The 109,164-nt window shown below is 68.2% G+C and carries 114 protein-coding genes and 5 tRNA genes (1 of these 119 running past the window's edge); 66 read left to right on the top strand and 53 right to left on the bottom strand.

From position 1 onward, the window contains the following. The 3 genes from M9M90_RS11255 to M9M90_RS11245 form a co-directional block, all read left to right on the top strand. On the top strand, positions 1-5 hold the end of the coding sequence (locus tag M9M90_RS11255) for a beta-ketoacyl-ACP synthase III (protein WP_254833331.1). It extends 976 nt beyond the left edge of the window; 5 of the gene's 981 nt are visible here — the last part of the coding sequence; the start codon falls outside the window, past its left edge; it ends in the stop codon at positions 3-5. A gap of 119 nt (positions 6-124) precedes the next feature. Continuing rightward, positions 125-427, top strand: coding sequence for an integration host factor subunit alpha (locus tag M9M90_RS11250; RefSeq protein WP_056734135.1), 303 nt, complete (start codon positions 125-127; stop codon positions 425-427). 13 nt (positions 428-440) lie between these two features. Continuing rightward, positions 441-851, top strand: a complete 411-nt coding sequence (locus tag M9M90_RS11245; protein ID WP_254833330.1) for a MerR family transcriptional regulator — start codon at positions 441-443, stop codon at positions 849-851. Here the strand turns inward: M9M90_RS11245 and M9M90_RS11240 are convergent. Then, a complete protein-coding gene (locus M9M90_RS11240; RefSeq protein ID WP_254833329.1) occupies positions 848-1,321 on the bottom strand; it encodes an SRPBCC family protein in 474 nt (157 codons plus the stop codon). The genes M9M90_RS11245 and M9M90_RS11240 overlap by 4 nt on opposite strands. Positions 1,322-1,398: 77 nt before the next feature. Between M9M90_RS11240 and M9M90_RS11235 the strand changes: the two genes are divergently transcribed. Beyond that, positions 1,399-1,475 (top strand) — tRNA-Pro (locus M9M90_RS11235). 20 nt (positions 1,476-1,495) lie between these two features. On the opposite strand, the gene M9M90_RS11230 is transcribed toward M9M90_RS11235, so the two are convergent. Then, positions 1,496-1,696 carry a DUF2842 domain-containing protein gene (locus M9M90_RS11230; protein WP_254833328.1) on the bottom strand — a complete coding sequence of 67 codons (201 nt, stop codon included), beginning with the start codon at positions 1,694-1,696 and terminating at the stop codon, positions 1,496-1,498. A gap of 34 nt (positions 1,697-1,730) precedes the next feature. Then, a complete protein-coding gene (locus tag M9M90_RS11225; RefSeq protein WP_254833327.1) occupies positions 1,731-1,979 on the bottom strand; it encodes a GlsB/YeaQ/YmgE family stress response membrane protein in 249 nt (82 codons plus the stop codon). Positions 1,980-2,122: 143 nt separating this feature from the next. Here M9M90_RS11225 and M9M90_RS11220 point away from each other — a divergent pair, with 143 nt between their 5' ends. Continuing rightward, positions 2,123-3,154: a COX15/CtaA family protein gene (locus M9M90_RS11220; RefSeq protein ID WP_254833326.1), complete on the top strand. Its 1,032-nt coding sequence runs from the start codon at positions 2,123-2,125 to the stop codon at positions 3,152-3,154. Here the strand turns inward: M9M90_RS11220 and M9M90_RS11215 are convergent. Next, on the bottom strand, positions 3,151-4,584 hold the full coding sequence (locus tag M9M90_RS11215) for an alkaline phosphatase PhoX (protein WP_254833325.1): 1,434 nt from the start codon (positions 4,582-4,584) through the stop codon (positions 3,151-3,153). The genes M9M90_RS11220 and M9M90_RS11215 overlap by 4 nt on opposite strands. 214 nt (positions 4,585-4,798) lie before the next feature. Between M9M90_RS11215 and rplM the strand changes: the two genes are divergently transcribed. The 5 genes from rplM (at position 4,799) to msrB (ending at position 7,783) form a co-directional block, all read left to right on the top strand. Next, positions 4,799-5,272: a 50S ribosomal protein L13 gene (rplM, locus tag M9M90_RS11210; protein ID WP_254833324.1), complete on the top strand. Its 474-nt coding sequence runs from the start codon at positions 4,799-4,801 to the stop codon at positions 5,270-5,272. 5 nt (positions 5,273-5,277) lie between these two features. Then, positions 5,278-5,748: a 30S ribosomal protein S9 gene (gene rpsI / locus M9M90_RS11205; protein ID WP_254833323.1), complete on the top strand. Its 471-nt coding sequence runs from the start codon at positions 5,278-5,280 to the stop codon at positions 5,746-5,748. A 91-nt stretch (positions 5,749-5,839) separates the two neighbouring features. Then, complete coding sequence (argC, locus tag M9M90_RS11200; RefSeq protein WP_254833322.1) at positions 5,840-6,817, top strand: N-acetyl-gamma-glutamyl-phosphate reductase; 978 nt, start codon at positions 5,840-5,842, stop codon at positions 6,815-6,817. Further along, positions 6,814-7,251: a GNAT family N-acetyltransferase gene (locus M9M90_RS11195; RefSeq protein ID WP_254833321.1), complete on the top strand. Its 438-nt coding sequence runs from the start codon at positions 6,814-6,816 to the stop codon at positions 7,249-7,251. The genes argC and M9M90_RS11195 overlap by 4 nt, the downstream gene beginning before the upstream one ends. Before the next feature lie 43 nt (positions 7,252-7,294). After that, entirely contained in the window at positions 7,295-7,783 is a 489-nt protein-coding gene (gene msrB / locus M9M90_RS11190) for a peptide-methionine (R)-S-oxide reductase MsrB (RefSeq protein ID WP_254833320.1), read from the top strand. Here the strand turns inward: msrB and M9M90_RS11185 are convergent. Further along, positions 7,780-8,319: a TetR/AcrR family transcriptional regulator gene (locus M9M90_RS11185; RefSeq protein WP_254833319.1), complete on the bottom strand. Its 540-nt coding sequence runs from the start codon at positions 8,317-8,319 to the stop codon at positions 7,780-7,782. The two genes, msrB and M9M90_RS11185, sit on opposite strands and share 4 nt — an antisense overlap. A 74-nt stretch (positions 8,320-8,393) precedes the next feature. On the opposite strand from M9M90_RS11185, the gene M9M90_RS11180 reads away from it, so the two are divergent. Beyond that, positions 8,394-8,786, top strand: a complete 393-nt coding sequence (locus M9M90_RS11180) for a hypothetical protein (protein WP_254833318.1) — start codon at positions 8,394-8,396, stop codon at positions 8,784-8,786. Between the two features lie 22 nt (positions 8,787-8,808). Beyond that, the gene (locus tag M9M90_RS11175; protein ID WP_254833317.1) at positions 8,809-9,198 is read left to right on the top strand and encodes a nuclear transport factor 2 family protein; all 390 of its coding nucleotides are present in this window, start codon (positions 8,809-8,811) and stop codon (positions 9,196-9,198) included. Here M9M90_RS11175 and M9M90_RS11170 read toward each other — a convergent pair. Genes M9M90_RS11170 through phaC form a run of 3 tightly spaced genes read right to left on the bottom strand, consistent with a single transcriptional unit; the run spans position 9,195 to position 12,437 of the window. Further along, positions 9,195-9,737 carry a hypothetical protein gene (locus tag M9M90_RS11170; RefSeq protein ID WP_254833316.1) on the bottom strand — a complete coding sequence of 181 codons (543 nt, stop codon included), beginning with the start codon at positions 9,735-9,737 and terminating at the stop codon, positions 9,195-9,197. The genes M9M90_RS11175 and M9M90_RS11170 overlap by 4 nt on opposite strands. Beyond that, entirely contained in the window at positions 9,734-10,687 is a 954-nt protein-coding gene (locus M9M90_RS11165; protein ID WP_254833315.1) for an alpha/beta fold hydrolase, read from the bottom strand. The genes M9M90_RS11170 and M9M90_RS11165 overlap by 4 nt, the downstream gene beginning before the upstream one ends. Before the next feature lie 4 nt (positions 10,688-10,691). Continuing rightward, positions 10,692-12,437, bottom strand: coding sequence for a class I poly(R)-hydroxyalkanoic acid synthase (gene phaC, locus M9M90_RS11160; RefSeq protein ID WP_371876931.1), 1,746 nt, complete (start codon positions 12,435-12,437; stop codon positions 10,692-10,694). Between the two features lie 307 nt (positions 12,438-12,744). Between phaC and M9M90_RS11155 the strand changes: the two genes are divergently transcribed. The 13 genes from M9M90_RS11155 to M9M90_RS11095 all read left to right on the top strand — a co-directional run bounded on the left by M9M90_RS11155 (position 12,745) and on the right by M9M90_RS11095 (position 21,989). Further along, positions 12,745-13,185 carry a hypothetical protein gene (locus M9M90_RS11155; protein WP_254833314.1) on the top strand — a complete coding sequence of 147 codons (441 nt, stop codon included), beginning with the start codon at positions 12,745-12,747 and terminating at the stop codon, positions 13,183-13,185. A 115-nt stretch (positions 13,186-13,300) separates the two neighbouring features. Continuing rightward, entirely contained in the window at positions 13,301-14,521 is a 1,221-nt protein-coding gene (locus M9M90_RS11150) for an LL-diaminopimelate aminotransferase (RefSeq protein ID WP_254833313.1), read from the top strand. Continuing rightward, positions 14,518-15,807 (top strand): homoserine dehydrogenase, encoded by a 1,290-nt coding sequence (locus M9M90_RS11145; RefSeq protein WP_254833312.1) that lies wholly within the window; start codon positions 14,518-14,520, stop codon positions 15,805-15,807. Before M9M90_RS11150 ends, M9M90_RS11145 begins: the two co-directional genes overlap by 4 nt. A gap of 49 nt (positions 15,808-15,856) precedes the next feature. Continuing rightward, on the top strand, positions 15,857-16,810 hold the full coding sequence (glpX, locus tag M9M90_RS11140) for a class II fructose-bisphosphatase (protein WP_254833311.1): 954 nt from the start codon (positions 15,857-15,859) through the stop codon (positions 16,808-16,810). Positions 16,811-16,871: 61 nt separating this feature from the next. Continuing rightward, complete coding sequence (gene recJ, locus M9M90_RS11135) at positions 16,872-18,674, top strand: single-stranded-DNA-specific exonuclease RecJ (RefSeq protein WP_254833310.1); 1,803 nt, start codon at positions 16,872-16,874, stop codon at positions 18,672-18,674. 56 nt (positions 18,675-18,730) lie between these two features. After that, positions 18,731-18,805, top strand: a tRNA-Glu gene (locus M9M90_RS11130). A gap of 153 nt (positions 18,806-18,958) precedes the next feature. Beyond that, positions 18,959-19,603 carry a cold-shock protein gene (locus M9M90_RS11125; RefSeq protein WP_254833309.1) on the top strand — a complete coding sequence of 215 codons (645 nt, stop codon included), beginning with the start codon at positions 18,959-18,961 and terminating at the stop codon, positions 19,601-19,603. A 27-nt stretch (positions 19,604-19,630) separates the two neighbouring features. Next, a complete protein-coding gene (locus tag M9M90_RS11120) occupies positions 19,631-20,164 on the top strand; it encodes a DUF192 domain-containing protein (RefSeq protein ID WP_254837108.1) in 534 nt (177 codons plus the stop codon). Continuing rightward, positions 20,157-20,579, top strand: a complete 423-nt coding sequence (locus M9M90_RS11115) for a PaaI family thioesterase (protein ID WP_254833308.1) — start codon at positions 20,157-20,159, stop codon at positions 20,577-20,579. The genes M9M90_RS11120 and M9M90_RS11115 overlap by 8 nt, the downstream gene beginning before the upstream one ends. A gap of 73 nt (positions 20,580-20,652) precedes the next feature. Beyond that, positions 20,653-20,729 (top strand) — tRNA-Pro (locus M9M90_RS11110). Between the two features lie 122 nt (positions 20,730-20,851). Then, positions 20,852-21,157, top strand: a complete 306-nt coding sequence (locus M9M90_RS11105) for an ETC complex I subunit (RefSeq protein WP_254833307.1) — start codon at positions 20,852-20,854, stop codon at positions 21,155-21,157. A 4-nt stretch (positions 21,158-21,161) separates the two neighbouring features. Further along, positions 21,162-21,238 (top strand) — tRNA-Arg (locus M9M90_RS11100). A 76-nt stretch (positions 21,239-21,314) separates the two neighbouring features. Beyond that, the gene (locus M9M90_RS11095) at positions 21,315-21,989 is read left to right on the top strand and encodes a hypothetical protein (protein ID WP_254833306.1); all 675 of its coding nucleotides are present in this window, start codon (positions 21,315-21,317) and stop codon (positions 21,987-21,989) included. 6 nt (positions 21,990-21,995) lie between these two features. Here M9M90_RS11095 and M9M90_RS11090 read toward each other — a convergent pair whose 3' ends face one another. Continuing rightward, entirely contained in the window at positions 21,996-22,760 is a 765-nt protein-coding gene (locus tag M9M90_RS11090; protein ID WP_254833305.1) for a hypothetical protein, read from the bottom strand. A gap of 183 nt (positions 22,761-22,943) precedes the next feature. Between M9M90_RS11090 and M9M90_RS11085 the strand changes: the two genes are divergently transcribed. Beyond that, positions 22,944-24,257, top strand: a complete 1,314-nt coding sequence (locus M9M90_RS11085; RefSeq protein WP_254833304.1) for a M20/M25/M40 family metallo-hydrolase — start codon at positions 22,944-22,946, stop codon at positions 24,255-24,257. Positions 24,258-24,402: 145 nt separating this feature from the next. On the opposite strand, the gene metC is transcribed toward M9M90_RS11085, so the two are convergent. After that, positions 24,403-25,566, bottom strand: coding sequence for a cystathionine beta-lyase (gene metC / locus M9M90_RS11080; protein WP_254833303.1), 1,164 nt, complete (start codon positions 25,564-25,566; stop codon positions 24,403-24,405). 85 nt (positions 25,567-25,651) lie between these two features. On the opposite strand from metC, the gene M9M90_RS11075 reads away from it, so the two are divergent. Then, positions 25,652-26,749 (top strand): amino acid ABC transporter substrate-binding protein, encoded by a 1,098-nt coding sequence (locus M9M90_RS11075; RefSeq protein WP_254833302.1) that lies wholly within the window; start codon positions 25,652-25,654, stop codon positions 26,747-26,749. A 9-nt stretch (positions 26,750-26,758) separates the two neighbouring features. Here the strand turns inward: M9M90_RS11075 and sseA are convergent, their stop codons facing one another. The 3 genes from sseA to M9M90_RS11060 are packed head-to-tail and all read right to left on the bottom strand — an operon-like array spanning position 26,759 to position 29,897. Further along, on the bottom strand, positions 26,759-27,598 hold the full coding sequence (sseA, locus tag M9M90_RS11070; RefSeq protein ID WP_371876842.1) for a 3-mercaptopyruvate sulfurtransferase: 840 nt from the start codon (positions 27,596-27,598) through the stop codon (positions 26,759-26,761). Then, positions 27,598-28,596, bottom strand: a complete 999-nt coding sequence (locus tag M9M90_RS11065; protein WP_254833300.1) for a cysteine synthase A — start codon at positions 28,594-28,596, stop codon at positions 27,598-27,600. The genes sseA and M9M90_RS11065 overlap by 1 nt, the downstream gene beginning before the upstream one ends. Before the next feature lie 44 nt (positions 28,597-28,640). Further along, positions 28,641-29,897, bottom strand: coding sequence for a cyclopropane-fatty-acyl-phospholipid synthase family protein (locus tag M9M90_RS11060; protein ID WP_254833299.1), 1,257 nt, complete (start codon positions 29,895-29,897; stop codon positions 28,641-28,643). Between the two features lie 180 nt (positions 29,898-30,077). Here M9M90_RS11060 and kdsA point away from each other — a divergent pair, with 180 nt between their 5' ends. From kdsA to M9M90_RS11035, 5 genes are all read left to right on the top strand, one after another. Then, positions 30,078-30,935: a 3-deoxy-8-phosphooctulonate synthase gene (kdsA, locus tag M9M90_RS11055; protein WP_254833298.1), complete on the top strand. Its 858-nt coding sequence runs from the start codon at positions 30,078-30,080 to the stop codon at positions 30,933-30,935. Positions 30,936-30,944: 9 nt separating this feature from the next. After that, positions 30,945-32,399 carry a D-glycero-beta-D-manno-heptose 1-phosphate adenylyltransferase gene (gene rfaE2, locus M9M90_RS11050; protein ID WP_254833297.1) on the top strand — a complete coding sequence of 485 codons (1,455 nt, stop codon included), beginning with the start codon at positions 30,945-30,947 and terminating at the stop codon, positions 32,397-32,399. Further along, a complete protein-coding gene (gene rfaD, locus M9M90_RS11045) occupies positions 32,396-33,394 on the top strand; it encodes an ADP-glyceromanno-heptose 6-epimerase (protein ID WP_254833296.1) in 999 nt (332 codons plus the stop codon). Before rfaE2 ends, rfaD begins: the two co-directional genes overlap by 4 nt. Before the next feature lie 21 nt (positions 33,395-33,415). Then, on the top strand, positions 33,416-34,546 hold the full coding sequence (locus M9M90_RS11040) for a DUF3089 domain-containing protein (RefSeq protein WP_254833295.1): 1,131 nt from the start codon (positions 33,416-33,418) through the stop codon (positions 34,544-34,546). Between the two features lie 63 nt (positions 34,547-34,609). Continuing rightward, complete coding sequence (locus M9M90_RS11035) at positions 34,610-35,605, top strand: NADP-dependent oxidoreductase (RefSeq protein WP_254833294.1); 996 nt, start codon at positions 34,610-34,612, stop codon at positions 35,603-35,605. Here M9M90_RS11035 and recG read toward each other — a convergent pair. Then, the gene (gene recG / locus M9M90_RS11030; protein WP_254833293.1) at positions 35,602-37,677 is read right to left on the bottom strand and encodes an ATP-dependent DNA helicase RecG; all 2,076 of its coding nucleotides are present in this window, start codon (positions 37,675-37,677) and stop codon (positions 35,602-35,604) included. The two genes, M9M90_RS11035 and recG, sit on opposite strands and share 4 nt — an antisense overlap. Positions 37,678-37,752: 75 nt before the next feature. Between recG and M9M90_RS11025 the strand changes: the two genes are divergently transcribed. The 3 genes from M9M90_RS11025 to mfd are packed head-to-tail and all read left to right on the top strand — an operon-like array spanning position 37,753 to position 42,162. Further along, positions 37,753-38,340, top strand: coding sequence for a hypothetical protein (locus M9M90_RS11025; RefSeq protein ID WP_254833292.1), 588 nt, complete (start codon positions 37,753-37,755; stop codon positions 38,338-38,340). A 50-nt stretch (positions 38,341-38,390) separates the two neighbouring features. Then, entirely contained in the window at positions 38,391-38,681 is a 291-nt protein-coding gene (locus M9M90_RS11020) for a succinate dehydrogenase assembly factor 2 (RefSeq protein ID WP_254833291.1), read from the top strand. Further along, positions 38,671-42,162 carry a transcription-repair coupling factor gene (gene mfd / locus M9M90_RS11015; protein ID WP_254833290.1) on the top strand — a complete coding sequence of 1,164 codons (3,492 nt, stop codon included), beginning with the start codon at positions 38,671-38,673 and terminating at the stop codon, positions 42,160-42,162. Before M9M90_RS11020 ends, mfd begins: the two co-directional genes overlap by 11 nt. A 6-nt stretch (positions 42,163-42,168) precedes the next feature. Here mfd and M9M90_RS11010 read toward each other — a convergent pair whose 3' ends face one another. After that, positions 42,169-42,681, bottom strand: a complete 513-nt coding sequence (locus M9M90_RS11010; protein WP_254833289.1) for a CcdC protein domain-containing protein — start codon at positions 42,679-42,681, stop codon at positions 42,169-42,171. Further along, on the bottom strand, positions 42,678-44,006 hold the full coding sequence (locus M9M90_RS11005; protein WP_254833288.1) for a diguanylate cyclase domain-containing protein: 1,329 nt from the start codon (positions 44,004-44,006) through the stop codon (positions 42,678-42,680). Before M9M90_RS11005 ends, M9M90_RS11010 begins: the two co-directional genes overlap by 4 nt. A gap of 131 nt (positions 44,007-44,137) precedes the next feature. Here M9M90_RS11005 and M9M90_RS11000 point away from each other — a divergent pair, with 131 nt between their 5' ends. Together M9M90_RS11000 and M9M90_RS10995 are read left to right on the top strand one after the other, a co-directional pair. Beyond that, the gene (locus tag M9M90_RS11000; protein WP_254833287.1) at positions 44,138-44,914 is read left to right on the top strand and encodes an SDR family NAD(P)-dependent oxidoreductase; all 777 of its coding nucleotides are present in this window, start codon (positions 44,138-44,140) and stop codon (positions 44,912-44,914) included. Between the two features lie 57 nt (positions 44,915-44,971). After that, complete coding sequence (locus M9M90_RS10995; protein WP_254833286.1) at positions 44,972-46,105, top strand: CaiB/BaiF CoA-transferase family protein; 1,134 nt, start codon at positions 44,972-44,974, stop codon at positions 46,103-46,105. A 6-nt stretch (positions 46,106-46,111) separates the two neighbouring features. Here the strand turns inward: M9M90_RS10995 and M9M90_RS10990 are convergent, their stop codons facing one another. After that, positions 46,112-47,185, bottom strand: coding sequence for a substrate-binding domain-containing protein (locus M9M90_RS10990; protein WP_254833285.1), 1,074 nt, complete (start codon positions 47,183-47,185; stop codon positions 46,112-46,114). 274 nt (positions 47,186-47,459) lie between these two features. Between M9M90_RS10990 and M9M90_RS10985 the strand changes: the two genes are divergently transcribed. Next, positions 47,460-48,422, top strand: coding sequence for a YihY/virulence factor BrkB family protein (locus M9M90_RS10985; protein ID WP_371876841.1), 963 nt, complete (start codon positions 47,460-47,462; stop codon positions 48,420-48,422). Here the strand turns inward: M9M90_RS10985 and M9M90_RS10980 are convergent. Both M9M90_RS10980 and M9M90_RS10975 read right to left on the bottom strand, forming a co-directional pair. Then, positions 48,419-48,664 (bottom strand): sulfurtransferase TusA family protein, encoded by a 246-nt coding sequence (locus tag M9M90_RS10980; protein ID WP_254837106.1) that lies wholly within the window; start codon positions 48,662-48,664, stop codon positions 48,419-48,421. The genes M9M90_RS10985 and M9M90_RS10980 overlap by 4 nt on opposite strands. A 70-nt stretch (positions 48,665-48,734) precedes the next feature. Next, positions 48,735-50,168, bottom strand: a complete 1,434-nt coding sequence (locus M9M90_RS10975; protein WP_254833284.1) for a CoA transferase — start codon at positions 50,166-50,168, stop codon at positions 48,735-48,737. 62 nt (positions 50,169-50,230) lie between these two features. Here M9M90_RS10975 and M9M90_RS10970 point away from each other — a divergent pair, with 62 nt between their 5' ends. The 3 genes from M9M90_RS10970 (at position 50,231) to M9M90_RS10960 (ending at position 54,393) form a co-directional block, all read left to right on the top strand. Next, positions 50,231-51,109 carry an SDR family NAD(P)-dependent oxidoreductase gene (locus M9M90_RS10970; protein ID WP_254833283.1) on the top strand — a complete coding sequence of 293 codons (879 nt, stop codon included), beginning with the start codon at positions 50,231-50,233 and terminating at the stop codon, positions 51,107-51,109. Positions 51,110-51,211: 102 nt separating this feature from the next. Then, positions 51,212-53,722: an ATP-binding protein gene (locus M9M90_RS10965; RefSeq protein ID WP_254833282.1), complete on the top strand. Its 2,511-nt coding sequence runs from the start codon at positions 51,212-51,214 to the stop codon at positions 53,720-53,722. 59 nt (positions 53,723-53,781) lie between these two features. After that, positions 53,782-54,393 (top strand): pyridoxamine 5'-phosphate oxidase family protein, encoded by a 612-nt coding sequence (locus tag M9M90_RS10960; RefSeq protein WP_254833281.1) that lies wholly within the window; start codon positions 53,782-53,784, stop codon positions 54,391-54,393. 3 nt (positions 54,394-54,396) lie between these two features. On the opposite strand, the gene M9M90_RS10955 is transcribed toward M9M90_RS10960, so the two are convergent. Genes M9M90_RS10955 through M9M90_RS10940 form a run of 4 tightly spaced genes read right to left on the bottom strand, consistent with a single transcriptional unit; the run spans position 54,397 to position 56,902 of the window. Next, positions 54,397-55,134, bottom strand: coding sequence for a 16S rRNA pseudouridine(516) synthase (locus M9M90_RS10955; protein WP_254833280.1), 738 nt, complete (start codon positions 55,132-55,134; stop codon positions 54,397-54,399). Further along, entirely contained in the window at positions 55,131-56,033 is a 903-nt protein-coding gene (locus M9M90_RS10950) for a class I SAM-dependent methyltransferase (protein WP_254833279.1), read from the bottom strand. The genes M9M90_RS10955 and M9M90_RS10950 overlap by 4 nt, the downstream gene beginning before the upstream one ends. 30 nt (positions 56,034-56,063) lie before the next feature. After that, positions 56,064-56,546 carry a hypothetical protein gene (locus M9M90_RS10945; protein WP_254833278.1) on the bottom strand — a complete coding sequence of 161 codons (483 nt, stop codon included), beginning with the start codon at positions 56,544-56,546 and terminating at the stop codon, positions 56,064-56,066. A gap of 2 nt (positions 56,547-56,548) precedes the next feature. Then, positions 56,549-56,902, bottom strand: a complete 354-nt coding sequence (locus tag M9M90_RS10940; protein WP_254833277.1) for a DUF6152 family protein — start codon at positions 56,900-56,902, stop codon at positions 56,549-56,551. A gap of 124 nt (positions 56,903-57,026) precedes the next feature. On the opposite strand from M9M90_RS10940, the gene lpxA reads away from it, so the two are divergent. After that, a complete protein-coding gene (gene lpxA, locus M9M90_RS10935; RefSeq protein ID WP_254833276.1) occupies positions 57,027-57,809 on the top strand; it encodes an acyl-ACP--UDP-N-acetylglucosamine O-acyltransferase in 783 nt (260 codons plus the stop codon). Here lpxA and M9M90_RS10930 read toward each other — a convergent pair. The 3 genes from M9M90_RS10930 to M9M90_RS10920 all read right to left on the bottom strand — a co-directional run bounded on the left by M9M90_RS10930 (position 57,806) and on the right by M9M90_RS10920 (position 60,532). Continuing rightward, positions 57,806-58,189 (bottom strand): hypothetical protein, encoded by a 384-nt coding sequence (locus M9M90_RS10930; protein WP_254833275.1) that lies wholly within the window; start codon positions 58,187-58,189, stop codon positions 57,806-57,808. The two genes, lpxA and M9M90_RS10930, sit on opposite strands and share 4 nt — an antisense overlap. A gap of 11 nt (positions 58,190-58,200) precedes the next feature. After that, positions 58,201-58,620 carry a hypothetical protein gene (locus M9M90_RS10925; protein WP_254833274.1) on the bottom strand — a complete coding sequence of 140 codons (420 nt, stop codon included), beginning with the start codon at positions 58,618-58,620 and terminating at the stop codon, positions 58,201-58,203. 211 nt (positions 58,621-58,831) lie between these two features. Beyond that, the gene (locus M9M90_RS10920; RefSeq protein ID WP_254833273.1) at positions 58,832-60,532 is read right to left on the bottom strand and encodes a class I adenylate-forming enzyme family protein; all 1,701 of its coding nucleotides are present in this window, start codon (positions 60,530-60,532) and stop codon (positions 58,832-58,834) included. A 224-nt stretch (positions 60,533-60,756) separates the two neighbouring features. On the opposite strand from M9M90_RS10920, the gene M9M90_RS10915 reads away from it, so the two are divergent. The 5 genes from M9M90_RS10915 to M9M90_RS10895 all read left to right on the top strand — a co-directional run bounded on the left by M9M90_RS10915 (position 60,757) and on the right by M9M90_RS10895 (position 64,378). Next, positions 60,757-62,586, top strand: a complete 1,830-nt coding sequence (locus M9M90_RS10915; RefSeq protein WP_254833272.1) for an NAD(P)/FAD-dependent oxidoreductase — start codon at positions 60,757-60,759, stop codon at positions 62,584-62,586. A 298-nt stretch (positions 62,587-62,884) separates the two neighbouring features. After that, positions 62,885-63,208 carry a helix-turn-helix transcriptional regulator gene (locus tag M9M90_RS10910; protein ID WP_254833271.1) on the top strand — a complete coding sequence of 108 codons (324 nt, stop codon included), beginning with the start codon at positions 62,885-62,887 and terminating at the stop codon, positions 63,206-63,208. Then, entirely contained in the window at positions 63,205-63,636 is a 432-nt protein-coding gene (locus M9M90_RS10905; protein WP_254833270.1) for an SRPBCC domain-containing protein, read from the top strand. Before M9M90_RS10910 ends, M9M90_RS10905 begins: the two co-directional genes overlap by 4 nt. Before the next feature lie 57 nt (positions 63,637-63,693). Then, positions 63,694-63,903 carry a hypothetical protein gene (locus M9M90_RS10900; protein ID WP_254833269.1) on the top strand — a complete coding sequence of 70 codons (210 nt, stop codon included), beginning with the start codon at positions 63,694-63,696 and terminating at the stop codon, positions 63,901-63,903. Between the two features lie 70 nt (positions 63,904-63,973). Further along, complete coding sequence (locus tag M9M90_RS10895) at positions 63,974-64,378, top strand: DUF1801 domain-containing protein (protein ID WP_254833268.1); 405 nt, start codon at positions 63,974-63,976, stop codon at positions 64,376-64,378. A 32-nt stretch (positions 64,379-64,410) separates the two neighbouring features. On the opposite strand, the gene M9M90_RS10890 is transcribed toward M9M90_RS10895, so the two are convergent. Both M9M90_RS10890 and M9M90_RS10885 read right to left on the bottom strand, forming a co-directional pair. Then, complete coding sequence (locus tag M9M90_RS10890; protein WP_254833267.1) at positions 64,411-65,175, bottom strand: hypothetical protein; 765 nt, start codon at positions 65,173-65,175, stop codon at positions 64,411-64,413. Positions 65,176-65,322: 147 nt separating this feature from the next. After that, a tRNA-Ser gene (locus M9M90_RS10885) sits at positions 65,323-65,412 on the bottom strand. 160 nt (positions 65,413-65,572) lie between these two features. Here M9M90_RS10885 and M9M90_RS10880 point away from each other — a divergent pair. The 6 genes from M9M90_RS10880 to M9M90_RS10855 are packed head-to-tail and all read left to right on the top strand — an operon-like array spanning position 65,573 to position 70,392. Then, positions 65,573-66,514 (top strand): septal ring lytic transglycosylase RlpA family protein, encoded by a 942-nt coding sequence (locus M9M90_RS10880; protein WP_254833266.1) that lies wholly within the window; start codon positions 65,573-65,575, stop codon positions 66,512-66,514. A 39-nt stretch (positions 66,515-66,553) separates the two neighbouring features. Beyond that, complete coding sequence (gene tmk / locus M9M90_RS10875; RefSeq protein ID WP_254833265.1) at positions 66,554-67,201, top strand: dTMP kinase; 648 nt, start codon at positions 66,554-66,556, stop codon at positions 67,199-67,201. Then, positions 67,194-68,186 carry a DNA polymerase III subunit delta' gene (locus M9M90_RS10870; protein WP_254833264.1) on the top strand — a complete coding sequence of 331 codons (993 nt, stop codon included), beginning with the start codon at positions 67,194-67,196 and terminating at the stop codon, positions 68,184-68,186. Before tmk ends, M9M90_RS10870 begins: the two co-directional genes overlap by 8 nt. 6 nt (positions 68,187-68,192) lie before the next feature. Then, a complete protein-coding gene (locus M9M90_RS10865) occupies positions 68,193-68,969 on the top strand; it encodes a TatD family hydrolase (RefSeq protein ID WP_254833263.1) in 777 nt (258 codons plus the stop codon). Then, positions 68,966-69,790: an MBL fold metallo-hydrolase gene (locus M9M90_RS10860; RefSeq protein WP_254833262.1), complete on the top strand. Its 825-nt coding sequence runs from the start codon at positions 68,966-68,968 to the stop codon at positions 69,788-69,790. The genes M9M90_RS10865 and M9M90_RS10860 overlap by 4 nt, the downstream gene beginning before the upstream one ends. Then, positions 69,787-70,392: a phosphoribosylglycinamide formyltransferase gene (locus M9M90_RS10855; protein WP_256549194.1), complete on the top strand. Its 606-nt coding sequence runs from the start codon at positions 69,787-69,789 to the stop codon at positions 70,390-70,392. The genes M9M90_RS10860 and M9M90_RS10855 overlap by 4 nt, the downstream gene beginning before the upstream one ends. Here M9M90_RS10855 and M9M90_RS10850 read toward each other — a convergent pair. Then, positions 70,389-71,786 (bottom strand): NAD(P)/FAD-dependent oxidoreductase, encoded by a 1,398-nt coding sequence (locus M9M90_RS10850; protein ID WP_254833260.1) that lies wholly within the window; start codon positions 71,784-71,786, stop codon positions 70,389-70,391. The two genes, M9M90_RS10855 and M9M90_RS10850, sit on opposite strands and share 4 nt — an antisense overlap. Positions 71,787-71,889: 103 nt before the next feature. Here M9M90_RS10850 and M9M90_RS10845 point away from each other — a divergent pair, with 103 nt between their 5' ends. After that, positions 71,890-73,557, top strand: coding sequence for a TIR domain-containing protein (locus M9M90_RS10845; RefSeq protein ID WP_254833259.1), 1,668 nt, complete (start codon positions 71,890-71,892; stop codon positions 73,555-73,557). Here M9M90_RS10845 and M9M90_RS10840 read toward each other — a convergent pair. Together M9M90_RS10840 and M9M90_RS10835 are read right to left on the bottom strand one after the other, a co-directional pair. Then, on the bottom strand, positions 73,554-73,964 hold the full coding sequence (locus M9M90_RS10840; RefSeq protein WP_254833258.1) for a hypothetical protein: 411 nt from the start codon (positions 73,962-73,964) through the stop codon (positions 73,554-73,556). The genes M9M90_RS10845 and M9M90_RS10840 overlap by 4 nt on opposite strands. 313 nt (positions 73,965-74,277) lie before the next feature. Further along, positions 74,278-74,709 (bottom strand): GNAT family N-acetyltransferase, encoded by a 432-nt coding sequence (locus M9M90_RS10835; RefSeq protein WP_254833257.1) that lies wholly within the window; start codon positions 74,707-74,709, stop codon positions 74,278-74,280. Positions 74,710-74,760: 51 nt separating this feature from the next. On the opposite strand from M9M90_RS10835, the gene M9M90_RS10830 reads away from it, so the two are divergent. Together M9M90_RS10830 and M9M90_RS10825 are read left to right on the top strand one after the other, a co-directional pair. Then, positions 74,761-75,198, top strand: a complete 438-nt coding sequence (locus tag M9M90_RS10830; RefSeq protein ID WP_254833256.1) for a GNAT family N-acetyltransferase — start codon at positions 74,761-74,763, stop codon at positions 75,196-75,198. A 36-nt stretch (positions 75,199-75,234) separates the two neighbouring features. Beyond that, positions 75,235-76,248, top strand: a complete 1,014-nt coding sequence (locus M9M90_RS10825) for an LLM class flavin-dependent oxidoreductase (RefSeq protein ID WP_254833255.1) — start codon at positions 75,235-75,237, stop codon at positions 76,246-76,248. Here M9M90_RS10825 and M9M90_RS10820 read toward each other — a convergent pair. Further along, a complete protein-coding gene (locus tag M9M90_RS10820; protein ID WP_254833254.1) occupies positions 76,245-76,424 on the bottom strand; it encodes a YegP family protein in 180 nt (59 codons plus the stop codon). The genes M9M90_RS10825 and M9M90_RS10820 overlap by 4 nt on opposite strands. 193 nt (positions 76,425-76,617) lie before the next feature. Between M9M90_RS10820 and M9M90_RS10815 the strand changes: the two genes are divergently transcribed. Together M9M90_RS10815 and mazG are read left to right on the top strand one after the other, a co-directional pair. Then, positions 76,618-77,118: a hypothetical protein gene (locus M9M90_RS10815; RefSeq protein WP_254833253.1), complete on the top strand. Its 501-nt coding sequence runs from the start codon at positions 76,618-76,620 to the stop codon at positions 77,116-77,118. 73 nt (positions 77,119-77,191) lie between these two features. Next, positions 77,192-77,986 carry a nucleoside triphosphate pyrophosphohydrolase gene (gene mazG, locus M9M90_RS10810; protein ID WP_254833252.1) on the top strand — a complete coding sequence of 265 codons (795 nt, stop codon included), beginning with the start codon at positions 77,192-77,194 and terminating at the stop codon, positions 77,984-77,986. Positions 77,987-77,992: 6 nt separating this feature from the next. Here mazG and hflX read toward each other — a convergent pair whose 3' ends face one another. From hflX to M9M90_RS10785, 5 genes are all read right to left on the bottom strand, one after another. Next, positions 77,993-79,309: a GTPase HflX gene (gene hflX, locus M9M90_RS10805; protein ID WP_254833251.1), complete on the bottom strand. Its 1,317-nt coding sequence runs from the start codon at positions 79,307-79,309 to the stop codon at positions 77,993-77,995. Beyond that, positions 79,306-79,557 (bottom strand): RNA chaperone Hfq, encoded by a 252-nt coding sequence (gene hfq / locus M9M90_RS10800; protein WP_254833250.1) that lies wholly within the window; start codon positions 79,555-79,557, stop codon positions 79,306-79,308. The genes hflX and hfq overlap by 4 nt, the downstream gene beginning before the upstream one ends. Before the next feature lie 101 nt (positions 79,558-79,658). Further along, entirely contained in the window at positions 79,659-80,522 is an 864-nt protein-coding gene (locus M9M90_RS10795; RefSeq protein WP_254833249.1) for a D-amino-acid transaminase, read from the bottom strand. Continuing rightward, positions 80,522-81,913, bottom strand: coding sequence for a sigma-54 dependent transcriptional regulator (locus M9M90_RS10790; RefSeq protein WP_254833248.1), 1,392 nt, complete (start codon positions 81,911-81,913; stop codon positions 80,522-80,524). The genes M9M90_RS10795 and M9M90_RS10790 overlap by 1 nt, the downstream gene beginning before the upstream one ends. Then, positions 81,913-84,138, bottom strand: a complete 2,226-nt coding sequence (locus tag M9M90_RS10785; protein WP_254833247.1) for a PAS domain-containing sensor histidine kinase — start codon at positions 84,136-84,138, stop codon at positions 81,913-81,915. The genes M9M90_RS10790 and M9M90_RS10785 overlap by 1 nt, the downstream gene beginning before the upstream one ends. A 318-nt stretch (positions 84,139-84,456) precedes the next feature. On the opposite strand from M9M90_RS10785, the gene M9M90_RS10780 reads away from it, so the two are divergent. After that, the gene (locus M9M90_RS10780) at positions 84,457-85,551 is read left to right on the top strand and encodes a 3-deoxy-7-phosphoheptulonate synthase (RefSeq protein WP_254833246.1); all 1,095 of its coding nucleotides are present in this window, start codon (positions 84,457-84,459) and stop codon (positions 85,549-85,551) included. 63 nt (positions 85,552-85,614) lie between these two features. Here M9M90_RS10780 and M9M90_RS10775 read toward each other — a convergent pair whose 3' ends face one another. The 3 genes from M9M90_RS10775 to dusB are packed head-to-tail and all read right to left on the bottom strand — an operon-like array spanning position 85,615 to position 89,170. Next, positions 85,615-87,045 (bottom strand): sigma 54-interacting transcriptional regulator, encoded by a 1,431-nt coding sequence (locus M9M90_RS10775; RefSeq protein ID WP_254833245.1) that lies wholly within the window; start codon positions 87,043-87,045, stop codon positions 85,615-85,617. After that, positions 87,042-88,163 carry a nitrogen regulation protein NR(II) gene (locus tag M9M90_RS10770; protein WP_254833244.1) on the bottom strand — a complete coding sequence of 374 codons (1,122 nt, stop codon included), beginning with the start codon at positions 88,161-88,163 and terminating at the stop codon, positions 87,042-87,044. Before M9M90_RS10770 ends, M9M90_RS10775 begins: the two co-directional genes overlap by 4 nt. Then, positions 88,160-89,170: a tRNA dihydrouridine synthase DusB gene (gene dusB / locus M9M90_RS10765; protein WP_254833243.1), complete on the bottom strand. Its 1,011-nt coding sequence runs from the start codon at positions 89,168-89,170 to the stop codon at positions 88,160-88,162. Before dusB ends, M9M90_RS10770 begins: the two co-directional genes overlap by 4 nt. 90 nt (positions 89,171-89,260) lie before the next feature. On the opposite strand from dusB, the gene M9M90_RS10760 reads away from it, so the two are divergent. Continuing rightward, a complete protein-coding gene (locus M9M90_RS10760) occupies positions 89,261-90,406 on the top strand; it encodes a bifunctional 2-C-methyl-D-erythritol 4-phosphate cytidylyltransferase/2-C-methyl-D-erythritol 2,4-cyclodiphosphate synthase (protein ID WP_254833242.1) in 1,146 nt (381 codons plus the stop codon). An 87-nt stretch (positions 90,407-90,493) separates the two neighbouring features. Here M9M90_RS10760 and M9M90_RS10755 read toward each other — a convergent pair whose 3' ends face one another. Further along, on the bottom strand, positions 90,494-92,707 hold the full coding sequence (locus M9M90_RS10755) for a spermidine synthase (protein ID WP_254833241.1): 2,214 nt from the start codon (positions 92,705-92,707) through the stop codon (positions 90,494-90,496). 116 nt (positions 92,708-92,823) lie between these two features. Between M9M90_RS10755 and M9M90_RS10750 the strand changes: the two genes are divergently transcribed. After that, a complete protein-coding gene (locus M9M90_RS10750) occupies positions 92,824-93,315 on the top strand; it encodes a CinA family protein (RefSeq protein ID WP_254833240.1) in 492 nt (163 codons plus the stop codon). Here the strand turns inward: M9M90_RS10750 and M9M90_RS10745 are convergent. Continuing rightward, positions 93,312-93,755, bottom strand: coding sequence for a type II toxin-antitoxin system RatA family toxin (locus M9M90_RS10745; RefSeq protein ID WP_254833239.1), 444 nt, complete (start codon positions 93,753-93,755; stop codon positions 93,312-93,314). The two genes, M9M90_RS10750 and M9M90_RS10745, sit on opposite strands and share 4 nt — an antisense overlap. A gap of 4 nt (positions 93,756-93,759) precedes the next feature. Further along, a complete protein-coding gene (gene lipA, locus M9M90_RS10740; RefSeq protein ID WP_254833238.1) occupies positions 93,760-94,722 on the bottom strand; it encodes a lipoyl synthase in 963 nt (320 codons plus the stop codon). A gap of 77 nt (positions 94,723-94,799) precedes the next feature. Between lipA and M9M90_RS10735 the strand changes: the two genes are divergently transcribed. The 3 genes from M9M90_RS10735 (at position 94,800) to M9M90_RS10725 (ending at position 97,929) form a co-directional block, all read left to right on the top strand. Continuing rightward, complete coding sequence (locus M9M90_RS10735) at positions 94,800-95,804, top strand: alpha/beta fold hydrolase (RefSeq protein WP_254833237.1); 1,005 nt, start codon at positions 94,800-94,802, stop codon at positions 95,802-95,804. A 132-nt stretch (positions 95,805-95,936) separates the two neighbouring features. Next, positions 95,937-97,493, top strand: a complete 1,557-nt coding sequence (locus tag M9M90_RS10730) for an AMP-binding protein (RefSeq protein WP_254833236.1) — start codon at positions 95,937-95,939, stop codon at positions 97,491-97,493. Between the two features lie 40 nt (positions 97,494-97,533). Further along, positions 97,534-97,929 carry a DoxX family protein gene (locus M9M90_RS10725; protein WP_254833235.1) on the top strand — a complete coding sequence of 132 codons (396 nt, stop codon included), beginning with the start codon at positions 97,534-97,536 and terminating at the stop codon, positions 97,927-97,929. Positions 97,930-97,941: 12 nt separating this feature from the next. Here the strand turns inward: M9M90_RS10725 and lpdA are convergent, their stop codons facing one another. From lpdA to eno, 9 genes are all read right to left on the bottom strand, one after another. Continuing rightward, complete coding sequence (lpdA, locus tag M9M90_RS10720; protein WP_254833234.1) at positions 97,942-99,342, bottom strand: dihydrolipoyl dehydrogenase; 1,401 nt, start codon at positions 99,340-99,342, stop codon at positions 97,942-97,944. Between the two features lie 10 nt (positions 99,343-99,352). After that, entirely contained in the window at positions 99,353-100,651 is a 1,299-nt protein-coding gene (locus M9M90_RS10715) for a pyruvate dehydrogenase complex dihydrolipoamide acetyltransferase (RefSeq protein ID WP_254833233.1), read from the bottom strand. A gap of 16 nt (positions 100,652-100,667) precedes the next feature. Further along, positions 100,668-101,066, bottom strand: coding sequence for a GFA family protein (locus M9M90_RS10710; protein WP_254833232.1), 399 nt, complete (start codon positions 101,064-101,066; stop codon positions 100,668-100,670). Further along, on the bottom strand, positions 101,063-101,593 hold the full coding sequence (locus M9M90_RS10705) for a hypothetical protein (protein ID WP_254833231.1): 531 nt from the start codon (positions 101,591-101,593) through the stop codon (positions 101,063-101,065). Before M9M90_RS10705 ends, M9M90_RS10710 begins: the two co-directional genes overlap by 4 nt. Then, the gene (locus tag M9M90_RS10700; protein ID WP_254833230.1) at positions 101,590-102,972 is read right to left on the bottom strand and encodes a pyruvate dehydrogenase complex E1 component subunit beta; all 1,383 of its coding nucleotides are present in this window, start codon (positions 102,970-102,972) and stop codon (positions 101,590-101,592) included. The genes M9M90_RS10705 and M9M90_RS10700 overlap by 4 nt, the downstream gene beginning before the upstream one ends. Beyond that, entirely contained in the window at positions 102,969-104,015 is a 1,047-nt protein-coding gene (pdhA, locus tag M9M90_RS10695) for a pyruvate dehydrogenase (acetyl-transferring) E1 component subunit alpha (protein WP_254833229.1), read from the bottom strand. The genes M9M90_RS10700 and pdhA overlap by 4 nt, the downstream gene beginning before the upstream one ends. A 74-nt stretch (positions 104,016-104,089) precedes the next feature. Then, entirely contained in the window at positions 104,090-104,386 is a 297-nt protein-coding gene (locus M9M90_RS10690) for a septum formation initiator family protein (protein WP_254833228.1), read from the bottom strand. Between the two features lie 46 nt (positions 104,387-104,432). After that, on the bottom strand, positions 104,433-105,686 hold the full coding sequence (locus M9M90_RS10685; protein WP_254833227.1) for a dicarboxylate/amino acid:cation symporter: 1,254 nt from the start codon (positions 105,684-105,686) through the stop codon (positions 104,433-104,435). Between the two features lie 68 nt (positions 105,687-105,754). Further along, the gene (gene eno, locus M9M90_RS10680; protein WP_254833226.1) at positions 105,755-107,038 is read right to left on the bottom strand and encodes a phosphopyruvate hydratase; all 1,284 of its coding nucleotides are present in this window, start codon (positions 107,036-107,038) and stop codon (positions 105,755-105,757) included. Between the two features lie 85 nt (positions 107,039-107,123). Between eno and M9M90_RS10675 the strand changes: the two genes are divergently transcribed. After that, positions 107,124-108,029, top strand: a complete 906-nt coding sequence (locus M9M90_RS10675; protein ID WP_254833225.1) for a serine hydrolase — start codon at positions 107,124-107,126, stop codon at positions 108,027-108,029. Positions 108,030-108,060: 31 nt separating this feature from the next. Then, a complete protein-coding gene (locus M9M90_RS10670; RefSeq protein WP_254833224.1) occupies positions 108,061-108,837 on the top strand; it encodes an enoyl-CoA hydratase in 777 nt (258 codons plus the stop codon). A gap of 87 nt (positions 108,838-108,924) precedes the next feature. Here the strand turns inward: M9M90_RS10670 and rpmF are convergent, their stop codons facing one another. Next, entirely contained in the window at positions 108,925-109,107 is a 183-nt protein-coding gene (gene rpmF / locus M9M90_RS10665) for a 50S ribosomal protein L32 (RefSeq protein WP_254833223.1), read from the bottom strand. Between the last annotated feature and the right edge of the window lie 57 nt (positions 109,108-109,164).

Raw genomic sequence — 109,164 nt, 5'->3', positions numbered from 1 at the left:
TCTAGGCCGAGGCCCATTGCTTGGGCGTGCGGACAATTGAACGCTTGAAGCCTTTGACTTGATGCGACAATCAAGTCATGACGGAAGCCTAGACCAGTATGGATTGTTCGAGGGCGGGGGCTCCATGAAGGGCGCTACGGTGACACGGGCCGACCTGTGCGAGGCGGTTCACGAAGAGGTGGGGCTGACCCGCCAGGACTGTTCCGAGCTGGTCGAGCGGACCCTGGAGCTGATGGCCCAGGCCCTGGAGCGCGGGGAGCAGGTCAAGCTCTCGGGATTCGGCGTCTTCCAGGTCCGCGCCAAGCGCGCCCGTATGGGGCGCAACCCCAAGACCGGCGAGCCCGCGGCCATCGAGCCGCGCCGCGTGATAGGCTTCCGGGCGTCCCAGGTCATGAAGGCGCGGGTGGACCGCGCCCTGGCGAAGTGACGTAGGGCCCCCAGTGGCCAAGGGCCCCGACGCCTTTCGGACCATCTCTGAAGCAGCTGAAGAGCTGAACGTGCCGCAGCATGTGCTGCGGTTCTGGGAGACCAAGTTCTCCTTCATCCGCCCCATGAAGCGCGCGGGCGGTCGCCGGTTCTACCGGCCCCAGGACATCCAGGTGCTCCGCGGCGTGCGTGGCCTGCTGCACGACCAAGGTTATACGATCAAGGGCGTGCAGAAACTGCACAAGGATCAGGGGCTGAAGCGCCTGCTGGACGCCGCCTCGGGCGCGACGACCGCCCCCGCCGCCAGCTACAATCTTGATGCGGGCGCCGATCGCCTGAGCGAGGATGGCAGAGAGCGCCTGCAGGGCGCCCTCGACGACCTGGAAGCCGCCAAGGCGCGGCTGGACAGGCTCTTGAGCCGCTAGACCCGCCGCACGAAGTCGGCGAAGGCGTCCAGGATCAGCGGCCAGCCGTCTTCCGATGCCATTTCCCGGCGATAGTCGGCGGCACCCTCGCCATGGCGTTCAAAGCCGGCATGGGTCAGGCGCACGACCGTCCCGTTCTCGCCGTCCGGGGCGAAGGCGACCTCGACCTGGCTGGCCTGATCGGGGTCGGGCTGTGGGGCGCTGTCGGGCCCGATCTGCCAGAGGAAGACGATGCGGCGGCCGGGCTCGATGGCGACCATCCGCCCCCAGTCCACGTGAAAGCCTTCCGGCCCCAGCTCGTAGCAGAAATCCCCCGGCGCGGCGCCCAGGGCGATGGACTGCAGGCCGTCGGGGCCGGAATAGGTGTATTCCTCCGGCCACCATTCGCTGAATGCTTCAGTAAATAGCGCGAAGGCGCGATCCGGCGGAACCCCGACCGTCACCGTTTCCTCGATGGGCAGGCCGCTCATGATCCCCTCCAGGGCCAGCGTCGATTTTCGCCCTTGCCCTGCCGTCGCAAGCGTCTAGAAGGGCCGCTCGCCGATGTCGGAGCGTAGCGCAGCCTGGTAGCGCACTTGACTGGGGGTCAAGGGGTCGCAAGTTCGAATCTTGTCGCTCCGACCATCGGCGATTTCTCAAGCGCCCTATTGCCGGCCGCGGTTCATCCACGAGATGAGCGGCAGGATCGGAACGCCCCAGGCCAGACCCGCCACGGCGTAGAAGCCAAGCTGCGCGGCCCAGTGGGCCGGAAGGCGCTCGCCGATCATCACCACGGCCCAGGCGTAAAGCGCCAGGAAGCCTACAATGCCAATGCCGCCGATGAATTTCCTGACCCGTGCGCTCATGGGGTCGGGTATAGGCGCCCGACCCCATCGCGGTCTAGCGGCGCCTGATCATGCCCACAATGAACAGCAGGATGATCGCGCCCAGGGTGGCGATCACGAAGCTGCCGATCCAGCCGCCGAAGTTTATGCCGAGCAGACCGGCCACAAAGCCGCCCAGCAAGGCGCCGACCACACCGACCGCAAGGTTGGTGAGCAGACCGTGATTCCGCTTCATGACTTTCTCGGCGACCCAGCCGGCCAATATGCCGATCAAGATCCAACCGATGATTCCAACGCCGCTCATGCTTTAGCCCTCTCTGAAGTCCAGGTTGGCGTAATGCGGCGCCGCTTGCCGGGTTCCAATCGCGTGCCCCCTGTGGACTGCGGGCCTGAAGTCCGGTAGCCGGTCGCCGTAAGAACGCCTCGAACCTACACGACTTTTCCCCCATGACTTCCTTCCTCCGTTCCGACCGGTCCGCGCCCGTCGCCATATGGCTGTTGATCGTCGCGGCCATGGTGCTGGCCATGGTCGTGGTCGGCGGGGCCACCCGTCTGACCGACTCAGGCCTGTCGATCACCGAGTGGAAGCCGGTGACCGGCGCGATACCGCCGATGTCGGACCAGGACTGGTCGGAAGAGTTCGCCCGCTACCGCGAAATCCCCCAGTACCAGCAGCTCAACCAGGGCATGACGCTCGCGGCGTTCAAGTCGATCTACTGGTGGGAGTGGGGCCATCGGTTTCTGGGCCGGTTGGTCGGCGTGGTCTTCGCCGTGCCTTTCGTCTGGTTCCTCGTGCGCCAGCAGCTGCCCAGGCGGCTGGTCTGGCGCTGCGGGGGCCTTTTCGTTCTGGGCGGCCTGCAGGGCGCGGTCGGCTGGTGGATGGTGGCCAGCGGCCTTTCCGAGCGGGTCTCGGTGGCGCCTGAGCGGCTCGCGGTGCATCTGGGCCTGGCCTTCGCCCTGCTGGGCGGCCTGATCTGGACTTCGCTGGACGCCTGGGCGGGTTCGCCGCGCCAGACGATCACCGGGCCTTGGACGCGGCGGGCCTTCGCCCTGATCGGGTTGATCTATCTCCAGATCTTGTTGGGCGCCCTGGTGGCCGGCAACGACGCGGGGCTCGTCTACAACGATTGGCCTATGATGAACGGCGCGCTGGTCCCCAAGGACTATGCGGGCGACGGCCTCTGGGCGACCCTGGCCCATAGCCAGGGCGCGGTGCAGCTGCATCACCGGCTGGCGGGCTATCTGCTGGTCGTGTTCGGGCTGGCGATGGGGATCGGCGCCTGGCGCTCGCGCTACCTCAACGACGACTCGCGGATCATCGCCCTCGCGGTCGCCGCGACCATCGGCCTGCAGGCGGTCCTCGGGATCGCCACCCTTATGCTTGGCGTGCCGATTTGGCTGGGCGTTCTGCACCAGGTCTTTGCGGCCTTGGTGCTGGCCCTGGCCGTGGCGTTCGCTTGGCGAGTGCGCCGGCCCTAGGCCTTGAAACTGTCCCACGGCCCCGTGATCGCGAGCGTGCAACCGGGCGTGTAGATGTTGACGAACAGGGTCGAGCCGTCGGGGGAGAAACAGGCCCCCGCCAGTTCCGAGGCGCCGCGCACCTTGCCGGTCCCCATCTGGGCGTTGCGACCCATGGCGTAGACCTGACCGGCCGGTGTGATCCCGCGCAGGTAGTTGGTGCCGCCCTGCTTGTCCTCGCAGGCGATGATGTGCCCCCAGGGGGCGATGACGATGTTGTCGGCCATCTCCATGAATCGGATGTCGGAGGGTTCGACGAAGAGTTGCAGCCGGCCGGGCCTGTCAGTTTCGCCGGGGCGACCCTCGTCGGGACTCGGCACATAGCGCAGCACCTGGCCGTGGAACTTTGGGCCACCGCTGGTGCAGGTGAAATAGAGTTCGCCCTTGCCGAAATGGATCCCTTCGCCGCGGGCGAACCAAGAGGCGCCGGCCGCCTTGCCGCGCTGGCGCAGGTCGTTGTTCGGATTGTCGACGCCGTCGAGGTCGATCCAACGGACGGTCTTCCAGTCACCTGGTTTCCAGAACACGTCATCCCAGTTGCGCACATCGCCTCCGTCGGTGACCGCCAACGCCTGCAGCTTTCCGCCCTCATGAGGATTGCGACTGTCCTTGGGCAGGTAGCGGTAGAACAGGCCCTGGCCGTCGGTCTCGTCCTCGGTCATGTAGATGACGCCCGTGCGCGGATCGACGGCGCACGCCTCGTGCTTGAAGCGCCCCATGGCCTTGATCGGAACCGGGTCGGCCAGGCCGCGCAGCCTTGACGGAACCTCGAAGACCCAGCCGTGATCGAGCTTGCTTGACTCGCCTGCGCGCAGCTTCACCTCCTCGCAGGTGAGCCAGGAGCCCCAGGGGGTAACGCCTCCGGCGCAGTTGGTGGTCGTCCCCGCCAGGCTGAGATGGTGGGTCTTCAGTTCGCGCTTCTTCATGTCGTAGACGAGGGTGGTGGTTCCGCCGCCTAACGGCAGGCCCTTCAGGTCGGTGTCGTAGAACCGGCCGGCGGCTAGCTTGGACGCCAGCGCGCGGTCGGCGCCATAAGCGGTGATCTGCAGGTCGCGGGGCGGGGGGCTGATCTCGTGGTTGCGGACCAGGGCGACCTTGTTCCGACCGGCCGGGAAACAACCCATGCCGTCCATCTTGCCGGGGGTCATGAAGCCGTCGTCCATGGGGTCGCCGGTCTTGGAGATCACCTTGTAGGAAAAGCCCTCCGGCAGGTCGATAAGCCTCGCCGGGTCGCGCTTCAGCGGACCGTAGCCGGTCACCTCGCTGGCGTAGCCGGGGGCGGAGAAGCCGTCCGCCTCCGGCGCCGCCTGGGCGTATGCCAGACGCGAGAGCCCGGCGAAGGCGGCGGTGGCCGCGGCGGCCTGGAGGAACTGGCGTCTGGACGCGGACATGGAGAATCCCGGCTTGGCTTGATTGGGCGGTCAGACCATAGAAGTGCGACAGCAGATTGACACGGTATTATAATACCTATTCCTCCAATCCGTTGCTGGGTAACGCTTTGCGCGCAATCTCACGCCGACAACTGTTGACAGACGCTCACGAGCCACGTACTAGCGCGCCTCTCGTCGGGATCGATCGGTCCCGCCAACCTACGGACCGTTCCCCATGATGAAGACGACGGCTTCGCTGAAGCCCGCCGACGTCACGAAGAAGTGGATCGTGATCGATGCCGAGAACGCCGTCGTTGGCCGTCTCGCCTCGTTCATCGCCATGCGTCTTCGCGGCAAGCACCGCCCCGACTACACCCCGCACGTGGATTGCGGCGACTATGTCGTCGTGCTCAACGCCCACAAGGTGAAGTTCACGGGCAAGAAGCTCACGGACAAGACCTACTACTGGCACACCGGCCACCCGGGCGGCATCAAGGAACGCACCGCGGACAAGATCCTCGGCGGCAAGTTCCCCGAGCGCATCCTGGAAAAGGCCGTCGAGCGCATGCTGCCGAAGGAAAGCCCGCTGGCCCGCAAGCAGATGACGCACCTGCGCATCTACAATGCCGGCGAGCACCCGCACGAAGCTCAGAATCCCGAGACCATCGCGTTCGCCGACCTGAACGCCAAGAACGTGCGGAGCAAGTAAGCCAGATGTCCGACACTCAAGGCTTCGAGGCCCTGCAAAGCCTCTCGTCCAATCCCGATGTCGCTCCGGCCGAGCCGAAGATCGACGCCCTGGGCCGCGCCTACGCCACCGGCAAGCGCAAGAACGCGATCGCCAAGGTCTGGATCAAGCCCGGCAAGGGCAAGATCACGATCAACGGCCGCGACCAGGAAATCTACTTCGCCCGCCCCGTGCTGCGCATGATGATCGCCCAGCCCTTCCAGGTCACCGACCGCGAAGGCCAGTTCGACGTCATCGTTTCGGTGCAAGGCTCCGGCCTGTCCGGCCAGGCCGGCGCGATCCGCCACGGCCTGTCCAAGGCGCTCACCTACTACGAGCCGGGCCTGCGCCCGGTGCTGAAGCCGCACGGCTTCCTGACCCGCGACAGCCGCGTGGTCGAACGGAAGAAGTACGGCAAGGCCAAGGCCCGACGCAGCTTCCAGTTCTCGAAGCGCTAAACTCGCGCGCGAGCATTCGCGTTTGGAGGGGCGCTTCGGGGAACCGAAGCGCCCCTTCTGCTATCTGGCATCCGAGTTCAGGATCACGAGCATGACCAGCACTGTTTTCATCGACGGCGAAGCCGGCACCACCGGCCTGCAGATCCGCGAGCGCCTCGAGGGCCGCGGCGATCTGAAAGTGGTCTCTGTCGATCCGGCCAAGCGCAAGGATCCGGACGCCCGCGCCGAGCTGCTGAACGGTGTCGATGCGGTGATCCTGTGCCTGCCCGACGCGGCGTCCAAGGAGGCGGTCGGCATGATCACCTCCAACTCTGTAAGGGTGATCGACGCCTCGACGGCCTACCGGACCGCCTCGGGCTGGACTTACGGCTTCCCCGAGATGGCGCCGGACCAGCGCGCCGCCATCGCCGGCTCCAAGCGGGTCAGCAATCCGGGCTGCTATCCGACCGGCTTCATCGCGCTCACCCGTCCCCTGGTCGAGGAAGGGGTGATCCCGGCCGACTGGCCGATCACCGTCAACGCCGTCTCCGGCTATTCGGGTGGCGGCAAGGGGCTGATCGAGGAGTTCGAGGGCCCGGCGCCGGAAGGGACGAGCGACGCCTTCCGGACCTACGGCCTGACCCTGCAGCACAAGCATGTGCCGGAGATGCAGCTCTATGGCGGCTTCGACCATCCGCCGCTGTTCGCGCCCTCGGTCGGCCGCTACGCCCAGGGGATGATCGTCGAGGTGCCGATACAGCTCTGGGCCCTGCCATCCAAGCCCAAGCCCGAAGACCTGCGCGACGCCCTGGCCAGCGCCTACCGCCGGGAAGCCTTCGTCGAGGTGGCCTCCGACGAGGAGACCAAGGCTCTGCAGAAGGCCCGCGCCGGGGCAGGGGGCTTCAACGCCCAGCTCGATCCCGAGGCCCTGAACGGCACCAACAAGATGAAGCTCTACGTCTTCGGCAATCCCGAGACCGGCCAGGCCCGCCTGGTCGCGCTGCTGGATAACCTGGGCAAGGGCGCCTCTGGCGCGGCGGTGCAGAACCTCAACCTGATGCTGGGCCTGCCGGAGGCCTCGGGTCTGTGAGCCTGCGTAGGGCGAGCCTGGCAGATGCCGGCGCCATCGCCCGGCTGCACCGGTTCACCATGCAGGTCTCGCTGCCATATCTGCCCGAGCTGCACACGCCGGAGGAGGACTTCTGGTTCTTCAGCGAACGCCTGCTACCGGAATGCGAGACCTGGGTGGTCGAGGTTGGCGAGGCGATCGTGGGCTATGTGGCCTACAAGGCCGGTTGGATCATGCATCTCTACGTCCATCCCGAGCATCAGGGGGCTGGGGTCGGCGCCATGCTGTTGGCCAAGGCCCTGGAGGACCGGACCTCGCGCCACCTCTGGACCTTTCAGCAGAACGCCAGGGCCCGGCGATTCTATGAGAGCCGCGGGTTCAAGCTGGTGAAGCTGACCGACGGCGCAGACAACGAGGAAAAGACCCCTGACGCGCTTTACGCGTGGGAGGCCTGAAGGCGCCTTGCATCCGCCATCTGGACCCGGCCGTATGTCGGCCATGATCCTCGACAGACGCACCTTCCTGCTGGGCTCCTCGGTCGCCGTGACGGGCGTACCGGCGCTCGCCCTCGCCGCCACGGCCGATCCATATGCAAGCTCGCCTTGGCGTAAGATCACCGACGCGGAGTGGAAGAAGCGCCTCGACCGGGGCGCCTACAACGTCCTGCGCCACGAGGCGACGGAGATGGCCGGAACCAGTCCGTTCAACAAGGAAAAGCGCCGCGGGACCTATGTCTGCGCCGGCTGCGCCCTGCCGCTGTTCAAGTCCGAATGGAAGTATGAGAGCGGCACCGGTTGGCCCAGCTTCTACACCGCCATCAAGGGCGCGCTCGGCAAGAAGACCGACTATGGCCTCGGTATCCCGCGCACCGAGTACCATTGCGCCCGCTGCCTGGGCCACCAGGGCCACGTCTTCCCCGACGGACCGCGCCCCACGGGCCTGCGCTACTGCAACAACGGCGACGCCCTGGGGTTCATCGCGGCCTAGGGACGCTCGAACAGGGCGCTGATCGCGTCCAGGGCCGCGGTCTCGATCGCGGCGCGGCGTGGATCCATCACGGTCGGCTGTCCCAGATGCGCCCAGTAGACGAAGGCGGCACGACTGGCGGCGACGTCGCGTTCCACACCCGCCGAGACCAGCAGTTCGGCGATGTAGTCCACCCGCCGGACGTCGACCGACGCCACGACGGCGGCGACTTCCCTGTCCTCCGCGGCCCAGGACCTGACCGCACGGTCCAGCCTGCGCTCGCCGCGAAATCCCCGCCTCATGAGGTCCTTGAGTCGGTCTGGCCGGGCTTGGCTGGCCTCCAGGTCCTCGATCACCTGCTCGGTCATGCGTTGCTGCCAGAGACGCAGAAGTTGCGCCCGAAAGTCGGCGATATCCTCGAAGTGCCAATAGAAGCTGCCGCGCGACACCTTCAGGCGCGTCGCCATCGGCCCCACCTTCAGGGCGTTGGCGCCGCTGCGGGCCAGGGTCCGCAGGCCATGTCTGATCCAGTCGGACTTTGTCAGGCGTTCGTTCATCCACTCACCATACACAAGTGTATTGACCAACGGCAAATGGCCTGCCACATCAGTCCATACAGAGGTGTACGGTCATGGACTGGCAGGACGTCGCCCTAGGGGCGGCCGGGTTGATCGGCAGCGGGGTCGCCGTGTTTCACGGGGTCCTCACCCAACGGCTGATGGTCGTCCCTCTCGAAGAGACGTCCGACAGGCGCCTGTCCGCGCCGATCCGGCGGCTCGTGCCCGTCCTGCTGCATCTCAGCACGGTGAGCTGGTTCGTGGGCGGCCTCGCGCTCATCGCCGCGTTCTGGTTCAGCGCAGAGGCCAGGCTCGTCACTGGCATTTTCGTGGGCGGCCTTTACCTCTACGGCGCGATCGGCAATTTCTGGGGAACGCGCGGCCGTCATCCAGGCTGGATGCTGCTGGCCGTCGCCCTGGTTCTGATGGTCGCCGGCCTCATGAGCCCCGGCGCGACGGGCTCTTGATGAACCACGGTGGAGAAACTCGATGCCGATGACCGCCCTTGACGGCTGGCGCAGCTACCTGAAGACCCACGATCACGCGGCGCTGCGGGAGTTGCTGCATCCCGATGCGGTGTTCGAGAGCCCCATCGTCCACACGCCGCAACGCGGTCGCGACATCACTTTCAAGTACCTCACCAGCGCGGGCCAAGTGCTGGGCGGTCCGGGATTCCGCTACGTGGGCGAATGGCTCAGCGACAATGGCGCGGTCCTCGAGTTCGAAAACGAGGTCGAAGGCGTCAAGATCAACGGCGTCGACATCATAACCTTCAGTGACGACGGTCATCTGATCACGCACTTCAAGGTCATGGTCCGCCCGCTCAAGGCCATCAACCTGCTGCACCGGCTGATGGGCGAGCAATTGGCCAAGACCTAGGAGCCGGGCGCCAGGTCGAACTCCACTCGAAAATGCCGCTCGGGCCTGCGCAGTTCGTAGGCGAAGACCTTCCCAGGCTCGACTTCCATCGCCCAGACGTTGGTCACCGACACCGCCCGGTTCTCGCGGACGAACAGGTCCTTGGAGAACCGATCCACCGGGAACTCCTGGCGTGACGCCGTACCCGGCGTCGTCGTATCGCCGCCGTACTGGCTGACGGCGTCCTCCGTCCCATCCGCATGGCGATGGTCGTGCTTCAGGCGCAGGCCCGTATTGACCCGGGTCACGACCCAGGTGCGCGACCTGTCCTCGCCCACGTGGAAGGGGATGCGCACCTCGTTGGCGCTGCAGGTGGTCACGTGCATCACCAACGCCTTGCCCGCGAAGGCGGCGTCGGCCGGGTCGGTCGTAGTCACCCGGCCTGTAAAGCTCTTGCCGCACAGGGCGGTCAGGCGCGCGAAGAACGTCTCCTGCGGCGTCGCCGCCTGGGCCGGGTCGGCCAGCAGCATCATCAGGGCGGGGAGGGCGAGGGCTCTCATGGGGTCTCCAGAACAGGGCGCGGCATCGCCTTCAGCACATGGTCGACGGCGCGGACCACCGCGTCGGCATGGGTGAGCCCCAGCAGGGTGGCGTGCTCGGCGTCTGGCACGTTCTCATACCAACCGGCGCGGGAAGCGCGCTCGGGCGCGCGGCGGGCGATGTTCCACTCGGCCATGCGCGTGGCGTCGCCGGCGGTGACCACGGCCACCGGCCACGTGGGATCGAGCGAGACCGCCCCGGCTTGGATCGAGCCCTGGGTCCAGGCCAGGACCTCGTCGGCGGCGGTGCGGGTGTGTCGGCCCGAGACGAACGCGTGCTTTTTCTCCGCCGCACCCTGGGGCGGCAGGCCGATGCGGTCGCCGAAGCCGTAGGCGATTCGGATCATGCCCAGGCTCCCGGCCACGGCGGTGATCCGGCCCACCGTGCGCACCCGCGACAGGAACCGCTCGGCGCGCGGGTCGCTGGTCATCTCCGGGGTGGTGGCCTCGAGCAGCACCAGACCCGCGACCTTGTCGCGGTTCCTGCCGGCGAACAGCCGCACGTGTTGGCCGCCCATGGAGTGACCCATGAGGATGAACGGCCCGCGCTCGCCCGAGGCGGCGACCAGCTTCTCCAGGTCTGCGACGATCGCGGCGCTATCGCGCGGCTTGGGGCCGGGATCGGAGAAACCAAGGCCCGCACGGTCATAGGCGCAGGATCGCAGCCCGCGGGCGGCAAGCTTCTGCTGCACGGCGGCGAAGTCGGCGGCCAGGCCCCAGGCGCCAGCCTCCATCCAGACAACGGGGAGGGCGGACTTCGGGCCCTTGCAGACCAGCCGCAGCTTGCGCCCACCGATGTCGACGAAGATCCCGTCGGGTTTGAACGGCCCGGCCGCGGCGACCACCGCGAACCCCGCGCCGATCCAGAGGGCCAGGAGTACGCCCAGGCCCACCAACAGCAGTTTGATCATGAACCTACGACTTCACCTTCACGTAGGAACCGGGCGCGTCCTCGATGGGCTTGAACTTGCCCTTCGCCGGGTCGCGGGCCGGGACAAGGCCGCCGGACCTGGCGCGCAGCCACTCGGCCCAATGCGGCCACCACGATCCCGGATGCTCCTTGGCCCCGTCCATCCAGGCTTCCGGCGTGTCGGGAAGCTCGCTGTTGGTCCAGTGCTGATACTTGTTGGCCACCGGAGCATTGATCACGCCGGCGATGTGGCCCGAGCCCGCCAAGGTGAAGGTGACCGGACCACCGAACAGCTTGGCCCCACGATAGACCGAACGCATGGGCGCGATGTGGTCCTCCTTGGACGACTGCACATAGACCGGCGTCTTCACGTTCGAGAGGTCAAGCTTGATGTTGTCCATGACCAGCTCGCCCTTCGCCAACGCGTTTTCGCCGTAGAACTTGCGCAGGTAGAACAGGTGGAGAGCCTTGGGCATCCGCGTCTGGTCGGAGTTCCAGAACAGCAGGTCGAAGGGCTTGGGCTCCTTGCCCATCAGGTAGTTGCTGACGAAGAACGACCAGATCAGGTCGTTGGACCGCAGCATGTTGAAGGTGTCGGCCATGGTCTTGCCCGACAGGACCCCGCCGGCGGCGTCCATCTGCTTCTCAAGGTCGCCGAGCCAGCCCTCGTTGGTGAACAGAAGCAGGTCCCCGGCCTCGGCGAAGTCCTGTTGGGCGGCGAAGAAGGTCGCTGAAGCGATCCGCTTGTCGCCCTTGGCCGCCATGTGGGCGAGGGTCGAGGAGAGGAGGGTGCCGCCGATGCAGTAGCCGACGGTGTTGACCTGGGTCACGCCGGCCTGGGCCATGGCCGCGTCGGTGGCCTCATAGATGCCCTGGTGCATGTAGTCGTCGAAGGTCTTGGCGGCGAGCCTCTGATCCGGATTGACCCAGGAGGCCACGAACACCGTGAAGCCTTGGTCGGCCAGCCAGCGGATCATCGAATTCTCGGGCCGCAGGTCCAGGATGTAGAACTTGTTGATCCAGGGCGGGAAGATCAGCAGCGGGATCTCGTGGACCTGTTCCGTGGTCGGCTGGAACTGGATGAGCTGCAGGATCTCGTTCTGGAAGATGACCTTGCCCGGGGCCGTGGCCACGTTGCGGCCGATCTCGAACATCTCGTAGTCGGTCTGGCTGATAGACAGCTTGCCGCCGCCCCTCTGCAGGTCGGCGGCGAAATTCTCCATGCCGCGGACGAGGGATTCGCCCTGGCTGGACATGGCCTCGCGCAGGGCCGCGGGGTTGGAGGCGAGGAAGTTCGATGGTGAGAAGGCGTCGGTCAGCATCTTCATGAAGAACTCGACCTGCCGCTTGTTCATGGGATCGACGTCCTGAACGTCGGAGACCAGCGCGTTCAGCCAGTTCGAGGTCAGCAGGTAGGACTGCTTGATCACGTCGAAGACCGGGTTCTCGGCCCAGTCGGGATCGTTGAAGCGCTTGTCGCCCTTAGCCGGACTCACCACGGGCTCGACAGTTTCGCCCGCGGCCTTGCGGGCGGCCGACTGCCAGAGCTCCAGATACCGCTGGAAGAGGTCGGCCTGGGCCCGGACCATCTTGTCCGGCTGTGAGGCCAACTTGCCCATGACATCGGACAGGGCTGGAGCCACGTGAAAGGGATCGGGTGACAGGGCCGCGGGCCGCTCGGCATGGCGCAGGGCCGCCTCGGCGATGGCCCCCTGGGCCGTCAGGGCGGCGCGGGCGAGGTTGGCCGACATCGTCTCGATGATCTCGCGCTGCTCGCCATTGAGGCCTGGCGCCTCGAAGCTGCGCGTCGGTTCGCCACTGGCCTTGGCCTGCTGCGGCGGCATGGACTCGGCGTGCGGCGCGGCGGCGGCCTTGCCAGCCTTCTTGCCCGCCTTGTCGGCGGCCTTGGCCTTCTTCTTGGCCTTTGATTTGGTCGGTGCAGACGGTTGTTCACTCATGGACTTTATCCTCCCGACCCCGACTGGTTTAGGCTCTGGCGCGCTCGCGCTCTTTCGCCCGAAGCGATCATGGCATAAGACCGGCAAGGAAATGAACGCGTTGCTTCGACTTTTCGTGAACCGGCCCGCGCCGCGCGGCTTCGCCTGCGTCTGCGGCGCCGCGCTGTTGAGCGGTTGTGCGACCAGTCCGTTCGCGACGGCGCAGGTCGATCCGGCCTCGCCGGTGGCCTCCGAGGTGGCCAGGATGGCGCGCGCCTCTACCGACTATCCTAGCTTCTCCGAGATTCCCCCCGTGCCGGCCGACCAACGTCCGCTACGTGAGTTCGGCCGCGCGGCCGACCAGCTCGAGATGGCTTCGGCCAAGCTGGAACGCGAAACGGCTCCGGGCACCTGGACCCTGACCGGCACGGAGCGCTTCGTCAGCCGCGCCCAAGCCCAGGTGGCTCCCGGCGGCGACAGCGAGGCCTCCACCACGGCGGCCTCGGAAGCCTTCGCGCGGCAAATTCGGGAGCGAGCTACCCCGCCTCCGCTGCCCAGATAAGAGGTTGGCGGGGGCATAAATCACCTTGAACCTGCTTGGCGGCTCCCCGGACGGGGGCTATCCATGCGCGACTTCAGCTCCCATACCGCCGCCCGTCCCGCGGCACGAGCTTTCCATGACCCCTGAATTCCACCGAATCCGCCGCCTTCCGCCCTACGTCTTCGAGGAAGTGAACCGCATCAAGGCGCGCCTGCGCGCCCAGGGTACGGACATCATCGACTTCGGGATGGGCAATCCCGACATGCCGACGCCCAAGCATATCGTCGACAAGCTGATCGAGACCGCCCGCGACCCGAAGGCGGGCCGCTATTCCGCCTCCAAGGGAATTGTCGGCCTGCGCCGCGCCATGGCCGGCTACTACAAGAAGCGGTTCGGCGTGACGCTCAACCCCGACACCGAGGTGATCGCCACCCTGGGGTCGAAAGAGGGCTTCGCCAACCTGGCCCAGGCGCTCACCGCCCCCGGCGACGTGATTCTCTGCCCGAACCCGGCCTATCCGATCCACGCCTACGGCTTCATCATGGCCGGCGGGGTGATCCGCCATGTGCCCGCGCCGTCGCCGGAGGAGTACTTGTCGGGCGTCAGCGCCGCCATGCGCCATTCCAGCCCAGCGCCCAGCGTCCTGATCCTGTCCTATCCGTCTAACCCGACCGCCCAGTGGGTGGACCTCGACTTCTACAAGGAGGCCGTGGCGCTGGCGAAGAAGCACGACCTGCTGGTGCTGTCCGACGTCGCCTATTCCGAGATCTACTTTGAGAACAACCCGCCGCCGTCGATTCTGCAGGTCGACGGCGCGAAGGACCTGGCCGTCGAGGTCAACTCTCTGTCCAAGACCTACGCCATGGCCGGCTGGCGCGTGGGCATGGTGGTGGGCAACGAGCGCATGTGCGCTGCCCTGGCGCGGGTGAAGTCCTATCTGGACTACGGCGCCTATACCCCGATCCAGGTGGCCGCCGCCGCGGCGCTGAACGGCCCGCAGGACTGCGTCGACGAGATCCGGGCCATCTATAAGTCGCGCCGCGACACCCTGGTCACCTCCATGGCCCGCGCCGGCTGGGACATCCCGTCGCCGCCGGCCTCGATGTTCGCCTGGGCGCCGCTGCCGGAGAAGTTCAAGGACGTGGGCTCCCTGCTGTTCGCCAAGCTGCTGATCGAGGAAGCCGGCGTCGCCGTCTCTCCGGGCGCGGCCTTCGGCGAGTACGGTGAAGGCTATGTGCGGATCGGCCTGGTGGAGAACGAGCACCGCATCCGGCAGGCGGCTCGCAATGTGAAGAAGTTCCTGGCCAACGCCGACGAAATCCTCGGCCGCCACCACAACACCCTGGCGGCCCAATGAGCAGATTGAACTGGCGCGTCGGCGTGGCGGGCCTCGGCACCGTGGGCGGCGGCCTGCTGAACTTCCTCTCCGAGCGACCCGGCTTCGCCCCGGCGGGGGCGACGGCGTCGGTGACCGGCGTCTCGGCGCGCTCGCGCTCGCGGCCCCGGCCTTATGACATCTCCAACCTGCCCTGGTTTGACGATCCGGTCGCGCTGGCCGCCTCGCCGGACAACGACATCTTCGTCGAGCTGATCGGCGGCTCCGACGGTCCCGCCAAGGCCGCTGTCGAGGCGGCGCTGAACGCCGGCAAACCGGTCGTCACCGCCAACAAGGCTCTGATCGCCGAGCATGGGGCTGAACTGGCGGCCCTGGCCGAGGCCAAGGGCGTGCCGCTGCTCTTCGAGGCCGCCGTGATGGGCGGCACCCCGGCGGTGAAGATGCTGCGCGAGGCCATGGTCGGCGACGACGTCAAGTCCGTCGCGGGCATCCTCAACGGCACCTGCAACTATATCCTCACCGAGATGGAGACCGGCGGCCGTCCGTTCGCCGAGGTGCTGGCCGAAGCCCAGCGCCTGGGCTACGCCGAGGCCGACCCAACCATGGACGTCGGCGGGTTCGACGCGGCCCACAAGATATCCATCCTGGCGGCGCTCGCCTTCGGTTGCGCCCCCAACTATGCGGCCGCCGAGATCGAGGGCATCGAGCAGGTCGCCCTGCTCGACATCCAACTCGCCAAGGACCTGGGCTACCGGATCAAGCTGATCGCCTCGGCCAGCCGCTCGGAGGAGGGCGTGCTGGTGCGGGTCCATCCCACCCTGGTGGCGCTCAACCATCCCCTGGCCCAGGCCGGCGGGGCTCTGAACGCGCTCTTCATCGAGGGTACGCGGATCGGGCGTATCTTCATCCAGGGGCCGGGCGCGGGGGCGGGGCCCACGGCCGCGGCCGTGGCCGCCGACATCGCCGACGTCATGACCGGCGCCAGCCGGCCGGTGTTCCAGGCCAAGGCCTCGACGCTCAAGCCCTTCACCCCGGTCGACCCGGCCAAGAGCATGAGCCGCGCCTATCTGCGCTTCCTGGTGAAGGACGAGCCCGGGGTTATCGCCGCGGTCTCCGAGACCCTGGCCGAGGCCGGCGTCTCCATCGAGAGCTTCCTCCAGAAGCCCGTGGAAAATGCAGACGGTGTGCCGATCGTGCTAACCACCCACGCGGTCGCGGAGTCCGTGCTTACGGCGGCTATCGACCGCATCGCGAATCTGTCGTCCGTGCTGGATAGACCCCGGCTCTTGCGCATCGCGCGCATCTAAGACTGTAAAGACAATCGAACGCTCCAGCAGGGGGCGCGGGAGAGACGCAATGAGTTCCGAAGTTCTGGATCGCGGCCTGGTTCTGGACGCGGTCCGGGTCACCGAGATCGCCGCCATCGCCGCCTGGAAACTGGTGGGGCGCGGTGACGAGAAGGCCGCCGACCAGGCCGCCGTCGACGCAATGCGCACCGCGCTCAACGACCTCGATATCGACGGCGAGATCGTCATCGGCGAGGGCGAGCGCGACGAGGCGCCGATGCTCTACATCGGCGAGAAGGTCGGCCGTGGCAAAGGCCCCAAGATCGACATCGCACTCGATCCGCTGGAAGGCACGACGCTCACCGCCAAGGCCATGGCCAATGCGCTGGCGGTCATGGCCTGGGCGCCGAAGGGCACGCTTCTCAACGCCCCCGACACCTATATGGACAAGATCGCCTGTGGGCCGGGCTATCCGAAGGGCGTCATCGACCTCGACAAAAGCCCGGCGGAGAACGTCCAGTCGATGGCCGAGGCCAAGGGCGTAGACGCCTCCGAGATCACCGTCTGCGTCCTGGACCGTCCGCGCCATGCCGACATCATCGCCAGCGTCCGTTCGGTCGGCGCACGGGTCTATCTGATCACCGACGGCGACGTGGCCGGGGTGATGAACACCGCCGACCCCTCGACCGGCGTCGACCTCTATGTTGGGCAGGGCGGGGCGCCCGAGGGCGTGCTGGCCTGCGCGGCGCTCAAGTGTGTCGGCGGCCAGTTCCAGGGCCGGCTGGTGTTCCGCAACGCCGACGAGAAGGCCCGCGCCAAGCGGGTGGGCATCACCGACTTCGACCGCAAGTACGACCTGCACGAGATGGTCCGAGCCGACGCCATCTTCGCGGCGACCGGGGTCACCAACGGCGCGCTGCTCGACGGGGTGCAGTACGAGGACGGATTCGTCCACACCCACACCATCGTCATGAACTCCGCGACCCAGACGGTGCGCGAAGTGCGGATGAAGCGCCCCGTCTAATTCGGACGTGGGGCCGCGCGCGAGCCTTCGACGCGGCCCCGACTCCGGCTAGACTTATCCGATGGCCGACGGAACCACGCCCATGGGCTATCTCGGGGTCACCCGCTCCCTCACCGGACGGCTGTGGCGCGAGCGTCCGGCGGATGGCGAGACCGTTCGGCGCCACCAGATGGGCCTCGGGCTCTCCGAACCTCTGGCCCGCGCCCTGGCCTCCCGCGGCATCGGAGCCGATGACGGCGCGAACTACCTCAATCCGACGCTGAAGGCGTTGTTTCCCGACCCGTCCAGCTTCCTGGACATGGACCGGGCCGCGGAAATCCTGGTCGACGCCCTGGTCTCCGATCGCCCGATGACCATCTTCGCCGACTACGACGTGGACGGCGCCTCCAGCGCCGCGCAGCTGGTCCGCTGGTTCCGCACCCTGGGCAAGGAACTGCCCATCTATGTCCCCGACCGGATGACCGAGGGCTACGGCCCCTCGCCGGCGGCCTTCAAGCGCATTCGCGACAGTGGCGCCGAGCTGGTGGTCACGGTCGACTGCGGGGCCGCCGCCTATGAAGCCCTGGCCCATGCCGAGCAAATCGGCCTCGAAGTGGTGGTGATCGACCATCACCTCATGCGCGACGAGATCCCCAAGGTCGCCGCCCTGGTCAATCCGAACCGGCCGGGCTGCACGTCGGGGCAGGGGGTGCTGGCCGCCGCCGGCGTCGCCTTCGTCCTGCTGGCGGCGCTTAACCGCGAGGCTCGAAAGCGCGGCCTGTTCGAGACCACCCCCGAACCGGATCTGCGCCAGTGGCTGGACCTGGCGGCCCTGGGCGCGATCTGCGACGTCACCCAGCTCACGGGCTTCAACCGGGCGCTGACCACCCAGGGCCTGAAGGTCATGTCCGCCTGGAAGAATCCGGGCCTCAAGGCGTTGCTGGAGGTGGCCAAGGGCTCGGGGCCGGCCGGTGTCTTCCATGCGGGCTTCATCCTGGGTCCAAGGATCAACGCCGGCGGCCGGATCGGCCGTTCTGACCTCGGGGCGCGCCTGCTTTCCACCGACGATCCGGCGGAGGCCGCCGAACTCGCCGCTGAGCTCGACGCCCTGAACGCCTCGCGCAAGGAGGTGGAGCGCGAGATCTTCGAGGAAGCTATCCGGATCGTCGACCGCGAGAGCAACCAGGACGACGCAGCCCTGACCTTCGTGGCCGCCGACGGCTGGCATCCCGGGGTCATCGGCATCGTCGCCAGCCGCCTGCGTGAGCGCTATCGAAAGCCCGCCCTGGTGATCGGCGTCGACCGGGCGGCCAATATCGGCAAGGGCTCAGGCCGCTCCCAGGCCGGGGTCAATCTCGGGCGGGCGGTCCAGGCGGCGTTCGACGAGGGCCTGCTGCTGGCCGGGGGCGGCCACGCCATGGCCGCGGGCCTCTCGGTGCGCCCCGACACCATTCCCGACCTGCGCGCCTTCCTGAACGAGCGCCTGGCCCTGGAGACGCAAGCGGCCACCGCCGAGGACGGACTGGACATCGACGCCCTGGTGACCACGGGGGGAGCCGACCGCGGGCTCTGGCAGGCTTTCCAAGCCCTGGCCCCGTTCGGGCCAGGCAATCCCGAGCCGATGTTCGCCGCCGCGGATGTGCGGATCGAGCGGCCCATGGCCCTGCGCGGCGGCCATGTGCGGGTCACCCTGACCGACGGCTCGGGCGGTCGGCTCAAGGCCGTGGCCTGGCGCGCCGAGGACACCGAGATCGGCAGGCGCCTGATGAGCGAGGGTGGCGCGGTGCATGTCGCCGGACGCCTGAAGCCGGACGATTGGCAGGGTCGGGAGAGCGTCGAACTGGAGATCGAGGACGTCGCCGATCCCCGACGCCTGGTTGGCTGATCGGGCGACTTGCATAGGCCCTGAATCGCCGATATAGACGCCGCTCTCGCGCACGCGGTCCCTTCGTCTATCGGTTAGGACGCCAGGTTTTCAACCTGGAGAGAGGGGTTCGACTCCCCTAGGGACTGCCACGCGACATCGCCCCGCCGCCACCAGAGCGCGCGAAATACGCCTGATGCGTGCGTCGGGCGAAAAACTCCCATTGACGGCACAATAGTTACCAGAACAGTGTTATAGTTGGCCTTAGTCCGAAGGGATCGGGGGAGACCGGGCCAGAGGGGCAAATGTCTGGTTACGAATTCGAGGGAGTAGATTCGCACGAAGAATCCGTGCGGATCAGCGGGCGCGTGAAGTGGTTCGACGCCGGCAAGGGTTACGGGTTCATCGTCCCTGACGATCCTAGTCAGACGGGACTTAAGGACGTCTTGCTTCACGTGACCAGCTTGCGGAATTCCGGGCGTGAGAGCGCCTTGGAAGGCGCCGTCATTGTCTGTGACGTGATCCGCCGCCCGAAGGGTTGGCAGGTGGCCGAGGTTGTGGAGGTCGACGAGAGTTCGGCGCCGACCCCGACCGACCGTAGACGCCACGATGACCACGGCGGCTTCCGGCGCGACGCCTATGACCGTGGCGGCGGCTTCGACCGCGGCGGCGGGAACCAGGGCGCCTATCAGGCCCGCACCCCGCGTCGTTCGCCCGTCATCACCGCCCGCGGGCCGCTGGAGCGGGCCAAGGTGAAATGGTTCAACCGCGCCAAGGGCTACGGCTTTGTGGTCCGCGACGGCGAGACCGGCGACATCTTCGTGCATATCGAGACCCTGCGGCGCTCGGGCATCGAGGACCTGCAGCCGGGCGACGACGTGATGGTTCGCTTCGCGGAAGGTCCGAAAGGGCTTGTCGTGGCCGAGATCGAGTCTTTAGGTCTGGCCTAGACCTCACGGAGCTTTTCAGTGTCCCGCATGATCTACGGCCTGCGCGCCGCGCTGGCGGCCGCGCTGGCCTTTAGCGCCTACGCCTGCGCCGCAGAGCCCGCGCCCGCCGCCAAGCAGGCCGCCCGGGCTCCGGCGGCCGCGCCGGCCGTGATACCGCGCGCCGACGCCCCGGTCCCGGCTGGCCTCGAAACCCTGGAGGTGGTGACCCCTCAGGGCCGCACCCGCTTCTTCGTGGAAATCGCCGACGACGAGCCAGAGCGCAATCGCGGCCTGATGTATCGCAAGGTCATGGCGCCGGACCGCGGCATGCTGTTCGACTTCCACTCCCCGCGCGAGGTTGCCTTCTGGATGAAGAACACCCTGATCCCCCTGGACATCATCTACATCCGGGCCGACGGCACGGTGCTCTCCATCGCCCGCAACACCACCCCGTTGTCTGAGGCGCCGATCCCTTCGGGGGGGCCGATCCTGGGGGTGCTGGAGTTGGCCGGAGGCCGCGCCGCCGAGATCGGCCTGCTGCCCGGCGACAAGGTCGTCCACCGGATCTTCCAAGGTGGCTGAGGTCATCCCTGATCCGCCCGAGGGCTTCATCCGCTCGTCCAACCGCGGCCCGTTCTCCAATCACAACGGCCCCTATTTCCACCGCGAGGTGATGGGGGAGATGACAGAGCAGGCGTTCTTCGCCCTGCCCAGGCACGCCAATGGCCTGGGCCTGGTGCATGGCGGCATGCTGACGGCCTTCATCGACGGCCTGCTGGGCGCGGCGACCTTCCGCGCCACGCGCCAGACCGGCGTGACCATCCAGCTCAACGTCAACTTCCTGCACATGGCTCGGGTCGGCGACTGGATCATGGGCGAGGCCAGATGCACCCGCGCCACCAAGGATGTCGCCTTCGTGGAGGGCCGCGCCTATGTGCGCGGTCACGACGTGATACGGGCCAGCGGTGTCTTCAAGTTGATGCATCGGCGCGATTGAGCCCGCCCCGCGCGGCTTTGTTCAATTGCGGGAAAGGCCAAAGCCTTATATCGCACCCCTTGCCGGCGCTCTTCGGGGTGTAGCGCAGCCTGGTAGCGCATCTGCTTTGGGAGCAGAGGGTCGGAGGTTCGAATCCTCTCGCCCCGACCACGCCGGCCCCGAGCCTTTCTCAATGAGAAAGGCTCTCGTGATAAAAGTGGAAGCGCGATGATCGCCGAAACCGGCGTCCACTTTCGGCTATCGCGCTTCTGGATTTGAGAGAGACGATCCGCATGCTCGCGCGCATCTACCGGCCGGCCAAGAACGCCATGCAGTCCGGCAAGGGCAACACCAAGGACTGGCTGCTGGAATTCGAGCCGGCCTCGGCCAGACGCGCCGACCCGCTGATGGGCTGGACGGTGACCGGCGACATGGACGGCCAGGTGCGCCTGTCCTTCGACACCAAGGACGAGGCCGTGGCCTATGCCGCGGCGCACGGCATCGCGTTCCAGGTCTCCGATCCCAAGCCGGCCAGGAAGATCATCAAGGCCTACGCCGACAACTTCGCCTTCGGCCGCAAACAGCCCTGGACCCACTGACCGGGCGCCCATAGCTCAACCGGATAGAGCATCCGCCTTCTAAGCGGACGGTTGCAGGTTCGAGTCCTGCTGGGCGCGCCAGGGCTTGCTAAAAACAACCTATGCGGTAGCGCGCGCCTCGACTAAGCTTCGTCTCGGTTAAGAGAGGAGTGGCGCCATGGGGCTCGACCTAATTCCCGAGGGAAGCGCAAAGCCCGGTCATGAGGCGGAATGGCGTGCATTCCTGCAGCGGACCATAGAGGGCGAGACGGTTTCGGACGCCGAGGCCGAACGGTTCCAGGAAATTACCATCCCAGCCTATGAACGTGTCGGCGCGCCTCGGGTTGGCCGCGACGAAGCGGCGAACGCCTGGATCTTCGACGCCCGAGGGGCGGAGACCCCGGAGGCCAGGGCCGAGGTCCTGAGGGAGTTCGACGGCTATCACGTCGTTCCGCTGGCCATGTGCGACGGCGTGCCGAAATATACCCATGGCGACCTCTATGATGGTGTCGACAGGACTAGTTTTCGCGGCTCCTTCCTGGAGGCGTGCGGCGATGTCATGGACCGTGCGCTAATAGGCAAGGCGTGGGGCGATGTGTTTCCTGAAGCGGCGATCGTCTATGGCCAGGAGCTTCTTGCGGCGGCCAGTGCGGCGGCGGCCCGCGGCCCGCCACCGCCGCAGCCGCCACCACCACCGCCTAAGCGAGGCCTGCTGCAACGCCTTGGCCTGACCGGCAAACGAACCAAGGAAGAGCCCGTCCCATTCGAGGATCAGCTCGATATCGTCCAGACGGCCGGTCGCTGGTACGTCTTCTGGGGCGAGCGTGGCCATTTCATCCGCGCCTGGTCCTGAGGACCATCAGCAGGCGGCGGTCATCTTGTTGGGGAAGTGGTCGGCCCACCAGGCCGTCCATCGATCGCGGACGGCGGCAAACTCCGCCTCGCGCAGGCCGTAGGTGGTGACGATCACCGAGCCGCCGCCGATCGGGGGCTGGGTCTCGGCCGAGCGGTCGGTGACCAACAGCAGGCCGTCGCCGTAGGCCTCCACGGTCAGGGCCAGCTGGCGACGCGACCGGGCCCAGACGTTGCCCGAGACGGTCTCGCCCGTGCCGAGGGCGAGGGTGTAGGGCTCTCCCGGTTCGACGTGCGCCAGGGCGTCGAGGCCCAGCCGCGCGCGGGGCAGGGTGGTGTTGAGCCCTTCGGTCGGCATGCCCGACAGGTAGAGGGTCCGCCGGTCCTGGCCGTGATGGCGCTCGACGTAGAAGCGAAGCTGAGTCAGGAACGCCAGCCAGCCCTCGGTCATGTCCTCGTTGGCGCCATCCCAGTCGCTGTCGTCGCCCGCCGCTCCGGCCCGGATCAGACGGACGAGGCAGCGATCGCCGCGCGCCTCGACCTCGAAGCTGTCGGGCACGCCCTCGAAGCGCAGGATCATCGCGGCGGGGTCGCCCTGGGCGTGGTCCAGGAAGATGTACTTGATCTCCTCCTCCAGGCTGGCGGCGTCCCAGCCGAACCATCGATTGATCTGGACGGGGTCACGCAGGGCCGCCCATACAGCCTCGGCCGGCGCGGCGATGGCCAGCTCCACCAAGACCTGGTCGGTGGCGTTTTCGGCGGTCGCGGTCATGGCGTTTGAGTTCCCGGGAGGTGGTCGGCCTGGACCAACAGTCTAGCTGTCAGGCGGGTCATGGCGCATCCTCTCTGTCGCCTTGCCAATCCGCGGGCTGCGGCGTCGGTTCCAGCCATGGCGCTTGAGTTCCACGCTCCGCGCAGGGAAGGTCGCCGCAGACGCAGTTCCTGGGGGATTCCCGTGACCAACCGTAAATCGACGGCCGCCGCGCTGGCCGCTCTGATGCTTTTCGCCGCCGCGCCGGCCACCGCGGCGGGCCTGACCGCCCAGGAGAGGAAGCTGGTCGCCGCCTCGGCCGCCCAGGAGGCGCGGTCCCTGGCCCTGCTGGAAACACTGGTCAACATCAACAGCGGCACGCTGAACCTGGCGGGCGTCACCAAGGTCGGCGCGATCCTGCAGGACGAGTTGAAAGGCGTCGGCTTCGACGTGAATTGGGTCCCGATGGAGAAGGTCGGCCGCGCCGGCCATATCGTCGCCACGCACAAGGGGTCGGGCAAGGGCAAGCGGATGCTGCTGATCGGCCACTTCGACACGGTGTTCGAGCCCGACAGCCCGTTCCAGACCTATGTGCGCCGAGGCGACATCGCCGAAGGCCCCGGCGTCAACGACATGAAGGGCGGGTTGGTGATCATGATCGGAGCCCTGCGCGCCATGCAGGCGGCGGGCGCCCTGAAGGACGCGGACATCGTCATCGTGCTCACCGGCGACGAGGAAAGGGCGGGACTGCCGATCTCGGTCTCGCGGGCCGACCTGGTCGCAGCGGCGAAGAAGAGCGACATGGCCCTGGAATTCGAGGCCCTTGCCCGCGAGGACGGCAAGGACATGGCGTCGATCGCCCGGCGCTCGTCCACGGACTGGACGATCAAGGTGACCGCGAAGTCCGGGCACTCCTCGGGGGTCTTCAGCGATGGGGCGGGATACGGCGCGGGCTATGAACTGGCCCGGATCCTCGACGGCTTCCGGCGCGAAGCCCGCGAGGTCAACGCCACCTTCAATGTCGGCTTCATGGCGGCCGGCGCGACCGCCGAGGTCAACGCCGCCGAGACCGGCGCGGCGGCCACCGGCAAGAACAACATCATCGCCGCCCAGGCCGTGGCCAAGGGCGATCTGCGCACGCTCTCCAACGCGCAGACCGAGAGCATCCGCGCCAAGATGAAGGCCATCGTCGACCAGCCCCTGGCGGGCGCGAAGGCGCAGATCGAATTCGGCGAGGGCGGCTATCCGGCCATGGCGCCCACCGAGGGCTCCCGCAAGCTGCTGGTCAGGCTCAACGAGGTGAATCGCGACCTGGGACTGGATCCGATGGCCGAGCTCGACCCGCTGAAGCGCGGGGCCGGCGACATCGGCTTTGTGGGCGATCTGTTGCCCGGGCTGATCGGGTTCGGCGCGGCGGGCGAGGGATCGCACGCGGCCGGAGAGACCATCGACCTGAAGAGCCTGGACCGTCAGACCAAGCGTGCGGCCCTGTTCATGAGCCGAATGGCGCGGCCGTAGTGGGCTTCAACCCCCTCCGTCACGTCGCCGAAGAGGGCGACGCGCCACCTCCCCCAAACCGCGCTGCGCGCTGGGGGAGGATTTAGGAGCTCCCCCTCTGGGGGAGCTGGCGGCCGAGGGGCCGACTGAGGGGGACTTTGACGTTCTACTGGAGCGCGGCGTTGAAGGCCGCGAACCCATTGCGCAGGTCCGCCATCAGGTCGTCGGGATGCTCCAGGCCGATATGCAAGCGCATGAGCGGGCCGGCGAACTTCGGGGCCGACTTGCGCTTACCGAGCTGCGGATCGCACGAGATGGCCAGGCTTTCGAAGCCGCCCCATGAGAAGCCCAGGCCGAAGAGCTTGAGGGCGTCGAGGAAGGCGTTGACCGCCGCCTCGGGGGCGGGCTGCAGGACGAAGGCGAACAGACCGCAGGCGCCCTTGTAGTCGCGCTTCCAGAGGTCGTGGTCGCGCGCTCCGGGCAGGGCGGGGTGGATGACCTCGACCACTTCCGGCTGCTGCTCCAGCCAGGCGGCGATGCGGAGGGCCGCGCCACCTTGCTGTTCCAGGCGGACGGGAAGGGTCCGCAGGCCGCGCAGCATCTGGTAGGCGTCCTCCGGTGAGACCGCCCAGCCCATGTTGTGCACCCCGTCCTCGAGCTGGTGGGCGAGCTTCTTGTCCGCCACCGCGGCCGATCCCATGAAGACGTCGGAATGGCCGCCGACATACTTGGTGAGCGCCTGGACGCTGATATCGACGCCATGCGCCAGGGGCTTGTAGAGGAAGCCCGCGCCCCAGGTGTTGTCCGCCAGGGTCAGGATCCCTCGGGCCTTGGCCAGGCGCGCGATGGCGGCCACATCCTGCATCTCGAAGGTGAGCGAGCCTGGCGACTCCAGGGCGATGAGGCGGGTGGCGTCGGTCGCCATGGCCAGCAGGTCTTCTGGCGAGGTCCGCGGATCGAAATAGCGGACCCCGACGCCATATCTCGCCAGCACCTGGTCGCAGAACCGGCGGCTGGGCTTGTAGATGTTGTCGGTGACCAGGACCTCGTCGCCGGCCTTCAGCACCGCGAGCATGGCGCCGGTGAAGGCCGCCAGCCCCGAGGGATAGAGCTCGACCGCCGCGGCGCCTTCCATCTCGGCCAGGGCCGATTTCAGGCTCTCATGGGCCGCCAGCCCCGCGCGGCCATAGGTGACGAAGGCGTCGTCGTCATAGAGAGCCCGCGCGTTCGGCAGCAGGACGGTGGAGCCCTTCTGGATGGGCGGCCCCACGGTCTTGGCCAGCCTTGCGGGCGTGGCGCCGGCGCGGATCAGTCGGGTTTCTTCAGCCATGCGGGTTGACGCGTCGGAACGAACAGGAGCCAAAATCAGCCTCGCACTTAGAGCCTCCGCGGGCTTGGCAATCAAGGAGCGCGGCATGTGGAAGCGCCTCGCGGCGGCGGTTGGGTCTATGTTTGTCCTCGCCGGCTGCGGTGAGGGCGTCCAGAAGGCGCCCACGCCCGCCGCGCCGGCCCCCAAGGCGCCCGGGCCCGCGCCTGCCTACAAGGCCAAGCCCAGCCCGACCCTGGCGGCGATCAAGACGCGGGGCTACCTCAACTGTGGGGTCCATCCCGGCCTCTCGGGCTTCGCCTTCCGCGACGACCGGGGAACCTGGCGCGGCTTCGACGTCGACACCTGCCGGGCGGTGGCCGCCGCGACCCTGGGCGACGCCAAGGCGGTGCGCTATTTGGCCGTCACGGCCCAGGACAGGTTCTCGGCCCTGCAGGGCGGCCAGATCGACATCCTGTCGCGCAACACCTCCTGGACCTTCGCCCGCGACACCAGTCTGGGCTTGGATTTCCCAGCCATCACCTATTATGACGGCCAGGGGTTCATGGTCCCCAAGGCGCTTTCGCTCTCCAGCGCCGACGAGTTGACCGGCGCGCGCATCTGCGTCCAGTCCGGCACGGCCAGCGAGGCCAATCTCGCCGACTATTTCCGGGCGCGGGGGCTGAAATACACTCCGGTCGTGGTGTCGTCCGAAGCCGACGCCCGCACTGCCTACCAGGCCGAGAAGTGCGACGCCTTCAGCGCCGACGTGGCGGCGCTGGCCTCCGCGCGCTCGGTGATGAACAGCCCCGGTGCGCATGTGATCCTGCCGACGGTGATCTCGAAGGAGCCGCTGGGCCCCGTCGTGCGGCAGGACGATCCGGTCTGGACCGACATCGTCCGCTGGACGGTCTACGCCGTGATCCTGGCCGAGGAATACGGGATCGATTCCAAGAGCGCGCCCGAGGCTCTGAAGACCTCGACCGACGTTCGGGTTCGCCGACTGTTGGGGGCGCAGGACGCCTTCGGCCCCATGCTGGGGCTGCCGCAGGACTGGGCCTATCAGGCCATCGTCCAGGTGGGAGCCTATGACGAGGTGTTCGCGCGCAATGTCGGGCCTGACTCGGGCCTGCGGCTCGAGCGCGGCCACAACGCCCTGTGGAACGCCGCCCAGCCGGGACTGCTTTACGCGCCCCCTATCCGATAACCAGGTCCGCTAGGGACCGGTGACGATCGGCGCGTCCGCCAGGGCGCCCCATTCGGCCCAGGAGCCGTCATAGACAGCAGTGCGATCTCGTCCAAGCCGCGCCAGCGCCAGCGCCAGGACCGAGGCGGTGACGCCGGAGCCGCAGGTGGTGACGATAGGCTTGGCCAGATCGACACCGGCGGCCTGGAAGATGGCGGTCAATTCATCGGCGGAGCGCAAGGTCCCGTCGGAACCGATGACCTGGTCGAAAGGTACATTGGCGGCGCCCGGCATGTGGCCCGACTTCAGGCCCGCGCGGGGTTCAGGCGCGTCGCCCGCGAAGCGCGCGGCGCTGCGCGCGTCCACCAGACGAGCGTCCTGGGAGTCCAGCAGGCCGCGCACGTCGTCGGAACAGCGGACTAGGCCGGGGTCGAAGGCCGGCGCGACCTGGGCGGCGCGAGGATGGACTTCGCCGGTCTCCACGTGCCGGGCCTCGGAGAGCCACTTCTTCAGACCGCCGTCCAGGACGAAGACACGGGTGAAGCCCATGGCCCGCAGGCTCCACCAGACGCGGGCGGCGGCGCGGATGCCGAGGCTGTCATAGACGACGATGTCGACATCCCGCGACAGACCGAGCGCGCCCACGGCGTGGGCGAAGGCCTCCGGCGTCGGCAGCATGTGCGGCAGGTCGGTCGTGCGGTCGGCGATGGCGTCGATATCGAAGAACACCGCGCCCGGGATGTGGACCTGCCGGTACTCCTCGCGGCCGGAGCGAGCCTCGGCCGGCATGAACCAGCTGCCGTCGACGACGCGCAGGTCGGGAGCGCCCAGCCGCTGGGCCAGCCATTCCGTGGAGACGAGGGGATCCATCACAGCCATCCCGGAATCGGAAGGCCGCGCTCCGCCAGGAACGCGGGATTGAAGATCTTGCTCTGGTAGCGGGAGCCCTGGTCGCAGAGCACGGTCACGATGGTGTGGCCCGGACCGAGATCCTTGGCCATCCGGATGGCGCCGGCGACATTGATGCCGGTGGAGCCGCCCATCACCAGACCCTCATGCTCGGCCAGGTCATAGATGACGTGCAGCATCTCGTGGTCGTCGATGCGATAGGGGCGGTCGATGGTCAGACCCTCAAGGTTGGCGGTGATCCGGCCCTGGCCGATGCCCTCGCTGATCGAGCTTCCCTCGGCCTTCAATACGCCGTCCGCGTACCAGCTGTAGAGGGACGCGCCGTACGGATCGGCCAGTCCGATGGCGACGTCGGGCCTGCGCGCGCGCAGCGCCTCGGCGACCCCGGCCAGGGTGCCACCCGAGCCGACGGCGCAGATGAAAGCGTCCACCTTGCCGTCCGTCTGCGCCCAGATCTCCGGCCCCGTGGTCTCGACATGGGCCTGGCGGTTGGCGACATTGTCGAACTGATTGGCCCAGAACGCGCCGTTGGGTTCCTGGGCGTCGAGCGCCTCGGCCAGGCGGCCCGAATAGCGGACATAGTTGTCGGGATTGGAATAGGGGACGGCGTCCACCTCCACCAGCTCGGCGCCCAGCAGGCGAATGGCGTCCTTCTTCTCCTGGCTCTGGGTGCGGGGGATGACGATTGTGGTCCGGTAGCCCAGAGCCGCGCCGACCATGGCCAGGCCGATCCCGGTATTGCCGGCCGTGCCCTCGACGATGCGGCCGCCAGGGCGCAACAGGCCGCGGCGCTCGGCGTCGCGCACGATGTAGAGCGCCGCGCGGTCCTTGACCGACGCGCCGGGGTTCATGAACTCGGCCTTGCCGAGGATCTCGCAGCCCGTGGCCTCGCTCGCGCGGCGCAGACGGATCAGGGGCGTGTTTCCGATGGCGTCCACGACGCTGGGTGCGACAGTCATGGAGCGCTACTTAAGTGCCGGGAGCGCCTCCGAACAGGGGGCGTTCAAGCTTTGACCAGACCGAGCTGCACGACATTGGTCCGGCCGGTGCGGAATCCGGCCTCGCAATAGCTCAGATAGAACCGCCAGAGCCGGCGGAATCGTTCGTCGAAGCCCAGCCGGCAGATGTCGCCCCAGGCTCTGTCAAAGCGTTCGCACCAGTCGGCCAGGGTGTCGGCATAGTCCTGGCCGAAACGGGTGACGCCGGTCCAGGCCAGGCCCGCGCGATCGGTCTGCGACCTGAGCCGCTCCTCCGACGGCAGCATCCCGCCCGGGAAGATGTATTTCTGGATGAAGTCGGCGTGTCGCCGGTAGTGCTCGAAGATCTCGTCGTGGATGGTGATGATCTGCAGGCCGGCGCGGCCGCCCGGGGCCAAGACGTCGCGGATCTTGCCGAAATAGGTTGGCCAATAGCGCTCGCCGACCGCCTCGAACATCTCGATGGAAGCCACACGGTCGTAGGTCCCCTCCACGTCGCGATAGTCGATCATGCGAATTTCCGCCCTTTCGTTCAGGCCTTGTTCGAAAATTCGACGCCTGGCGAAGTCGTACTGTTCGGTGGAGATGGTGATCCCGGTGACCTTGGCGCCGACCTCCCTGGCCGCGAACTCGGCGAACCCGCCCCAACCGCAGCCGATCTCCAGGACCTCGTGACCGGCCCGCAGGTCCATCGCGCTGGCCAGTTCGCGATATTTGTGGGTCTGGGCCTGTTCGAGCGACTGGCCCGCGTGCTCGTAGCGGGCCGAGGAGTAGGTCATGGTGGGGTCCAGCCACCGGGAATAGAAGGCGTTACCCAGGTCGTAGTGGGCGTGGATGTTCTTGCGCGAGCCCTTGCGGGTGTTGGAATTTAGCGCGTGGCCAAGGAGGTTGGCGAACCGGAAGACCGGGTTGCCGGTGAAGACCTGGGTCAGCCGGTCGAAGTTGAGGCTGACGGCCGTCAACACCGCCGCCAGGTCGGGGGTTTCCCACTCTCCGGCCATGTAGCCCTCGGCGAAGCCGATGTCGCCGGCGGCCAACACCCGGCGCATGAAGCGGAAATCGCGGATAATGATGCGCGCGGCGACCCCGGGCTCGGCGCCCTGCAGGCGCAGCTCGCGGCCGGAAGGCATGACGAAGGTCAGGTCGCCGATCAGCCAGCCGCGGGCCATCAGGCGGGCGGCGAAGCGGAATGCGGCAGGCGCGCCCGCGAGTTCCGGCAAGCGTCCGAAGGCGCGCGGGGAAGCGGCGATCGCCGCCAAACTCGGTTGATGCGCCAAGCTCATGGTCGCAACCCTCGATTTCGACACAAGCATAACACCGCTTTTTTCTGACAGGCGAGTCCGGGCCCGCCACGCGGAGCTACGGTGCGTAGGTGCAGCAGGATGCATGTGGCGACGTTTTCGCGCTTGTGAAGCGACGGGGCGCGCGCCACTTAGGCCACCGACAGAAGCTTCGGGGTGCCTATGGCCGTACTGAACCTGAACCGTTGGGGCATCGCCATCGGCGACGATCAGCCCCTCGTGGTGATCGCGGGCCTGAACGTCCTCGAGGACTTGGAGCTCGCGCGCGACGCGGCGCGCCACCTGAAGGCGGTCGCAGCCGACCTGGGCCTGCCTTATGTGTTCAAGGCCAGCTTCGACAAGGCCAACCGCTCGTCGATCCACAGCTATCGCGGCCCTGGGATCGAGAAGGGGCTGGAGGTCCTGCGAACCATCAAGGCCGAGTTCGACGTGCCTATCTGCACCGACCTGCACGAGATCGACCAGGCCGAACATGTCGCGGCGGTCGCCGACCTGGTGCAGATTCCGGCCTTCCTCTGCCGCCAGACCGACCTGGTGATCGCTACCGCCCAGGCCACCAAGGCGGCCGGCGGCCTGCTCCACGTCAAGAAAGGCCAGTTCCTGGCGCCTTGGGACTGCCGCAACATCCTCGACAAGATCAAGGAGGCCGTGGAGATCGACATGACCATCCTGTGCGAGCGCGGGGTCTCCTTCGGCTACAACAACCTGGTGGTCGACATGCTGGGCATCCAGGAGATGCAGAACCTGGGCGCGCCGGTGACCATCGACGCAACCCATGCCGTACAGCTTCCCGGAGCCAATCCGCGCTCCAACGGCGCGTCCACGGGCGGCCGTCGTGAGGGGGTGCCGATCCTGGCCAAGGCGGCGGTGGCCGCGGGCGCCAATGGCGTGTTCCTGGAGTTCCACCATGACCCAGACAAGGCGCTCTGCGACGGCCCAAGCTGCCTGCCGCTGGCTGGAGCCCACGACCTGCTGGCCACTCTGAAGGCCGTCCATGCGGCTGTGCGGCAAACAGGCTAGGCTCGCGTCATGGACCTCTCGACCCTACAGCAAATCCTCGCCGCCCTGCGGGGCGCGCGCATCGCCTGCGTCGGCGACCTGATGGTCGATCGCTTCGTCTATGGCGAGGTGACCCGCGTCTCGCCCGAGGCCCCGATTCCGGTGCTGGCCCGACAGCGCGAGCTGGTCATGCTGGGCGCGGCCGGCAACGTGGCCCGCAACGCCGCGGCCCTGGGCGGCGACGTGCGGTTGATCGGCCTGATCGGCGGCGACGCCGAGGGCCATGAAGCCCTGCGCCTGATCGAGGCCGAGCCGGGGGTCGAGGGCTTCGTCGTCACCGACGCCGGCCGTCCCACAACACTCAAGACCCGCTTCGTCTCCGGGGGCCAACAGCTCTTGCGCGTCGATATGGAGACCAGCGGGCCGGCGACCGGCGACGTGGAGCAACGGCTGCTGCGCACGATCCGCGACGTGGCCAAGGACGTGGGCGTGGTGTTGATCTCCGACTACGGCAAGGGCGTGGTCACCGACGCGGTCATCGCCGCGGCCAAGGCGTCCGGCGCCGTGATTGTGGTGGATTCCAAGGCCCGCAGCTTCGCGCGCTATGGCGAGGTGGATATCGTCAAGCCGAACGCCGCCGAACTCGCCCACGCCACCGACATGCCGACCTCGACCAATGACGAGATCGCCGCGGCCCTGACCCACGCCCTATCCCTCTGCCAGGCCAAGGCGATCCTGGTGACGCGTTCGGCCAAGGGCATCTCCCTGGCGGTGCGGGGCGAGCCGGTGCGGCACTTTCCGGGCGTTCCGCGGGAAGTGTTCGACGCCTCGGGCGCCGGCGACACCACCCTGGCCGCGCTCGGCCTCGCCATCGCCGCCAAGGTGCCGATCGAGGACGCGATCCAGTTCGCCATGCTGGCCTCCGGCGTGGCGGTGGGGAAGGCGGGTACCGCGGTCGTCACCCCCGAAGAGCTGATCGAGGCCTCGCTCACCGCCCACATGGCTCCGGCCGAGGCCAAGATCGTCACGCCGCAGCGCATGGTGGAGGAGATCGCCCGCTGGCGCGCCAAGGGGCTGAAGGTGGGCTTCACCAATGGCTGCTTCGACATCCTGCACCGTGGCCACGTGGCCTATCTGGGCCAGGCGCGGGCCTGGTGCGACCGGCTGATCGTCGGGGTCAATTCCGATAGATCTGTCAGGGCGCTGAAGGGCGAAGGTCGGCCGGTGAACGAGCTGGAAAGCCGCGCCATGGTGCTGGCCGGCCTGGGCGGCGTCGACCTGGTGGCCCCCTTCGACGAGGATACCCCCATGGCCCTGATCGAGGCCGCACGGCCCGACGTGCTGATCAAGGGGGCGGACTATTCGGAAGACGACGTGGTGGGCGGCGCCTTCGTGAAGTCCTATGGCGGGGAGGTGCGGTTGGCCGAGATCGTCGAAGGCTACTCGACCACCGAGGCGATCAGCCGGATGAAGGAGAAGGCATGAGCCGCAAAATCATCTTCGTCACCGGCGGCGCGGGCTTCATCGGCTCCAATATCGTGGCCAAGCTTTCCGAGGACCCCAGCCTGGACGTGGTGGTCTGCGACTGGCTGCACGAGGCCGAGCTCGGCAAATGGCGCAATATCGCCAAGCATCCCATCGGCGACTTCGTGGCGCCCGAGGACATGTTCGAGTGGCTCGAGAAACGCTGGCGAGATGTGGAGTTGGTGATCCACATGGGCGCGGTCTCCTCCACGACCGAGCCGGACGCCGACAAGATCGTCCACTCCAACTTCACCCTCAGTCGCGACCTGTTCCGCTGGTGCGCCGACCGCCAGCGGCGGTTCATCTACGCCTCGTCCGCGGCGACCTACGGCGACGCTTCGGTGTTCGACGACAAGGACGACTTCGAGTCCCTGAGCGCCCTGCGGCCGCTGAACACCTATGGCTGGTCGAAGGCGTTGTTCGACACCTTCGCCGTGCGACAGGCGGCCCGCGACTACGCCCCGCCGCAGTGGGTCGGCCTGAAGTTCTTCAACGTCTACGGGCCGAACGAGGAGCATAAGAATTCGATGAAGTCGGTGGCCTCGCAGATCTGGCCCAAGGTCCGCGACGGCCACGCGGTGCAACTCTTCAAGTCCTACCGCGAAGGCGTGCCGGACGGCGGCCAGTCGCGGGACTTCGTCTATGTCCGAGACGTCGCCGACGTGGTGGCCTGGCTGGCGAACAGCGAGCAGGTCAACGGAGTCTACAACCTGGGCTCGGGCGAGGCACGGACCTTCGAGGACATGGCCAAGGCGGTGTTCGCGGCCGCCGGCCGGACGCCGCAGATCGAATATACGCCCATGCCGCCGGCGATCCGCGACAAGTACCAGTACTTCACGCAGGCCAAGATGGAGCGCCTGCGGGCCGCCGGCTACAACCAGCCCATGACGACGTTGGAGGACGGCGTCGGCGAGTACGTGACGCGCTACCTCTCCCAGCCCGATCCCTACCGGTAGGCGAGAGGCGGGATAAGGCGCATGGCGGCTCGTCCCAGGGGCTTCAAACGGCTCATCTTCGCGGGCGTCGTGCTGTTCGTCGCGCTGTTGGCCGCAGCCGCATTCATCTGGCGCGACGACATCCTGCGCACCCGCCTCGACCCCAAGGAGCCCTTCCAGACCTACGATCCGCCACCGGCGCCCGACTACGGCAAGCGCGCCGCCTGGGCCTTGATGCCCGGCGAGCCCTGGGCGCCCGACGCCTCGGGACCGCCGGCCGACGTGTTCTTCGTGGGACCCACGACCTTCGACGGCGGCGACCACTGGAACGCCCCTATCGATGACGGCAAGGCCGACCGTCTGTTCCGCCAGGTGATGGCGCCCAACTATGCCGGTCCCTTCGTCCGGGTCGGCCGGATCTTCGCGCCGCGCTACCGCCAGGCCAGCCTCTACACTCTGATGACCCTGCGTGACGACGCCAAGGAGGCGCGCCGCTTCGCCTACGGCGACGTGGCCGCCGCCTTCCGTCAGTACCTCACCGCCTACAACCAGGGCCGTCCCTTCGTGGTCGTTGGCGTGGAGCAAGGAGGGACGCTGGCCTCGCGCCTGCTGGCCGAGGAGGTCGCCACCAGACCTGAGGCGATGGCCAGGCTCGCCGGAGCCTATCTGATCGACACCGTGGTTCCCGCCGACGCCCCGCCGATCCCGCCGTGTGTCGCGCCGCGCCAGCCGGGCTGCCTGGCGGCCTGGGCCCAAGCCTTCGAGAACGAGCCGGAACAGGCCCAGATGATCCTCGATCGGTCGCTGATCTGGTCCGACGGCCAGCTCGAGAACCTCCACGGCCGGGCGCCGCTCTGCTTCAATCCGCTGCTGGGCGCGGTGAGCGCCGCCGAGGCTCCGTCGAAACTGAATCAGGGCGCGGCCAACGCCACCGGGCTGGAATGGGGCGCGCGGCCGGCCTTCCTCAGCCGACAGGTCTCGGCTCGCTGCCAGGCGGGCGTGCTGCGCGTTTCCCGGCCGAAGTCGACATCTCTGAGGCCCTCCGGCTCCTGGACCGACCAGCGCAAGGCGCCGGCCTACAACCTATTCTACGCCGACCTGGAGACCGACGCCCTCGGGCGGGTCGAGGCCCTGTTGGCCCATCACGCGCTGCCCAAGCCCAGGATCGATTGACCGGGCTCACATGGGGGGCTCATCGTCGCGTGTGACTTCGCGGAGCGCGATGGGAGATGAGCCATGACCAACCGACAGATCGTTCTCGACCAGCTCCCGCAAGGCAAGCTGATGCCCGAGCACTTCCGGCTGACGCAGGGCGAACGGCCGACGCCCGCCGACGGTGAGGTTCTGCTGCGCACCCGCTATATCTCGCTGGACGCCGCCAATCGCGCCTGGATGCAGGGCGCGACCTATCGCGCGGCCCTGGCGGCGGGCGACGTCATGGCCGGCGGCGCCGTCGCCGAGGTGGTGGAGAGCAAGTCCCCGAACCTGGCCGCGGGCGACATGGTCTTCGCCGACACCGGCTGGCAGGACTACGCTGTCCTGCCGGGCAATCGCCTGCACAAGCTGCCGGACCTCAAGCCGATCACCCACCTGATCAGCGTCTACGGCGTGGCGGGCCTGACCGCCTATTTCGGCCTGCTGGAATGCGGCAAGCCGCAAGCGGGCGAGACCGTCGTGGTTTCGGCGGCCGCCGGCTCTGTGGGCTCCCTGGTCGGCCAGATCGCCAAGATCAAGGGCTGCAAGGTGGTGGGGATAGCCGGCGGCGCCGAGAAGTGCGCCTGGCTGACCGAGGAGCTCGGCTTCGATGCGGCGGTCGACTACAAGGCCGGCGATGTGCGCCGCGCCATTCGGGCCGCCTGTCCCGACGGGATCGACGTCTATTTCGACAATGTGGGCGGCGACATCTTCGAGGCCTGCCTGTTCAACATGAAGAACTTCGGTCGCATCGCCTGCTGCGGGGCCGTTTCGCAGTATGACGGGACCGCGCCGCCCCACGGACCGCGCGGCGTGCCGGGGCTGATCGTCACCAAGCGCCTCACACTGCGCGGCTTCATCGTCTCCGACTTCGACGACAGGCGCGACCAGGCCCTGGCCGAGCTCAGGTCCTGGGTGGAAAGCGGCAAGCTGAAGGTGCTGGAGGACGTGATCCAGGGGCTTGAGAACGCTCCTGTCGCCCTGGTGGGCCTGTTGGCGGGCGAGAACCGCGGAAAGCGGATGGTGAAGGTGAGTTAGCCGGCGTCCTTGAGCGGTGATCCGGCCCGCCAGTCGAACAGCTCCTGCAGGATGGCCAACGCCTTACCCCGCTCTGAGGTGAGGTTGGGGTCCCGCGCCACGATCATCCGCGCATCATCGCCGGCCGCGGCGATCAGGTCGCGGTGAGCGAAGGGATCGGCGAAGACATAGGCGGGGAAACCCGACTGGCGCAGGCCCAGCGCGTCGCCGCCACCCCGCAGCTCCAGGTCCGTCTCTGCGATAACGAAGCCGTCGTCGGTCTTGCGCAGGATATCCAGCCGCCTCTGGGCGGTCTCCGACAGCGGAGGGTCATAGAGCAGGACACAGGAGCTCTCCCGCCGCCCCCGTCCGACCCGGCCGCGAAGCTGGTGGAGCTGGGCCAGGCCGAAGCGCTCGGCCTGTTCGATGACCATGATGGTGGCGTTGGGCACATTGACCCCGACCTCGACCACCGTGGTGGCCACCAGCAGACTGATCACGCCGTCGGCGAAGGCGCTCATGACCGCGTCCTTCTCAGGCCCGGTCATCTTGCCGTGCACCAGGCCGACACCAGGCCCGATCTTCTGGCGAAGCTCCTTGGCGCGCTGCTCGGCGGCCTTGAGGTCGACCAGTTCCGACTCCGAAACCATGGGGCAGATCCAGAAGGCCTGGGCGCCGCCGGAGATGGCGTCGCGCAGGCGCGCCTCCACTTCTTCGACGCGGCCCATGGGGACCGCGCGCGTGGCTACCGGTGTACGGCCGGGCGGCTTCTCGTCGATGCGCGAGACGTCGAGGTCTCCATAGACGGTGAGCTCCAGGGTGCGCGGGATCGGCGTGGCGGACATCGCCAGCAGATGGACCGCCTTGCCCTTGGCCTGCAGACGCTGGCGCTCGGCGACGCCGAACCGGTGCTGCTCGTCGACCACGGCCAACTTCAAGTCCTGAAACGTGACCTCGTCCTGGAACAGGGCGTGGGTGCCGACCGCCACCTGGACCGCGCCGCTGGCGAGGGCCCGCAGCTTGTCGGCCCGCATCAGACCCTTGTCGCGGCCGGTGAGCAGGACCGCGGTGATCCCGTGATCCGAGAGCGGGCCGGAGAGGGTCTCGAAGTGCTGGCGCGCCAGGATTTCGGTCGGGGCCATCAGTGCGCTCTGCCCTCCGCCGGCGGCGACGTCGGCCATGGCCAGCATGGCCACCACGGTCTTGCCGGAACCGACATCGCCCTGGATCAGCCGGCTCATCCGCTCGCCGGCGGCCAGGTCGGCGCGGATCTCGGCGAGCGAGCGTTCCTGCGCGCCGGTCAGCGCGAAGGGCAGGTCGGCGCGGACCTTCTGCGCCAGGTCCGAGGCCACGATCGGGGCGGCAGGCTCGGCCCGTCGCTCGGCCTTGCGCTGGGCCATGGCCAGTTGGTGGGCCAACAACTCGTCATAGGCCAGCCGCCGGGCGTGCGGGGTCATCGGCCCCAGGTCGGCCTCGCTGGTGGGCGCATGCGCCAGGGCGAGCGCTTCGCGCCACGAGGGGAACTTCTCGCGGGCCAGCCAGGCGGCGTCCTGCCACTCCGGCAGGTTGGGCGCCCGCTCCAGGGCTTCCAGGGCGAACTTGCGCACGGTGCGGGGCGGAAGACCGGCGGTGGCCGGATAGACCGCTTCGAACAGCGGGATCTCGCCGGCCTTGTCGAGCGGCAGGATGTAGTCCGGATGGGCGATCTGCAGATTGAGGCCGAAGCGTTCCACCTTGCCGCTGACGACCCGCTTCGAACCCAGTGGGTGCTTGGCCTGGAGCTGGCCGCCGAAACTCCCGAAGAACACCAGGGTCAGGACGCCGGCGCCGTCATAGGTTTCGACGCGCCAAGGCTGCTGCGGCGCTCTCGGTGGCTTGTAGGCGTCGATCTGCACCTCGAAGATCTGCACCGCACCCTCGATGGCGGTATTGGCGGTGGCGTGGGTGCGGCGGATCACCGAATGGGGCCGCAGGTAGAGCACGTCGCGGACCACCGGCCCGGCCAGCTTCTCCAGCAATGGGGCCACGCGCGCGCCCACGCCTTTCAGCGAGGTCACGGGGGCGTAGAGCGGGAACAGAATCTCGGGCCGCATGGCGCCAGCATAGCGCGACCGTGGACAGGCCCGCGCACCCATGATGACCTCGACACAGAAAATGGGGGGAATCAGATGCGCTCGATCGTGCTCGTCACGCTTGCGGCCGTTTGCCTGTCCGGCTGTGGCGGACCTTCGACCAAGACCGACGAAAAGGCCGCGGGGCCTGTCGAGCCGCCGGCCGTGCCGGCCGATCCGACCTTCACCGGCTTCAAGCATGACCAGAAGCAGGACCTGTTCGGCTACTACTATCCGACCGCCGAGGTGAAGGCCGGGAACTACAAGCTCGACCATCTGCATATCGGAGGGCCGGTGGGCTTCGGCGACTGGGTGGCGGGACGGCGGACCAAGACCTACGGCCCGGTAATGCTGGAATTCCACGACTTCACCAGCCCCGCGCGGACCAACGCACTCGGCAACACCAGCTACTCGGTCAAGCTGCGCGTCCTGCCCACCGCCTATGCCCTGAACGATGACGCCGTGCGGTTCGTCGGGACGGATGCCAAGCTGGGCGAAGTTCGCCTGGACGCCAGGATAGACTTGGCCGCCCTGAAGACGTCCCAGGCGCGGGGCAAGGACGCGCCGCCGGTGATCACCGGCGCGCTGCAGGTGGGCGATGCGCCGTTCAGGACGGTGGCCTTCACCTGGAAGGGCGGCGACTGAAGGAACGCGCTGGCGCCTGGGCGCGGGGAGGCCTATATCCGCCGCTCTCCATGACGAGCGAAGAAACCCGGCTGAAAAAGCTGAAGTACCGGGCCTGGCACCGTGGCTTCAGGGAAGCGGACCTCATTCTGGGGCCGTTCGCGGAAAACCATGTCTCCAGCCTGAGCCCCATCGAACTCGACATCTTCGAGCTGCTGCTGGATCAGCCGGACCACGACATCTACCAGTGGATCGTCGGACAGGCGCCGACCCCGCCTGAATTCGACACCCCAGTCATGAACCGGATCAAGCAGTTCCGGTATGAAGCTCATGAGGCGCGGGGCGACGACCATGGCGGCTGACGGCTCGCGCGCGCCGACCGCGGCCGATCATCGGCGCATCGCCCAGGACCCCGGACGCCTCGACCTGGTCGGCGCGCCCGAGGGCTTCGACGCCCTGGTCATGGCCGATATCGTCAAGGCGCGCGGCGGGCTTACGGTCTTCGTGGCCCGGGACGGCTCGCGGCTCTCCGCCTTCGTTGACGCCTTCAATTTCTTCGCGCCCCAGGTCGAAGTCATGCAGTTCCCGTCGTGGGATTGCCTGCCCTATGACCGGATCGGGCCATCGCCGGGCGTAGCGGCGCAGCGGATGACCACGCTCGGCCGCCTGGCCCACGGCGTGGACGCCAAGAAGCCGACCCTGCTGGTCACCACGGTTCCGGCGCTGTTGCAGCGCGTACCGCCCAGGGAAGCCGTGGAGGGCGCGGCCTTTTCGGCCCGCACCGGCCATGTGGTCGAGATCGCCGCCCTGGAGCGCTACTTCGCCGTCAACGGCTACCAGCGCGCTTCCACCGTCTCGGAGCGCGGCGAGTTCGCCATCCGCGGCGGGGTGATCGACGTCTATCCGCCCAGCGCCGAGGAACCGGTGCGGCTGGACCTGTTCGGCGACACCCTGGAATCGATCCGCGCCTTCGATGCGGAGACCCAGCGCTCGACCAAGCAGCTCAAGGAAGTTTCGCTCCTGCCTGTCAGTGAAGTCCTGCTGGACAAGGAGGGCATCACCCGCTTCCGGCGCGGCTATGTGGAGGCCTTCGGCGCCCCCGGCGGCGACCCACTGTATGAGACCGTCAGCGAAGGCGGCCGCCGCGCGGGCATGGAGCACTGGTTGCCGCTGTTCTACCCGAACATGGCGACCCTGCTGGACTACCTGCCGGCCGAGGCCCTGATCGCCACCGACCACCTGGCCAATGAGAGCCGCGACGAGCGGTTGGCGATGATCGCCGACGCCTACGACGCGCGGGCCCAGGCCGATCGGAAGGTCCACTACCATCCCCTGGAGCCCGACCAGCTCTATATGACCGGCGATGAGTGGCGCGAACGTCTGGCCCGCCGCGCCACCCGCCGCTTCTCGGCGTTCCAGGAGGCGGAGGGCGACACCGTCGTCGACATGGGCGCGCGCCAGGGCCGCAGCTTCATCGCCGAACGCCAGCGAGACAGCGTCAACCTGTTCGAGGCCACAGCGGATCACGCCAGGGCGCTGGCCTCGCAGGGCAAGCGGGTGCTGTTCGCCTCCTGGTCCGACGGCTCGTCCGATCGCCTGGGCGCCATGCTGGCCGACCACGGCCTGAAGAACATCTCGCTGGCGCCCTATTGGGACGCCGCCAAGGCCGCCGATCCCAAGATCCCGCAACGGGTGGTCCTGCCGCTGGAGACCGGTTTCGAGACCGACACCCTGGCGGTCATCTCCGAGACCGACATCCTGGGCGACCGCCTGGCGCGTCCGCGCCGCCGGCGCCGAGCCGCCAACTTCCTGGCCGAGGCCAGCGCGCTGACCCAGGGCGACCTGGTGGTCCATATCGACCACGGGATCGGCCGATATGAGGGCCTGAAGACCCTCGACGTCCAGGGCGCGCCGCACGACTGCCTGGAACTGCACTACGGCGGCGAGGCCAAGCTCTACCTGCCGGTGGAGAACATCGACCTGCTGACCCGCTACGGCTCGGACGGGGAGGGCGTGCAGCTCGACCGGCTGGGCGGGGCAGCCTGGCAAGCGCGCAAGGCGCGGGCCAAGGAACGCCTGCGCCACATGGCCATGGGCCTGATCGGCATCGCCGCCGAGCGCGCCACCAAGACGACGGACCCGGTCGTGCCGCCGCATGGGGTGTTCGATGAGTTCTGCGCCCGGTTCCCCTACGAGGAGACCGAAGACCAGCTCAACGCCATCGGCGACGTCCTGGAGGACCTGGGCGCCGGTAAGCCCATGGACCGGCTGATCTGCGGCGACGTGGGCTTCGGCAAGACCGAGGTCGCCCTGCGCGCCGCCTTCGTGGTGGCCATGAGCGGCCAGCAGGTGGCCGTGGTCGCGCCGACCACGCTGCTCGCCCGCCAGCACTTCAAGACCTTCTCCGATCGGTTCCAGGGCTGGCCGATCAAGGTCCGCCGGCTCTCGCGCCTGGTCCCCGCCAAGGAAGCCGCCGAGACGCGCGAGGCGCTCAAGAACGGCGAGGTCGAAATCATCATCGGCACCCACGCGGTGCTGTCCAAGCAAGTCGGGTTCAAGAACCTCGGCCTGGTTATCGTCGATGAGGAGCAGCACTTCGGGGTGAAGCACAAGGAGAAGCTCAAGGAGCTTCGCACCGACGTGCACATGCTGACGCTCACCGCCACCCCGATCCCGCGCACCTTGCAGATGTCGCTGTCGGGCATCCGAGAGATGTCGATCATCGCCACCCCGCCGGTCGACCGGCTGGCGGTGCGGACCTACATCACCCCCTTCGACCCCGTGGTCATCCGCGAGGCCCTGCTGCGCGAAAAGTACCGTGGTGGTCAGGCCTATTATGTCGCCCCTCGGATCAGCGACCTGCCGGAGCTGGAGCGGTTCCTGCGCGAGCAGACCCCGGAGGTCCGCTTCGTGGTCGGTCACGGCCAGATGGCCCCGACCCAGCTGGAAGACGTGATGAGCGCCTTCTACGAGGGCCAGTACGACGTGCTGCTCTCGACCACCATCGTCGAGAGCGGCCTGGATATTCCCACCGCCAACACCATGATCATCCACCGCGCCGACATGTTCGGCCTGGCCCAGATGTACCAGTTGCGCGGCCGGGTGGGCCGGGCCAAGGCGCGGGCCTACGCCTATCTGACCACGCCGCCGGAGAAGCAGATCACTTTGTCGGCCGAGCGGCGGCTGAAGGTGCTGCAGTCCCTCGACAGCCTGGGCGCTGGCTTCCAGCTCGCCAGCCACGACTTGGACCAGCGCGGCGGCGGCAACCTGCTGGGCGAGGAGCAGTCGGGCCATATCCGCGAGATCGGGGTCGAGCTCTATCAGCAGATGCTGGAGGACGCGGTCAACGAACTGAAGGCCCTGGCCGGCAAGGGCGACGGCGCCACCGATCGCGGCTGGTCGCCGCAGATCAACACCGGCGCGGCCGTGCTGATTCCCGAGGAATACGTGCCGGACCTCAATGTCCGGCTGTCGCTCTATCGCCGCCTGTCGGACGCCGAGAAGTCGGGGGACCGCGAGGCCCTGGCCGCCGAGATGATCGACCGCTTCGGCCCCCTGCCGCCCGAGGCCGGCCAGCTGCTCAAGGTCGTGGCCATCAAGGGCCTGTGCCGTGAGGCCAATGTCGCCAAGATCGACGTCGGGCCGAAGGGCGCGGTCGTCACCTTCCGGGGCGACGAGTTCAAGAACCCCATGGGCCTGGTGGGCTTCATCCAGAAGAACCAGGTGGCCTGGCGGATCCGCCCCGACCACAAGGTGGTGGTGAAGGGCGAGTGGGAGACCCCCGAGCAGCGCCTGGGCGCCGCCGAGCGCGTGCTGAGCGAACTGGCAAAGCTCTCGGTCTGAGGCCTGTCAGGCGTCGGTCGTCGCGGCCGCGACCAGCCGGCGCGCCCGGATCCACATCTCCAGGCGCTGCGTGCAGACCAGGCTGGCGGCGAACAGCAGGAAGACGTCGGCGATCTCCACAGGTGTGACGCGCAGCTGCCCGGCGTGTTCCAGGGCGTAGTCGCGGAACGAGAAGCGCAGCAGGAAGACCCCGGCGATCAGGGCCATGCCCAGGGGCGAGGCCTTGCAGGTGAGCGCATGGGTCGCGGGATCGATCCTGATCTCCGTGGTCCGGCCGCGCCACCAGCCCATCCCCGCGCCCATGCCCAGGACGAAGGCCTCGGCGACCAGGACCGGAAGCCGCGGCGGGGGCTGGACGGCGAAGGTCAGGACGACCGCGAGGAGGATCAGGGCCGGGGTGATCCACATGTGTTCGATGCGCAGGACCCGGGTCCGCACCCCGTGCAGGACGATGACCACGATGGCGATGAGCGGAACCAGATAGGTCCAGGCGCCCTGGGCGCCGTCCCCTCCCATCATACCGCCTGCTGATGCGCGCGAGCTGCGGCCTCTTCCAGCGCCTTGCCGGCGCCCTCGGCGCCGCCGACCTCGGCCACGCCGATATCGAACTCGATGACGAAGGGCGGCTTGCCGTCGCCGGCCTCGAAGGCCGTGCAGCCGATCACCGCGGCGATCCGCTCGCCGGCCGCCCGGGCCGAGGCCTGGGGCGTGGCGGGCAGGGCCAGCGCGAAGACCTCCGGGCTCAACCGCGCGGCGGTGTCTTCCACGCGCACCAGCCGGCCGATCATCGACCCGATCTGTGGGATGGCGCGGTCGAGCCAGCCGCCGGCGCGCGCGGCGCTGACGTCCTGCTTCTCAGCCACCTTCAGGACGCAGACCGATAGCGGCCGGTTGCGCAGGCGCGAGGCCTGGGCGAGCCGGCCCAGATGGTGGGCGAAGAGATCGCGCGTGAAGAGCCCGGTGGCGGCGTCCATCAGGCCGGACGTGCGCGCCTTCTCCAGCGCCTTGCGGACGGCGGTCTGGCGACGATAGCTGCGGGCCAGCTCGATCACCCGTTTCGCGGTCTCCGTCTCCGGCGTCTCCGGCGAGGCCACGTCGGAGACGCCGCGATGATAGGCCTCCGACATGGTCACATAGCTCTCCTGGCGCATGTAGAGCAGGGCGGGCGTGTGATAGAGGCGGGTGTTGCGGCGCATGCCGGCGGCGATGGAGAGCGCCTCCTGGCTGTTGTCTCCCGCCCACAGCACCACGGCGTCGAACGAGCGTTCGTGCAGGTAGTCGAAGGCGGTGTAGGCGGTGAAGGCCCCCACCACCTCGGCGCCCGAACGGGCGAGGGCGTTGGAGAGCGCCAGGAATTGCGGGGCCGGCTCGCCGATGGCCAGGACCTGGAACGGGTTGGCGTCGGGCTCGGGCAGGTCCAGCCAGCCGCCGCGATCGGCGAAACTGGCGCGGCGCAGCTCGAACTCCTCCTCCGCGACGGCGGTGCGAACCAGGGTCTCCAGACGGAGCACGGCCTGGGCCGGGTGGATGGGCGCGGCCAGGGTCAGGTCGAAGTCATAGCTCTCGAGCTCGGGCTCCGGGTCGCCGATGGCCACGACGGGAAGCCGACGCGGGGCGCAGGCCGCCTTGAGCCGGCGGGCCATGGTCAGGGCCTCATGGCCGCCGCTGGCGAGGTCGATGATGGCGGCTTCGATGTTCAGATCGCCAAGCGCCGCGAGCGCCGCATAGGGCCCCCGCGCCGTGACCGTGCGCCAGCCCAGCCGATCGAGGCCCTCGGCGAGCGGTCCCGCCAGGGCGTCATCGCGCGCGACAATCAGGACCCGCGCCTGGACGCTTGCGGCCATTCTTAGAACCCTTGACGCAACCCCCTCCGATGCTCACGCCCAGGATGGACGGGAATCGAAGCGCCCGCAGACTATACAGGCGGCGCGCGCCGACGACAGCGCGGCCGCATCGCAGGGGCAAGGAGATGGGTATGGAACAGGTATTGGCGGGTCGAGTCGCGGTGATCACCGGCGCGTCGGGCGGGCTCGGCGCCCATTTCGCCCGCCTGCTGGCGAAGAACGGCGCGGCGGTGGCCCTGACGGCGCGGCGGCTGGACATGGTCGAGGCCCTGGCGGGAGAGATCTCGGGCGATGGCGGTCGCGCCATGGCGCTGCGGCTGGACGTCGCCGACGCCCAGTCCATCGGTCCCGCCTTCGACGAGATCGAGACGGCCCTGGGTCCGATCTCGATCCTGGTCAACAACGCGGGCGTGGGCGGGGAGGGACTGGCGCTCGACCTCTCGGTCGAGGAGTGGGACCAGACCTTCGACGTCAATGTGCGCGGGGTGTTCTTCGCCGCCCAACAGGCGGCCAAGCGCATGCTGGCCTCGGGCGTGGCCGAGGCTGGAACGGCGCGGATCGTCAATATCGCCTCGATCGCCAGCCACACCGTGCTGCCGGGACTCTCGGCCTACAACGCCTCCAAGTCGGCCGTCGCCATGCTGACGCGCAGCCTGGCCCGGGAGTGGTCGCGGCGCGGGATCGCGGTCAACGCCATCGCGCCCGGCTATATCGAGACCGACATCAACGCCGACTGGTGGGCGACCCAGGGCGGCCAGAAGCAGCTTAAGGGCTTTCCGCGTAGGCGGCTGATGGAGGCGACCGATCTCGACGCCTCGCTGCTGATGCTCTGCGGACCGGCGGCCCGGGCCATCGCCGGGACGGTGATCACCATCGACGACGGCCAGTCCCTCCCTGGCGGCGGCTGATGGTTGGCTGACGGGACGTCAGCGAGGCAGGATGGCCGGAATCTAGGGAGAGTTTCCATGCGCCAGGGACCACTGAGCGGCCTGAAGGTCGTCGAATTCGCCGGGATCGGACCCGGGCCGTTCTGCGGCATGCTGCTGTCGGACCTGGGCGCGGACGTGGTGCGGATCGACCGCAAGGGTCCTGGCCGTTCGTCGCCGGCCGACATCACCGCCCGCGGACGGCGCTCGGTGGCGCTCGACCTCAAGAATCCCGCCGCCATCGAGACCTGCCTGAAGCTGATGGAGGGCGCCGACGCGGTCTTCGAAGGCTTCCGTCCCGGGGTGATGGAACGGCTGGGCCTCGGCCCCGACGTGGCCATGGCGCGCAATCCGAAGCTGGTCTATGGGCGGATGACCGGCTGGGGCCAGTTTGGGCCCTACGCCAACGCCGCCGGCCACGACATGAACTACATCGCCATCACCGGCGCCCTGCACGCGATCGGGACCAAGGAAAAGCCAATCCCACCCTTGAACCTTGTGGGCGACTTCGGGGGCGGAGCGCTCTACCTGGCCTTCGGCCTTTTGGCCGGGGTGATCCATGCGCGGGCGAGCGGCCAGGGCCAGGTGATCGACTGCGCCATGAGCGACGGCGCGGCTTCGCTGATGGCCATGTTCTACGGCTTCAAGGCCAGCGGAATGTGGAAGGAGGAGCGCCGCGCCAACCTCCTCGACGGCGGAGCTCACTTCTACGACACCTACCAGTGCTCGGACGGCAAGTGGATCTCGATCGGCTCCATCGAGCCGCAGTTCTACGCCCTGTTGCTGGAGAAGACCGGGATCGACGATCCGGAGTTCGCCAAGCAAATGGATCGCGGGAGCTGGGACGGCCTGCGCGAGAAACTCGCGCACGTCATCGCCCAGAAAACCCAGGATGAATGGTCCGAGATCATGGGGGGCACCGACGTCTGCTTCGCCCCGGTGCTCGATCTCGACGATGCGCCGAAGCACCCCCATAACGTGGCGCGCCAGACCTTCGTCCAGGTCGAGGGCGTCACCCAGCCCGCGCCCGCGCCCCGATTCTCGGCGACGCCCGGCGCCATCCAGGGTCCGCCCCCCGGCATCGGCGCCCATGACCGCGAGGCCTTGAGCGACTGGGGATTCTCCGGCGCCGATATCGACACCCTCAAGGCCGCGGGCGCCTTGGCGGGGTAGGGGCTCCTACTTCGTGGGAGCCGCCATCGGCGTCAGGGCGGCCACGGCGGCCTTCTGGGCGGCGTGCGCCTCGGCGCCCAGCGGGATGAGACCGCGCTGCTGCAGGTAACCGCCCTTGCCGGTGGCCGCGTCCGAAACGAAGGCGTTCATATATTCGCGCAGGCCCGGAATGACGCCGATGTTGGCCTTTTTCACATAGATGTAGAGCGACCGCGACACCGGATAGGTCCCGTTCGAAATGGTCTCGAAGGTGGGGGCGACGCCGTCGATCGTGGCGGCCTTCACCGTGTCCATGTTGTTCTCGAGGAACGAGTAGCCGAACACCCCAAGGGCATTGGGCGTCTTGGTGAGGGTCTGGACGATGGCGTTGTCGTTCTCGCCGGCGTCGACCCAGGCGCCGTCGCCGCGGATGGTGTGGGCCTTGGCCTTGAAGGCGTCCTCGTCCGACGACCGCAGGGCCTCCAGCGCCGGGTTCTTGCGCGCGCCCTTCTCCAGCGCGAGTTCGGCGAAGGCGTCGCGGGTGCCGGAGGTCGGCGGCGGGCCATAGACCAGGATGGCCTGGGCGGGCAGGGCGGCGTCGACGTCCTTCCAGGTCTTGGCGGCGTTCTTGGCGAAGCCGGCGCCGGCCGGCGTCTCGGCGGCCAGGCCGCGATAGATCTGGTCGATCTTGAAATTGTAGGTCGGGCCGGTCTTGGCGTTGGCGATGACGATGCCGTCGAAGCCGATCTTGATCTCGACGATGTCGGTGACGCCGCTGGCGACGCACTGCTCGAACTCGGACTTCTTGATCGGGCGCGAGGCGTTGGCCACGTCGGGATAGCCCGCGCCCGTGCCGCTGCAGAACAGCTTGAAGCCGCCGCCGGTGCCGAGCGACTCGACCTTGGCGGCCTTGCCGCCGCCGGTCCTGGCCACGTTCTCGGCCACGCGCGTCGCGAAGGGGAAGACAGTTGAGGAGCCCGCGGCCCAGACCTGGTCACGCCCGCTGGCGCTAGGGCCGGCCTTGGCGGCGTCGCTCTCGGTCTTCTGGCCGCAGGCGGAGAGGGCGAGGGCGGCGGCGGCGATATAGGCGAACGGCTTCATGGCGGGACTCCTGTGGAGGATAGAGCCAGCGGCTACCACCGGTTTTTGACGGTTCGATGACAGTCCGATGACGTTCTGTGCGGTGAACGCGGACCACGCGCCGCGTTCAGCGGCGGTTCAGCCGGCCGGAGCGATGCTTGAGTCAGGTTGAACGCCGCTATCTCCCGTCCCTCGACGCGGCGCCAGGCCTGATGGAACGACACGCCCATCGGCGGCGCGCCGGCCCCCGCAAGGGACCGGCGCGCCGCTATGTCGTGCGCGACGCCAAGAGCGCTTGCGCCGACGCGCGAGCTTCAGCACTTTCCGCGCCATGTTGATCGCCCAGGTAACCCGACGGCTGCGCGAGATGGACTGGGACCCGATGCACTGGCTGCGTCTGGCCCTGTTGATCTCCGGCAAGGCTCTGACCAGGCTCTGGGGCCGGGACGTCATGCTCTATGTGGGCGGCGTCTCGTTCTTTGTCATGCTGGCGGTGTTTCCGGCCCTGGCCATCACCATTGGAGTCTACGGACTTCTGGCCGATCCTTCGGCTGCGGCGCGTCAGGCCGAGCAACTGGCGACCATGATGCCGGCCGGCGCCCGGAGCCTGTTCACCAGCGAGCTGACCCGGCTGGCCCACGCGCCCTTCCAGGTGGTCTCGACCCAGAGCGGGGTGGCGCTGGTGATCGGCGGCTATGCCGCTCACCGGGGGTTCAAGGCCCTGCTGGCCGGACTGTCCTTCATCCACGACGAGGACGCGCCGCGCGGCTTCGTGGGGTTCAACGTCATGGCCCTGATCGTGCTGGTCGCGGCCTTCGCCATGCTGGGCTTCTTGTCCGTCGTCTTCTTCTACTTCCGCTTCGTGGCCGCCGCCTTCGACCTGAAGCCGCTGGCCGGCGTCACCTGGCTCTACAGCGAGTGGACCTGGGCCAGCGTGGGCGTCACCGTGGCCATGACCCTGATCTACCGCTTCGCCATGTCCAGCGTGCCGGTCGCATGGAGGGCCTCGATCATAGGCGGGATCGCCGCGGCCTTCCTCTGCCTGGGCGCCTCCTGGGCCAGCGCCATCTATGTGGAGCAGATCGCCTCCCTAGGCGCCACCTACGGCTCGGTGGCCGCCGTGGTGGTGTTCCTGATCTGGCTGTCGTGGAACGTGAACGCGGTCTTCCTGGGCGGCGCGCTCGCCACCGAGATCGAGATCCTGCTGCTGGAACGCCGCCCGGCCAGACGCCTTCTCACCGATCAGCGGAAGCCCTAGCCTGGTCGTCCCACAAGGAAGCCCAGCGCGCCGGCCTCCTCAATGACCTCGATCACCTCGAAACCCGCGCCCGCCGCGAAATGGGGGACGTCGATACGGGCCAGGGGATCGTCGGCCAGCAGGCGCACGCGGGCGCCGGGTGGGGCGTCCTCCAGGGCGCGGCGCAGGCGCAGGGTCGGGACGGGACAGCGGTGACCGCGGGCGTCCACGAGGATTTCCGGCACGGGCTCGGGCGAAGGCATGGCCGGGCCATAGCCGGTCCGCCGCCGGAACCCAAGCTTGGCCTTCATGCGTCGTGGTGGAGCCCGCCCCCTAGCTCGGCCAGGCCGCCTCATGGAACCCCAGCGGCGTGGTCGGTCGCCGCCAGCGGGCGGGCGTGGCCGACAACATCACCGGCGGGCGCAGGTGGCGAACCGCGCCGAAGCCGGAGTCGCTTTCGATGCGCCAGCCGTCGATCTCCTCGGGCGTGGGCGGCTGAACGGAGTCGAGATGGCCCGGTCCGGCCAGGCCCAGGCTCCGCAGCCACATGCCGGTCTGGGCCAGGGAGACCCGCACCATGTAGCTGCCGCCGAACCTGGCGCGTCGATCCAGCGCCACCATGGTCCCGAACGCCGCCAGGAAGCCGGTCGTATAGTCCGTCACCGCGCCCGGCTGGAGCTGCGGGCCTTTCTCTCCGCCGAAGGTGTAGCTGCCATGCACATGGGCCAGGCCCGTCACCGTCTGGGCCAGCTGCTCCCACCCGGGCCGGTTCGCCCATGGGCCTTCGTGGCCGTAGGCGTTGATCGAGGTGTAGACGATGCCCGGCCGCAGGCGCGCCAGGTCCACCGCACCCAGGCCCATGCGTTGCAGCGAGCCCAGCCGGTAGCCCTGGCTGAACACGTCGCAGCTTGCGATCAGTTCGCTCAGCCGCGCGCGGTCTGCCTCGTCGGTCAGGTCCAGCCAAGTGGAGAGCTTGCCGTGACCGACGTCGCTGACGAAGAACTCGGTGGCCGGCAGTTTGGGCGAGGCCACATAGAGCACGTCCGCGCCATATTGGGCCAAGGTCCGGCCGCAGGTCGGGCCTGCCAGGACGCGGGTCAGGTCGAGTACGCGCACTCCGGCCAGCGCCGCGTCGCCGCGTGCGGGCAGGGGCATGGGCGGCCCATCGGCGATCTTGACCACCTCCACCAACGGCCGCGCGGCGAGAATGCGGCCCTGCTCGGAGGCATCCCATTCCTCCGGAGAGCGCACCATGGCGCCGCAGATCCCGGCGGAGGCGATGGCGTTCTCCAGGTCGAGCGCGTCCCAGGTCAGTGCCGTGGCGGCGACCGCCGCGGCGTCCGCAGGCGATCCCATCAACTCGTGCAGCTTGGCGGCGCTGGCCGGGAAGCTGGGATGGAGAAAGACCCACCGATCGTCCTTGGCGCGAAAGAACCCCATTGCCGGCGTGCCGCGGCCCCCGCCGCCAGCGTCGTCCGGGCGGGAAGGCGGGGCGCGCGAAGGATCCTGGAAGGTCTGCAGCGCGAAACTGACCAGGGCCGCGCCGGCTTCGCGGGTGGAGACGCGCACTTCCTGGTCCTGGCCCGAGCGCAGTTTCCAGAGGTCGGCGGCGAGCGTCCCGCCGGCGGCCAGGGCCGCGGCCGCGGCGGCCTCGGCGTGGAACCGGGTCTTCATTCCGGCGGGTCCCTCGTCGAAGGTGACGAAGTCCGGGCGTTCACGGCCGGCCAGGCGCATCAACTGTTCAAAAGCCTGCTCGGCGACCGTCATTCCAATTCCCCCGCAAGCCTTGAGATTTGCGGCATTATGAGACCAGGGAATGGGAGGACAACATGGGCGACGGCAGAAGCACCGGCGAGGCGGCCTCGCGCCGAACGATGTTGGGACTGGGCCTGGGACTGGCCGTGGCCGGCGCGGCCTCCGCGGCCGACCTGAAAAACGCGCCGTCGCCGATCACCCGGAAGGCCTCTCCCGGCCGGTTCGCCGGAAAGGTCGTGCTGATCACCGGCGCCACCTCGGGAATCGGCAAGGCCACCGCGCACGCCTTCGCCATGGAGGGGGCCAAGGTGATGTTCTGCGGCCGGCGCGAGGCCCTGGGCGCCGAGGTCCAGGCGGCGATCCGGTCCGCGGGCGGCGAGGCCACCTATCGCAAGGCCGACGTGCGGGTGGACGAGGAGGTCGCGGCCCTGGTCGCTGCATGCGTCAAGACTTATGGCGGTCTGGACGTCGCCTTCAACAATGCCGGGATCGGGCAGGGCGGCGCCGTGCTGGGCTCCATGGACTGGAAAGCCCACAACAACCTGATGGAGACCAACCTCAATGGCGTGCTGCGCGGCATGGACCGCCAGGTCCCGGCGTTGCGCGCGCGTGGAGGCGGAGCGATCATCAACACCGCCTCGGTGCTGGGCTATGCCGGCAATCCGCAGCTCCTGTCCTATAGCCTGTCCAAGGCCGGCGTCCTCAGCGCGACGCGTAGCGCCGCACTGCAGCTCGCCCGGGACAACATCCGGGTCAACGCCGTCTCGCCGGGCCCCATCGATACGCCGATGATGGGCGGCGGCGCGGCCGACGCCTCGGGCAAGCGCACGCCCGCGGGCCGCGCCGGCCAGCCGGAGGAGATCGCCCGGGCGGTGATGTATCTGGCCTCCGACGAGGCGAGCTATGTCACCGGCGAGGACTTGCGGGTCGACGGAGGACTGCGGGCCTCCTAGGCGCGAGGCGTCCTAACGCCGCAAGCACTTGGAAAAACGCGTAAACCTCGCCGAAACGAGTCCCGCGCTACAGCTTGCCGATCGATGAGGGTCGAAGGCGGCATGCAATCACTTTCCCGCAGGTTCCAGGTCAGCCTTGGGATGCTGTCGCTGATCCTCACGGCCCTCGGGACCGTCGGGGCCTTCCTGGTGTTCCAGCGCGAGCTGTCGAACCGCCAGATCACTTATCTCGCCGACTATGTCGAAGAGCGCAGCACCAACGTCGACAAGCGGTTCTCCAATCTGGAGAACCTGCACAAGGCCGCCGCCACTGAGCTCGAACGCCGGGTGAAACGCTTGCCGCCGGCCGAAATCGACCGGCTGGCCGACACCTACTACCCCATGCGCCCCGACGGCACCCGTCGCAGCCGCCCGGAGTATTTCGACGGCCACACCGGCCCGACGGGCGAAGTGACCTACGGCATGGGGGCCTTCATTTCGCGCGGCGCGGACATTCCGGCGCTGGAAAAAGCCGCCCTGGTCTCGGCCTTCGAGATCGTCTCCGACTTCGGTCAAGCCGCGCACAGCGAGTATGACAACTTCTACTTCTTCACCCCGTCCACCCGGCTGGTCATGTTCGGACCCGATCGGCAGGACAAGCTGATGTTCTATCGCCAGGACGCGCCCGCCGACCTGGACATCAGCAAGGAGGAGATGTCGAAGATCGTCCTGCCGCAGAACAATCCGGAACGCGCCACGCGCTGCACCAACCTGCAACGGTTGATCCAGAACGCCCAGGGCGAACGGCTGGCCACGGGCTGCCTGACTCCGGCCTATGTGGACGGCAAGTTCGTGGGCGCCTTCGGCTCGTCCATCGAACTGACCGGCTTCTTCCTCAACGCCATCCGCAACACGCTGCCCGGCGCCTCGAACCTGGTGGTCACCGGCAAGGGCGAACTGATCGCCTATCCGGGCTTCGAGACCCCTGGGCGCGCCTCGGAAGCGACCATCGCCGCCTACGAACGCAAGCTGGGCATCAAGGCCTTGGTCCGCGCCATCCAGGCCGACGGCAAGCCGCATGGGGTGATCACCAGCCCAGGTGGCGGCGAGATCGTCGCGTACGGCAAACTGACCGGCCCAGACTGGTACCTGCTACTGAGCTATCCCAAGTCCGCGGTTACCTGGTCGGCGGCCAAATCGGCCTCCTGGGTGTTGCTGCTGGGCCTGTTGGCCTCGGTGGCCCAGATGCTGCTGGTCATGGCGCTGGCCCGTCGCACCATCGTCCTGCCCTTACGCCGGCTTGCGGCCTCGTGCGAACCGGAAGCCTTCGGCGAACGGGAACGGCCCGACGTCTCGCGGGTCGAGGCGAGAAACGACGAGATCGGGGTGCTGGCCAAGGCGTTGCGCCGGGAGCGCGAGAAGGTCGACGCCGTGCTGTCTTCCCTGGAGGATCGCGTCCACGAGCGCACCGCTCAGCTCGAACGGGCCAACGCCGAGAAGTCGCGCTTCCTGGCCAATATGAGCCATGAGCTGCGCACCCCGCTGAACGGCGTGATCGCCATCTCCGAGACCCTTGCCGCCGAGCAGAAGACCGTCAAGAGCCGCGAGCTGGCCGAACTGATCGTCTCCTCGGGTCGGCTGCTCGAGCAGGTGCTGACCGACATCCTCGACTTCTCCAAGATCGAAGCGGGCGAGATCAAGCTCTCCAACGAAGCCTTCGCCATGAGCAGCATTGTCGGCCGCATCGCCGAGCTGCACCGGGCCTCGGCCGAGGCCAAGGGGCTCGAGCTGTCCTGGCGTGTCGATCCCGCGGCCGAGGGACGGTTCATGGGGGACCAGGTTCGCCTGACCCAGGTGCTGTCCAACCTGCTGTCCAACGCGGTCAAGTTCACCGAGGCCGGCACGGTCCGGCTCGAGGTCCGGCCGCACGGCGCGGCGATCGCCTTCACCGTGGCCGACAGCGGCATCGGCTTCGACGACGAGGTGAAGGCGCGCCTGTTCCGCCGTTTCGAGCAGGCCGACGCCTCGATCCGCCGCCGGTTCGGCGGCACGGGCCTGGGCCTGGCGATCAGCCGTTCGCTGGTGGAGCTGATGGGCGGCCGGATCGACGTGGAGTCGCAGCCCGGCGCGGGCTCGGTTTTCAGCTTCGTCCTGCCCCTGGAACGCGCCGTCGCGGAGGCGCCGGTCGCCGACGAGCGTCATGCCGAGGCTTTCGACCTGGCCGGCTGCCGGGTCCTGTTGGCGGAAGACCACCCGACCAACCAGAAGGTCGTGCAACTCATCCTGCAATCCGTTGGTGTGGAGCCCGTGATCGTCGAGAACGGCGCCCTGGCGCTGACGCTGCTGAAGGCCGAACGCTTCGACGTGGTGCTCATGGACATGCAGATGCCGGAGCTCGACGGCCTGACGGCCACCGGCCTGCTGCGCCAGTTCGAGAGCGACCAGAACCTGCCGCGCACCCCGGTCATCATGCTGACCGCCAACGCCCTGGACGAGCATATCCGCGCCAGCCATGACGCCGGCGCCGACCAGCATCTGTCCAAGCCGATCCGCGCCGCGGCCCTGATCCAGGCCATCGTCGATGCGATCGCCGCACGCGAGGATGCGCCGTTCGCCCAGGCCGACGTCGCCTGACGGGCTGACTTCGCCCGGGCGTCCGGCTAGAAACCGGCCATCGGTCCGCGGGGTGCGTCATGACGGTCATCGCTACGATTGAAGCGCTGGAGGCGATCTACGGCGCCCCCAACGAGGCCTCCACGATCAAGGAGGCGGACCGTATCACCCCCCAGTACAGGGCCCTTGCCGAGGCCTCGCCCTTCGTCGCTCTCGCCACGGCCGGCCCCGAGGGTCTGGACTGCTCGCCGCGCGGCGATGACGGCCAGGTGGTGCGGATCAAGGATGAGCGGACCATCCTCATGCCTGACCGGCGCGGCAACAACCGGTGCGACTCGCTGCGGAACATCGTGCGCGACCCGCGGGTGGCCCTGTTGTTCCTGATCCCCGGCTCGGGGAACACCCTGCGTATCAACGGCCGGGCCGAGGTCTCGATCGCGCCGGAGCTATTGGCGTCATTCGTGGTCAAGGGCCAGGCGCCGCGCTCCGTCGTGGTGATTACCGTCGAGAGCGTCTATTTCCAGTGCGCTCGGGCGATCGTGCGGTCCGACCTGTGGAATAGCGAGAAGCGTGTGGATCCTTCCGTCCTGCCCACGGCGGGGCAGATCCTGGCCGAACTCAGCGAGGCGCGGGTCGGTGGGGCGGCCTATGACGCCGAGTGGCCGAAACGGGCCGCCAAGACCCTCTGGTGAGCGCTAGGCTCCGAACACCGTCTCGGCGGTCTCGGCGCTGAGCACCCGATACTCCCCGGCGGCCAGGTCGTCGGGCAGGGCCAGGCCGCCGATCCTGTCGCGGTGCAGGGCGGTGACATGGTTGCCGACGGCGGCGAACATCCGCCGGACCTGGTGGTAACGGCCCTCCTCGATGATCAGCCGGGCCTCCCGCTCGCCGAGCGGCTCGAGGATGGCTGGGAGCAGGGGTTTGTCTTCGCCTTCCAGCACCAGGGTCCCGGCGGCGAACACCTCACCCTCCAGGCCGTTCAACGGGCGGTCGAGGGTGGCGACATAGCTCTTGGCCACATGGCGCTTGGGGGAGATCACCCGGTGCAGGAAGCCGCCGTCGTCGGTGATCAGCAGCAGGCCCGAAGTGTCCTTGTCGAGCCGACCAACACTGGAGAGCGCCGGGTCGCGCACCCGCCAGCGCTGAGGCAGCAGATCGTAGATCCGACGTCCCGCCTCCTTGTGCGAGCAGACCACCCCCAGGGGCTTGTGCAGCATCAGGATCATCGGGGGAGGCGGATCGATGGCCGCGCCCAGGATGGTCATGCGCCGGGGCAGGTCGGGACCGATGGCGATCCGGGCGTTGGCGTCGGACAGTGCGACGCCGTCCAGGATCACCTCGCCATCAGCCACAAGGCCGTGCATCTCCTTGCGGCTGCCATAGCCCAGATTGGCAAGCAGGCGGTCCAGCCGCATGGTCGGGGTCTTGGTCATCTGCGCGCTTCGTACACCTTGTAGCCGCCCGAGTCGGCCACCGGACGCACGGTCTTGAACGCCTCTGTCAGCACGGCCTCATAGGGCAGGTGACGATTGGCCGTGATCCACAGGGTCCCGCCGTTGCGCAGGCAGGCCGCGGCGGCGCGGATGAAGGCCTGGCCCAGGGCGCGATCCTCGGCGCCGCCGTCGTGGAAGGGCGGGTTCATAACCACGAAGTCGAGGCCGCTCAGGGCCTGGGCCGCCTGGCGCACATCGGCCCATTGGAGGCTTGCTCGCGGATCTTCGACATTGCGCCGCGCCGCCTCTAGGGCGCGGCGGTCCAGGTCGATCATCACCAGTTCGGTGACCTTTGGCGAGGTGAGCACCGCCAGGGCGAGCCAGCCGATCCCGCAGCCGAAATCAGCCCCGCGGCCGCTAAGGGCCGGCAGGTTCCGCAGCAAAAGCGCGCTGCCGGGATCGAGCCGGTCCCAACTGAACACCCCGGCTTGCGACCACAGTCCGTCCGGTAGCTGACGCGGTGCGCCCTCCACCAGGGCCGCCTCGAGCCCGACCAGGGTTTCGGGCCGCTCCACTGCGCAGATCCTGTGATGCCGACGTGAGGTCTCCGCCACCACGCAGCCCATGGCCGTCAGGATCTTCTTCAGCCTCAACCCACCCTTGTCCTTGGGGGCGGCGGCGGTCAGCAGGCCGCGGGGCTTCAGGACGCGCAAGGCCTGGGCCAGCACGTGGCTCGACTCGATCGCACCGGGCGGAACCAGGGCCACGAACTCTTCGAGCGCCCCGTCCGGCAACAGGGCCAGGTCCTGCGATCCCGGAACCAGGGGCGAGACCTGGACCGCTCCGGCGGGGGTCTCGATGACATCGCGCGGCGGCGATCCGTAGACGGCGGTGGGCAAGGGCAGGCGTCCAGCGAAGGGAATCGGGACCTACGTGTAGGCGATCAGGCGACCGAGCGCCGCCACCGAGAGCCAGAGCAGCAAGGATGTCAGGGCGAGGGCGCGGGCGATCGGCGGCGCCGCGGCGTCCCAGTCCGCCAGCCTGCCGCGCCAGGCCAGGCGATAGGCGCCGGCGTTGAGCAGGGCGAGCGTGATCAGCATCAGCTTGCGCCGGAAGGTGTCGGACACGGCGAGCGCGCCGGCGTCGGCGGCGAACATGACGAAGCCGCTCGAAACCATCAGCAACAACCCCGCGACGCCGATGGGCGTCAGGACCCACCACAGGGACGCGACCGGAATGGCGCGGAACAGGCCGAACAGGCGCAGGTCCAGCAGGCCGACTCCGCCCACCAGCATCACCAGGCCCAGCAGATGGGTCAGGTTCGCCGCCGGATAGGCGAACGAGGACCCGCGCGCCCAGGCGCCGAAGGCCGAGCCCTGCAGCACCTCGGCGAGCGCGACCGCGGCGTCCACGCCTAGCGGAGCTCGACGGTCTTGCCGTTCACCGTGACCCGCTCGATGCGCATCTCGGTCACGCCGTCCTTGCGGGGATAGCCTTCCAAGGTCACCGGCTTGCCCGAGGTGACCATGGTCTGGGTCAAGCCGCGAGCCTCCATCCGCGCGACAGGCGCCAGGACGACATCCCAGGACTTGCCCTGATAGCGGACCTTGGCTCCGCCGTGCGGATTGCCCCATGTCACGTTCGACAAGGGCGCGGTGACCTTGATGACCTTTTCCGCGTCGTACGAGCTCCAGCCGTGATGGGCGAGGGCCGCGGCGGGGAAGGTGAGGGCGGCGACGGCCGCCGCGATGGCGATGGGTTTCAACATGAGGCGTCTCTCCTCTGTTCCCCCACGCCTAGATCGCCACGCCTTGGCGGCGATCTCAAGGGGCGACGCAATCGGTCATCGAAGTTGAGTTTGAGCCGAGCGGCCGCAGACCTAGCTTGGCAACATGTCGCGCATTCACCCGACTGCTATCGTCGATCCGGACGCCCGCCTCGGCGAAGCCTGCGATATCGGGCCCTACGCCGTAATCGGCGCGGGCGTTCGGATGGGGCCTAGCAACATCGTGGGCCCGCACGCGGTGATTGAGGGCGAGACGCGGATCGGGACTGGAAATCGGTTTTCGCAGGCCTGCTCGATCGGCGCCGGACCGCAGATCGCCGGCTGGGCGGGCAGCGTCGGGCGCGTGATCGTTGGCGATGGCAATGTCTTTCGGGAGTTCGTCACCGTCCACGGCTCGGCGCTCGAGGCGACAGTCGTCGGCTCGCGGAACTTGATCATGTCCGCCGCCCACATCGCCCACGACTGCCGGCTGGGCGACGAGGTCAAGATCGCCAACGGCTCGATGCTCGGCGGCGCCGTTGAGGTGGGCGACTCCGCCTGGGTAAGCGGCCTTTGCGCGGTGCACCAGAATGTCCGTATCGGACGGCACGCCTTCGTGGCCGGCGGTTCGATCGTCACACAGGACGTCCCGCCGTTCTGCCTGGTGCAGGGCGACCGAGCTCGCCTGGTCTCGCTGAATCTCGTGGGTCTGCGCCGGGCCGGCTTTTCTCCGGCCGATGTCCTGGCCCTGCGACGGGCCTATCGCACTCTGTTCCGGGGCAGCGCTTCCCTGGCCGAGCGATTGACGAAGACCCGCCAGATCGCCGAGGGTGCGGCAGCCGAGCTGCTGGATTTCATCGAGTGCTCATCGCGGGGCACGATCTCGGCCTCGCGCCGACGGGCCGCCTAGGGCGCGTAGCTGGAGCGGGCCTTGACGCCCCAGTGACCGTTCTCGCGGGTGACCACGTAGATGGAATCGAAGCCGCCGATGACGCTGCCGTCGGCGCGGTAGCGCGTGAAGCGGGTGTCGATGTGCACCTTGTCGGCCCCGGCGTGGATGACCTCGCGGCGCTCCCAGGCCGAATGGTCCCACTCGGCCAGGGGCCCGCGCTCGAACATCTGGGGCTGATGGTAGCCGGCCTCGATGATGGTGAGGGTGTTCGAGGCCAGGCGGATGCTGGGCAGGTTGAACGTCGCCTCGAAGGCCTTGACGTCGCGAGCGTTGAAGGCGGCCATGAAGTCGTCCAGGCAGGCCATGGCCGCGGCGATCTCGGCGGCGTAGTCGGCCATGGGAGCCTCCCTCAGTTGGTCAGGGCCTGGATGATGGTCCCGAGCACGAACTGGGACAATCGCCAGAAGCTGTAGACCGCACCGATCAGGATCGCCCAGGCCGCGGCGGCCAGGATCACGGTCTCCAGCAAACTGGAGCCGACTTTGCGGACCGCCACGGGTGACGGCGAATCGGCGATGAACTTGTCGAACCCGGCCTTGTCGTCGGCCGCGATGATCGTCTGGTTGCTGTCGTTGGCGATGAAGGAGGGCGCGCCGTCCACGACCCGGCCGTCGGCCCACAGGGTGACCTCGGCCGCCTTGCGCGGATGCTTGAAGGTCACCGCCCCCTTGGTCCGTTCCAGGCCCAGGTCCGATCGATACCCCGCGCGGACCAGGGCGTGCAGCCGCGCGATGACGACCTCACCTCTGACGTCCGATTCTCGATCCAAGACCGCCCCCTCCCACGCGAGCGAACTCGACAGATTCGCACCGCCATGACGCCGCCGAAGCTGCGCCTGAACACCCGGGGGGACAGTCGCCGTCGCAGGCGGGAAATACAAGCCTGACGGGCGATAGGTCGCGGGTCGCGCGGCGAAAGTCCTTCGGGTTAAACAGAATTAGCCTGTTCGCGCCGATCCGTCGCCTGCGGCCGAACCCTACCTAGACCGCGGCGTCCACGGCCAGGGTCTCGCGCAGCTGCCGCTTGAGGAACTTGCCGCTGGCGTTGCGCGGGATGGGGTCCTCCAGGAACCAGATATAGCGCGGGATCTTGTGCTTGGCGGCGATGGCCGCGCAGTGCGCGCGCAGGTCCTGAGCGCTGAGGCTTTCGCCCGGGCGCAGCACCACGGCGGCGCCGACCTCTTCGCCCAGGCGCGCGTCCGGGACGCCGAAAACGCAGGTCTCGGCCACGGCCGGGTGCCGGAAGATCGTGGCCTCGACCTCGGCGCAATAGACATTCTCGCCACCGCGCAGAACCATGTCCTTCTTGCGATCGACGATGAAGATGAACTCGTCCTCGTCGATGCGGGCCACATCGCCGGTGCGCAGCCAGCCCTGGTGGATCGACTCGGCGGTGGCCTCGGGACGGTTGATGTAGCCCTTTATCACCGGGGTGCCCTTGACCCACAACTCGCCGACTTGTCCGGGCGGCAGGGTCCGACCCTCGTCGTCGACCACCTTCACCTCGAAGGTCGGCATCGCGCGGCCGCAGCTTTCGGGCTTGTCGACGAAGAAGTCGGCGGCCACGGCGGTGATGATTCCGCAGGTCTCGGTCATGCCGTAGCCGGTGTTGGGGCGGGCGGTCTTGACCTGGGCGTCGATCTTGCCAACCAGGTCGGGCGGAAGCTGCGCGCCGCCGCCGCCCAAGGTGGTCAGGCTGGACGTGTCGGTCGCGGCGAAGTCAGGGTGGCTGATCAGTTCGCGCGCCATGGTCGGCACGCCGCTCATGGCGGTGACGCCCTCGCGCTCGATCAGCTTCAGGGCCTCGCCGGCGTCCCAGCGGTACATCAGCACCATCTTGCCCCCGGCGGCGCTGATCGCGTAGGCGGCGCAGTTGTTGGCGGTGACGTGGAACAGCGGGGTGGTGATCAGTCCCACCGGGATCGGAACCGGCGCGGCCGGATCGGGCATGACGCCTGTGGCCCGCGCCGTGGCCAAGGCCTGGACCTGACCGGAAAACATCATGTTCATCAGGTTGGCGACACAGCCCCGGTGGGTAAGCTGCGCGCCCTTCGGGAAGCCGGTCGTGCCCGACGTGTAGAAGATGCAGGCGTCGGCGTCGGGATCAACCGCCACCGCCGGCATCCCGCCGCCCTTGGCCACGACATCCGCCCACGGGATGACGCCGGCCGGGACGGGATCGGTGCGCACGGCGACGAGCAAGGCGCCCTCGGCGATCTCGGGACGTTCCAGGATGCGGGGCAGGCGCTCGCTGTCGGCGAAGATCACCTTGGGCGCGGAGTCCTTGACCGCATAGGCGAGCTCCTCGGTGACCCACCAGGCGTTCATGCCGACCGCGGCCACGCCGAGGCAGACGCAGGCCCAGTAGATCAGCATCCATTCGGGATAGTTGCGCATGGCGATGGCCACCCGGTCGCCGGGGCGTACGCCCTGCTCGGTCAACCAGGCGGCGATGGCGTTCACCTTGGCGTGGGCCTCGCCATAGGTCAGGCGTTCGTCCTGGTAGACGAGATAGTCGCGATCGGCGAACTGGAGCGTCGAAAGCCAGATCTCGCGCACCGAGGGTGGCGCGTGCCGGAAGGCGCGCAGCTTCTCGCCGCGCACCTCGACCTCGACGATCTCGAACGGCTGTCCGGGCGCGGTGAGCTCGGTCCAGGCCTGCTTCAATTCCTTGTAGTGCATCGATCCCTACCTCTTGTTCCCGCGGTCGCGTCGAGGCGCCCGTGAGCCGTTCCACCGCCGGGCGTCGCCGACAGACAGCAAGGTAGTGGAACCTCTTCGCCTGCGCCACGGGGACCCTACGGAAGCTTCGAACGGCCTTGCTTCCATGCGCCACGGTCATGGCCCCTTGCCTTCCGCGCGGGGAGGGTGAGTTTAGATGAAGCGGTATGTTGGAGGAGCGGTTCATGGCGGATTCCGTTGACGTCGAAACCAGGACAGATCTGGGCTTCGATCCCGAGGCGCTGCGCGCCAAGTACCGCGCCGAGCGCGACAAGCGGCTGCGCGCCGACGGAAACCAACAGTACCAGGAGATCGTCGGCGACTTCGCCCACTACCTCGACGACCCCTATGTCGAGCCAGGGTTCAGCCGCGAGCCGCTGACCGACGAGGTCGAGGTGGTGGTGATCGGCGGCGGCTTCGGCGGCCTGCTGGCCGGGGCGCGCCTGCGCGAGGCCGGGGTGAAGGACATCCGCCTGATCGAGAAGGGCGGCGACTTCGGCGGCACCTGGTACTGGAACCGCTATCCGGGCGCCGCCTGCGACGTGGAATCCTACATCTACCTGCCGCTGCTGGAAGAGGTCGGCTACATGCCGGCCGAGAAGTATTCCCGCGCGCCGGAGATCCTGGCCCACAGCCGTGCGATCGGGACCAAGTACGACCTCTATTCCAACGCCTGCTTCCAGACGGAAGTCACCGGGATGGTCTGGGAGGAGTCGACCTCGCGCTGGATCATCTCCACCAACCGTGGTGACCGGATGAAGGCGCGCTTCGTGGCCATGGCCAACGGACCGTTGCATCGGCCCAAGCTGCCGGGCATCCCCGGGGTCGAGACCTTCAAGGGTCATTCCTTTCACACCAGCCGCTGGGACTACGCCTATACCGGCGGTGACTCCAACGGCGGGCTCACCGGCCTGGCCGGCAAGCGGGTGGGGATCATCGGGACCGGGGCGACGGCGGTTCAATGCGTGCCCCACCTCGGAGCCGCGGCGGGCGAGCTCTATGTCTTCCAGCGCACTCCGTCATCGATCGACGTGCGCAACAACCGGCCGACCGATCCCGACTGGGCGGGCAGTCTGGAGCCCGGCTGGCAACAGAGCCGCATGGACAACTTCAACACCCTGGTCACCGGCGGGTTCGCCGAGCAGGACCTCGTCAATGACGGCTGGACCGACATCATTCGCAACCTGGGCCTGATCGCCCGCAAGCGCGCCGGCGATGGCGGGCAGGGGACGCCCGACGATCCGGCCGCCCTGGTGCAGTTGGCCGATTTCCAGAAGATGGAGCAGATCCGGGGACGGGTGGATTCCGTGGTGCGGGACGGCTCCGTCGCCGAGGCGCTGAAGCCCTACTACAACCAGTTCTGCAAGCGCCCCTGCTTCCACGACGAGTATCTGGCCACCTTCAACCGTCCGAACGTCACCCTGGTGGACACCCAGGGCCGGGGCGTGGAGCGGATCACCGAGCGCGGCGTGGTGGTCGACGGCCGCGAGTACGAGCTGGACTGCCTGATCTACGCGACCGGGTTCGAAGTCGGCACCGACTACACCCGCCGCTCGGGCTACGAGCTGCACGGCCGCGACGGCCTGACCCTGACCGAGAAGTGGCGCGACGGTCTGTCGACCCTGCACGGCATGCACGTGCGCGGCTTCCCCAACTGCTTCGTGTTCTCGAACTCGCAGTCGGGGTTCACGGTCAATTTCCCGCACATGATGAACGAGCAGTCCAAGCACCTGGCCTATATCGTCAAGCACTGCCTGGACCATCAGGTCCGCACCGTCGAGACCTCTGAAGCCGCCGAGACCGAGTGGGTGGAGACCATCATTTCCACGGCGATCCTGCGCCAGAAGTTCGCCGAGGAGTGCACGCCCGGCTACTACAACAACGAGGGCAAGCCCTCAGCCTCGGCGGTTCGCAACGGGCCCTACGGTAAGGGACCGATCGCCTTCACCAAGCTGCTGGAGGAGTGGCGCGCCGACGGCGGACTGCCGGGTCTGGAGCTGCGGACTTCGGTCTGAGGCCGAGGCCGCCTTCGCCCTCTGGCGGGGCGATATTAAAGAAGGTTAATTTTTTCTTCACTTCACCGGGCGGGCATGCTTCGCTCAGGTCATGGTTGTGCGCGGGCGGAAGATTCCGGTCGGCAGGATCGGCTTGGCCTTGCTCGTCCTGAACGAGCTTCGCGGCCTTGCGGTCGTGGCCGGCGTCCTATGGGCCTGGAGCCCTTGGGGGTAGGGCGCCAGCCACTGACGTCCACTTGACTCACACATATCCCGCTGGTTATGAGTTAGATCAATAGCCAGTGAGTTATGTATTTCGATGCCCAATGCGCACGACGTGATCTTCAGGACGCTCGCCGATCCCACTCGGCGGGCGATCTTCGAACGCCTGTGCCGCGAAGGCGAGCAGACCGTCGGGGCCCTGACAGCCCAGGCCGGGGTCTCGCAGCCCGCTGTCTCGAAGCATTTGGGGGTCCTGAGGCAGGCCGGGCTGGTGAGCGACCGCCACTCCGGCCGCCAGACGCACTATAGCGCGCAGCTCGCCGCCCTGGCCCCTCTGGTCGACTGGACGAGCCAGATGACCGGCTTCTGGGAAACCCGCTTCGACGATCTCGAAAACCTGCTCGGGAGAATGGACCAGTGAGCAACACCAAGACCGAAACCCGCTCCGTCGTGGTGGAGCGGGAGTTCGCCCATCCGCCGGCAAGGCTCTGGCGCGCGCTCACCCAACCGCACCTGATCGAGGCGTGGCTCATGAAGAACGACTTTGAGCCGGTCGTGGGCCACCGTTTCAATCTTCGCGGAGGTTGGGGCGGCGTATTGGACTGCGAGGTCCTGGCCGTCGAGGCGCATCGGACGCTGTCCTACACCTGGAATTTCAAGCACGACGATGCGGCCTTCGATCTGACGAGCGTGGTGACCTTCACGCTGACCCCGACGAGCACGGGCACTCACCTTCGCATGGAGCAGGTGGGCTTCCGGCCGGACCAGAAGCAGGCCTTCGGCGGCGCCATGGTCGGGTGGCGGCAGTTCCTTGAAAACCTGGACCAACTCCTGACGCGGGGCGCTTGAGGCCGCCGCCAGCCAGAACATCCCATCCGCATCGGCTCGTCTTCAGAGGAGATCCCCTTGAACTGGAACATTTGGATCCGGCAGACCCACCGCTGGCTGTCGATCGTCTTCACGGCCATCGTGGCCGCCATCTTTGTCACCTTGGGGATGGGCAAGGAGTATTTCCTGCCGCTGTTTCCGCTCGCCCTGATGACGCTCACGGGCCTCTACATGTTCGTCCTGCCGTACCTTGCTAAGCGGCGCGGCGCGCTGCGCGCCGACGGCTAGGCACGAGCGTGGAGCCTCAACCAGCTTGCGATGCTCAGAATGACAACGGCGCACGAGATGACGACCAACCATGAGTGATAGAACCGAAGTGGCCTCCGCGTCGCAGCTGATCGACGCAAAGATTAAGGGCCTGCACGACTGGCGCGGCGAGACGCTCGCCCGGGTGCGAAGCCTTATCCGGCAGTCCGACCCCGAGGTGGTCGAGGAGTGGAAGTGGAGAGGGGTGCCGGTGTGGTCGCACGCCGGATTGATCTGCACGGGCGAGACGTACAATACCGCCGTCAAACTGACCTTCGCCAAGGGCGCCTCGCTGGACGACCCCTCGGGCCTGTTCAACTCCAGCCTCGAGGGCAATACGCGGCGGGCCATCGATATCCACGAGGGCGACAAGATCGACGAAGAGGCCTTGAGGGCGCTCATCCGCGCCGCCGTGACGCTCAACACTTCGAAGCGACCCGGGCGCTCCGCGAAGTAGCCGGGCGATGGTCAGGAACGCTTTGCGCACCTTCAGCAGGGTACGAGTTTAGACCCGCCATTGGGACCCTTGACCATCCCGCACGCCACCTTAGGTGCAGCCGCTGGGGCGGCCGCGGCCGCGGCCGCGCTGGGCGCCAAGGCCCTAACGGGTTCCTGCGCGGCGGACCTTCGCAGCCTTTCTGAGTTGCTCAACCGCTCCCCGAGTTGCCCCAGCAATTGTCGCATCGCTTTCTCGGTGGCGCCGCCGATCGCCGTCGCGGTGTTGCCGCACATCATCCCGGCATCGTTCTGCGCGTTTCCGAACCCTTGGGCAGATGTGCCCAGAACCCTGCCATTCACAGTGTCGACAGTCATCCCGGCGCTGAGCTCGACGACCGAGTCCGCCGTGGATCTGAAGAAGCCCTCAACCACCTGTAGCCGCGCCGTTAGCGTCTCGGCGTTCACCACGACTTGGCCCGCGAAGCCGTTTCTCGCCAGGTCGCTTGCGGGAAGCGGTCGCTCCAATATTTGAACGTCATCGACCAATTGGCGCAGCGTTGAGGTCACTGATGCGACGAACTGCTGCCTGAGGTCCAAAGGGTAGTGGTGAGCGGAACAGGCAAGGCCGGTCGGACGAACTGTCGTATTGAAGGCCTCGGCGTCGACTACCAGGACGAAACGACCAGGAATTTTCTCAGAGTAGGAGGAGTAGACGTTGAGGTTAGGAGAGACGGCCACTGGCGCATTGTAGGCGCACCCTGACAACGCAAACGACAGCGCGATTGCAGCCGCGACACTTAATTTTGTGATGCGCACTTGAGCCCCCGCTCCGCGGGAACAGGCCCGCCACATAACCCTGGGATGTGAATTGCGCCGAGTGCAATCAAAATCCGCGTTCGACGCTGAACATTAGGAACTATTGGGAGCCCTTCGCCTTCCTGGCGCTGGCGCTGGCGCTGGCGCTGGCGGATGGGGTGGGATTCGAACCCACGGTGGGCTTTCACCCACGGCGGTTTTCAAGACCGCTGCCTTAAACCACTCGGCCACCCATCCGGCGCGAACCAGCGCCTATAGCAGCGCGGGGCGGGGGGCTCCAAGCGCGCAACAGGATTAACGAATTAACCCTGTTCCTTAACCCTGGCTCAAACCCTTGCGCCCATGTTGGGCCCCGAGCATGGCGCTGGGGAGCGTTCGAGACAGGGAAGGGCGGTCTATGACCTGCATCCAGATTAAAGCGCGCAGCCTGGCCATGGTGCTGATGGGGAGTGCGGCGCTCGCCGCCTGCGCCACGCCTCAGCCGCGCTATTCGGCGCGGATGCCGACCGGCGGGCCGATCGCCTCGGGGCCTTCGCCCGGCGCCCAGCCCAACGGAGCCGGCGGCCGCTACAAGGTCGGCGCACCCTATCAGGTGGCCGGCATCTGGTACGTGCCCAAGGAAGAGCCGACCTACGACCAGCAGGGGATCGCCTCCTGGTACGGCGACGAGTTCCACATGAAGCCGACCGCAAATGGCGAGGTCTTCGACATGAACGCGGTCTCGGCGGCGCACACGACCCTGCCGCTGCCCTCCATGGTGGAGGTGACCAACCTCGACAACGGCAAGAAGATGACCGTGCGCGTCAACGACCGCGGGCCCTTCGTCGGCGGCCGGGTGATCGACCTGTCGCGGGAGGCCGCGCGCCAGCTCGGCTTCGACCGCCAGGGCACGGCCAATGTCCGCGTGCGCTATGCCGGCCCGGCCGAACTCGGTCCGCCCGACGCCGGCCTGCGCCATGCGTCCTACGACGGTTCGCCGCCGCCGAGTTCGACGCTTCCGGCCGCGCCCATCCCCTACAGCGGTCTCACGCCGACGGCGGTCGCCTCGGCGCCGCTCGCGCCCATCGCCGCGGTCCAGCCGGTCAAGACTGTCCCTGCCACCGCGGGCGTCTATCGAGTCCAGGCCGGAGCCTTCGCGGAGGCCGCCAACGCCCAGCGGGTGGCGGACCAGCTGGCCGGGGCGGGCCCGGCGACCATCGAGCCGGTGCAGCGGGCCGACGGGGTGACCCTCTACCGGGTCATGCTGGCGGGCGGGGCCGATGAGGGAGCTGCCTGGAGCCTGCGCGACCGCGTGGCCTCCTACGGCTTCGCCGAGGCCCGCGTCGTTCGGCCCTTCTAGGGCGCTGGACAAAGCCGGCGAACCGGCCAATTTGGCCGCGTGGCACGTGGTCGGTTCATCACCTTCGAAGGCGGCGAGGGCGCCGGGAAATCGACCCAGGTCAGGCGCCTGGTCGAGCGCCTGCGCGTGGCCGGCCACGATGTGGTCGCCACCCGCGAGCCCGGGGGCTCCACGGGCGCGGAGGCGATCCGCGACCTGGTCCTGAAGGGATCCGCCGACCGCTGGAGCCCGGTCACCGAGACCCTGCTGATGTACGCCGCGCGGCGCGACCACATTGAGCGCGCCATCGCGCCCGCCTTGGAGCGGGGCGCCTGGGTGGTCTGCGACCGCTTCTTCGACTCCACCCGGGCCTATCAGGGCGGGGCGGGCGGCGTCGCGCCCGGCCTGATCGCAGCGTTGGAGAACCACGTGGTCGCCGACGTGCGGCCCGACCTGACCCTGATCTTCGACCTGCCGGTGGCCGTAGGCCTGGCCCGGGCCGAAACCCACGCTGCCGCCGCCGGTCACGCCGAGACCCGGTTCGAGTCAAAGGGCGCGGCCTTCCACGAACGCCTGCGCGCCGCCTTCCAGGCCATAGCCGCGGCCGAGCCGGACCGCTGCGCCCTGATCGACGCGGCCGACACCATCGAAGGGGTCGAGGCCCAGGTCTGGGCGGCGGTCGCCGATCGGCTGGCCATCCATGGCTGAGGACCATCCCCGGCTGACCTTCACCCTGCAGGGCCACGAGATCGCCGAGACGGCCTTCGAGGACGCCCGCGAGCGGGGTCGACTGCACCACGCCTGGCTGCTGACCGGGCCGGAAGGGGTGGGCAAGGCGACCTTCGCCTATCGCGCGGCCCGCCGACTGCTGGGCGCGCCGCCCGAGCCGAGCTACGGGATCCTCGGCGCCTCGCCCGACCATCCGGTCAGCCGCCAGATCATCGCCCACTCCCATCCCGATATCCTGGTGCTGGAGCGGATCGGCGAAGACGGCAAGCCGCGCAAAGTCATCCCGGTCGACGAAGCGCGCAAGCTCTCGGAGTTCTTCTCCAAGTCGCCGGCCACCTCGCCGCACAGGGTGGCGATCATCGACGCCGCCGACGACCTGAACGTCAACGCCGCCAACGCCGTGCTGAAGACACTGGAAGAGCCGCCGTCGCGCGGCATCCTGTTGCTGGTCTCCCATTCGCCCGGGCGGCTGCTGCCCACCATCCGCTCGCGGTGCCGACGGCTCGCCTTCCACGCCCTGCCGGAGGCCGACGTGGCGTCCTTCGTCCAGGCGCGGACCGAAGCCAACGCCGAGGACGCCATCCGGGTGTCGCGGATGGCGGGTGGCGCGCCCGGCCGGGCGGTGGCCCTCTATGCGGCGGGCGCGGTGGCCATTGATGACGCGGCGCGCGAGATCCTGCTCAACCTGCCCAAGGTCGACGAGGGCATGGCGCTCGCGCTCGCCGACCGGTTCCGCGGCGGGGAGGGGGCCCAGCAGTTCGCCCTGCTGATTGAGCGCCTGGCCGAGCGGGTGCACGGCCAATTGCGGCGCCAGGCGGCCGAGGGCTTCGGCGGCCTTGATCGCTGGGCCGCGGCGTGGGAGACGCTGCAGCGCCTTCCGCGCGAGGTGGAGGCGGTCAATCTCGACCGCGCGGACGCCTTCTTCTCCGCCCTAACCGAACTGCGCGACGCCGCCCGCGCCTGAGACCCCATGCTGATCGACAGCCACGTCAATCTCCACGCGCCGCAATTCGACGAGGATCGCGAGGCGGTGATCGCCCGCGCCCGGGCCGCCGGGATCGGGCTGATGGTCAATATCTGCGACAAGATCCCCAACTTTCCCAAGGTGCGGGCGCTGGCCGACCAGCCCGACATCTGGTGCACCGTGGGGGCGCATCCGCATGAGGCCAAGGACCATACTGACCTGACCACGGCCCAGCTGGTGGCCCTCGCGGCCGACCCGCGCGTGGTGGGGATCGGCGAGACGGGGCTGGATTTTCACTACGACCTCAGCCCGCGCGAGATCCAGGCCGACGTATTCCGCCAGCACATCGCCGCGGCCCGAGAGACCGGCCTGCCGCTGGTGGTCCACACCCGCGAGGCCGACGCGGTCATGGGCGACATGCTGGAAGAGGCGTATGGCCGCGCGCCGTTCAGGCTCCTGATGCACTGCTACACCTCCGGGGCGGAACTGGCGGCGCGGATGGCGGCGATCGGGGCCTGGTTTTCGGTCTCCGGCATCGCCACGTTCAAGGCAGCCGAGGACGTCCGCGAAATCATCGCCGACATGCCGGCCGACAGGATCATCGTGGAGACCGACTGCCCCTATCTGGCCCCGGTCCCGCATCGCGGCCGGCGCAACGAGCCGGCCTATCTGGCGCCCATCGTTCACAAGCTGGCTGAGATCCGCGGCTGGACGCCGGAGGCGGCCGAGCGCCGCACCGAGGACGCCTTCTTCGACCTGTTCGACCGGATTCCGCGGCCATGAGCGGCACTCTTGAGTTCACCATCATGGGCTGCGGCTCCTCGGGCGGGGTCCCCCGCGCCGACGGCGACTGGGGCGCCTGCGATCCGGCCGACCCGCGGAACCGCCGCCGCCGCTGCTCGCTGCTGGTCCGGCGCAGGGGGGAGCGGGCCGAGGATGAGACCACCCTGGTTGTCGACACCTCGCCCGATCTGGTGTGGCAGACCTCAGATGCGGGGGCCAAGCGCCTCGACGGCGTGCTCCTGACTCACGACCACGCCGACCAGACCCACGGCATCGACGACGTCCGCGCCTTCGCCATCCGTCAGCGGGCGCGGATCGCCTGCCACGTGGACGCGCCCACGGCCGCCAGCATGCGGCGGCGGTTCGGCTACATCTTCGAGGGGGAGGCGGCCTATCAGGCCATCGCCGAGCTACACGAGATCCCGCATCACGGTGAGGCATGGGCGGTTCACGGGCCGTCGGGCGCCATTCCGGTCGTGACCTTCGACCAGGACCACGGCGCGGTGAGGTCTGTGGGCTACCGCTTTGGCGACGTGGCCTATTCCAGCGACGTGGTCGATCTGGACGGAGCGGCGCTCGAGGCGCTGGCCGGTCTCGACGTCTGGATCGTCGACGCCCTGCGCTGGCGGCCGCACCCGACCCACGCCCACGTCGAGCGGACTCTGGAGTGGATCGAGCGGCTGAGGCCGCGCCGGGCGATCCTCACCAACATGCATATCGATCTCGACTACGCCGCCCTGGCCGCGCAGCTCCCGCCAGGGGTCGAGCCCGCCTTCGACGGCCTGAGGTTCGAACATGAACTGAACGGCCATTATCGATGATAAATACGCCACTTAGGCTGGGATTCTTGGCGTCGAGAAACGGCTCTAGTCTGAGGGCAATCGTGGCCGCCATCGAGGCCGGGACCCTGGCCGGCGAGGCGCGCCTGGCGGTCAGCAACAACCGCGCGGCCCAAGCCCTGGAGTTCGCCCGGGCGCACGGCGTCCCGACGCAGGTCATCACCACTCAAACCGATCCGGACGCTGCGGACGCGCAGCTTTGCGCGGCGCTGCAGGCGGCCGGGGTCGAGCTGGTGGTGCTGTCGGGTTATCTGCGCCGGCTGGGCCCGCGCACGCTAGGCGCCTATCGCAACCGGGTCCTGAACATTCATCCCGGCCCGCTGCCGCGCTTCGGCGGGGAGGGGATGTATGGCCGCCGAGTGCATGAGGCGGTGATCGCCGCCGGCGCGGCGCAGAGCGGCGTCACCATCCACCTGGTCGACGAGATCTATGACAACGGCCCGTTGATCGCCGCCCGCGCCGTTCCCCTGGCGCCCGACGAAACCGTCGACAGCCTGGAGGCCCGGATCACGGAACTGGAGCCGCGTTTCTTCGTCGACACCCTGCGGCGCGTGGCCAGCGGCCAGCTGGTCCTTCCCGACTAGCCGGCGAGGGCCGGTTCGGCGCGCGCCGGCACGGGCAGGGTGTAACCCGCAGCCTTGGCGCGCTTCTCGCCCTTGGCGATTTCCCGCTTCAGGTCGGCCACATAGGCGTTGAAGTCGACCTGGATGGTATGGCGCTTTGACGGATAGTACTGGCCCAGGTGGCGTTGCTCGTCCTGGGCCGTGACCCGGCGCATCTCATCGGGGGAGGGCGGACGATAGCGCCCAGCCAGGTAGGCCGCCGCCAGCTTGGCCTGCTGCTCGGCGAAGTTCACCAGGGTGGGCAGGGGCTGGGCGAGCGCCATGTAGAACAGGTTCGGGACATCTGGCTTCATCATCCGCTTGAACAGCGGCAGCCGGTGATCGGCGTCCGGAACCAGGTCCGGATCCTCGAAGAACGGAAAGCGCATGTCATAGCCGGTGGCGAAGACGATGGCGTCCACATCCTCCACGCTGCCGTCGGCGAACCGCACCTGCCTGCCTTCCAGGCGCTGGATGGCGGGCTTGAACTTGATGTCGCCGCAGCCGGCCCGGGTCAGGAACTCGCCGCTTACGGAAGGATGGGCTTCCAGGGGCTCGTGATCGGGCTTGGGCAGGCCGTAGTCCTCCATCCGCCCCAGGGCCTTCTTGATCACCCCGCGCGCCATGGCCAGGCCCAGCTTGCGCGGGATCCAGGCCGGGGCGCTGGCCTTATCGGCGGGCTTGCCGTTCATGTACTTCGGCAGCACCCAGACGCCCCGGCGGGCCGAGACCCACAGATTCCTGGCGATCGGGCGCTGGGCGAGCTCGGAGGCGATGTCCATGGCCGAGTTGCCCATGCCCACCACCACGACGTTCTTGCCGCGCATGTCCACGGGATCGAACGGGTCGAAATAGGCGTGGCTGTGGAAGGCCGGGCCGTCGAACTCGCCCTCGTATTCCGGGATGCGCGGGCTCCAGTGATGACCGTTGCAGACGAACAGCGCGTCGTAGGTGCGGGTCTCGCCGGTCGACAACGTCACCGACCAGAGGCCCTCGGCCGTGCGCCTGGCCTTCTCCACCGCGGTGTTGAAGGTGATGGTCTCACGCAGGCCGAAGTGGTCCACATAGTCCTTGAAGTACTGGTGGAGCTGGGCGTGGTGAGGGAAGTCCGGCCAGTCGGTCGGCACGGGATAGTCCTCGAAGGCCAGCCGCCATTTCGAGGTGTCGATATGCAGGCTCTCGTAGCAGGCCGACATGCCGTTGGGGTTCTTGTAGTACCAGTTGCCCCCGACCTCATCGGAGATCTCGAAGCAGTCGTAGGGGATACCGAAATCCTTGAGCCGCTTGGCGGTCGTGAAGCCGGAACATCCCGCGCCGATGATGCAGGCCTTGGGCAGTCGCGGTTCGGCCACCTGGCTAGCTCCCTGGATTGTCATTGTGCCGGGAGCCTAGCAGGGAGGGCAGGGTGGTAAAGCGTGCCCCAACGTCAGGCCCATGATGTGCTAGGTTTGTCTGTTCAGGTCTGCGGGGCCAAGGGCCATGCCGGACATCTTCATCTCGTACGCGAGATCCTCCGCCGCCCACGCCAAGCTGTTGGGCGAGGTGCTCCGCGGGGCGGGCTATGAGGTGTGGCGCGACGATGAGTTGCCCCCGCACCGATCCTACGCCGAGGTCATCGCCGAACAGCTGGACTCCGCCAAGGCGGTGATCGTCCTGTGGTCGGCCGACGCCATCCGCTCCCAATGGGTGCGGTCCGAGGCCAACCGGGCGCGCGAGTGCGGGAAGCTGGTTCAAGTCGTGTTGGAGCCCTGCGTCCCGCCCATGCCCTTCGACCAGATCTACTGCGCCGATCTGGCGGGCTGGGGCGGCGAGGGCGAGGGGGGCGAATGGAACAAGGTCCTGGCCAGCATCGCCGAGCTGGTGAAGTCAAAAGCCGAGGGGCCCGCCGCCTCACCGGCGGCGAATTCTCAGACGTCTCCAGCGGCCAGCCATGCCGCCGACAGGGCGTCGGCGACCCCGGGCAGACCGTCCATCGCCGTCCTGCCTTTCAAGAACATGAGCGGGGACCTGCAGCAGGACTATTTCGCCGACGCCATGACAGAGGACCTGGTGACGGCGCTGTCGCGATGGCGTTGGTTCTTTGTCATCGCGCGCGAAAGCAGCGCCCGCTACGGCGTCGGAGAAGCCGACATCGGCCGCGTCGCCCGCGAACTGGGCGTTCGCTACGTACTGCAGGGGGCCGTGCGCAAGCTGGCTGCGCGGGCGCGGGTCACCGCCCAGTTGATCGACACCGCGACCGAAACCAACGTCTGGGCCGAGCAGTACGACCGCGACCTGGTCGACATCCTGGCCCTGCAGGACGAGATCACCGAGCAGGTGGTGGCGGCCATCGAACCCGCCATGCTGATCGGCGAGAGCTTTCGCGCCGCTCACAAGGCCGTTAACGATTTCACGGCCCTGGACTGCTTCTACCGGGGCATGTGGCACCTGAACAAGCTCACCGAGGAGGGTGACGCCGAGGCATATGCCTTGTTCAAGGAGGCGATCCGCCTGGATGGCGACCTTTCTCTAGGCCACATCGGCCTGGCCCGGGTGCTCTACGGCCAGGCGATCTTCGGCATTTCCAGCGACCCGACGGCGACCCTGCGTGAGGCCAGCGATGCGGCGTTGCGCGCCATCACCCTCGATCCCCGCGACGCCTACGGCTATTTCGCCCTGTCGGGGGCGGCCCTGTACCTGGCCGACCATCGCGGCGCGCTGGCCAACGCGCGCCAGGCGGTGCGGCTGAACCCCAATTTCGCCTATGGCCACTATCGGCTGGGACAGGTGTTGATCTTCAGCGGCCAGGCCGAGGCGGCGATGGAGCCCATCGAGCGAAGCCTCCGCCTCAGCCCCTTCGATCCGCAGCTTGGACCCATGCGCGAAACCCTGGCGCTGGCGAACTACTACGCCGGCCGGTACGAGGCCGCCATCGAGCAGGCCAGTGAAGCGACCCTGCCCACCGATCCCTATGCCTCGACCGTGCTGGCGGCGAGCCTGGCGCGGCTTGGGCGGTTGGAGGAGGCGGCCATCGCCTACGCCAAGGCCCGCGCCACGCCGGTGTCGCCCCGCCGGCCGCGCGCCGCGCCCTATGCCGACGGACGGCAACTCGACCATCTGCGCGAGGCTCTGCGGCTCGCCGCCGCCGGAGTCGCAGCCAGCTCCTAGGCCGACGTATCGCCGCCCGTATCCAGCGGATGCCGATCCGCCGGATAGCGGCTCTTGATGAGGACGGTGATCCCGCCGCGGGTCTCGTCGGTGTCCGGCGCCTGCCAATAGGTGGCCTCGAAGTCGTAGCCGGGCGCCCAGGCATAGGTGATCAGTGTGGGCGGCGAGGTCCGCAGCGCCGAGTAGATGGTGCTGCGCAGGCCCTCCTGAATTGCCGGAGGAATCTTGCGGATATAGTTCCGGAAGGCCCGATGCTCGACACTTCCAGGCTCGGACACGATCTCGGCGAGCGCCTCGTCAAGCGGACGGTCTGGCCCGAAGGCGTCGATCCGCTCCACCCGTTTTGAGATTTCATGCCTGTTGAAAGCAGTGTTGAGGTCGGAAAGCAGCGTCTGGAACCTGGGCATGGTTGACCCCCAATCGCGCGAAATTAAGCTGTCGGCCACGAGCAGAGGCTAGGGCCGGACACCCTGGAATTACATTGTTCTTCCGATCCGCCGTCAAACAACTTGTGGTGTCCGCGTCAAATCTGGCCGCTGTCGGCCATGTTGTTAGCAGTCATTAAGACCGGAGCCGCGTGATCTGCCGTGGTCGCCGCCGCCACAGCCGCGGCGTTGTAGTTTGAACCAAGATCGCGGAGCATCACTCAGCGGTGTCACCCGCACATGCCTGCAATTTCCGATAATCTTCCTTAGGCGCAATTGATATACGGTCATTCGGCTACGAATTCGCCGCCTTCTCCATGTCGACGGTGTTCAGCGGGATCGTCTCGTGCGGATACACGCGGACCTCCGACCAGCCCCGCGACGCGTAGAATTTCCGGGCCCTGGTGTTGGGTTCGAGGCAGCGCAGGCGCGCAACCGCGAATCCGCGAGCGAAGATCTCCTGCTCCAGCCGGGCCAGCAGTCGGGTTCCCGCGCCCAGTCCCTGAGCTGAAGGATGCACCCAGAGATCGCTAAGGACGTCATCGCGGGTCAGACCGACGCCGACGATCCTCCCGTTGAGGCATGCGATGCGCGCGGCCGTCCAGGCCTCGTCCCACATCGAAAGCGGCTCCGAGCTCCACAGCCCGCCATAGGTCGCTTCCAATGACGCCTGAACGCAGTCTTTCAGTTGCGTCTGATCCGCGATAACGGCCTTTCGGATCTGCATTTCGTCGGATTCCGTATCGACCCACCAGGTGCGACAACCAGTTGGTTCAGCATGGCAGTTGAGATCAAGATCCTCCAGTCCGGCGATGAGGCCGTGCTCAGCCGTGTGGCCGCGGAAGTGTTCGACAACCCCGTGGATCCGGCCCTCGCCCGGGAATTCCTCACCGATCCCCGCCACCACATCGCGGTCGCGGTCGACGACGGCCTGGTGGTGGGCTTCGCTTCGGGCGTCCACTACGTCCATCCCGACAAGCCGGCGGAGCTCTGGATCAATGAGGTCGGGATCGCTGCCAGTCACCAGGGCCAGGGTCTTGGCAAGATGGTGATGCGCGCCCTGCTCCAGGTCGGCCGCGACCATGGCTGCGTCGAGGCCTGGGTGCTGACCAATGTCGGCAACACCGCGGCCCGGGCGCTCTATGTCTCCGTCGGCGGGACCGAGGGCGCCGACGCCAGCGAGGACGCCGCGATCGGCTACGCGTTCGAACTCTAGGCTGGCCTGCGGGACGGAGACCCCCATATGGAGCGGATGACACCCCTCTCCGTCCTCGATCTGTCGCCCATCGTCGAGGGCGGCGACGCCGCCCAGTCGTTCCGCAACACCCGCGACCTGGCCCAGCACGCCGAACGCTGGGGCTACAAGCGCTATTGGCTGGCCGAGCATCACAACATGACCGGGGTGGCCAGCGCCGCCACCGCCGTGATCATCGGCCATGTGGCGGAGGCGACCACCACCATCCGGGTGGGGGCCGGCGGCGTCATGTTGCCCAACCACGCGCCGCTGGTGATCGCCGAGCAGTTCGGCACCCTGGCCTCGCTCTATCCCAACCGGATCGATCTGGGCCTGGGCCGCGCGCCGGGTTCGGACCAGGCCACGGCCCGCGCCCTGCGGCGCAACCTGGCCACCGATGTCGATCAGTTCCCCCGCGACGTCATCGAGCTGATGGACTATTTCCGCCCCGCCCAGCCGGGACAGCTGATCCGTGCGGTGCCGGGCGCGGGGTTGGACGTGGAGTTCTGGATCCTGGGGTCGAGCACCTACGGCGCCCAGTTCGCCGCGGCGCTGGGCCTGCCCTACGCCTTCGCCTCGCACTTCGCCCCGGCCTATCTGGACCAGGCCCTGGCGCTATATCGCAGCCAGTTCCGGCCATCCGAGCATCTGGACCGGCCCCATGTGATGGCCGGCGTGAACGTGGTGGCAGCCGAGACCGACGCCGAAGCTCAGCGGCTCTTCACCTCGGTGAAGCAGGCCTTCATCAACCTGGGACAGGGCCGGGCCGGGCCCCTGCCCCCGCCGGTCGACGACCCAGAGGGCCGCCTGGACGAACTGGGCGGGCCGATGCTTCGCCAGGCGCTGAGCTGCGCTGTCGTGGGTTCGCGCCAGACCGTGGCGCGGGGCCTGGCGGCCTTCGTCGAGCGCACCGGCGCCGACGAGCTGATGGTCACCGCCCAGGTCTACGACCACGCCGCGCGGCTGGCCTCCTTCGAGATCGCCGCCCAGGCGCGCGACGATCTCGCGCGCCTGGAGCCGGCTCGCGCCTAGTCGGTCGTGTCGTCGATCGGAGCGTCGGGGCCGTTCTTTTTCATGGACTCGATGGCTTGCTTGGCGCTGGCCTTCGATGAGTAGCCTTCGGTCGAGAACATGACCTCGCTGTTGTACTTGAACTTGACCCGATACTCGCCGGCCTTGTCCTTGGAGATTTCGAACTTGTGGGCCATGCGAGGCCTCCTTCTTGTCGGTTGAGTTGATCGCTCGCGACGAGACTTGGCTGTCCGCCGCGAACCGTCAAGCCATCATCAGGCGACGCTGGCCGCCACACTAAGGCCACGCTTTGGGCATGCCTTTCGCTTCGGTCGTCGTGGGCCTATCTCTTATCGAACGCTGCGCTCGCCTTCGCACCGGAGCATCCCCATGCGCACTCTTCTCGTCACGGCCATTACCTTCCTCGGCCTGGCCGGTTCGGCCCTCGCCGAACCGCTCTCGACAGTCTCCAGCGTCCAGGTGACCGTCGGTCCCGAACTCGCCAAGAAGGCGGCCGAGGACTACGGCGTTCGCGACGTGGACCGCCTGGTCGCCGAGCTCCAGGCCGATGTGCGGCGCGAGCTGCAACGCACCGGTGTCCTGGCCGGCGGGCGCGTCGAACTCACCCTGACCGACGCCCGGCCCAACCGTCCGACCTTCAAGCAGCTCGGCGACCGCCCCGGCCTCTCCTACCAGAGCTTCGGCACCGGAGGGCTGGCGGTCGAGGGCAAGGCCATCTCCATCGACGGCGACGTCACGCCCATCCGCTACAGCTGGTACGAGTCGGATATCCGGGATTCGCGCATCGGCGGAACCTGGGCCGACGCAGAGCACGGCATCGACCGCTTCGCCTTCCAGCTTGGCCGCGGCAAGGTCTACGCACGCCGTTAGGGCTTGCCTGCCCCGGCGACGCGCGCTCTGATCGGGTCGCCGAGGATAAGGGCGCCAAGGGGATTGTTTTGTGATGACCGCGCCCATCGACCGCCTGCGAGCGATCATGGCCGCTCTGCGGACGCCCGAAACCGGCTGTCCCTGGGACCTGGAGCAGACCTTCGCCAGCATCGCCCCCTATACGGTGGAAGAAGCCTATGAGGTCGCCGACGCCATCGAGCGCGGCGACCTCACCGATCTGAAGGAGGAACTGGGCGACCTGCTGTTCCAGGTCGTGTTCCACAGCCAGATGGCCCAGGACCAGGGCGCCTTCGACTTCGACGACGTCGCCGCGGCCATCGCCGACAAGATGGTCCGCCGCCACCCGCACGTGTTCGGTGACGAGGGCTACCGAACCAGCGCCGAGCAGACGGAAGCCTGGGAGATAATCAAGGCCCAGGAGCGGGCGGCCAAGGGCGTCACGGTCAGCCTTCTGGACAATGTGCCGGTCGGCCTGCCGGCCCTGACCCGCGCGACCAAGCTTTCCAAGCGCGCGGCCTCGGTCGGATTCGTCTGGCCCACGGTCCAGAAGGTGGTCGAGAAACTGCACGAGGAAGTGGCCGAGCTCGAACACGAGATCGCCGCCGGCGACCTGGAGAAGGCCCGCCAGGAGCTGGGCGACGTGCTGTTCGTGGTCGCCAACATCGCCCGCACCCTGGACATCGAACCCGAGGACGCCCTGCGGTCGACCAACGCCAAGTTCGCGCGGCGCTTCCGCTTCATCGAGGCGGCGCTGGCCGAGCGCGGCAAGACACCCGACCAGTCCGACCTGGAGGAGATGGACGCCCTGTGGGACGCCGCCAAGGCGGCGGAGAAGGCGGCCGGCTGAGCGCGGTCAGTGGCGCAGCTCGACCTTCGGGAAGAGCTGTTCGAACTGGCCCAGGGCCTGGGGCGTCAGTTTCACCGAGAGCTGGACCCCGCCCTTGTCGTCGTCGTGGCGGCCCATCACCCGCCCGTTACGGTAGAGCCAGGCGATCGCCGCCCCGCCCTCACCCGCCAGCGTGGACACCTCAACCGGCTCGGCGTCGTCCACCAGGGCCGCGATCGTGGCGAGCAGGGCCTCGCAGCCCTCGCCGGTGACCGCCGAGACCAGAACCGCGGGCGGTTTCTGGCGGCGCGCGTCGCCGGCAAGGTCGTCGCGCAGGTCCTCGTCCACAAGGTCGCACTTGTTCCAGACCTCGAGGATGTTGCGGTCCTCGACCTTGACCCCCAGGCGCTCCAGCACCGTGCGCACGTCCTGGGCCTGGGCGGCGCTCTCGGCGCTCGCGATGTCGCGGACGTGAAGGATGACGTCGGCCTCCTTCACCTCCTCGAGGGTGGCGCGGAAGGACTCGACCAGTTCGTGCGGCAGGTCGGAGATGAATCCCACCGTGTCGGACATGATCGCCGGGCGCCCATCGGGCAGGTCCAGCATCCGCAAGGTGGGGTCCAAGGTGGCGAACAGCATGTCCTGGGCCACCACGTCGGCCTTGGTCAGCTGGTTGAACAGGGTCGACTTGCCGGCGTTGGTGTAGCCCACCAGGGCCACGGACGGGAACGGATGTCTCTGGCGCGCCCCACGCTGCAGGTTGCGGGTGCGGCGCACCTCCACCAGCTCGCGCTTCAGCTTGCCGATCTTCTCGGCCAGCAGCCGGCGATCGGTCTCGATCTGGGTTTCGCCGGGACCGCCCATCACCCCGAAGCCGCCACGCTGGCGTTCCAGGTGGGTCCAGGTGCGGACCAGGCGGGACTTCTCGTAGGAGAGCCTGGCCAACTCGACCTGCAGGCGGCCCTCGCGGGTCCGCGCCCGGCGGGCGAAGATCTCCAGGATCAGGCCGGTGCGGTCGATGACCTTCACCTTCCAGGCCTTCTCCAGATTCCGCTGCTGGACGGGGGTCAGGGCGTCGTCGACGACCACCACGTCGACCTCGAGCTCCTCGCAGAGCTTCTCGATCTCCAGCACCTTGCCCGACCCGAACAGGGTGGCGGGCGTGCGTTTGCGTAGCGGCACGATGATCGCGTCGCGGGTTTCGAGATCCAGCGCCAGGGAGAGGCCGATGGCTTCTTCAAGGCGCGCCTCGGCGCTGCGCGACGAGTCGCGCCCGTCCCGTTCGGGGTGAATGACGAGGGCGCCTTGCGGCGGGGCCTCGCGATCAACTGATTTTGACGTCAATCGGCTTCGTCTTCCGCCGGTTCGTACAGTTGCACGGGTTGGGCCGGCATGATGGTGGAGATGGCGTGCTTATAGACCAACTGGGACTGGCCGTCGCGACGCAGCAGCACACAGAAATTGTCGAACCAGCTCACCACCCCCTGCAGCTTGACGCCGTTCACGAGGAAGATGGTCAGGGGCGTCTTGGATTTGCGGACGCTGTTCAGGAACGTGTCCTGGAGGTTTTGCTTCTTTTCGTTGTTCGACATGGCTTTTCGCCCTTTTTTCTGGATCGAAGAGCAAGACGCTCTCCACACACAAGTTGAACGCTAGACCGTCCCGCATGACGGGCGCAATCGCGCGTGGGTCTTTAGATGGCTGTCGCCCTCGCGCGCTCGATATAGAGGCGACGGAGCTTCATCGCTATGGGTCCGACGGCGCCATTTCCCACCGGATGGTCGTCGACCTTGATCACCGGCAGCACCAGGGCGCCCGCGCCGGTGATGAAGGCCTCCTTCGCCGCCTTGGCCTCGGCGGGGGTGAAGGGCCGCTCGTCGACCTCCATCCCCTCCTCCCGCAGCACGTCCAGCAGGGTGAACCGGGTCACGCCGCGCAGGATGTTGGCGTTGGTGTCGCGCGTGCGCAGCCGCCCCTCGCCGTCGACGATCCAGGCGTTGGACGAGGCGCCCTCGGTGACGAAACCCAGTTCGTCGACGAACCAGGCCTCCACCGCGCCGCGCTCCTTGGCCGCCTGCTTGGCCATGGCGTTGGGCAGCAGGCCGACGGTCTTGATATCGCACCGGCCCCAGCGGTTCTCGGGCGTGGTGATCACCGCCACGCCCTTGGCGGCCTTGGCCTCGGTGGCGGCGCGGTCGATGGCGGAGACCGTGATCACCACGCTGGGCGGAACCTCGCCGTCCGGGAAGGCGTGGTTGCGCGGCGCGACGCCGCGGCCGACCTGCAGATAGAGCAGGCCTTCGCGCACCCGGTTGCGGCGCACCGCCTCGCGCAGGACGATGGTGAGCGCCGCGCGGCTCATGGGCATGGCGATCTTCAACTCGCCCAGGCTGCGCTCCAGCCGGGCGAAATGCCCCTCCGGGTCGGCCAGCTTGCCGTCGAAGAGGGCCCAGACCTCATAGACCGCGTCGGCGAGCTGATAGCCCCGATCCTCGATGTGGACGCAGGCGTCGCCGTGGCGCACGAAGGCCCCGTTCACATAGGCATAGCGCCCCATCACGCGTCTTCCTCTTCGACAGGCCGCGCGCCCGACAGGCCAAGCGACTTCAATTTACGGTGCAGGGCCGAGCGTTCCATGCCGATGAAGGCCGCCGTCCGCGAGATATTGCCCGAGAACCGCATCATCTGGGCGTTCAGGTACTCGCGCTCGAACACCTCACGGGCCTCGCGCAGCGGAAGGGCGATGATCCGCTCGGCGCCCAGCGTGCTCGGCTGGTCGCTGGGGGTGGCGTCGCCGGGCAGCATGTCGGCGCTGATCGCCTCCGACGGATCGCCCGAGGCCAGGATGAGCATGCGCTCGACGTTGTTGCGCAGCTGGCGCAGGTTCCCCGGCCAGGCCTTGACCTGCAGGGTGGCCAGGGCGTCGTCGGCCAGCCGCCGACGGGCCATGCCGCTGGCCTCGCAGATCCGCTGGATGAAGTAGTCGACCAGCTCGGGGATGTCCTCGCGGCGCTCCGACAGGCCAGGCACCGTCACCGGCACCACGTTCAGGCGATGGAACAGGTCCTCCCGGAACCGGCCGCCGGCGATCTCCTCTCGCAGGTCGCGGGAGGTCGAGGAGACCACCCGGACGTCGACCTGAACGTCGCTGTCGCCGCCCACCCGGCGGAAGCGCTGCTCGACCAGGACCCGCAGGATCCGGCTCTGGGTTTCGCGCGGCATGTCGGCCACTTCGTCCAGATAGAGGGTGCCGCCGTGGGCGTTCTCGAACACCCCGATCTTGGCGGGACGGCCGCCGGCGCCCTCCTCGCCGAACAGCTCCACGTCCATCCGCTCGGGCGTCATGCCCGCGGCGCTGATCACCACGAACTCGCCCTTGGCGCGGGGGCTGGCGTTGTGGATCAGCCGCGCCACCGTCTCCTTGCCCGCCCCGGGCGGACCGGCGATCAGCACCCGGCTGTTGGCCGAGGCCAGCTTGGCGATCAGGCCGCGAAGCTGCTGGGCGGCCACCGAGCGGCCGATCAGGCCCTCCGGCTGGATCGCCTGGGTGCGCAGCCGACGGTTCTCGCGCCTGAGGCCGCTGGTCTCCAGGGCCCGCTCGACGCAGAGCAGCAGCCGGTCGGACTTGAAGGGCTTCTCCAGGAACTCATAGGCCCCGCGCTTGATGGCGCTGACCGCGGTCTCGATATTGCCGTGGCCCGAGATCATGATCACCGGCAGGTCAGGGTCCAGCGCCTTGACCATGTCGAGCAGCTCCAGCCCATCCATGCCCCCGCCCTGCATCCAGATGTCGAGGATCAGCAGGGCCGGCTTGCGCGACTTGATCGCCGCCAGCGCGCTCTCGGAGTCGGTCGCCGTCCGGACGCCATAGCCTTCGTCGGACAGGATGCCGGCCACCAGTTCGCGGATGTCCGCCTCGTCGTCGACTACCAGAACATCAGCCGCCATCAGGTCACTCCTACGCCTTGCGCCGAGGTGGGGGCCGCGGGGGTTTTCACCCGCGCCGTCGTCGGGAATTTCAGAACCGCGCGCGCGCCTTGGCCGCTGAGCGCGTCGGTCAGTATCAGTTCGCCGCCATGGTCTTCCAGGATGCGCTTGACGATGGCCAGGCCCAGCCCCGTACCCTTTTCACGGGTGGTGACATAGGGCTCGGTCAGCCGGTCGCGGTCCTTGGCGGGCAGGCCTACGCCATTGTCCTCGACGACGATCTCCACTCCCTGCTCGCTCGACAGGAGCTGGGCTGTGACGTGTCCGCGGAGGTCGTGGGCGGTCGCCATACGGGCGCTCACCGCCTCCGCGGCGTTCTTCAGCAGGTTGGTCAGCGCCTGGGACAGCATCCGCCCATCGGCCAGCAGCGTGACCTCCGGCGCAGGCTCGATCATTTCCACGTCGATGTCCGGGCTAGCGACCCGCTGGGCGAACACCGCGGCCCGCAACAGCTCCACGGCGTCCTGCTCGGCGAACTTGGGCGCGGGCATGCGGGCGAAGGACGAGAACTCGTCGACCATCCGGCCGATGCCGTCCACCTGGCGTACGATGGTGTCGGTGCAGCGGTCGAAGACCTCAAGGTCCTCGGGCGCGACCCCGCCGCGGAACTTCCGGCGCAGCCGCTCGGCCGACAGCTGGATCGGCGTCAGCGGGTTCTTGATCTCGTGGGCGATGCGGCGGGCCACGTCGCGCCAGGCGGCGTTGCGCTGGGCAGAGACCAGGCGGGTGATGTCGTCGAAGGTGAGCACCAGGCCGCCCTCGGAGCGGCTGGCCCGGACCCTCAGGCGCCGCGTCTCGCGGTCGCGGGCGACATCGACCTCTTCCTCGGCCTCGCCGGCGATGAGGGCGTTCTCGGCGATCAGGGCGAACTCGGGCGCCACCTCGCTCAGCCGCCGCCCGCGCACCCCGCCGTCGCTGAGGTCGAGCAGCACCTTGGCCTGCCGGTTGGCCGCGGAGATGCGGCCCTCGGTGTCCAGGCCGATGACCCCGGCCGAGACCTCGGCCAGCACGGTCTCGATGAACATCCGCCGCTGCTCGGCCTCGTCGCCCGCCGCCTTGAGCGCCGCCTGCTGGGCCTGCAGGTCATGGGTCATGCTGTTGAAGGCCCGCGACAGGACCGCGATCTCCTCGGGGTCGTTGTCGGCGTCGACGCGGGCGTTGAGGTCGCCTCCGGCCACCCGCCCCGCGGCCTGCACCAGCCGCCCGACCGGGGCGGAGATGGCGTTGGCCGCGCCCAGGCCCAGCCAGACCGCGCCCACCAGGACCAGCATGGCCGTCTCCATGTAGGCGAGCGCGAACACCGTCTGGATCCGAGACCGGCTCTCAGCGGCCTCGCGATAGGCGGCCAGCGAGCGGTCGGCCTCCTGCAGGTGATTGACGATGCCCTTCTGTACGGGCCGGGTCACATAGAGGTAGCCGTCGGGATAGGCCGACAGCTTATAGAGCGCCCGCGTCAGGTCCGTGGTGACGAAGATGTCGCCCTCGTCGGCGGCCTTGAAACTCGGTTCCGGCGGGGTCACGAACCTCGGCGCGTCCACCGCCTCGGCGCGGGCCAGGATTCGGCCCTGCCGGTCGATCAGATAGGCGGCCGGAAAGGCGTGGTACGAGGCCTGGTAGGCCAGGAAGTGGCTGAAGGTGACGGGGCTGGCCTGCAGGGCCGGCGCAGCCCGGTTCAGGTCCACCGCCATCAGCGAGACGTGGTCGCCCACATAGCGCTTCTGGTCCTCGACATAGGAGCGGGCGACCGTGGCGGAATTCTCCATCACCGTCTGGACGCGCTCGGAAAACCAGTTCTCCACCCCGCGATTGACCAGCACGCCGTAGAACAGGGCCACCACCACGGCCGGGGCCACGGCGGCCAGGGCGAACAGGGTCACGAACCGCAGATGCAGGCGCGCGCCGGCGTCTTCCGATCGGGCCCGCAGCAAGGCCGCCAGCCGGACCCCGACCTGGGCGGCCAGGGCCAGGATCAGCACCAGGTTGAAGCCCAGGATCGCCAGGATGTTCTTGGACGCCGGCTCCAGGGGGCCGGTCTCGGGCGGCGAGGCGGCCAGCAGGATGGCCACCGCCGTCAACAGGGCGGCCAGGGCGTAGCCGCCGCCCAGCACATAGCGCGATTGCAGCGTCCGCCAGAGCCTTGCGGACGGGGTCGCCTCAGCACCGCCGTCTTGGACCAGAAACGCCATCACTGGCCGATCCTAGAGGGGACTGTACCCCAGGCGCAACAGTCATGTTGCGCTCAAGCTTCACCGTAGCGGATGGATCAGATGGTCGCGGCGAGACGGGATGACAAGCGGCGGCGGTTGGACTATCTGATCGTCCGATGATCCTCGCGGCCAACCAATATTCGTTTTGGTATTTTGGCTATTCCGACGCCCTGGGCGGAGGAAGGGGATCGCGTGACCTGACCAGACGGTCCTAGTCACAGCCCTTTTCAAGCCGCCAGGTTCTGGCGGCTTTTTTCATAAGCGCCGCCGGACCCGACCAACCCTCCGGAGCGCCCCATGCCCCATACGACCGACGACCTTCGCATCCTCGACATCAAGCCGCTGGCCCCGCCGGTGGCGGTGATGGCCGAGCTGCCCGCAAGCCCGCGGGCCGAACAGACCGTGACCCGGTCGCGCCGCGCCCAGCACGAGATTCTGGTGGGCCGCGACGACCGGCTGATCGTGGTGATCGGCCCCTGCTCCATCCATGATCCGGTCGCGGCCATGGACTACGCCCGGCGGCTGGCCGAGCAGCGCCAGCGCCTGGCCGGCGATCTCGAGATCGTCATGCGGGTCTATTTCGAGAAGCCGCGCACCACGGTCGGCTGGAAGGGCCTGATCAACGATCCGCGCCTGGACGGCAGCTTCCGCATCGACGAAGGCCTGCGCCTGGGCCGCCGGCTCCTGTGCGAGATCAACGAACTGGGCCTGCCTGCCGGCGTCGAGTTCCTCGATGTGATCACCCCGCAATACATCGCCGACCTGGTGGCCTGGGGCGCCATCGGGGCGCGGACGACGGAGAGCCAGATCCATCGCGAGATGGCCTCCGGCCTCTCCTGCCCGGTCGGGTTCAAGAACGGCACCGGCGGCGACCTGCGCATCGCCGTCGATGCGGTGAAGGCGGCCAGCCAGCCGCACCACTTCCTGGCGGTCGACAAGCACGGCCGCTCGGCCATCGCCTCGACGCGCGGCAACGAGGACAGCCACGTGATCCTGCGCGGCGGCAAGGTCCCGAACTATGACGCCGCCGGGGTGGCCGCGGCCGCCGCCGAGATGATCGCCTCGGGCCTCGCCCCGCGCCTGATCGTCGACGCCAGCCACGCCAACAGCCGCAAGGACCCCGCCAACCAGCCCGCCGTCGTCCGCGACGTGGCGGGCCAGGTGGCCGCCGGCGACAGCCGGATCGTCGGCGTGATGGTCGAAAGCCACCTGGTGGCCGGCCGCCAGGACCTGGTCGCGGGCCAAGCCCTGACCTACGGCCAGAGCATCACCGACGGCTGCATCGACTGGGCGACCTCGGTGGAGGTGCTGGACGACCTCGCCGCGGCGGTCCGCGCGCGTCGCGCGCATGGCCTGGGCGTCAGCACACAGGCGTTGGACGAGATGGCGTAGCGGATGCACTAACTCCTCCGCTCATCCCGACGAAGGCCGGGATGAGCGGAGTTCGTATAACGCCTACCGCCGCCCGCGGCTCATCTCCACGCCAAGGTCCTGGATCTTCTTGCGCAGGGTGTTGCGGTTGAGGCCCAGGATCTCGGCGGCGCGGACCTGGTTGCCCCGGGTCGCCGTCAGGGTGAGCTGGATCAGCGGGCGCTCGATCTCCTCTAGCACCCGGTCATAGAGGCCGACGGGCGGGATGCCGTCGGGCTGTTCGGCGAAATAGCCGCCCAGGTGGCGCTCCACCAGGGTCGCCAGGGTCACCGGCCCGTCGTGGCCCGGAATCACCGGCTGCTGGTCGGCGAGTTCACGCTCCACGATTCGGGCGCTGATCAGCTCCTCGCCATAGAGCGCGCAGATGCGGCGGATCAGGTTCTCCAGCTCGCGGACATTGCCCGGCCAGGCGTGCAGCTTCAGGCGTTCCAGGGCCGCGGCGTCGATGGTCTTGGACGGCAGGCCCTCGCGGTTGGCCCGCAGCAGGAAGGCCCGCGCCAGGTCCGGGATGTCGTCGGTGCGGTCCCGCAGCGGCGGCAGGCGCAAGGGCGCCACGTTCAGGCGGAAGAACAGGTCCTCGCGGAACAGCCCCTGCTGGATCAGCCCGCGCAGGTCGCGGTTGGTGGCCGCGATGATCCGCACATTGGGCCGCCGGCCCGTCCGGGGGTTCAGAGTCTGCTCCGATCCGTCGATCACCCGCAGCAGGCGGGTCTGGGCGTCCAGCGGCATGTCGCCGATCTCGTCCAGGAACAGCGTGCCGCCGTCGGCCTCCACCAGCTTGCCGTAGTCGCCGTCGTCCCGGCCGAACAGCTCGGCCTCGACCCGTTCTCGCGGCACGGCGGCCAGGTTGATGACCACGAACTTGCCGTCCTTGCGCCGGCCCATGTCGTGCAGGGCCCGGGCGACCAGCTCCTTGCCGGTGCCGCTCTCCCCCAGGATCAGGACGGTGAGGTCGGCCCCCACCAGGCGGGCGATGGTGCGATAGACGTCCTGCATGGGGCCCGAGCGGCCGATCAGCGGCAGGCGCTCGTCGCGCAGGGCGCGGGCCTGGGCCTTGGAGGCGTCGGAGTCGGCTGGCCGCGCCAGGGCCCGGCGCGCCGCCGAGGTCATGTCGTCCAGGTCGAAGGGCTTGGAGATGTATTCGAAGGCGCCCACCTCGGCGGCGTTGACCGCCGTCAGCAGGGTGTTCTGGGCGCTCATCACGATGACCGGCAGCTTCGGCCGCTCCTTGCGGATGCGCGGCAGGACGTCGAACACGTTCTCGTCGGGCATGACCACGTCGGTGACGACCAGGTCCCCCTCCCCGTCGGAGACCCATTTCAGCAGGGTCGTGGCGTTGCCCGTGGCGCGAACCTGGTAGCCCAGGCGGCTGAAGGCCTGGCTAAGGACCAGTCGGATGGAGGCGTCGTCGTCGGCGATCAGGATTTTCTTATTGGCGTTGGCCGCGACGTTCATGCGGTGATGTCCTCTTGAGAAGCGATGGGCAACAGCACGCGGAAGGTCGTGCGACCTGGCTCGGACTCGAAATCGATCAGGCCGCCATGGCCGGCCACCAGCTTGGCGACCAGGGCCAGGCCCAGGCCCGCCCCGTGGGTCTTGGTGGTGACGAAGGGCTGGAACAGGCTCTCGCGCAGGTGGCTCGGGACGCCGGGACCATTGTCCTGCACCCGGATCTCCAGCGGAGCCCCGCGCAGGGTCTGGCCCTTGGAGGCCCGAACCCGCACGCCGTGGCGGTAGGCGGTATGGACGGTGATCGCCCCCCGGCCGTCGCCCCGCGAATGGGCGGCCTCGGCGGCGTTCTTCACCAGGTTCAGGAAGATCTGGATCAGCTGGTCCTCGTCGCCGAAGGCCGGCGGCAGGGAGGGGTCGTAATCGTCGGTGAGCGACAGGCCGTCGGCGACCCCGTTGGCCGCCAGGGCCTTCACCCGGTCCAGGACCTGGTGGATGTTGACCGGCCGGCAGTCCGGCAGGGCGTCGTCCGAGAAGGCCTCCATCCGATCGACCAGCCGACGCACCCGGTCGGTCTCGTCGACGATGAGCTGGGCCAGCGGCGCGTCCTCGGCCTTGGCGCCGGACTTCAGCAGCTGGGCCGCGCCGCGGATGCCCATCAGCGGGTTCTTGATCTCGTGGGCCAGCATGCGTCCCAGCCCCACGATGGTGCGCAGGCCCGCGGCCTCCGCGCCCGTGTGTTCGCCGCCCAGCGACCCGCCCTTCACGTGCAGGGTCAGCAGGACCGAGCCGTCGCCCAAGGGGGCCGCCGCGCCGTCGGCTTCGAAGGACGGGTGGCCGAATAGGCTGATCTCCACCCCGCGCTCGCGGATCGGCGCGCCTTCCTCGATGGCGCGGTTCAGCAGCGACACCAGCGCCGATCCGGTCGGCAGGGCCGCGCCGAAGCGGCCCCGCGCCAGCAGGCTGAGGCCCGCCCCGAACAGCCGCTCCGCCGCCTCGTTCACGGCCACCAGGGCGCCGTCCCGGTTCACCACCAGCGCCGGTTCGGGGGAAAGGTCGAAGGCCTGGGCCTTCATCGCCTCCAGGTTCGCGCCGCCGGATGCGGATCTAAATTGACCGTTCATGCCGCCAATCTCGTCTGGGGATCGCGCCACAGCGCGATCAGGCCACGTTCGACCTCTCCCGGATCCTCCAGACGGCAGAGCGCGGATCGGGCGCTTCGCCGGGCCTCGGCCTCGTTGGGCCAGGGCGCGTTGTCGACATAGGCCGCCAGGTGCTTGCGGAAGATCCGCAGGCCCAGACGGTCGCCGTAGAACTTCAGACTGTCGTTGAAATGGTCCAGGGCGATGGTCAGCCGCGCTTCGGCCGCCGGAGCCACGAACATCCGTCCATCCAGGGCCGCCTCGATCTGGGCGGCGATCCAGGGCCGGCCATAGACGCCGCGCCCGACCATCACGGCGTCGGCGCCGGACGCCAGCAGAGCCGCCCGCGCGCTGTCGCCGTCGACGATGTCGCCATTGACCACCACTGGGATCGTGACTTCGGCCTTGACCGCCGCCACGGCCGACCAGTCGGCGGCGTCCTTGTAGAACTGGCTGCGGGTGCGGCCGTGGATGGTGACCGCCTTGACCCCCCGGGCCTGGGCGCGGGCGGCGATGTCGGGGGCGTTCTTGCTGGCCTGATCCCAGCCCAGCCGCATCTTCACCGTCACCGGGATGTCGGGAACCGCGTCCACCGCCGCGGCCATCAGGCGCTCGGCGAGGTCCGGATCGCGCATCAGGGCCGACCCCGAGAGCACACCGGTCACCTCCTTGGCCGGGCAACCGAAGTTCAGATCGATGATCTGCGCGCCGGCCTTGGCGGCCAACCTCGCGCCCTCTGCGATGTGGACAGGATCGCGGCCCACGAGCTGGACCACCATCAGCGGCAGTCCCTCCCCCACGGCGGCGCGGCGCACGACGTCGGGGCGGCCCTTGGAGAACTCCGCGCAGGCGACCATCTCGGTGGCCACATAGGCCGCGCCCAGCTTGCTGGCCGCGCGGCGGAACGGCAGGTCGGAAACGCCCGTCATTGGCGCGATCCACGCCCGGCCGCCGACTGCCACGTCTCCGATATGGAGCTTACTGCTCATTTCTTACGCACCCCGATCGCACCCTTTTTAGGCATATTGTGCGGCGCCGTAAAGCCTGGACAGCCGACCGGCCTCGGTTAAACACACGCCATGACCTTTTCGGCGGTGATCGTGGCGGCGGGATCTAGCACGCGGGCGGGGCCCGGCGCGCCCAAGCCGTGGCGGATGCTGGGCGGCCGGCCGATCCTGCGTTGGTCGGTCGAGGCCCTGGCGGCGGCTGGGGCGCGTGAAATCGTAGTGGTGACCGCGTCGGATCGCCTTGAAGCGGTGAATGACGTCCTGGACGGCCTGGCGAACTGGAAGGCCGTGGCTGGCGGCGCCACGCGGGCGCAGTCGGTCCAGGCCGGTCTCGCCGCCCTGGCAGGCCCTGTCGACGAAGCCGTGCTGATTCACGACGCCGCGCGGCCCTTCGTGACCGGAACCCATGTGGAGGCCTTGCTTGCAGCCCTCGCCGGCGCCGACGGCGCGGTCCCTGCCCTGGCCGTGGCCGACACCCTCAAGCGCGGCGGCGAGGCCATCACGGAAACCGTTTCCCGGGACGGCCTATGGCGCGCCCAGACGCCCCAGGCCTTCCGCCTCGCGACCCTGCGCGAGGCCTACGCTGTCTGGCCCGCCGACGCCGAGCCCACCGACGACGCCGCCGTGGTGGAGCGGGCCGGCGGCCGGGTGGTGATGGTCCCCGGCGACCCCATGCTGATGAAGCTGACCTATCCCGAGGACTTCGCCATGGCCGAACGGCTCACCGGCCAGAACCGCATCGTCAGAATCGGCCAGGGGCTCGACGCCCATCGCTGGGGGCCCGGCGACGCGGTCTGGCTCTGTGGGGTGAGGATCGACCACGACGCCGCCCTGATCGGCCATTCCGACGCCGACGCCGGCCTGCACGCCCTGACCGACGCCATCCTCGGCGCCATCGGCGAGGGGGACATCGGCGAGCACTTCCCGCCGTCCGACCCGCAGTGGAAGGGCGTCTCGTCCGACCGTTTCCTCAGCCACGCGGTCGGCCTGGTGGCGGCCAAGGGCGGGCGAATCCTCAACGCCGACGTCACCCTGGTCTGCGAGCGCCCCAAGATCCGTCCGCATCGCGACGCCATGCGCCGACGCCTCGCCGAGCTGATGGCCCTGCCCCTCGACCGGGTCAGCGTGAAGGCCACCACGACCGAGGGCATGGGCTTCACCGGCCGCGAGGAAGGCCTGCTGGCCCAGGCCGTGGTGTCCGTCGAGACCCCAGCCTAGGCTAGAGCGTGTAGCCGAAATTGGATGCCGGTTTCGGCGGCGATCACGCTCTACACTTTTGAACTAGAGCCTTTTGAACAAATGGCTCTACGGCATCCAGGTCCAGCGCTCTTTGAGCTGGGCGTAGAGCGCGCCGATCAGATTCATGTAGTCGTCGGTCCAGGGCCGCGCGGCAGTGGGGTCGGTGGGTTTCCAGCGCGGATCGGCCTCGTAGGGCTCGATGGCCTTCAGGGTCTTGGTGATCAGTATGGCGTCCTCGGAGGATTCCCAGAGCGGTGGGCTGTCCTCGGCCGCGTCGTGCCGCTGGATCACCGCGAAGCCGCCGGCGGCCTCCGCCACCGCCATGGCCGGGCTGCGGAGCTCCAGGTTGCGGTTCGACAGGTGCAGGATCAGCACCCCGTCCGGCTTCAGCTTGGCCAGATAGCCCTTCACCGCCTCGACGGTCAGCAGGTGGGCCGGCACGGCGTCGGACGAGAAGGCGTCGATCAGCAGGATGTCGAAGTTGTCGTCGGGCTGCTTGGCCAGGGTCAGGCGCGCGTCGCCCAGGACGAAATCGATCACCCCGCTGGCGCAGGTGGTGGTGTAGCTGAAGTGTTTTTTGTCGGTGGAGATCGCGATGACCATCGGGTCGATCTCGAAGAAGGTGAGGTGGTCGCCGGGCCGGGTATAGGCGGCCACCGCCCCGGTCCCCAGGCCCACCGCCCCGATCCGCAGGGGCTTGGTCCCGGCATGGCCTCGCGTGAAGACCTGTCCGATCGGGGTCTCGGGCGCATAATAGACCAGCGGCCGGCAGTCATAGTCCGGATGCTGCGCCTGGGCGCCGTGCAGGGTGGTGCCATGCGACAGCATCCGAACCTGGCCCTTCATGGCCGGGACCGGCATTTCCGACTGGCGGACCACGCCGAAGAAACTGCGCCAGCTCTGGCGGACATCGACCTTGTCGCCCACGACCTCGGCCCCGACCGACAGAATCGCGATGAGGCCGAAAAGCATGATCGCGCGCTGCCGTGAGACGAAGGCCGCCACCACGGCGACGGTCAAGGCCGCGGTCCCCGCCAGGTCCATCTTGTCGCCGAGAAGGTTGAGGCCGGCGAGGATCGGCGCCGCGACGGCTCCAGCCGCGCCGAGGCCGAAGGTGATCCACCGCCAGGGCTCGATATTTCCCCATCCGGGCCGGGCCAGGCAGGCAAGCGCCAGCACGAGGGGATATTCCCAGACGTTGTTGAAGATGACAGGCGCCACGAAGGCGTTGAACGATCCGCCCACCACGCCGCCCAACGACATCCACAGATAGAACTCTGTGAGGTGAGCCGGATTCGGTCGCCTGGCGACCAGGGCCTGATGGCACATGAGCGCCGTCAGGAAGAACGCCGACAGGTGGACGAAGACCTGCAGCAGCAGATGTACGTGCTTGAACGGCAACAGGCCGGCGCAAGCGGCCACCGCCGCGGCCTGCAGGATCAGCGTCGTGTGCTCGGAGATCAGCGGCTTGTCGGAAAAGGCGATGATGAAGGTGCCGAGATAGAGCGCCAGCGGCACCACCCAGATGAACGGCGCCGAGGCCACGTCCGTAGTCAGATGGGTCGTGACCCCCAGCATCAGGCTGGACGGGATGGCCGCGAGCGCGATCCAGACCAGACGCTGGCGCCAGGTCGGCGCGGGTCCGGCCTCGGCCCTGGCGGTCTCGGCCACGACCGAAGGGGCGCGAGAGACGGCCATGGCCAACGCCCCCATGAGCAGGATGAAGGTCCCGTAGCCCAGGCTCCAGCCCAGGGTCTGGTGGCGCAGGGTGGCGAGGGGCTCGACGACGATGGGATAGGCCAGCAGGGCCAGCAGGCTGCCCAGGTTCGACGCGGCGTAGAGGACATAGGGCTCGGCCCCGGTCTCGGCGTGCAGGGTCCGCGCATGCCAGGCCTGGACCAGCGGCGCGGTCGCCGACAGCACCGCGAACGGCGCCCCGATGGAGACCGCCAGCACCCCTAGCAGCCAGAGCGACGGATGCTCCGAGCTCGGTTCCCCGAACACGCCAGTTACATGCAGCGGCAGGGTCAGGGCCGCCAGCAGCAGGGCGGCGCCGTGGACCAGGGCCTGGCCGCGGATCGAGGCGACCCTCTGCAGCAGGTGGGCGTAGCCGTAGCCGGCCAGCAGCGCCCCCTGGAAGAAGGCGATGGAGGTGTTCCAGACCGACGGGCTGCCGCCGAGCAAGGGCAGAACCAGCTTGGCCACCATGGGCTGGACCATGAAGACCAGGCCGGCGCTGGCGAAGATGGTGACGACGAAGAGCGCGGGTGCGACGCTCAAGCTTGGCCGGACGGCCTTTTCAACAGTGGTCATGGGCTCGATTCGGCTTGTATCCGCACGAAGGGCGATGTTGTGGTCTCGCCTTCGCCTTGCCTAGCCATTTGGAGTTCCGCGCCATGTTTTCCCTGGAGATCGTCACCCTGGCGCGGCTGCTGATCGACGAGGCCCGGGAACGGTCCCTGCGGATCGTCACCGCCGAGAGCTGCACCGGCGGACTGGTGGCCGGCGCGATCTGTTCGATCCCCGGCGCCTCCGATGTCTTCGAGCGCGGTTTCATCACCTACACCAACCGCGCCAAGCAGGAGATGCTGGGGGTTCCCGGCGACCTGATCGCCGACCTGGGCGCGGTGTCCGAACCGGTGGCCCGGATGATGGCCGAGGGCGCCCTGGAGGCCTCCAACGCCCACATCGCCGTGGCGGTCACCGGCGTCGCGGGCCCCACGGGCGGCACGCGGCTGAAGCCGGTCGGCACGGTCCACATCGCCACGGCCCGCACCAATCACGGTCTGATGCACCGCGCCGAACTGTTCGACGGCGAGACCCGGGCGGAGATCCAGGAACTGGCGATCCAGGCGGCCCTGCAAGCCCTGCGAGACCGGATGAGTTAGCCGTAGAGCGCCTTAGCTCGCGCCTCGAAGCAGGCCATCAGCTTGTCCACCGCGTGGTGGAAGTTTGCGGAAAGCAGACCGGCGAGCAGACGGGATTTGAATTCGAAATCTATATCGAACTCGATCTTCGTGCCGCCCGGGACCTCGACGAACTTCCAGCGGTTGGCGAGGTGACGGAACGGTCCTGACAGCAGGGCCACGTCGATCTGCCGGCCGTCGGCGTCGCGGCGGACGCGGGTGGAGAACTTCTCCTTCAGGAACGAGAACCCGACCCCGGCCTGGGCGTCGACCAGGCTGACCCCCTGCCCTTCCAGGCGGGCGTTCCAGGTGCGCATGGACTGAATCCACGGCACGAACTGCGGATAGGCCTCGATGTCGCCCACCAGGGCGAAGAGCTGGTCGGGCGTATAGGGCAGCGTCTTCTCGACGTGGTGCTGCAAGTCCCTAGGCCGCCGCGTCCTTGGCGAGCCGCGCGGCCTTCAGCCGGGCGAAGTCCTCGCCGGCATGGTGCGAGGACCTCGTCAGCGGACTGGCCGAGACCATGAGGAAGCCCTTGGCCCGGGCGATCTCCTCATAGGCGCGGAACTCGTCGGGGTGCACGAAACGGTCGACGGCGGCGTGCTTGCGTGTGGGCTGCAGGTACTGGCCGATGGTCAGGAAATCGATCCCGGCCGAGCGCATGTCGTCCATCACCTGCATGACCTCCTCCTTGGTCTCGCCCAGGCCGACCATCAGGCCGGACTTGGTGAACTGGTTGGGGTCGCGCTCCTTCACCCGCTCCAGCAGTCGCAGGGAGTGGAAATAGCGCGCGCCGGGTCGGATCGAGAGATAGAGCCGCGGCACGGTCTCCAGGTTGTGGTTGAAGACGTCCGGCCTTGAATCGATGACCGCCTCGGCGGCCGCCGTCGGCTTCCTCAGGAAGTCCGGCGTCAGGATCTCCACCGTCGTGCCGGGCGCGGCGGCGCGGATCGCATGGACCACCGCGGCGAAGTGGGCCGCGCCCCCATCGGCAAGGTCGTCGCGGTCCACCGAGGTGATGACCACGTGCTTCAGGCCCATCTTGGCCACCGCGTCGCCGACCCGGGAGGGCTCGGTCGGATCCAGCGCATTGGGCTTGCCGGTGGCGACGTTGCAGAAGGCGCAGGCCCGGGTGCAGATCTCGCCCATGATCATCATGGTGGCGTGGTTCTGGCTCCAGCACTCGCCGATGTTCGGGCAGGCCGCCTCCGCGCAGACGGTCGTGAGGCCATGTTCCTTCACGATGGCGCGGGTGGCGTTGTAGCCGGGCGAACCCGGCGCCCGGACACGCAGCCACTCGGGCTTGCGCAGCATCGGGGTGTCCGGCCGGGCCTGCTTCTCGGGATGGCGCGGACGCGCGCCGCTGAGCGTATCGATGACGGTCGCCATGGGGCCTAGATCGTCTTTCGAAGCCTCCGGATCAAGCCGTGATTGAGCGGCCACCCGCCGCATGCTCAAACTCAACGATGATCCGTGCGTCCGTGATCGCCGCCTTGCTCCTGGTTCTCGCGGCTTGCGGACGCGACGAGGCACGCGCGCCGTTTGCCGAAAGCCGGGTCCCGCCCTCGCTCGGCGCGCGGTTCCAGCCGCCCGAGGGCTGGGCCTGGGGCTTCATCCGCACCGGCCTGAATCCCGTCCAGCGCTACGGCGTGGCCAGCACATCGCGGGCGCCGCGCGCCGTGGTGGTTATCGTCCCCGGCTACGGCGAGAGCGCCGAGGTCTGGTTCGAGACGGTCCGCGACCTGGCGGGCGAAGGCTATACGGTCTGGATCCTGGACCGCGCCGGCCAGGGCGGCTCCGAGCGCTTCGTCCTGCCCCGCGACCTGGGCCACGCGCCGAGTTTCGACCCGGACGTCACCGGTCTGATGCACCTGCTGAAAGTCGTGGTCCGGGCGCCGCAGGACATGCCGGTCATCCTGCTGGGACACGCCGACGGCGCGGCCGTGGCCCTGGCCGCGGTCCAATCCGGCCTGAAGGTCGATGGCGTGATCGCATCCTCGCCCTGGCTCTCGGCCGATGTGGCGGAGCCGGCCCCGAAATGGGCGCCCGGCCTCGACCGGCTCGCCGCCCCGGGCTGGAAGGCATGGACCCGCGACGGGCCCGATGACCTCTCCCGGGGGTTCACCCACGACCGCTGGCGGGGCAAGATCGGCCAGGCGTGGCAGACCGCCAATCCTGACCTGCGCATGAGCGGACCGAGCCGCGGCTGGCTCGGCGCGCACCGAGCCGCCAGCCGCAAGGCCATCGAACGGGCCGCCGCCACGCGGGCCCCCATCCTGATGCTAAATCCCGGCGAGCTTGGCGCTTCCCTGTGCCGCGAGGCGCCCCGGTGCCGCGCTGTTCCCGTCCCCGGCGCGCGGCGCGCCCTGCACCTGGAAGCCGATCCCTGGCGCGAAGCCTGGCGAAAGGAGACCCTCGCCTTCATTGCAGCGACCGTCGAGACCCAGCGAAATATCCCGCAGGATCAGTAGGTTCGGCGTGACATTTCCGGCAGGTCGTACGCCTGCTCCCTCACGGCCTGTAACATATCTTTTCAATGACGGGTCCGGGCGATAGGCTCCGCCGCAATGAATATGGCGAGACGATCGGGGAGGTTGTCGCCTTTGTCGCGTACCAATGAATCCACCGGGGCCGGACTGTCGTTGTTCGACGCCCTCATCGAGGCGCGCGCCAAGTACGGCGCGAAGAAGCCGATCCTGGAAGACCAGGAGCGCAATCCGCTCACCTATACCGACCTTATCCGCGGCGCTTTCGCGCTGGGGCGGAAGATCGCCGGCATGACCGACAGGGGCGAGCATGTGGGCATACTGCTCCCGTCCAGCTCGGCCGTGGTGGTCACCTTCTTCGCGCTGCACGCCTTCGGGCGCACGCCGACCATGCTCAACTTCACGGCCGGTATCCGCAACCTGAAGGCCGCTTGCGAACTGGCGGGCGTGAAGCGCGTCCTGACCTCGCATCGCTTCGTCGAGCAGGGCAAGCTGCACGACCTGATCGACGCCCTGGAGACGGTTGCACAGGTCACCTACCTGGAGGACGTGCGCGAGAAGATCGGCATCGCCGACAAGCTGTTCGCCGCCGCGGCGGGCGCCTTTCCGAAGAACTTCCGGGCCGAGACCAAACCCTCTGATCCCGGCGTGATCCTGTTCACTTCAGGCAGTTTCGGCGCCCCGCGCGGAGTGGTCCTGACCCAGGCGAACCTGATCGCCAATGTGAACCAGATCGCCGAGCACATCCCGCTCGATCCCTCATGGGTCATGTTCAATCCCCTGCCCACCTTCCACTGTTTCGGCCTGACCGGCGGGGCGCTGCTGCCGATCCTCAAGGGCATGAAGGCCTTCGAGTATCCCTCTCCGCTGCACGTCAAGCAGATCCCGCCGCTGATCAAGGACACCGGCGCCTCGATCCTGTTCGCCACCGACACCTTCCTCAACCAGTACGCCCGAGTGGCCGAGCGCGACGAGCTGTCGGGCCTGCAGTTCATCGTCTGCGGCGCTGAAAAGGTTCGCGAAGAGACCCACAACCTCATCCGCGACCGGTTCGGCGACGTGCCGGTCCTGGAAGGCTACGGCGCCACCGAGGCCGCCCCCGTAATCGCGGTGAACAAGCCCACCGACAATCGGCGCGGCACGGTCGGCGGCCTCCTGCCGGGCATCGAGACGCGGTTGGAGCCGGTGGAAGGCATCCCTGGCGGCGGCCGGCTCTATGTGCGCGGCGCCAACATCATGGCCGGCTACCTGACCGCCGGCGGCGTGATCGAGGCCCCGCCCGACGGCTGGCACGACACCGGCGACGTGGTCGACCTCACCGACGACGGCTGGATCAAGATCCTGGGGCGGGTGAAGCGCTTCGCCAAGGTCGGCGGCGAGATGGTTTCCCTGACCGCCGCGGAGGACATCGCCACGGCCGTGTGGCCCGAGAGCCGCCATGCCGTAATCGCCATGCCCGATTCCAAGAAGGGCGAACGCCTGGTGCTGGTCACCGACCGCCGCGACGCCGACTCCACGCCCCTGGTCGCCCACGCCCAGGCGATCGGCGCTCCGGAGTTGGCGGTGCCGCGCAAGATCATCAAGGTCACCGAGGTCCCGGTCCTGGGCACCGGCAAGACCGACTATGTGGCGATCCTGCGGATGGCGGAGGCCGACAGCCTCCGGGCCGCCTGACGATCAACCGGCCGTCGTGGCCGGGCTAGGGGGAGACCGCATGTCGAATCTCAGCCTCTGGGCGCCGCGGGTGCTCAGCATCCTGCGGATCATCACCGCCCTGCTCTTCATGCAGCACGGCCTGATGAAGCTGTTCGACTTCCCGGCGCCTCAGCCCGGGGCGCCCGATCCCCTGCCGCCGATGCTGATGGCCGCGGCCTGGCTCGAAGTGGTTGGCGGCGGCCTGATCGCCGTTGGGCTCTTCACCCGCGTGGCGGCCTTCCTCTCCTCGGGCCAGATGGCCGTGGCCTATTTCGTCGCCCATGGCAGCCAGGGCTTCTGGCCGGCGCTGAACGGCGGCGAGCTGGCCATTATGTTCTGCTTCGTCTTCCTCTACCTAGTCTTCGCCGGCCCCGGCCCGTGGAGCCTGGACACGATCGTCCGGAAGAAGAGCTAGCTCGACCGCCCGTCAGATGTGCAGGACCCGCCCGTAGGCGTCGAGGGCCGCCTCGTGCATGGCCTCGCTCATGGTCGGGTGTGGGTAGACGGTGGCCTGCAACTCGGCTTCGGTGGCCTCCATGGTGATGGCCAGGACATAGCCCTGGATCATCTCGGTGACCTCGGCGCCGATCATGTGGGCCCCGATCAGCGCTCCGGTCTTCTCGTCGAAGACGGTCTTCACGAAACCCTCGGTCTCGCCAGAGGCGATGGCCTTCCCGTTCACCTTGAACGGGAAGCGGCCGACCTTGATCGCGATCCCCTGCGCCTTGGCCTGGTCTTCGGTCAGGCCCACCGAGGCGATCTGCGGGCTGGAATAGGTGCAGCCGGGGATCGGCGAGTTGAGGTTCGTGGGTTTCAGTCCCGCAATGTGCTCGACGCAGTGCACCCCCTCGTGGCTGGCCTTGTGGGCGAGCCAGGGCGGGCCGGCCACGTCGCCGATCGCGTAGAGCCCCGCGACGCCCGTGCCGCCGTGGCTGTCGATGACCACGTGGCTCTTCTCGATCTGCACGCCCAAGGCCTCCAGGCCCAGGTCCTCGACATTGCCGACGATGCCCACGGCGACGATGGCGACATCGGCGGTGAGCGTCTCGGCCTTGCCGCCGGCCTCGAGCTCGACCGCGACCCCGGCTTTTGACCTGGTCAGCTTCTTGACGCTGGCCCCGACCCGGAACTTCAGGCCGCGCTTCTCGAAGGCCTTGTGGGCGGCCTTGGAGACCTCTTCGTCCTCCACCGGCAGGATGCGCGGCAGGGCCTCGACGACCGTGACCTCCGAGCCCAGGGCCCGGTAGAAGCTGGCGAACTCGATGCCGATGGCGCCCGAGCCGACGACGATCAACGACTTGGGCGCGGCCTTGGGGACCATGGCCTCGCGATAGGTCCAGACCCGGTCGCCGTCCGGCTCCAGGCCGATGGCCGGGATGGTGCGGGCCCGCGCCCCCGTCGCCAGGATCACGTGCTTGGCCTGGACGGCCCGCGAGCCGCCGGCCTTGAGGGCCACCACGACCTTGGGAGCCCCCTGCCCCTTCTCCAGCTTGGCGGTCCCCTCAATCACCTCGATCTTGTGTTTCTTCATCAGGAAGGCGACGCCGGCGTTGAGCTGGCCGGCCACCTTGCGCGAACGCTCGATGACCTTGCTGAAATCGAACGAGGCCTTGTCGATCTTGATGCCGTAGTCGGCCAGGTGGCTCAGGTTCTCATAGGCCTCGCCGGACTTGAGCAGGGCCTTGGTGGGGATGCAGCCCCAGTTCAGGCAGACCCCGCCCAGGGTCTCGCGCTCGACGATGGCGGTCTTGAAGCCGAGCTGGCTGGCGCGGATGGCGGTCACATAGCCGCCCGGTCCCGACCCGATGATGATGACGTCGAAATCCATGTTCTCAGCCTCAGACGATCATCGTGATCGGGTCTTCGATCAGGGCCTTGAAGGCCTGCAGCCAGCGGGCGCCGATGGCCCCGTCGACCACGCGGTGATCGCAGGTGAGCGTGACGGACATGACGGTGGCGATGGTCAGCTCGCCGTTCTTCACGACCGGGCGCTGCTCGCCAACGCCCACCGACAGGATGGCGCCCTGGGGCTCGTTCAGGATCGAGGCGAACGACTTGATGCCGAACATGCCCAGGTTTGACACCGAGAAGGTGCCGCCCTGGAACTCCTCGGGCTTCAACTTGCGGCTCCGGGCGCGCTCGGCCAGGTCCTTGGACTCGACGGCGATCTGCGCCAGGCCCTTGGTCTCGCACTTACGGATGATCGGAGTGATGAGGCCACCGTCGATGGCCACGGCCATGGCGATGTCGGCGTTGTGGTGCATGGCGATGCCCTCGGGCGAATAGGAGGCGTTGGCCTCCGGCACCCGCTTCAAGGCCACGGCCGCGGCCTTCAGCACCAGATCGTTGACGCTGACCTTGATCCCCTGCTTCTCCAGCATCGCATTGATCTTGGCGCGGCTGGCCAGCAGGGCGTCGATCTCCAGGTCGATGGTCAACGGAAAGTGCGGCACGTCGCGGAAGCTGTCGGTCAACCGACGCGCCACGGTCTTCCTCATGCCGTCCAGCGGGATCAGGTCGTAGGTCCCGTCCGGGATGCCCATCTGGGCCAGGCTCTGTACTTGGCGGGCCGGCGCGGGCGCTCCGGGGGCGGGAGCCGCGGCCGGCGCCTTGGCCGAGGGCGTGGCGACCTCGACGTCGCGCTTGATGATCCGGCCGTGCGGGCCGGACCCCTGCACCTGGCCGAGGTCGAGACCCTTCTGTTCGGCGATTCGTCGGGCCAGGGGCGAGGCGAAGACCCGCTCGCCATTGGCTTGAGCGGCGGGGGCCTGGGGCGCGGGGGCGGCCTTGGCGCTCGGCGACGGCTCAGCCGCGGCGGCCTTGGCGGGTTCAGCGGCCTTGGGAGCCTCAGCCTTGGGAGCGTCAGCCTTGGGCGCGGGCGGGGCGGAGCCGCCGTCCTCGCCGGAGAGCCGGGCGATAGGCGTATTGACCTTCACGCCTTCCGAACCCTCGGCGACCAGGATGTCCTCGATGACACCCTCGTCGACGGCTTCCACCTCCATGGTGGCCTTGTCGGTCTCGATCTCGGCGATCACGTCGCCGGAGGAGACCTTGTCCCCCTTCTTCACGTGCCATTTGGCGAGAGTGCCCTCCTCCATGGTCGGAGACAGGGCGGGCATCAGGACATCGATGGACATGGCTTTTCTGAACTCGTCAGGAAGGTTCTAGCGACAGGCGCGCCAGTTGGTCGGCGTTGGCCTCCCAGTTGGCGCCGTCGAAGGCGGTGATCTCGAGGTGGACGGCCTCGTCCAGGCAGCGGGCGTTGACCGACCAGCCGTCGGGATTGGAGCGCGGCCGATAGAAGCTCTTGATGCCGCACTCTGAGCAGAACAGGTGGCGCGCCACCCGGCTGTTGAAGGTGTACTCCGCCAGGCGCTCGGCGCCCTTGGTCAGCCGGAACCGGCTCTGCGGCACGATGATGTGCAGATAGCCGGTCTTGGCGCACATGGAGCAGTTGCAGCTCTGCGCCTCGACGACCTCCGGCAAGGCCACCTCGAACCGCACGCCGCCACAATGGCAACCGCCGGCGTGCCAGGCGAACCCGTCGGTCATTGGATGGTCCTCACAAGCGTCAAGTCGCCGCTCGCAGGACCGGAAGGCCGCCCCACGCTGACGACGAGATCGTCCACTGCGCAAATCTTTCCCTTGCTGCCCGTAGCGACCCACAGGACCGCGTCGCCTTCGCCTCCCTTGAAGCGATGCTCGATAGCGACGTCATGAGCGCCTTCCACCCCGTCGCAGGCGTGAACCAAGACGGCGGCGAGGTCAGCGCCGCGTAGCGCGCTCCAAGGTTCCTCTGCGCTCATCATGATTCGATCGCGGTCCCACGGCTCGCAGATCCTTCCGACGACACCGACGCCGAAGTCGACCGCGCCGGTCTGCACCCACGAGAGCTCCAGATCGGGGCAGTCTTTGAAGGCCAGCAGAACGGAGCCACCAAGGCATATCATTGGCGCCTCTAGGTCGCGCACAACATCAGGCGTGTCGCTGCCGGGCAGAGCCAAAAAAGCGAGTCCGACCAAGCCCCGGTTCAATCGGGGCCGGTAGATCGCCTCCCAGTCTGGAGCGGCGTTCATCATTTGTAGCAGACCGCCTTGGCCGCCCTGACGATGTCCTCCACCGACGGCAGCGACAGCGCCTCCAGATTGGCGGCGTAGGGCAGCGGCACGTCCTTCTGGCAGACCCGCGCGGGCGGGGCGTCCAGATAGTCGAAGGCGTGCTCGATGACCCGGGCGATCACCTCGGCGCCGACCCCCATCGGGCCCCAGCCTTCCTCGGCGGTGACCAGGCGGTTGGTCTTCTTCACGCTCGCCACGATGGTCTCGTGGTCCAGGGGACGCAGGGTGCGCAGGTCGACAACCTCGGCCTCGATACCCTCCGCCGCCAGTTCTTCGGCGGCCTTGAGCGCCATGCCCACCATCCGCGAGTGGGCGGTGATGGTGACGTCCTTGCCGGCCCGGCGGACCTTGGCCTTGCCGATGGGCACGACCCAGTCGATCCCCTCGGGAACGTCGAACTCCTGGCCATACATCATCTCGTGCTCGAGGAAGACGACGGGGTTCGGGTCGCGGATGGCGGCCTTCAACAGGCCCTTGGCGTCGGCGGCGTCATAGGGCGCCACAACCTTCAGGCCGGGCACCTGGGCGTACCAGGAGGAATAGTCCTGGCTGTGCTGGGCGCCGACCCGGGAGGCCGCGCCGTTGGGTCCGCGGAACACGACCGAGCACCGGATCTGGCCGCCGGACATGTAGAGGGTCTTGGCCGCGGAATTGATGATGTGGTCGATCGCCTGCATGGCGAAGTTCCAGGTCATGAACTCGACGATGGGCTTCAGGCCGGCCATGGCCGCTCCGACGCCCAGGCCCGCGAACCCATGCTCGGTGATCGGGGTGTCGATGACCCGCTTGTCGCCGAACTCCTGGAGCAGGTCGCGCGAGACCTTGTAGGCGCCCTGGTACTGGGCGACTTCCTCGCCCATCAGGAACACCTTGTCGTCGGCGCGCATCTCCTCGGCCATGGCGTCGCGCAGGGCGTCGCGGATGGTGGTCTTGACCAGCTTCACGCCTTCCGGGAGCTCCGGATCACGCAGCTCGATCCTGGGGACGACGGGTGCGGCCGGCGACTCGGCTTGGGCCGGTTGCGGTTGCGGCTGCGGCGCCTCGGCGACGGGTTCGGACTTGGACTCGCCATTGGATTTGGGCGCGGGAGCGGCCACGCCGTCGCCGCCGGACAGACGGGCGATGGGGGTGTTGACCTTCACCTCCTCGGTGCCCTCGGCGACCAGGATCTCCTCGATCACGCCCTCGTCGACGGCCTCCACCTCCATGGTCGCCTTGTCGGTCTCGATCTCGGCGATGACGTCGCCGGAGCGTACGGAATCACCCTTCTTCACATGCCACTTTGCGAGCGTGCCCTCCTCCATGGTCGGAGACAGGGCGGGCATCAGGACGTCGGTCACTGGGCGGCCTCCAGATAGACGTCCGTATAAAGCTCGGAGGGGTCAGGTTCGGGGCTGGTGCGGGCGAACTCCGCCGCGTCGGCGACGATGCGCTTGACCTCGGCGTCGATGGCCTTCAGCGCCGCCTCGTCGGCCCAGCCCTCCTTGGCCAGCCGTTCCTGCAGGTGGTCGATGGGGTCGCGGGTCTTGCGCACCTCGTCGACCTCATCGCGGGTCCGGTACTTGGCCGGGTCGCTCATGGAGTGGCCGCGATAGCGGTAGGTCTTCATCTCGAGGATATAGGGACCGGCGCCGGAACGGGCGTGGGCGGCCGCCTTGCCGGCCGCGGCCTTGACCGCCAGCACGTCCATGCCGTCGACCTCCTCGCCGGGAATCCGGAACGAGGCGCCGCGCTTGTGGAGGTGCGTCTCCGACGAGGAACGCTCGATGGAGGTGCCCATGGCGTATTGGTTGTTCTCGATCACATAGACGACCGGCAGGCTCCAGAGCTGGGCCATGTTGAAGCTCTCATAGACCTGCCCCTGGTTGGCGGCGCCGTCGCCGAAATAGGTGAAGCTGACCTTCTTGTTGTCCCGGTAGTGGTTGGCCAAGGCCAGGCCGGTGCCCAGCGCCACCTGCGCTCCCACGATGCCGTGGCCGCCGTAGAAATCGGCCTCGGTCGAGAACATGTGCATGGAGCCGCCCTTGCCCTTGGAGGAGCCGCCGGCCCGGCCGGTCAGTTCGGCCATGACCTCGCGCGGATCCATGCCGCAGGCGAGCATGTGGCCGTGGTCTCGGTAGCCGGTGATCACCTGGTCACCCGGCTCCTTGATCGCCTGGACGCCGACCGCGATCGCCTCCTGCCCGATGTAGAGGTGGCAGAAACCGCCGATCAGGCCCATGCCGTAGAGCTGCCCCGCCCGCTCCTCGAAGCGTCGGATCAGCAGCATGTCGCGATAGTATTTGAGCAGTTCGTCCTGGGTCACAGGTCCTTCAGATACACCGTTGACACCGGTGTCAGTACTCTTCCGCCGAGCAGCAGAGGCCGCTTGCCCACGCGCCATACGTCTCTCCCGTAGGAATGCATCATCGCGGTTACGCTCCGCGTTTCCGATCGCTTAGAACGACTGAGTCCGCCCTAAGGCTTCACGCGGATCACATAGTCGTTCGGGTGGGCGAAGCCTAGCAGGGAACGCGCGCGTTCTTCCAGCAAGTCGGCGGATAGGCTCGTATCGCGCATAAGCTGGGCGCGCGCCTCAAGGTCCTGCCTCTGAGTACGCAGGGTTTCCAACTCGAGGGTCTTGGCCGCGAGCGTTGCGTCGCGCTGGGTCGACGACAACAGGCCCCGATCACCCGTGAAGGCGTGGAACCCGAAATAGACGATCAGGAACGCCAGGGCCGCTGTGGGCAGGTAGGAACGAAGGCGATCGAACACGGGCGAATCTGAGACTCCTGAACGCCGCTATCTCACGCAATCGTGCTTAATTTACGGTTACGTCGCCAGCTTCCGCCGTCCCCTGCGGCGACAGGAGCACGGCCACGACCATGTCCGCCGTAACGTTGAACAGCGTCTTGAACATGTCGGGGATGGAATCGATGGCGATGAGCAGGGCCAGGCCCTCCAGGGGCAGGCCGAACGCCGAATAGAGCGGCGCCTGCAGCATCAGGCCGGCCGATGGCACCCCGGGCGTTGTCGCGCCGATCAGGATGCCCGCTCCGGCGCTGGCCGCGATGGCCAACGGCGTGAGTTCCAGGCCGTAGAGACGCGCGACGAAGGCGACGCCCAGGATGGTGGCGATGGCGTGCTGCAGCTTGAAGGTCGAGACCGCCACCGGCAGCACCAGGTCGGCGACCTCTGGCCGCAGCCGCAGGTCGTCGCGCCCGGCCTTGATCAGGGCCGGCAGGCTGGCGAGCGACGACCTGGAACTGAGTCCCACGGCCTGGACCGGCAGCATGGCCACGGCGAACCTGCGCCAACCGACCCGGCCGCCGAACACGGCCAGCGGATAGAGCAGCAAGGTCCCCAGCAGATAGAGCCCGATGGAGACGGCCAGGAAGTAGCCCACCGCCCCCGCCCCGGCCGCGCCCAGACTGACCCCGAGGGCGAAGCTCAGGGCCAGGACCCCGATCGGGGCCAGGGCCACCACCCAGCGGACCAGGATGATCATCACCTCGGCCACGGCGCGGAACGCCTCGACCACCTTGGAGCGTGTCGCGGGCGGGGCGTTGGTGGTGGCGAGCGCGAACGCCACCGTGAACACCAGCAGCGGCAACAATGCGCCGTCGGCCGCGGCCTTGAACGCATTCGCCGGCACCAGGGAGACCAGCCATTCGGATGGGGTGACCGGCGCCGCCGGCGGCGGCTGGGCGGCCTGGGCCATCAGGGCGCTCGTGGCGGCCGGATCCAGTCGCACGGCGCTCATCAGGGCCGGACTGACCGCGAAGCTGGCCAGGGTGAAGGCCGCGAGCAGGCCCATGAACAGAAGCAGCATCCGCAGGCTCAGCGCGCCGGTCTGTTTCAGGTCGCCCGATCCGGCGATGGCGACCACCAGCAGCGGGACGATCAGCGGAATGACCGTCATACGCAAGGCGTTGACCCAGAGCTGGCCGATCGGCGCCATGATCGCCTGAGCCCGCTCGCCCCAGGCGGCGCCGTGACCCAGGACGCCAAGGGTCAGGCCGAGCGCCAGGGCGGCGATCACCCACGCCGCCGATGATGTCGCAGGCCGCTTCATCCCCACCCCTAGGTCCCGGTCGTCGGAGCCTACAGGCGCTGGACGAGGATTCGAAACCCGGCCTTTGCCTAGAGGTGCTTGATCGCCTTGGCGCCCAGATAGATGGCCTGGTCGCCCAGCTCCTCCTCGATGCGCAGCAGCTGGTTGTACTTGGCCGTCCGGTCGGAGCGCGACAGCGAGCCGGTCTTGATCTGCCCGCAGTTGGTGGCGACGGCCAGGTCGGCGATGGTGGCGTCCTCGGTCTCACCCGAGCGGTGGCTCATCACGGCCGTGTAGGCAGCGCGGTGGGCCATGTCGACGGCGTCGAGGGTCTCCGACAAGGTGCCGATTTGGTTGACCTTGACCAGGATGGAGTTGGCCAGGCCGCCTTGGACGCCCAGCGCCGAGAGCCGTGCCGGATTGGTGACGAAGAGATCGTCGCCCACGAGCTGGATCTTGCCCCCCAGCCGCTCGGTGAGCAGCTTCCAGCCCTCTAGGTCGTCCTCGGCCATCCCGTCCTCGATGGTGACAATGGGGAACTTGGCGACCAGGCCGGCCAGGTAGTCGACCATGCCGGCCGGATCGAGGCTCTTGCCCTCCCCGTCCATGACGTACTTGCCGCCCTTGAAGAACTCCGTGGAGGCGGCGTCGAGGCCCAGATGGAAGTCATCGCCGGCCTTGTAGCCCGCGGCCTGGCCCGCCTTGACGATGAAGGCCAGGGCCTCTTCGGCCGAGCCGATATTGGGGGCGAAGCCGCCTTCGTCGCCGACATTGGTGTTGTGGCCGGCGTCGTGCAGCGCCTTCTTCAGGGCATGGAAGATCTCCGCGCCCATGCGTAGGCCCTCGGCGAAGGTGTCTGCGCCGGTGGGCAGGATCATGAATTCCTGGATGTCGATGGGATTGTCGGCGTGGGCGCCGCCATTGATGATGTTCATCATCGGCACCGGAAGGACGCGGGCCGACACCCCACCCACATACTTGTAGAGCGGCAGGCCAGCGCTGATCGCGGCTGCCTTGGCGGCGGCCAGGCTGACCCCCAGGATGGCGTTGGCGCCCAGGCGCGACTTGTTAGGCGTGCCGTCCAGTTCGATCAGCAGCTTGTCCAGCCGGCGCTGATCCTCGGCGTCGACGCCGGAGAGGGCGTCGTAGATCTCGCCATTGACCGCATCCACCGCCTGCCGGACGCCCTTGCCCAGATAGCGCTTCTTGTCGCCGTCCCGCTTCTCGACCGCCTCGTGGGCGCCGGTGGAGGCGCCGGACGGCACCGCGGCGCGGCCCAGGGCGCCGTCTTCCAGGATCACGTCCACCTCGACCGTCGGGTTGCCGCGGCTGTCCAGGATCTCCCGGGCGGTGATGTCGACGATCTCGGTCATGGAAGCTCCTTGGCGCTTAGGCGAAACGGCCGGGGACCCTTAGCCAGCTTCGACCGCCGGGGCAATCTAGCGGGACCTCTTGAGCTTGGCCGGGCTTCGTGACGTTCTGGCCCGCGTGACCCAGGCCTTCATCCTGCTGGAGGACGGAAAGCCCGTCGCCGACATGTGCGGCGACCTCGTCGTACCGTGGTGGAGCTTCGGCAAGACCCTCATCGCCGCCACAGCCCTGCGCCTGGTCGAACAGGGGCGGCTGTCCCTCGACGATCAACGGGAGGGCCACCGGCTGGGCGACCTGCTACGCCACGAGGCCGGCTTGCGCGACTACGGCTGGGTGGACACCTATCATCGCGACGTGGCGCGGGGCGCGACGCCCTGGGGCCGCGAGGAGATGCTCGACCGGGCCAAGGCCGAACAGCCGCTGTTCGTCGCCGGCCAGGGCTGGTCCTATTCGAACATCGGTTACATGTACGCCCGTGAACGGATCGAACAGGCCCATGGCGGCGATCTGGGCCAGGCCGCGCGCGACCTGGTGTTCGCGCCGCTGGGCGTCGAGGACTCGCGCCTGGCGACGGCCGCCAGCGACCTGGACAAGGTCGAGATGGGCGCGGCGCGCGGCTACGACCCCCGCTGGGTCTATCACGGCCTGTTCGTGGGCCCCCTGAGGTCCGCCGCGGTCCTGCTGGACGGCCTGCTGGGAGCGCGATCACCGCTGTCGGAAGTCTCCCGCGCCCTGATGGCGGCGCGGCGCCAACTGCCCGAGCACAATCGCCCACCCTGGTCCGGGGCCGCCTACGGCCTGGGCCTCATGTGTCCGACGACCCCTGAGGGCTGGATCGCGGCAGGCCACACTGGCGGCGGCCCGGGCAGCGTGGTGGCAGTCTACCGGCGAATGGACGGCCCGAAGCGGACCGCCGCGGCCTTCTCGCTGGGAGAGGACCAGACCCCCGTAGAGGCCTTGACCGTGCGGCTGCTTCAGACCGGCGCGCCTTGACTTGACCCGAGGCGGTCCGATTGATGAGCCCATGCTGCTCATCGAAAAGAACGCCGACGGCGTCGCCGTCGTGACCCTGAACCGGCCCGAGGCCATGAACGCGCTCTCCAAGGCCTTGCGCGCGGAACTGCATAGGGGGCTGCTGGCCCTGGAGGCCGATCCCGAGGTGCGGGTCATCGTCCTGACAGGGGCCGGCGAACGGGCCTTCACCGCGGGCCTGGACCTCAAGGAGCTGGGCGGCGACCCGGACGGCCTGCGCGCCGCCAACGCCGTCGAACCCACCGAGAACCCCGCCTGGGCGGTGATCGCCTGCAAGAAGCCGGTGATCGGCGCCATCAACGGCGTGGCCATCACGGGCGGCTTCGAACTGGCGCTCGCCTGCGACGTACTGATCTGCTCGACCAACGCCCGGTTCGCCGACACCCATGCCCGTGTCGGCATCACGCCGGGGTGGGGCCTCTCGCAGAAGCTCTCGCGCACGATCGGCCCCTATCGCGCCAAGGAGCTGTCGCTCAGCGGCAACTTCCTCGACGCCAAGACCGCCTATGAGTGGGGCCTGGCCAATCGCGTCGTCGAGCCCGCCGAGCTCATGCCGGCGGCGCTGAAGCTGGCGGCGGAGATGGCCACCATCGAGGCCGACATGCTGGTCACCTACAAGGCGATGATCGACGACGGGTACGAGCTGTCGCTACGCCGTGGCCTGGAGCTGGAGCACGCCCGTTCCACGGTCCACAACCGACACGTGACCCCCGAGATGGTCGAGGCCCGCCGCGCCGGAATCCAGGCGCGGGGTCGCGGCCAGGGCTGACCGCAAAGCAAAACCGCCCCGCAGGCCAGGCCTGGGGGCGGTGGGAATTGCCTTTCGCCGCGGGAAGCGACGCGCCGGACGGGAAGACTAGTCTTCCTTCGGCGTGATGACCTGACGACCCTTGTACATGCCGGTCTTCAGATCGATGTGGTGCGGACGCTTCAGTTCGCCGGTTTCCTTGTCTTCGACGAAGGAGTTGGCGCCCAGGGCGTGGTGCGAGCGCCGCATGTTGCGCCGCGACGGGGATACTTTGCGTTTCGGAACGGCCATGGGAGGATCTCGCAGGCGTGGAAAATAGAGACGGCGGCCGAACGACCGGCCGCCGAC

Source organism: Phenylobacterium sp. LH3H17, from assembly GCF_024298925.1.
GTDB lineage: Bacteria > Pseudomonadota > Alphaproteobacteria > Caulobacterales > Caulobacteraceae > Phenylobacterium.
This window is presented reverse-complemented; position numbering and strand designations above follow the sequence as displayed.

Excerpts from the sequence above, each read along its gene's own strand:
- M9M90_RS11250 (WP_056734135.1), top strand. The coding sequence starts at position 125 with ATGAAGGGCGCTACGGTGACACGGGCCGACCTGTGCGAGGCGGTTCAC.
- M9M90_RS11240 (WP_254833329.1), bottom strand. The coding sequence starts at position 1,321 with ATGAGCGGCCTGCCCATCGAGGAAACGGTGACGGTCGGGGTTCCGCCG.
- M9M90_RS11230 (WP_254833328.1), bottom strand. The coding sequence starts at position 1,696 with ATGAGCGCACGGGTCAGGAAATTCATCGGCGGCATTGGCATTGTAGGC.
- M9M90_RS11225 (WP_254833327.1), bottom strand. The coding sequence starts at position 1,979 with ATGAGCGGCGTTGGAATCATCGGTTGGATCTTGATCGGCATATTGGCC.
- M9M90_RS11220 (WP_254833326.1), top strand. The coding sequence starts at position 2,123 with ATGACTTCCTTCCTCCGTTCCGACCGGTCCGCGCCCGTCGCCATATGG.
- M9M90_RS11215 (WP_254833325.1), bottom strand. The coding sequence starts at position 4,584 with ATGTCCGCGTCCAGACGCCAGTTCCTCCAGGCCGCCGCGGCCACCGCC.
- rplM (WP_254833324.1), top strand. The coding sequence starts at position 4,799 with ATGATGAAGACGACGGCTTCGCTGAAGCCCGCCGACGTCACGAAGAAG.
- rpsI (WP_254833323.1), top strand. The coding sequence starts at position 5,278 with ATGTCCGACACTCAAGGCTTCGAGGCCCTGCAAAGCCTCTCGTCCAAT.
- argC (WP_254833322.1), top strand. The coding sequence starts at position 5,840 with ATGACCAGCACTGTTTTCATCGACGGCGAAGCCGGCACCACCGGCCTG.
- msrB (WP_254833320.1), top strand. The coding sequence starts at position 7,295 with ATGATCCTCGACAGACGCACCTTCCTGCTGGGCTCCTCGGTCGCCGTG.
- M9M90_RS11185 (WP_254833319.1), bottom strand. The coding sequence starts at position 8,319 with ATGAACGAACGCCTGACAAAGTCCGACTGGATCAGACATGGCCTGCGG.
- M9M90_RS11180 (WP_254833318.1), top strand. The coding sequence starts at position 8,394 with ATGGACTGGCAGGACGTCGCCCTAGGGGCGGCCGGGTTGATCGGCAGC.
- M9M90_RS11175 (WP_254833317.1), top strand. The coding sequence starts at position 8,809 with ATGCCGATGACCGCCCTTGACGGCTGGCGCAGCTACCTGAAGACCCAC.
- M9M90_RS11170 (WP_254833316.1), bottom strand. The coding sequence starts at position 9,737 with ATGAGAGCCCTCGCCCTCCCCGCCCTGATGATGCTGCTGGCCGACCCG.
- M9M90_RS11165 (WP_254833315.1), bottom strand. The coding sequence starts at position 10,687 with ATGATCAAACTGCTGTTGGTGGGCCTGGGCGTACTCCTGGCCCTCTGG.
- phaC (WP_371876931.1), bottom strand. The coding sequence starts at position 12,437 with ATGTCGGCCAACCTCGCCCGCGCCGCCCTGACGGCCCAGGGGGCCATC.
- M9M90_RS11150 (WP_254833313.1), top strand. The coding sequence starts at position 13,301 with ATGACCCCTGAATTCCACCGAATCCGCCGCCTTCCGCCCTACGTCTTC.
- M9M90_RS11145 (WP_254833312.1), top strand. The coding sequence starts at position 14,518 with ATGAGCAGATTGAACTGGCGCGTCGGCGTGGCGGGCCTCGGCACCGTG.
- glpX (WP_254833311.1), top strand. The coding sequence starts at position 15,857 with ATGAGTTCCGAAGTTCTGGATCGCGGCCTGGTTCTGGACGCGGTCCGG.
- recJ (WP_254833310.1), top strand. The coding sequence starts at position 16,872 with ATGGCCGACGGAACCACGCCCATGGGCTATCTCGGGGTCACCCGCTCC.
- M9M90_RS11125 (WP_254833309.1), top strand. The coding sequence starts at position 18,959 with ATGTCTGGTTACGAATTCGAGGGAGTAGATTCGCACGAAGAATCCGTG.
- M9M90_RS11120 (WP_254837108.1), top strand. The coding sequence starts at position 19,631 with ATGATCTACGGCCTGCGCGCCGCGCTGGCGGCCGCGCTGGCCTTTAGC.
- M9M90_RS11105 (WP_254833307.1), top strand. The coding sequence starts at position 20,852 with ATGCTCGCGCGCATCTACCGGCCGGCCAAGAACGCCATGCAGTCCGGC.
- M9M90_RS11095 (WP_254833306.1), top strand. The coding sequence starts at position 21,315 with ATGGGGCTCGACCTAATTCCCGAGGGAAGCGCAAAGCCCGGTCATGAG.
- M9M90_RS11090 (WP_254833305.1), bottom strand. The coding sequence starts at position 22,760 with ATGACCGCGACCGCCGAAAACGCCACCGACCAGGTCTTGGTGGAGCTG.
- metC (WP_254833303.1), bottom strand. The coding sequence starts at position 25,566 with ATGGCTGAAGAAACCCGACTGATCCGCGCCGGCGCCACGCCCGCAAGG.
- M9M90_RS11075 (WP_254833302.1), top strand. The coding sequence starts at position 25,652 with ATGTGGAAGCGCCTCGCGGCGGCGGTTGGGTCTATGTTTGTCCTCGCC.
- sseA (WP_371876842.1), bottom strand. The coding sequence starts at position 27,598 with ATGGATCCCCTCGTCTCCACGGAATGGCTGGCCCAGCGGCTGGGCGCT.
- M9M90_RS11065 (WP_254833300.1), bottom strand. The coding sequence starts at position 28,596 with ATGACTGTCGCACCCAGCGTCGTGGACGCCATCGGAAACACGCCCCTG.
- M9M90_RS11060 (WP_254833299.1), bottom strand. The coding sequence starts at position 29,897 with ATGAGCTTGGCGCATCAACCGAGTTTGGCGGCGATCGCCGCTTCCCCG.
- kdsA (WP_254833298.1), top strand. The coding sequence starts at position 30,078 with ATGGCCGTACTGAACCTGAACCGTTGGGGCATCGCCATCGGCGACGAT.
- rfaE2 (WP_254833297.1), top strand. The coding sequence starts at position 30,945 with ATGGACCTCTCGACCCTACAGCAAATCCTCGCCGCCCTGCGGGGCGCG.
- rfaD (WP_254833296.1), top strand. The coding sequence starts at position 32,396 with ATGAGCCGCAAAATCATCTTCGTCACCGGCGGCGCGGGCTTCATCGGC.
- M9M90_RS11040 (WP_254833295.1), top strand. The coding sequence starts at position 33,416 with ATGGCGGCTCGTCCCAGGGGCTTCAAACGGCTCATCTTCGCGGGCGTC.
- M9M90_RS11035 (WP_254833294.1), top strand. The coding sequence starts at position 34,610 with ATGACCAACCGACAGATCGTTCTCGACCAGCTCCCGCAAGGCAAGCTG.
- recG (WP_254833293.1), bottom strand. The coding sequence starts at position 37,677 with ATGCGGCCCGAGATTCTGTTCCCGCTCTACGCCCCCGTGACCTCGCTG.
- M9M90_RS11025 (WP_254833292.1), top strand. The coding sequence starts at position 37,753 with ATGCGCTCGATCGTGCTCGTCACGCTTGCGGCCGTTTGCCTGTCCGGC.
- M9M90_RS11020 (WP_254833291.1), top strand. The coding sequence starts at position 38,391 with ATGACGAGCGAAGAAACCCGGCTGAAAAAGCTGAAGTACCGGGCCTGG.
- mfd (WP_254833290.1), top strand. The coding sequence starts at position 38,671 with ATGGCGGCTGACGGCTCGCGCGCGCCGACCGCGGCCGATCATCGGCGC.
- M9M90_RS11010 (WP_254833289.1), bottom strand. The coding sequence starts at position 42,681 with ATGATGGGAGGGGACGGCGCCCAGGGCGCCTGGACCTATCTGGTTCCG.
- M9M90_RS11005 (WP_254833288.1), bottom strand. The coding sequence starts at position 44,006 with ATGGCCGCAAGCGTCCAGGCGCGGGTCCTGATTGTCGCGCGCGATGAC.
- M9M90_RS11000 (WP_254833287.1), top strand. The coding sequence starts at position 44,138 with ATGGAACAGGTATTGGCGGGTCGAGTCGCGGTGATCACCGGCGCGTCG.
- M9M90_RS10995 (WP_254833286.1), top strand. The coding sequence starts at position 44,972 with ATGCGCCAGGGACCACTGAGCGGCCTGAAGGTCGTCGAATTCGCCGGG.
- M9M90_RS10990 (WP_254833285.1), bottom strand. The coding sequence starts at position 47,185 with ATGAAGCCGTTCGCCTATATCGCCGCCGCCGCCCTCGCCCTCTCCGCC.
- M9M90_RS10980 (WP_254837106.1), bottom strand. The coding sequence starts at position 48,664 with ATGCCTTCGCCCGAGCCCGTGCCGGAAATCCTCGTGGACGCCCGCGGT.
- M9M90_RS10975 (WP_254833284.1), bottom strand. The coding sequence starts at position 50,168 with ATGACGGTCGCCGAGCAGGCTTTTGAACAGTTGATGCGCCTGGCCGGC.
- M9M90_RS10970 (WP_254833283.1), top strand. The coding sequence starts at position 50,231 with ATGGGCGACGGCAGAAGCACCGGCGAGGCGGCCTCGCGCCGAACGATG.
- M9M90_RS10965 (WP_254833282.1), top strand. The coding sequence starts at position 51,212 with ATGCAATCACTTTCCCGCAGGTTCCAGGTCAGCCTTGGGATGCTGTCG.
- M9M90_RS10960 (WP_254833281.1), top strand. The coding sequence starts at position 53,782 with ATGACGGTCATCGCTACGATTGAAGCGCTGGAGGCGATCTACGGCGCC.
- M9M90_RS10955 (WP_254833280.1), bottom strand. The coding sequence starts at position 55,134 with ATGACCAAGACCCCGACCATGCGGCTGGACCGCCTGCTTGCCAATCTG.
- M9M90_RS10940 (WP_254833277.1), bottom strand. The coding sequence starts at position 56,902 with ATGTTGAAACCCATCGCCATCGCGGCGGCCGTCGCCGCCCTCACCTTC.
- lpxA (WP_254833276.1), top strand. The coding sequence starts at position 57,027 with ATGTCGCGCATTCACCCGACTGCTATCGTCGATCCGGACGCCCGCCTC.
- M9M90_RS10930 (WP_254833275.1), bottom strand. The coding sequence starts at position 58,189 with ATGGCCGACTACGCCGCCGAGATCGCCGCGGCCATGGCCTGCCTGGAC.
- M9M90_RS10920 (WP_254833273.1), bottom strand. The coding sequence starts at position 60,532 with ATGCACTACAAGGAATTGAAGCAGGCCTGGACCGAGCTCACCGCGCCC.
- M9M90_RS10915 (WP_254833272.1), top strand. The coding sequence starts at position 60,757 with ATGGCGGATTCCGTTGACGTCGAAACCAGGACAGATCTGGGCTTCGAT.
- M9M90_RS10910 (WP_254833271.1), top strand. The coding sequence starts at position 62,885 with ATGCCCAATGCGCACGACGTGATCTTCAGGACGCTCGCCGATCCCACT.
- M9M90_RS10895 (WP_254833268.1), top strand. The coding sequence starts at position 63,974 with ATGAGTGATAGAACCGAAGTGGCCTCCGCGTCGCAGCTGATCGACGCA.
- M9M90_RS10880 (WP_254833266.1), top strand. The coding sequence starts at position 65,573 with ATGACCTGCATCCAGATTAAAGCGCGCAGCCTGGCCATGGTGCTGATG.
- M9M90_RS10870 (WP_254833264.1), top strand. The coding sequence starts at position 67,194 with ATGGCTGAGGACCATCCCCGGCTGACCTTCACCCTGCAGGGCCACGAG.
- M9M90_RS10865 (WP_254833263.1), top strand. The coding sequence starts at position 68,193 with ATGCTGATCGACAGCCACGTCAATCTCCACGCGCCGCAATTCGACGAG.
- M9M90_RS10860 (WP_254833262.1), top strand. The coding sequence starts at position 68,966 with ATGAGCGGCACTCTTGAGTTCACCATCATGGGCTGCGGCTCCTCGGGC.
- M9M90_RS10855 (WP_256549194.1), top strand. The coding sequence starts at position 69,787 with ATGATAAATACGCCACTTAGGCTGGGATTCTTGGCGTCGAGAAACGGC.
- M9M90_RS10850 (WP_254833260.1), bottom strand. The coding sequence starts at position 71,786 with ATGACAATCCAGGGAGCTAGCCAGGTGGCCGAACCGCGACTGCCCAAG.
- M9M90_RS10845 (WP_254833259.1), top strand. The coding sequence starts at position 71,890 with ATGCCGGACATCTTCATCTCGTACGCGAGATCCTCCGCCGCCCACGCC.
- M9M90_RS10840 (WP_254833258.1), bottom strand. The coding sequence starts at position 73,964 with ATGCCCAGGTTCCAGACGCTGCTTTCCGACCTCAACACTGCTTTCAAC.
- M9M90_RS10835 (WP_254833257.1), bottom strand. The coding sequence starts at position 74,709 with ATGCAGATCCGAAAGGCCGTTATCGCGGATCAGACGCAACTGAAAGAC.
- M9M90_RS10830 (WP_254833256.1), top strand. The coding sequence starts at position 74,761 with ATGGCAGTTGAGATCAAGATCCTCCAGTCCGGCGATGAGGCCGTGCTC.
- M9M90_RS10825 (WP_254833255.1), top strand. The coding sequence starts at position 75,235 with ATGACACCCCTCTCCGTCCTCGATCTGTCGCCCATCGTCGAGGGCGGC.
- M9M90_RS10820 (WP_254833254.1), bottom strand. The coding sequence starts at position 76,424 with ATGGCCCACAAGTTCGAAATCTCCAAGGACAAGGCCGGCGAGTATCGG.
- M9M90_RS10815 (WP_254833253.1), top strand. The coding sequence starts at position 76,618 with ATGCGCACTCTTCTCGTCACGGCCATTACCTTCCTCGGCCTGGCCGGT.
- mazG (WP_254833252.1), top strand. The coding sequence starts at position 77,192 with ATGACCGCGCCCATCGACCGCCTGCGAGCGATCATGGCCGCTCTGCGG.
- hfq (WP_254833250.1), bottom strand. The coding sequence starts at position 79,557 with ATGTCGAACAACGAAAAGAAGCAAAACCTCCAGGACACGTTCCTGAAC.
- M9M90_RS10795 (WP_254833249.1), bottom strand. The coding sequence starts at position 80,522 with ATGGGGCGCTATGCCTATGTGAACGGGGCCTTCGTGCGCCACGGCGAC.
- M9M90_RS10790 (WP_254833248.1), bottom strand. The coding sequence starts at position 81,913 with ATGGCGGCTGATGTTCTGGTAGTCGACGACGAGGCGGACATCCGCGAA.
- M9M90_RS10785 (WP_254833247.1), bottom strand. The coding sequence starts at position 84,138 with ATGGCGTTTCTGGTCCAAGACGGCGGTGCTGAGGCGACCCCGTCCGCA.
- M9M90_RS10780 (WP_254833246.1), top strand. The coding sequence starts at position 84,457 with ATGCCCCATACGACCGACGACCTTCGCATCCTCGACATCAAGCCGCTG.
- M9M90_RS10775 (WP_254833245.1), bottom strand. The coding sequence starts at position 87,045 with ATGAACGTCGCGGCCAACGCCAATAAGAAAATCCTGATCGCCGACGAC.
- M9M90_RS10770 (WP_254833244.1), bottom strand. The coding sequence starts at position 88,163 with ATGAACGGTCAATTTAGATCCGCATCCGGCGGCGCGAACCTGGAGGCG.
- dusB (WP_254833243.1), bottom strand. The coding sequence starts at position 89,170 with ATGAGCAGTAAGCTCCATATCGGAGACGTGGCAGTCGGCGGCCGGGCG.
- M9M90_RS10760 (WP_254833242.1), top strand. The coding sequence starts at position 89,261 with ATGACCTTTTCGGCGGTGATCGTGGCGGCGGGATCTAGCACGCGGGCG.
- M9M90_RS10750 (WP_254833240.1), top strand. The coding sequence starts at position 92,824 with ATGTTTTCCCTGGAGATCGTCACCCTGGCGCGGCTGCTGATCGACGAG.
- lipA (WP_254833238.1), bottom strand. The coding sequence starts at position 94,722 with ATGGCGACCGTCATCGATACGCTCAGCGGCGCGCGTCCGCGCCATCCC.
- M9M90_RS10735 (WP_254833237.1), top strand. The coding sequence starts at position 94,800 with ATGATCCGTGCGTCCGTGATCGCCGCCTTGCTCCTGGTTCTCGCGGCT.
- M9M90_RS10725 (WP_254833235.1), top strand. The coding sequence starts at position 97,534 with ATGTCGAATCTCAGCCTCTGGGCGCCGCGGGTGCTCAGCATCCTGCGG.
- lpdA (WP_254833234.1), bottom strand. The coding sequence starts at position 99,342 with ATGGATTTCGACGTCATCATCATCGGGTCGGGACCGGGCGGCTATGTG.
- M9M90_RS10715 (WP_254833233.1), bottom strand. The coding sequence starts at position 100,651 with ATGTCCATCGATGTCCTGATGCCCGCCCTGTCTCCGACCATGGAGGAG.
- M9M90_RS10710 (WP_254833232.1), bottom strand. The coding sequence starts at position 101,066 with ATGACCGACGGGTTCGCCTGGCACGCCGGCGGTTGCCATTGTGGCGGC.
- M9M90_RS10705 (WP_254833231.1), bottom strand. The coding sequence starts at position 101,593 with ATGATGAACGCCGCTCCAGACTGGGAGGCGATCTACCGGCCCCGATTG.
- pdhA (WP_254833229.1), bottom strand. The coding sequence starts at position 104,015 with ATGGCGCGTGGGCAAGCGGCCTCTGCTGCTCGGCGGAAGAGTACTGAC.
- M9M90_RS10685 (WP_254833227.1), bottom strand. The coding sequence starts at position 105,686 with ATGAAGCGGCCTGCGACATCATCGGCGGCGTGGGTGATCGCCGCCCTG.
- eno (WP_254833226.1), bottom strand. The coding sequence starts at position 107,038 with ATGACCGAGATCGTCGACATCACCGCCCGGGAGATCCTGGACAGCCGC.
- M9M90_RS10670 (WP_254833224.1), top strand. The coding sequence starts at position 108,061 with ATGCTGCTCATCGAAAAGAACGCCGACGGCGTCGCCGTCGTGACCCTG.
- rpmF (WP_254833223.1), bottom strand. The coding sequence starts at position 109,107 with ATGGCCGTTCCGAAACGCAAAGTATCCCCGTCGCGGCGCAACATGCGG.